The following is a 105,342-nucleotide window of genomic DNA, read 5'->3' as shown; positions in this document are numbered from 1 at the left end:
GTGTGCATGGGGTGTCGGGGCCTGCATCCGGTGGGCACCTGGCACGTGCTCGCCGCCGGCCGAGCGAACCACGCCGGCCTGGGTGACGGGTTCGGCCGGATCGGCCGCGACATGGGCAACACCCGCGCGATCGGCGTCGAGACCGACAACACCACCGGGGAGAAGACCCCGCTGGACATGCTGGCCAGCCTCGAGGTCGGGACCGCCGCGATCCTGCGGCGTCTCGGGTCGGATCCGGCCGACAGCTTGTGCGGGCACAAGGAGTACGCGCACGGCCGGAAGTTCGACCCCGACGACATCGACATGATCCTGGCCCGCAAGTCGGTCGCGGCCGCGATCAACCGGCAGAACCACCCGGGCCGGCCCGAGCTGTCAAGTTCCCCGGCCGCAAGCACTTCACCATCGGGCACCAGTGCACCCACGGCCACGTCAAGCTGCTCGATGTGGCTGCTCAGCTGGCCCGAAGTCCACCCACAAGTCGTCGGACACCTTCACCCGGTGGACCCAGCAGCAGGTCGCCAAGTTCCAGCGCAACGACCCGAAGTTGGCCGGCGACCCGGACGGGATCCCGGGCCCCAAGACCTGGCGGCTGATCCAGCTCCGCCGCGAGGGCCACCCGATGAGCGCGGCCTACAAGCACACGCGCAACGCTGCCGGTGACCCGGTGTGGGTCATCACCATCACGGGCTGGCACGACATCTTTCGGATGGCGTGGAACCTCGTTGATTGCCAGGTCGAGTTCTGCGAGGCCGGCGCAAAGGCGCTCCAGTGGATGAGGGGGGCCACCGGCGCTGAATCCTTCGACCGCTTCGACCAGTCGATGACCGGTGGCAAGGCCAAGCGATGGAGCATCCGACCCAGGGAGAGTGTGTGATGGCCCGGGCCGTGATGCTGGTCGCGGCGATCGTCTACGGCTATCTGGCCGGCTACCGGCGTGCCCGGGATGAGACGCTGCGCGAGGCTGGGTCGCGCGTTGCTCGAGGCCCGCCAGGGCGAGGTCGTCGCCGTACCCACAACTTCTTCGAGGGCCGATGACGTCCTGCTCCAGCACGCCCCCACGATCAACGCCGGGACGTGGAACATCGGCAAGGGCAGCTTCCAAGACCTGGCGCTGATGGCGACGAGGTGCGACCTGCTCGGATTGCAGGAGGCCTCCGACCAGGCCGGCCGCTCACCGGCTCGCCCACGACCCGCAGGCAGGCCCGCGGTTCGGGGTGTGGCGACCTCACCACGAGGGCGGGCAGGCCGCGACCCCGGTGATCTGGGACGGGAGCACGACTGGCTTGGCGCGGCCCTTCGCGCGGCTGCTCTACGACGGCGGGCCGATCGGGAAGGGCACCGGCCCCGACCACGGCAAGCCCAAGTGGCTGGTGGGCGGGATCTTCCTGCACCGCCGCACCCACACCCGGGTCGCGTTCGGCAACCTGCACTGCTACGCCGGCCAGAAGGACGACAACAAGCGCCAGGAGGTCTCGGCCGGCATGGTCGAGCGCGCCGGCGCCCACCTGGCCAAACGCAAGGTGGCTGTGCGGGTCCTGGTGGGCGACTTCAACGCGCTACCGAACACGCCCACCACCGGCTGGCTGCGAGCACACAACTGGTCGTGCGACCAGCCTGCACCACCGGATCGGCACCCACAGGGACTGGTCGCCCGACCACGTGTGGTGGAAGGGCTGGCGCCCGTTCTTCGACCACTACGTCCGACACACCGAGAGCGACCACCACGGCCTGGTCACCACCCTCGAGCTGCACCCCAAGGGGCGGTCGTGACCGTCGCGCCGCGCGGGAGCCGGCCCTGCCCGACTGGTTGTGGTCGGCCGGCCCGGCCGGGGAAAGTGATGTGTTGGCCGTGCTCGTCGGTAGTCCCGGTGGGCTCAAGGGCGAGGCGGTTACCTGGACCTGGCGGATGTGGCGCCGCGACCTGGCCGACGCGGATCGGTTCATCGCCTACGAGGAGGCGAGCGACGCCGCGGTCAGATCGGTCACTGGTGTGCGACACGTCGAGCAATAGGCGGGTGTGTGCGTGGGGTAACGGCCAGGGTCCGCAGTGGCGGGCTCTGGCCCTACCCATGACCGAAAGAGGGAGATGCACATGTCCACGCGCGGGATTCTCTACACCGCTGCGATCGCGTTGGCGGTCGTGGTGACTTACGACAAGTACGGCAAGCGGGGCGGGCTGATGGCGCGGCGTCCGGGCCGGGGGCTGGCGTTTCGGGCGGCGACCTACGGGATCAGCGGCGTGATCGCGTTGACGGTCCTCAACGTCGCGGCCGACCGGGCCGGCGGCGGGCTGTCGTCTTTCCGTGACTACCTGGTCCGCCGCAACGGCTGACCCTTCCCCTGAGAGAGAGCACACCCATCACAAATGAGGCTCCGGCCCGCTACATGCAGGGGATCGCGGCCCCGAGTCGAGCGTGAAGCCGGGGAGTTCTTCCTGCGCACGCGGGCGGCGTACCAAGCTCGAGTCGTCCAAGGCCTACGCCGGCCTAGGCCAGCCGACACGTTCGAGCCGAAGACAGACCGAATCTCGCCGGCCTCTTCATCCGGTTCGATGGCTCCCTGGTGACGGTGAAGGGGCACCGGTCAGGTCAACACCCAGGCGCGGTGGCCCTACGACCTGATCAAGCAACTCGAAGCTCACCGCCAACGGCCATTCCAACATCATCAACTGCTCGGGTCTGGGAGGCGAGGCCCGCGAGGCGATGGGCAAGGGTGATCTGACCGACCGCGGTTCTCGCAGAACTACACGGCGCCACGGTCACCCAGGGCACGCTGTCGCAGGCGTGTGAGTCGTGGGGTGTGGCTCGAGGGCGACCAACGTCCCGGACGGCACCTACGAACATCGACCTGTCGTGGTTCGTGCCGGTGGCCGAGGACCAGATCGACCTGTCCCGGCGCGATTGCGCGGCCAGCTTCCTCGACGGACCTGACGGTCAACATCGACTGGGCGCCGCCCACCGACGTGTTCACCCTGTCCGGCACCGCGACCGCGACCCTGACCGGCACCGTGCAGGTCGTGGCGCTGCGCTACTCGATCCCGCTCGGCCCGGACGGGCAGATCGTGGTCCCCGACCTGTCGGTGTTCCACTCCCTGATCCAGACCCGCTACACCAACCTCGCCAACGGCGAGAACGAGCTGCGGCTCATCGGCCAGGGCGCGGGCAAGACCGTGCTGCGCGCGTTCTCCCACTGTGGAATGGTGCGCCGGCGGTCTCGGTGGTCGTCAACGAAGACCACTTCGGGAAGATGGCCTGGCGGTTCGGCGGCAACGAGACCGCCGACGAGTACCCCGACGCGCAGGTGCTGCGCTACATCAACGAGCGGATGTACTGCTCGACATCGGCGCGGTGTCGGGGTTCCATTGCCACGAGTTCGCCTCGGAGAACGCCTTCCGCGACGCCGTCGATCTGGGCACCGCCTCGGAGTGGCGGCAGGTGATGAACGTGCTGCCGGCGGTGGTGTTGTCCAACGCCGCGGTCGAGACCACGGTGGAGTCGAATCTTCACCGCGGGCGCGGGGAGCCGAGCCGTGAACACCTGGCTCAAGCCCGTCGAGGAGAAGTACGGCGGCTCGCTCGCCGGCCCTGCTCGAGCCACGGCTGACGCGACCGCGACCACCACGGTGGCGCCGGTCGCGACGCCGCGGCTGAGCGGCTTCACCTCGACCTCCGAGCCGTTGCTCTGGTTCGGGGTCGTGGCCGCGCTCGGGGTGGGCCTGATGGCCTACTCCACCGCGGTACCCGCCTGAGTCGGTCGGGGGGTGAGAGGCGATGGCCGCGAATTCGACCAAACTCGCTGCGCTGACCACGAGGCGCGGCAAGGGGCTCAGTGATCAGCAGGTAGTCGAGAGCCTCCGCGGGCTCGGGCTCTCCAAGGCCCAGGCAGCCGAAGCGGCCGGCGTGGGGAAGACCGCCGCCACCCCCCGCCCGCAAGGCCCGGTCCGGCAGTGCTCCCCCGCTGCCGGACCGGCACCCGTGCCACCGGGTCGCCGGGCTCCGCAGCTGGGGGTCCCGGACCTGTCCGGGCTCGCCTCGACCCCGCCGAAGAAGCTGCGGGCCGGCGACCTCGGCGGGTTCGCGGCCGGCCTGGTGCTCTACGTCCTCGCGCTCAACTACCTGAGGTTCGGCGGGGTCGGGGTGTCGGGGTGGCTACGCGCGAAGTTCCTCAACCAGCCCGCCGACCTCGGCACCAAGAAGAAGACCAACCCCGGCGGCAGGGCCGGCGGGGCCGAGGAAGAAGAGCAACACCGACAACGGGCTGACCTCCACCAAGGCAGCCGTCGAACGCATAGGGAAGACCCGATGGGTGGTCTGTTCGTGATGGCGCTGGGGGTCTGGGTGCTGGTCCAGGTCCTCGGCGGCGGACCGCGCTCGGCCGGCTCGGGCTGGTCGCGTAGCTGGCGCGGCGTGTTCGCCGGGGTGCTGGTGCTGGTCGCGCTCGAGGCGGTGCTGCGCACCAACGCCTCAGCCAACCGGTTCGGCGCGATGCTCAACTCGGTCGCCGGCGGCATCGAGTGGCTGATGGACCCCAGCGTCCCGGCCATCCCCGACCTGGCCGGCCGCGGCACCCCCGACCTGCTCTCCGGGCTCGGCGGCACGGGCGGGCAGAAGGGCAAGGGCGGATCCGGGTGGCTCGGGTGGGTTCGCCGGCGGTGAGGGCGGCGGCGCCGGCGGCGGCGGGTCTCTGGTAATCGACAACAACCAAGCAAGAGGGAGGCCGGGATGAAGACGGCACTGAAGTACGGCGGCGGGCTGATCGCGCTCTACCTGGTGGTCGCGCACGGCACGCAGTTCGGCAAGGCCGCGCGCGGCGGCGCGGCCGGCGCGAGCAACATCATCAAGACCCTGCAGGGCCGCTGAGATGGGGTTCCGCAACCAGATCACCCGACCGGTGGCCGACTTCACCATTGACCCCAACCGGCCGGGCGTGGACGTGTTCCGTGACGTCATCACCCGAGTGCAGGGGTTCTTGGTGCCGGCGATGGTCGGCGGCGACACCGACCCGGGCCTGCAGTTCTTCGGCTATGCCGAGTCCCCCCAGGAGTTCCGCCCGGGTCGCTGCCCGGGTCACCACGCCCTCGGTGCTGCCTGACGGCACCGCCGACCTGGCCGACGCCGCGACCGCCGACCAATGGGTGACCCGGTCCGCAAGATCTTCGCTGACCGACTCCGCCGGCGGATCGCATGAGCGCCGGCCCGGACAAGGTCTTCCCCGCCGACCCCGCCAGCTCGAGCTCGAGCAGCTCGGGCGGCTCGGGCGCGCTCGCGGGCACCATCGGGGTCGGGAAAGCTTCCAGATCCGCAAGCGCACCGCCGCGATCGCCGGCGCAGCTGTGGCCGTGGTCGCCGGCCTGATCGCCGCCAACCGCAACCCCGCCGACGACACCGAGGAGGCCGACGGCGAGGGCTCGACCGCGATCCTCGACACCACCGACACCGACGTCTACAACGACCTCCAGGGTGCGATCGAGCAGCTCACCGACGAGCTGGGCGACCGGCCCCGCCCACCCAAGCCCGGCGGCGGCAACGGCGGGAAGAAGCACCGCGGCAACAAGCCCGGCCCCCGCGGCGGATCGGGCACCAAGGGCAACACCTACCGAGTCGGCAAGGGCGACAAGCTCAGCGTGATCGCGAAGAAGTTCAAGATCTCCCCGGTCCGGCTGTACCACCACAACCGGAAGGTGATCGAGGCCGCGGCCCGTGCGCACGGTCGCAAGTCTTCCCAGGCCGGCCGCTACCTCTACGCCGGCACCGTGCTGGAGATCCCGAAGAAGAAGTAGCCGATGGCCAAGCTGTCATACGCCCAGGTCTACGGCCTGGCGCGCGGCGCCGGGCTGGGCCGTGACGCCGCGATCACGGCCACCGCGGTCGCGTTCGCTGAGTCCGGCGGGAACAGTGCCGCGGTCGGTGATGTGAACCTGCAAGACGCCACCTGGGGGCCCTCGATCGGGCTGTGGCAGATCCGGTCGATGAAGGACGACCGCGGCACCGGGAACGTCCGCGACGCCACCCGGCTCAAGCGGCCGAGCTTCAACGCCAGGTCGATGGCGACGATCTCGAGCAACGGGCGCGACTTCGGGCCCTGGTCGGTCTACAAGTCCGGCGCCTACCGGGCCCACCTCGCCGCGGCCAGGAAGGCCGCTGGCGGCTCGTCCGGCCCCTGGCCCGACGTTCCTGCCGCCGGCGGCGCCACGGGCGCCGCAACAGGCTCTGGTGGCGGCTCTGGCGGCATCAGGGCACCGCACCCGACCCGGGGTGATACCCAGACCGCCGGCTGGGACTGGTCCCCGCTGCCCGGCGACGACGGGCTGCCCGGCTACTTCGATGACTTGCTGGGTGCAGCTGGTGACGAGATCCGCGGCGCGGTCCTCCAAGGCGTCGTGTTGGCCTCGCTGGTCGCGCTCGGCGGCACCCTGATCGTGCTCGGCGCCTGGCGGGCGGTCCAATGAGCTGGCAGCTGGGCGGGACCAAGCCGTGGGTGGCGGCCGCGGGCCGCGAGATCGGCCACAAGTTCGGGGTGGGCACCATCTACGGGCTCGGCTCGAGGCCCACCGCCGGCTCGGACCACCCCAAGGGCCTGGCGCTGGACTTCATGACCGGATCCGGGACGCCGATCGCGAACTACGCCAAGGCCAACGCCGGCCGGCTCGGGGTGACCTACGTGATCTGGCGCCAGCACATCTGGTCGGTCGCCCGCTCGAGCGAGGGGTGGCGGCTGATGGAGGACCGAGGTGACCCGACCTCGAACCACATGGACCACGTGCACGTCAGCTTTCAGGCCACGGCCCCAGCTGGCGGCGGTGGGGTGAAGTCCGGGGCCGGCGGCGGCGCCCCCGGTCCCGGCAGCAGCACCGGCACCAGCACCGGCAGCGGGGCTGGTGGCGCGAAGGGCGGCAAGAGTGGGTCGGGGTCGGGACCGAAAGGCGCTCAGAACGCCGCTGACACAACTGTCTCGATGTCGAGCTTCATTCTCGGTGGGGTGGTGTCCCCGATGAGCAACGCGATCGTGCTCGGGGGGGTCTTGTTCACCGGCGTCGCGCTGATCGCGGTCGGGCTGGCACGGATCACCAAGCCGCTGACCGACCAGGCCGCCGAGGCCGGCACCCAAGCCGCCATGGTCGCCGCCCCCGAACTCAGGGCCGCCGGCCTCGCTGCCGGCGCCACAACGAAAGGCACCAGCAGATGAGCGAACAGTCCGAACTCGACGCCCAGATCATGTTCACCGAGTGGCTCGAGACCCTCCGCACCCAGGTCATCGAGTCGGTCAACGGCGTCGCCCTGCGCGGCTCCCGGCCGGTCCCTGTCGGCGCCGGCGTCACCCGACTGGCCACCAGCCCGACCAGCCTGGTCGGGTTCGCGCTCCGCAACACCAACGCCGGCGTGAGCACCCTGCTGCTGCGCGACGGGTTCGACGCCACCGGCGAGGTGATCGTCCCTATCACGCTGGCGCCCGGGGAGTCCGTGCGCGACTGGTTCGGCCCCGCCGGCGTCAACCTCTCGATCGGGCTCTACGCCGAGCTGACCGGCTCCGTGGACGGCGCGGTGTTCCTGCGGGGTGCACAGTGAGCTCGAGCGGCGTCGTCGGCGGCGGTGGCGGCGGAAGCCCCTACGAGCTACGCGGCGCCGGAAGCCCTCAAGGTGTGGTCGCCGCCCCGGTCGGCTTCTACTACACCGACGAGGCTGGCACCAACGGCGCGGTCCGCTGGGCCAAGCTCGAGGGGATCGGGACCACCGGCTGGCGCTGCATCGCCGGCGACACCGGCCGGCGTCAGCTCGACGCGCTCCTGGTCAACGGCTGGACCGTTGACATGCACATCTACGTGCGCCGAATCAACGACCAGGTCGAGTGGCGATTCGAGGGCATCAACGGCGCCGCTCGCACGCACAACGTGGGCGGCGCCGCCGAAGACTTCCTGGCCCACATCAACGGGTTCCGGCCCGCGATCCAGCCCAGCGGCCAAGGCAACGGGTTCGGGATCCCGCTCAACACCGGCTCGTTGGTGCTGCTCAACCACCACCAGTCCGGCTACTGGCGAGCCGATGGCCCGGTCTACAACGCCTGGGACTCCGTGAGGCTGCTCACCGCCGATGACTGGCCTGCCGCGCTGCCCGGGGTGGCTGGGTGACCGCCATGGACGTCTTCTGGGTAGCGGTGACCGTGCTCGTGGGGCTGGCGGTGACCGCGCTGTGGCGTGCGCTCGCGCGGATCGCGCAGCTGCCCGAAGCCGTTGACAAGCTCCGCGAGACCGTCGAGCACGCCGTGGAGCGCTACCGGGACCACGAGGCCCGGCTCCGGGCCCTCGAGGTGCCCGCCCAACAACAGAAAGCAGGACGACGATGAAGTCTCAGCTCGACCTCCTGGTGCTCGCCGCCCTGACCGCGCTCGCGCTGATCGCGGTGGTGGTCCTCGCGCTCGCCGGCGTGGCGGTGCCCGATGTGTTCGGGTACGTGGTCGCGGCCTGCATCGGCGCGGTCACCGGGATCACCATGCCCAAGCGCCGAGGCGGCTCGCAGTGAGCAGGGCCCGCAAGCCGTTCATCCCCGACCGGCAGGTGGCGCTGTGGATCGGGTACGGCGGCATCATCATCGGGGCGGTCGCGCTGTGGGACGCCTACGAGGGCCGCGGCCGGCGGCGCCCGTTCGCGACCAAGCTGCTGCCCGGCGGATAACCCCCGTGCCCCGCACGCACCTGCCCACCCAGCTCGCGCCGGCCTCGGCGTGGCTGATCGAGGACTACCGCCGCGCCGCGGTCCGCTCCCAACCGGCCGCCGGCGGTCTCGCCCAGGTCGAGCTGCCCCAAGTCCCGCAAGACGAGCTGTGGCTGGTCGAGCGGATCGTGGTGCACTGCACCTCGAGCAACCAGACCGCCGCGAGGCTCTACCTCGACAGCATCGCTCCGGCCGGCGTGCTCGACGGCTCGAGGGCGGGGAACTTCGACGTGGCCGACCAGGGCTCACCCATCCAGGTCCCTGGCGGGTCGGTGCTGATCTGTCAATGGACCGGCGCCGACAACAACGCGGTCGGCACCATGCGGGTCCAATACGTCGTGCTCAAGCAGCGCCGCTAGGCCAGCGCCACCCAGAAGAACCCGACCGTCTGGCCGGCGTCGGCGACCGCGTTGGTGGTCACGTTGCGGGCCTCGAACCACAGGGTCGTCGCGGTGTTGCTGCCCCGCATGTTCAGCATCCGCCAGTTCGCCGTGGTGGTCACCGGGCCGGTGAGCACCGCCACCGGAGCACGGCCCAGGTCGTGTGCGACCGAGACCTGCCCCGAGGCGTCCGTGGTCGGGTTGACGAAGCCGAAATCGACGGCCCGCAGACCCCTCGAGCCGTTGAGCACCAGGCCGTCACCGGTGGTGTGGATCCCGACCTTGTCGGCGTAGGCGTCGAGCTGGTTCCACGACCCGTCAGCTGCGGCCGAGAGGATCAATGAGGCGTTGCCGGCCGGGTTCTCGCCAGGGCCAGCCAGGAGCAGCTGATAGGAGTCCGGCGCAAACACCCGCGCGGCCGACAGCTCGGCCGGGAAATCTGAGGCCGGGTTCGTGAAGTAGTTGATGATCCCGCGGCCGGCGACCTCAGCGATCTCGACCCGGTTGCCGGTCTCGGCGGTCTTGATGATCGCACCCACCAGCTTGTCAGCCACCAGCTCACTGATCGCGGTCAACGGGTTACGAAACCCCACCTCGGTCTCCTCCTGGTGCTCACTGCTCGGCGTGCTTGTAGCCGGCGCTGATTGGCAGGGGTGGGCACCGGTAGAGCTCGTGCGCGCGGGCGTCATAGAGCAGGTACCAGTGCGGGCCCCGGGCGCGGGTCTCGTCCAGCGCGCGGTTGAGGTCGCCGGGCGGGACGCCGATGCCGGCGGCGACGCGCTCGCGGTCGCGCGGGTGCGGGAGGTCGTAGATCACCACCCGGTCGGCCTGGGACAACAGCAGCGGGTCGATCGTGACCGGCCGCGGCGTGCACGCGATCAGGGAGGCGTACCAGTGCCGAGACTGCTGCAACAGGGTGCGAGCTGACGGACCGGTGCGGCCGGCGGGGAACACCTCGCCGGCCTCGTCCACCCACAACAACACCCTGCGGTGCTTGGGATACAGGGCCAGGCCCACAGCCCGGTCGAGATCCTCGCGGTAGGTCTTGCTCGAGGGGTCCGCGATCCAGCGGGTGGTCTTGAAGTCACCCTTGCGGATGCCCTCGGGCAGCTGGGCCGGCAGGGTGCGGATCGTGGTCGCTCCCGGGCCCGGATCGGCGTCGCCGGTCGGGTCGATCACGAACTTGTCGATGTAGGGCCAGCTCATGAAGACCTCGCGGGCGAACACCGACTTGCCCGACCCCTTGCGGCCGATCACCAACAAGATCTGGTTCAGGTCCGGGTTGAGCAGCGGGAACGAGACCGCATCGCTCACAGAGCAACCTCGTCGGGCTGCTCGGGCTCGGCCTCGTGGGGCATGTCGCCGGCGAAGGCCTGGTAGAGCTGGGTGCGCTTGACCCGCTGCTTGACCACGTAGCCGAGCAGACCGATCGCCAGACCGATCAAGTCGGTCACGTCAGGGTTCTCCGGGCCGTCGCCCATCCGCCTCGAGGCCAGCCCGGCCAGCGGGTCACCGATCGCCTTGGCGTCGTCGTCATCGGGCACCCACAGCTGCGCCTCCCGCTCGGGGGTGCCCGGGCGGGTCAGCAGCTCGGCCACGATCCCGCCGGCGGTGTGCACGCCGGCCCGGAACGGTTTGAGCAGCTGCTTGCGAGACCTAATCCAACGGACTCTGGAACCGGAACCGTCGCCGCCGACGAGGTTCGGGGGCACGTTGAGAGGGCCCGACAGTGGGTCCGGGCTCGGGATCTCCTCGCTCGGTGGCGGGGTCGCCTGGGAGAACAGGCTCGCCCCCAGTCCCGTCGTCTCCGCCGGCGGGAGCGGGTCGCTCAGGTCCGGGTTCGGCAGATCGCTGCTCACGCTTGGGGACGGGCACATCGTAAGAGACCTCTTTCACCGGGGCGGCCGGCGCAGCGGGAGGGGTCGAAGCTCCCGCCGCGCCGGCCTGTTTCATGGGGTTGGACTCAGTGGCACGCGAGGCCGGCACCCGCCTGGCCGTCACCGTCAGCTCACAACCCGGCTCAGCGCACACGCCGGTCCAGGTCACCCGCTTCGGCGCGGCGTGGGTCTCGGTGACATGCCCAGCCCGGCAGGTGCCCCGCACCAGCGGGCCACGTCGAGCAGGAGACGCGGATCCGGTGCTCACGCGCCTGATACTCAAGCCAACCCCGGTGTACCCCCGGGCAATTACTCGACGCGTGTTCGCAGCACCCCCCCGAAAGGAGTACTCCATGGCCACCGTTCTCGAGGATCTCGACGGTCTACCCGACCGGCTCCGCACCTCAGCGGCTCGAATCGCTGACCTCAACCAGCAGCTCTACGACGAGGTAGCCCGCCGCAACCAGCTCATCGTCCAAGCCGTTGACGAGGCCGGCCTTCCCCAACGTGTCGTCGCCAAAGCCGCCGGCATCAGCGCGCCCCACCTGACCAGAGTCCTCGCGGCGAACTAGGCCGCAGCTGCGACGACGATGGCGCGGAGCCGGTCACGGTTCGCCTGGGGCACGTAGCGGCGAGTGGTGACCGGCGATGCGTGGCCGAGGAGATCCTGCACGGCGAACACGTCGTGGTCCGAGGCCTCCCAGGCTCGGTCTGCGAAGCGATGGCGCAGCGAGTGGAGCGTCCACTCGCCGGGCAGCAAGCGGGTGGCCAGCTTCCCCACCCACCGGGGAGACAGGTGACCATCGACCTGGCCGGGGAACATCCATCCCGCCGGGAGAGCGCATAGGTCTGCCGCCAGGCTCTCCGGGAGCGGCAGCACGCGGTCCTTGCCACCCTTCCCGTGTGCAACGATCGACCAGCCGGTCAGGTCCTGCACTAGGTCGTCGGAGTGACCTACCGCGATCTCCGCGCGACGCATCCCCAGTTCGACCGCCATCCGCAAGATCCGACGCTCCCGCGGGCCACCTCGCGGGTCGTGCATTCCCGCCTCCAACACCCTGTCCGGTGTCGGTCTCGGCTTCGGTTGCGAGGGTTTCACCGAAGGCAGAGCGAGGGCTGGCGACACCTCGAGGCGACCGGCCTCGACCGCCCAGCGATAGAAGCTTCCGCAGCGTTGTTCGGTTCGACTTGCGGGTCTCTCGAGCCCATGTCTGGTGGCCCGTCCAGTCCACGAGTTCGGGGCCGGTGACCCCCCAAGGATCGCCTACCCCGAGGGACCTGCCGAGCCTGTTCAACTGCTGCCGCCGCGTCAGGATCGTTGTTTCTGGCGACCCGCCCGAGCGGAGATATGTGCTGTACGCGGTGATGGCTGCCTGCCAGGCTGCCGGAACCTCTCTGACCATGCTCCGGTCTACGCCCGCGCGTCGCCGCGCGGGGTCGAAACCGGGCCGCGGTCCAGACCGGTCACGTCCTTGACCCCATCGGCCACCAGCTTCGCCCAGGAGTCGGTATCTACGAGCGCGGCTAGTCCGCCCAGGAGGTAGTCCCCGAGTTGATCGCGCTGGAAAGGAGACAATTCATCCTCCGCCAACCGGAGCACGTCGAGGTTGGTCTGCCAGCTCACGCCGCTGCCCGCCTGCTAGCCTGACGAGTCTCGCGATCGCGCGGCGGCCGCGGGAGAGGCACCACCACGTCGGGCATATCCCAACCAGAAGGTTTGGGGTTCGAATCCCTACGGGCGCGCCAACGGATTGACCGACGTTCTCGTGCACGTTCTTCAGTCGACGTGTGTTCGGTGCGCCTTTCGCGTGAAAGCCGTCGGAGAGCGTAGGCCCGCGATTTGCGGTATCCGCGACCGAACCCGTGCGACGGGGATAGCCTCGGGCTGCTCGTCGTCGACGCTCCCGCGGCCCGCAACGTCGGCGGTGCCGTGATGGTGCTCGGTGTCCTCGGGCTGGTGGTCGCCTTTCTTGACCGTCGTGGCGGGACTGGTCGCGGGGAACTGACCCGCCAGGACTGGTCTACCTCGCTCGGTCGCCCGAGAAGCTACCAGCTCGACTTGGTGATTCCGGGGAGCTCGCCACGGTGGGCCGCGGCACGGAAGTTCACTCGGGACAAGCCGGCCTTGCCGACATATCCACGGGGTCGCCCGTCGGTCTGGTCCCGGTTGCGGACGCGGACCGGGCTGGCGTCTCGCGGAAGCTTGGCCAGCGCCCGGACCGCGGCCTGCCGCTCGCTGGCGCTCAGAGACATGTCCTTGGCGGCCGCGCCCAGAGCATCGCGTCGCTCCCGGTAGCGCTCCACGATCTGCTTGCGCTTCTCGTTGGCGACGATCTTCGACTTCTTGGCCATCAGAGCTTCTCCCCTCGCGCGAGAATCCCGGCCACGACCGCATCGATGCCACGTTGATCGATCGTCTTGATGCCGCGGGCGCTGACGCGCAAGGTGACGTAGCGGCCCAGCGAGGGCACCCAGTAGCGCTTGCTCTGGATGTTCACCTTCCACTGTCGCTTGGTGTGTCGCTGGGAGTGAGACACCGAGTTGCCGAACGAGGGCTTGGCGCCGGTGACCTGGCAGATGCGGGACATGGCTTCCTTGTGTATAGAATGAGAACCGTTATCACTACTCTACAGAGAGCTCCCCGTGAAGCAAGACATCCATCCGCCCTACGACCTCGTCGTCTTCCGTGACCGATCAGCCGACACGTTGATGCTGACCCGGTCCACGATCGTCGGTCGGCTGCCCGAGGACCATCCGCGTGTGGAGTGGGACGACGGACGCTCCTACCCCGTGGTCGATGTCGACGTGTCCAGTGCCAGCCACCCGTTCTGGACCGGTCGTGGCCGGGTCGTTGACAGCGAGGGGCGAGTCGAGAGGTTCAACCGGCGCTATGGGACCGACCGCGGTGCCGACGAGGAGGGCCACCGATGAGTCTCCCGATGAACGGGTCGATCCGTTCGCGTCTCACCCGGCGTCGAGTGCCCGTGGTCGTGGTCAGCGGAGTCCAAGAAGGCGCGATGCTCTCGGCCAGCATCTCGCTTCAGTTCGGGCTTCCCGACGCAGTCTCGGTGCGTCATGCCATCGACCCAGAACGACAGGTGCTCACCCGCGTCGTCAGCGACGTCACCGGCGTGATCGAACGGGAGGAGATCAATCTCGCTCACACGTGTGTCTCCTGCGCGATCCGTGAGGACATCGTGCCCACCTTGGAACGGCTCGCAGCGCAGGGTCGATGGAGCAGCATCATCGCGTGCCTGCCCATTGCGGCCGAAGCCGTCCAGGTCTGCCGAGTCGTGACGTGGGCGCCCCGCAACGCTCCCCATGTCGCGATCGCTGCTGTCGTCACCGCGCTCGACGGCGCCTGGGTGGCCCAGGATCTGCTGGGCGAAGACCTGCTCGACGAGCGTGGACTGGCTACCTCCGTGGATGATCGACGAGGTGTCGCCGAAGTAGCCAGTGCCATGGTCGAGTACGCCGATGCGGTCTGTCTCACTTCTGAGCCTGACCCGGACGAGTTGGCTCTGATCGCCGCGCTCGCACGCCCGCGCATTCCTGTGGTCACCGATCCGTCGCTGCTCGATGCAGTCGGCCTGGTCGCCGGCGTACATCGGCACCAGGCTGTCGAGGCGTGGGTGGCCGAGGTACGCCGCGGTGCCCTCCCGCCGCTTGCCAAGAGCGGTGTGTGGCGACTCGACCTGTGCTCGGACCGGCCCTTCCATCCGAGTCGATTCCAAGATGAGCTCGCCATCCTCGGCGGCGGACCGCGTCGCTCGCGAGGCTGCTTCTGGCTGCCCACGAGGCCCGACGCCGTCTGTGTCTGGGACGGCGCGGGTGGACAGGCGAGCGTTGGAACCACCCAGAAGTGGGGCCGGGAGACGCCGCTGACGCGCATCACCGTGCATGGTCTCGACGACGACCACGAGGGCCACGCGGCAATCGCGGAGGCCTTCGCTCGCTGCCTGCTCACCGACGAAGAGCTGGCCACCCGTGGTCGCTGTTGGGAGGAGTCCTGGGATGGCCTGGAGCCCTGGCTCGGACCGATCGAGCACGTCGCCTAGGTCCGATCTCCAACCGAAAGGAGCCTCTTGTGGCTGTTCCCAAGCGCCGCCTGTCGCGCAGCAACACCCGCCACCGCCGCTCGAGTTGGAAGGCGGCACCGGTCGACCTGGTCCCCATTCGGATCGACGGGCGCATCTACCGCGTCCCGCGCCGCCTCGTCCGCGCCGCCCACCGCGGCTACCTCGACCTCTCCCGCTTCGGTTGAAGCCAGGAACGGCCGGGCCTCGATAGCCCGGAGTCAGCAAGTCCTCACCGCCGTCCGATCCACAGGAGAACCATGAAGGTCCGAAACTCGATCCGCTCACTGAAGAACCAGCCCGGCTCGCAAGTCGTTCGACGCCGAGGCCGGATCTACGTCATCAACAAGTCGAACCCTCGACTCAAGGCCCGGCAGGGCTGAAGTGATCTCGGGCCAGTCGGCCCGGGCGCGACCACCAGAAGAACACTGCGACCACCAGAACACAGGAGACACCCGATGAACAAGCGCGCACTCGTCGAGACGATCGCCGCCAAGACAGGTCTCGACACTGCTTCGGCCGAGGCCGCCCTCGAGGCCGTGGTGGGAGCGATCAGCGACGCGCTCGCCAACGGCGACAAGGTCATCGTCCCGGGATTCGGGACCTTCGAGGTCCGCGACCGCTCTGCTCGTGCCGGGCGCAACCCTCAGACGGGCGAGGCCATCCAGATCGCCGCCAGCAAGGCCCCGGCCTTCAAGCCGGCCGCCGCCCTCAAGCAGGCTGTCGCCAGCTCCTAGCCCGGCGCTACGCCGGATTGGCGGGTCGGTAGACCTGGTAGGCGAACTGCATGCTCACCGTCGCTCCGGGTGATCGCAACGCATAACTTGCCATCCGAGCGTGCGCTCTTCATCGGGCGGCGTAGCCGAGCATCAGGTGGTCCCGGCGGCCGCCCCAGCTCAGCTCGAACGACCAGCACCCAGGTGACGGCAGGTCGATGATCGACGGGCCCGGCGCTCCGTCGACGGTGCGCGTCACGGTCCGGCCTGCGTCGGCCGAGGTGGCCCGGATCAGCAGCGGCCCCTCGTCTGCGCCGACTCGGGCGACCCAGAGGATCTTGTTGTTCTTGTCGGCGGCTGGCGGAGCCACCAGTGGATGATGGGTGTCCCACAGGATGGCCGCGATGTCACCGTGGTCGCCGAGAACGTAGGGCATGGGCTGGGTCGGCGGAGTGAAGCCAGCTCGCGCCCACGAAGGGAGGGTCTGTGGCGAGTAGTCGACTCGACACCCCCCAGCCGTCGACGGTGAGCTCGTCGATGGTGCCGGAACGGTGGGATCTGGATCCGAGCGCTGGGAACTGATCACGCCGGCGGCCGCGACGATGACAGCGACCACGCCGGTCACGACCGCGAGTGGCGCGAACCAGCGACGCCGCGGGGTGGGGGCGAGGGTGGCCGGCTGCGGGGGAACGGCCGACGCCGCTACTCGCTTCATCGTGATGGCAATGAACTCGTCGGTGTCCATGTCTACATTCCCCGATCCGTTGACTCGGAGGCCCGGGCGGCCTCCGCGGCCCGACGCAAGGAGTCGCGCCCACGGGCCAGATGTGTGTCTTCGCCGTTGCCACCCCGCAGCCCAGGATCTCGGCGACCTCGTCGATCGGCCGGTCCTCCAAGTAGGTCAACGTCACTGCGATCCGCTGGCGACGAGGCAGGGCCCGCATCGCCGCATCCAGCCAGGCGTCCAGGCCCTGCTGCCCAGGCTCCTCGGCCACGCCCGGCTCGGGTAGATGGGCGACCAGCACCTCGCGCCGACGACGATGCGAGCTCTTGTGCAGGTTCGCCAACGTCTTGCGGGCGTACGCCGCCATGTTGTCGTGGTGGGCGAGCCGATCCCAGCGTGCCGACACGCGCGTCAACGCCTCCTGGGTCAGATCCCACGCGTCGTGATCGTTGCCGCACAGCACCCGGGCCAGCCCGAACAGCCGTGGCGTCTCCGCAGCGGCGAACTCGGCGAACCCCAGTCCGTCGCATCCCAGTCCCATGGTGACCTGCCATCCCTCTCGTCATCCATACAACACATGGCGACCCACCCGGGGCACACAGCGGAGACCGAAAATGCGTCAGATACTTGAGTAAATCACTGACGTACCAATACTCTCGCCCCAGGTCGCCAGCCCGGCGTCGTCGCCGGGCCCCTACCCAGCGTTGGGAGCAAAGCCTGTGCGGATCACAGCTCACCGGTTGCTCGACGGGATCTCGGACACGGAGCGGACCGACGTGGTGGTGGACTTCGAGTCCACCGTGACCAGCGTCGAGGAGAGCCCACCCTCCGGCCGGCCGGCTGAGGCAACGGGGGAGTACACCGTCCTGCCTGGCCTGATCGACGCGCATGTGCACTTGTCGCTGTCGATGGAACGATTCGTGTGGTGGCGCAACCAGCTCTCGGACGCCTACTACGCCTACGAGGCGCTCCGCAACGCGGACGCGCACCTGAGCCACGGGGTGACCACGGTCCGTGACGTGGGTGGGATCCGAGACGTCGCCATCCAGTTCAAGCATGCGGTGCGACGCGACGCCGTGTGCGGCCCGACCGTGTTGTCGAGTGGTCAGTGGCTGGCCGTGACGGGCGGCCACGGCAGCATCTACGCCGAGGAGGCCGGGGGCGCCGAGGGGTTCCGCAGCGCGGCTCGCAACCAGCTGCACCTCGGTGCCGACCTGATCAAGGTGATGGCGACCGCGGGCGCGCTGGCCGAGGAGGGCAAGGACCCCTACTGGATGCAGATGACCGAGGCCGAGTTGCAGGCCGTCGGCGAGGTCACCCGGTCTGCCGGTGTCCCGTTGGCTGTCCACGCGCACTCCGACCAAGCCATCCGAGCCGCTGTCGAGGCTGGTGCGACCTCCATCGAGCACGGCACCTGGCTGTCCGACGAGACGATCGAGCTGATGGTCCAGCGTGGAGTCTGGCTGGTCCCGACGCTGGCGGTCATGAACCGCGTCGCCTCGGACGGCAACGCCGCCCAGGCCGAGATCATCGCCCGCCTGAACGAGAAGAAGATGCCGCAGCTGCGCAAGGCCATCGAGGCGGGAGTGCGGATCGCCACGGGGACCGACGCCGGCGCACCGGCGACTGCGCACGGCCTGGCTCCCTATGAGGTCCAGCTGCTACACGAGGCAGGCATGACCCCGATGCAGGCGATCAAGGCCGCCACCTCGGCCGCCGGCGAGCTGGTCACCGGCGGCACTCGGGGGAGCCTCGCCTCGGGAGCAGCAGCCGATTTGATCATCGTGCGAGGCAACCCGCTGACCGATCTCCACGCCTTGGACGAGGTGGTCTGCGTGGTGAAGGACGGCGTGGTCGTCAAGGGCGCGATCCCCGATGTGATGACCGTCGACCCGACGTGACCGAGCCCCGATCCCCTCGACAGCAAGGAGCAGTTCGTGTCGATTGCCTCTGACGCCCCCCTGGTCATCGTGGGCGGCGGCATCGCCGGCTCGTCCACGGCCCTGTCGCTGGCCCGAGAGGGTCGGCGCAGCGTCGTGTTGGAGCAGGCAGACGGCTTCCACGAGCTTGGTGCGGGCATCCAGATGCCACCCAACGCCTTCAAGGTCTTCGAACACCTCGGGGTGTTGGAGGCTGCCCTGCAAGCGGCGTCGTTCCCCGAGAACCTCATCCTCAAGGACATCCTCAGCGGCGAGGAGGTCATCCGCCTCCCGGTCGGTGACCCGAGCTTCAGCGAGCGCTTCGGCTTCCGCTACGCGTTGATGTACCGCGTGGACCTGCTCTCGATCCTGCTGGATGCCTGCCGTGCGACCGGGCTGGTGGAGTTGCGAACCGGCTGCCGGGTGGTCGACGTCCACAACGCTCCCGAGGGCGGAGCGGTCGCCGTGCTCGAGAGCGGCGAGAAGGTCCACGGCGCAGCTGCCGTCGGCTGCGACGGCCTCTGGTCCGTCACCCGCGCTCAGGTCGCCGGAGACGGCGCGCCCAGCACGGAGGGCGACACGATCTATCGCGGGATCGTGCCCTACGACGAGATCCCCCAGGAGCTCTACCAGGAGTCGGTGGTGATGTGGGGCGGCCCGCACCTGGACTTCGCGCACTACCCGGTCCGCCGCGGGGAGCTGTACAACATGGCGGGCATCGCTCGGCTGCCCGAACACGCTCGAGGCGAGCACGCCGCGTCAGTCTTCTTGGAGCAGTTCGAGCGCGCCTGCCCCGAGGTCCAAGAGTTGCTCTCCAAGCTGGACATGTCCCGCAACTGGCTGCTCTACGACCGCGAGCCGACTGCCGCCTGGGTCGACGGAGCTGTCGCGTTGCTCGGTGACGCGGCGCACCCGAGCTATCACTACATCGCCCAGGGTGCCTGCATGGCACTGGAGGACTCGGTGGTGTTCGGCAGGGCGGTCGCGCGGACCGACGACATCGTCACCGGACTGCTCGCCTATCGCGACGAGCGCTACCTGAGAACCGCGCGAGTGCAACTGACCGCTCGCCAGTTCGGAGACCTCTACCACGCGGCGGGCGTGTACCGAGACCTACGCCGCTCCGTCCTCGCGGAGACCTCCCCCGAATACGTCTACCAGAAGATGTCCTGGCTCTTCGAGGGCGTCGTATGAGCACCGTTCCGACTCGAGCAACCACTGACCTGAGGAGCTGACGCCATGCACGACCTGTCCATCAACGAGCTCTCGGAGCTGATCCGCAGCCGAGAGGTCTCGCCCGTCGAGGTGACCGACCACATGCTCGACCGGATCGAGACGACCGATCCGACCTATCGCAGCTACGTCACCGTGACGGCGGAGCGTGCGCGCCAGCAGGCGGCTCAGGCCGAAGCCGAGATCGCGGGCGGCAACTGGCGCGGGCCGCTGCACGGCGTACCCATCGCCGTCAAGGACATCCTCTTCACCGACTTCGCGCCCACGACCGCGGGCTCGGTGCTGCACCGGGACTTCCAGCCCGACCACAACGCGACCGTTGTCGACCGGTTGGAAGGAGCCGGTGCCATCACGCTCGGCAAGCTCAAGACCACCGAGCACGCGTTCACCGCTCACCACCCGGAGGTCGAACCACCCGTCAACCCGTGGAACGCCGACTACTGGTCGGGTGCCTCGTCGAGCGGGCCGGGTGTCGCCACGGCCGCCTGTTTGGCCTTCGGCACGGTCGGCTCCGACACTGCCGGCTCGATTCGATTCCCCGCCTCGCAGAACGGTGTCACCGGCATCAAGCCAGGGTGGGGCCGAGTCAGCAGGTACGGCGTCTTCCCGGTCGCCGACTCCCTCGACCACATCGGTCCCCTGTGCCGAACGGCGGTCGACGCCGCCATCATGCTGCGGGTCATGGCCGGACCGGACCCCGCCGACCCGACGGCAGTGAGCGCACCGGTTCCCGACTACGCCGCCGCCTGTGGCGGCGACCTGCGAGGGATCCGCATCGGTCTCCCGCGTGACTACGCCACCCAGGACGTCGCCGATCCGCTGGTCGCCGCGCTCGAGCAGGCTGCGCAGGCGCTGCGGGCAGCCGGCGCGGAGATCAAGGAGATCGTCTTCCCGGACTATCAGCCGGCTCTGGCTGGCCTGATGGTCATCCTCGGTGCCGAGGCGGTCTGGTCGCACCGAGAGACCTATCCGGCCAAGGCCGAGCTCTACGGCCCGGAGCTGGGTGGCTTCTTGGAGGTGATGAGTGGCGTGTCGGCCCAGGACCTGGCGGCCGCTCAGCTGGCGCGACAGGCCTTCAGCTACGAGGTCTCCGCGATGTTCCGAGACACCGATCTGATGCTGATCCCCACGAGCGCACGGACCGCCTTCACGCGCACCGAGTGGGATGAGTTGGCGGCCTCCGGCGATGTGGTGCAGGCGTTCCGCTTCTCCGCGCCGTACGACCTGACCGGGAGCCCGACGATGATGCTCCCCGCGGGCTTCGACGACAACCAGATGCCGATCACGATGCAGCTGGTGTCTGATCACCTCGGCGAGTCGACTCTCTGCCGTGCGGGTGCCGCCTTCCAGCGGCAGACCGACTGGCACACCCGACACCCACGCTGATCCCAGCCTCGAGGAAGTGCGACGATGGGCACCCGACGTGGACTCCCTGGGAGGGATTTCGATGCAAGGTGCCAGTCCCGGTGAGGGTGCGTGGGCGCGCGGCGGGCTGTCGACGACGCTGCCGGCTCTGCTCGACGGTGACTCGGACCGGAGGTTCAGAGCCTTCGCCCACGACCTGTTCGCGCTGAGTGCGTCGGTCGAGGAGATCCTCCGCAGGCACGCCAACTTCGTGAAGCTGAAGTACGACATCTCCCTGTCGGCCCCGGCGATCACGGTGTTGACCGCCGCATCTCGGATGGACCCGGATCGCCCGTTGGTGACCCAGGACCTTGCACGGTATCTCCGGGTCACCCGCTCGGCGGTCTCGATGGCGATGAACGAGTTGGTGCGCGCGGGGATGGTGCGCAAGCGCGCCAGTGAACACGACCAGCGGGTCAAGTACTTCGAGCTCACGGACCTGGCCTGGGAGACCTTGGAGAAGACGAACACCGAGAAGCGTGTCGTCAACGACACCTGGTTCCGCGGCCTCAGCCGCGACGACTTCGAGGACCTTACCCGGCTCGTGCGGCTCCTGGTCGACAACGCGGAGGGGGCGCTCACGACGTACACCCAGATGGAGTTGAGCCTTGAGCAGGAGATCCGACGCCGTCCCACCGACACCGCACACTCGGCTTGAGCCCGTGATGACGCCGAGGATCGACCGTCGCGCTCTCCTGGTCGCCGGCCTGGCCGGCACCGCGACCGCGTGCAGCGGCACTTCTACGCCGAAGGGCGACAGCTCCCCCAGCTCACCGACGTCGCCCGCCTCGAGCACAGCGCCGGTGTCACAGCCGCCGACGGCGGCAGAGTGGGACAAGCTGGCCCGCAGCATCAGCGGGTCATTGGCCAGGCCCGCCTCGTCGTCGTACGACGTCGTGCGGCTCGTGCAGAACCCCCGCTTCGACTCGGCCAGACCGCTGGCCGTGCTGTCGGCGAAATCGAGCCGCGACGTCGCCACCGGCCTCGCCTTCGTGCAGGACCACGGGCTGCCGCTCGCGGTGCGGTCGGGCGGACACAGCTATCCGGGCTGGTCCGCGGGCAACAAGGCCCTGGTCATCGACGTGCGGCCGATGAACCGGATCACCCTCGACGGCACCTCGGCCACCATCGGCGCTGGCACGCCACTGGTCGACGTCTACAGCACGCTCGGCCAGCAAGGCCGCGGGATCGCGGCCGGATCCTGTCCGACGGTCGGCATCGCCGGTCTGTCCCAGGGCGGCGGCGTCGGCGTGCTCACCCGCGAGCACGGCCTCACCTGCGACGCCGTGACGGCGATGGAGGTAGTGCTGGCCGACGGCCGGGTGGTGACCGCCGACAAGGACACCGAGCCCGACCTCTACTGGGCACTGCGAGGAGGCGGTGGCGGACACCTAGGGGTGGTCACGTCCTTCACCACCGACACCTTCCAGGCGCCGACGATCACGCGGGCCTATCTCGCCTGGCCGCTCGCTGCCGCGCGAGACGTCGTCCCGGCCTGGCTGGCAGCGATGCCGAAGGCGGACCGGAAGCTCTGGTCGACCCTCAAGCTGCTCGGAGGCGCGACCCACACCTCTGGTCCTGTCATGTTCGTGTCGGCGACCTGGACGGGGTCACCCTCGGCCATGGACGCTGCGCTGCAACCCCTGCTCGGCAATGTCCCGTCGCCTACGACTGACAGCCGGAACACCCAGTCCATGGTGGACACGATGCTCTCGTTCGCTGGTTGCTCGAGCATCCCGGTCGCCCAATGTCACACCGGTCCGGGCGGCTCGTTGCAGCGCGAGGCGTTCGCGGCAACATCGCACATCATCACCGGCCAGGACGCCGACGTCGACGCTATGTTGGACCGGGTGGAGGCCGCGCAGGGCTCCGGGCTCACCGAGGCTGGCCTGTCGCTCGACTCACTCGGCGGAGCCGTCGACGACCTCGGGGCGAGCGATACCGCCTTCGGTCATCGAGGTGCGGTCGCGTCAGTGCAGTACACCGCCACCTACGCCGGTGGTCCGGCCGCACCGGCCGTCTCCTACGTGCGTGGCTTCCGCCGCGCGATGACGCCGAGCTGGGGCACCGGCGCCTACGTGAACTACGCCGACGCGCGGATGAGCGACTACATGACCAACTACTTCGCCGACAACGCCGACCGGCTGGCGCAGGTCAAGGAGGCCTACGACCCGCACGGGTTGTTCACGCAACCTCAGGACTACGAGCAGGGCTGATCCGGTCAGCTGTGGTGGACGCAGCGGGTCGCCCACGGACGAGCTTCCAGCCGGTCCTCGGGGATCTGGTCGCCGCACACCTCGCAGATGCCGTAGCTGCCCTCGGCCACGCGCGCTCTGGCCCGGCGTACCTCCTCGAGCATGGTCAGCAGATGCTCTTGGGCAGAGACCGCGGCGAGCCGGTTCACGGCCATCGAGGTGCCCTCACCCACGCGTTTGCCGAAGGAGATCGTGCCGAGGTCTCCGACCGGTCGGGTGAGCTCGGCCAGCTCCGACTCGAGCTGTTCTGCCCGTGCGGCCAGCAGCCGGTCGGCGTCCTCATGCATCCCGCCATGGTGACACGTCAGCCGAATATCGGCGTCTGGTACGCCGGGCGCTCGCCGGCTGACGGTCCGCTGACCCCGTGCGGCCCTGGCCGGTATGGTCGCGCTGTCCCAGACAACCGATCGTCAGGGCCCTGAGGAGACGCCGATGACCGACGGGGCAGCGCCCGAGGCCGAGCACGAGCCGACACGTTCGGGCCGCTGGCGGCCGATCGCGGCGTCTGTGCTCGTGGCCATGGCGGTGATCATCGCGCCGCTGTCGGTGGTGTCCCGCTGGGCCCACGACCTGGTCTCCGACAGTGACCGCTACGTCGAGACCGTCGCGCCGTTGGCCTCAGATCCTGCGATGCAAGACGCCGTCATCGAGCGGCTCTCGGCCGAGATCACCACCAGGCTCCGGGTCGAGTCGATCGCTGACCGGGCGGTGGACGCGCTCACCGATCGCGGTATGTCGCAGCTTCGCGCCGACAGCCTCCGGATGCTGGCGGCCCCCCTGGCTGAATCGATCGAGAACCTCGTCGAGGATCAAGTGTCCGCGCTGGTGCGATCTGAGGAGTTCCAGGACGCGTGGCGAGAGGCCAATCACGAGGCACACGTGCAACTCGTTGCCATGCTCACCGGCAAGGACACCGACACCGTCGAGGTGACCGGCACCTCGGTCTCGGTCAATCTCGCCACGGTGGTCGACGCCGTCAAACAGCAACTGATCGACAGGGGTTTCCAGATCGCCGAGCGCCTTCCCGAGGTGCAGGCCGAGTTCACCATCGTCGAGTCGACCCAGATCACCAGGTTCCAGCGCGCCTTCCGGGTGCTCGACAGACTCAGTCTCTGGCTGCCGATCGCCGGAATTGTCTGCTTGCTCGGCGGCATCTGGGTCAGCCGGTCGCGCCGCCGGACACTGGTGATCGGGTCCTTGGGCGTCGCTGCCTCGATGCTGGTCCTCGGTGTTGCCCTCAACGTGTTGCGCGGGATGTACCTCGACGCCCTGCCCGCGGCCCAGCTGCACCCAGAGGCGGCGGCCGCGGCGTACGACATCGTCACCCGCTTCCTGCGGGTGAGTCTTCGCGCTCTGCTCACGCTGGGGCTGGCGGTCGCGTTCATCGCCTGGCTCGGCGGGCCGGGGGCTGCCCCCGCCGGGCTGCGACGCGGCACGGCGCGCGCGATCGGCGCGGCGCGGAGTGGAGGCGGGTCCGTCGGACTGGACACGGGCCGGTTCGGGGTCGTGCTGGACACCTACCGGACCCCGATCCGGGTGGTGGTCCTGGCGGCGGCGTTGCTCGCCTATGTGCTGCGGGACCACCCGACCGCGCGCTACACGCTCTGGCTGGCCCTGCTGGTCGCGATCATCTTGCTGCTGGTGGAGCTGCTGTCTCACCCTGCTCCCGCCGCCGACGCCTCGAGGTCAGGGCCGGCAGAGCCTCCCACTCCAGCGTGAAAAGCCGCCGCACGGCCGGGTCCTCGGTGAGCACCCGGCCGACCACCGAGCAGATCACCAGGATGCCGCGAAGCCGATCAGCAGGATCCAGCTGGCCGCCGAGAGGAACGTGATCGCCTCGCCTCGGGCTCGGATCCAGGCTCGCCGCTCTCGGCACCCGTGGACATCCACCGCCCCTCCCTCGGTGTGCCGACCCCTCGCTGAGCGCCTCGCGGGTCCACAGTAGAGCGCGACGGACCCGTTGGCGGGCAGTGACAGCGAAGGACGGAACCGATGTCGACGAACGACGTGTCCACCCCACCGCTTGTGCCGAGGCCAGTGCTGGTGATGGGTGGCTTGGCCGCCACGGTGATCGTGGTGGCCGGCATCAAGGCCGCCCACGGCATTGTCGGCCCCGCCCTGATGGCGCTGGTGCTGACGATCATGGCGCACCCTCTGCGACGCTGGTTGGACCGACGCCTGCCGACCTGGGCCGCGACGCTGGTGTGCATCGTGGTGGTCTACCTCGGCATGGCCGCACTGGTGATCGCGATGGTCGTGTCGACGGCCAGGTTCGCGACGCTCCTGCCTGCCTATCAAGATGCCCTCACCGAGCAGCTGCAGGACCTTGCCGACTGGGCCGAGCGCTTCGGCGTCGGACAGGAGGAGATCCAGCACGTGGTCTCGTCCTTCGACCCCGACCGCCTGATCGGACTCGTCGAGTCGATCCTCAGTGGCGCGGCCTCGGTGCTCTCCAACCTGGCCTTCATCCTCGCCCTGGTGCTGTTCATGACGATGGACGGCGGGACCTTCCCGCGCCTGCTCGGCTCGGCCGCCAAGGTGCGCCCCGCCATCGTGGGTGCGATCGACGACTTCGCCATCGGCACCCGTCGGTATTTCGCGGTCTCGACCGTGTTCGGTCTGATCGTGGCAATCCTCGACACTGTCGCCTTGGCGATCTTGGACGTCCCGGCTCCGGTGCTGTGGGGTCTGCTGGCCTTCATCACCAACTACATCCCCAACATCGGCTTCGTGATCGGGCTGATCCCGCCGGCGGTGCTGGCCCTCCTCGACGGCGGCCTCGGCATGATGATCACGGTGGTCGTGATCTACTGCCTCCTCAACGTGGTCATCCAGAGCGTGATCCAGCCGAAGTTCGTCGGCGACGCTCTCGGCCTGTCCACCACGCTGACCTTCGTGTCCTTGGTGTTCTGGAGCTGGGTGATCGGCCCACTCGGTGCGCTGTTGGCTATCCCGCTCACGCTGCTCGCCAAGGCGGTCTTCGTCGACGCCGACCCGGATGCCCGATGGTTGCGGCCACTGATCTCCAACAAGGAAGACGAGATCGAGCAAATCGGCCAGCCAGAAGGTGTCGCCTGACCTGGTCCGACTATGGTCAGCGCTTCGGCGCGCTGGTGAAGGTGACGAGACCCCACCCGACCAAGAAGATGACACCCGCTGCGAAGAGCCAGAACCACTCGAGCTCGAAGCCGACCGCGGTCGCCACGAGCAGGAACGCTCCGGTGAGCTTCTGTGTCCCAGTCACGTCTATGCCCCTTCGGTCGCAGTGGACCCAGGTTAGCCTGGCTGCCTCCGGGGTGAGGCCGTGGCCCGGCTGCGGCATGATCGGCGGGTGACCACGAGCGCAGATGACGACACGGATCAAGTGAACGCGCGACCTTCCTCGGCCCCCGGGGCTGCCTCTCTCGCAGGCCCTCTCACAGGCCTCCGCGTGGTCGAGCTGGCCGGCATCGGTCCTTCGCCGCTCGCCGCGCTGATCCTCGCCGAGCTTGGAGCCGATGTCGTCCGCGTCGACCGTGCTTCCGCACCCGGTGCGCTCGACTGGTTCCCGGACGGGCTGCGCCGCTCGCGACCGAGCATCGCGGTCGATCTCAAGTCGGCGGCCGGGCCTGACGTCGTACGCCGGTTGGCCGATCAGGCCGATGTGTTGATCGAGGGACTGCGACCCGGAGTGACCGAGCGGCTCGGTCTCGGCCCGGGCGACTGTCTGGCCAGCAACCCGCGGCTCGTCTATGCCCGGATGACCGGATGGGGTCAGACGGGGCCATGGGCAGACAGGGTGGGCCACGACATCACCTACGCCGCCATCACGGGGGTCCTGCACCTGTCCGGTGGGTCGGAGCGGCCTCGGCCTCCGGCGAACCTGCTGGCCGACTTCGGTGGGGGCACCCTGTATCTGCTGGTGGGGATCCTCGCCGCCCTTCATGCACGGGAGACCACCGGCCGGGGCCAGGTGGTCGACGCGGCCATGGTGGACGGCGCGGCATCGCTCGCGACGATGATCTACGGGCTGTTCAACGGCGGTGCGTGGCGCGATGTTCGGGGAGCCAACCTGCTCGACGGTGGAGCACCGTTCTACGACACCTATCCCTGCGCTGACGGCAGATTCGTGGCGGTGGGCGCTCTCGAGCCGCCGTTCTACGCCGCGTTGCTGGCCGGCCTCGGGCTGCAGTTCGCCGAAGCACAGGAAGACGTCGCGGCCTGGCCGCGCCACCGGGCCGCGATCGCGGAGACGTTCGCCAGCCGCAACCGAGACGAGTGGCTGGAGATCTTCGACGGCACCGACGCCTGCGTGGCGCCGGTGCTCGGTCTCGCCGAGGCACCGAGCCACCCTCATCTGGTGGCTCGTGGCACCTTCGCCGAGCTCGATGGGCGGCCCGTGCCTCGGGTGGCCCCGCGCTTCTCCGACACGCCCGGGCGCGACCCGGGCCCCGAGCCGGTGATCGGTGCCGACACGACGACCTACCTCCTCGACCACGGGTTCAGCCAGGCCGAGGTGGACGCTCTGCTCGCCAACGGCGCTGTCAGGCAGGCCGATGCCGAGACACAGAGTGAGTGAGCCCGTCGTTCGCCGGTGTCTGCTCGGCCGATAGCGTCGGAGCCGCCCGGATGCGAAAGGCGCGGGTCGCTGAACCGCCGTACTCGCTGCTTTCAAGGAGGTCGCCCGATGACGGACGCGATGACTGATCACCGCGACGAGTGCGTGCTGGTGGAGGTCGAGGGAGCGATCGGCCGGATCACGCTGAACGCGCCGGACCGCCTCAACGCGGTGGACGCGGCAATGCTCGGCGAGGTTGCGGCAGCAGCAAGACGGCTCGACGGCGACTCGCAGGTGCGGGTGATCGCGCTGACCGGAGCCGGCCGGGGTTTCTGCGCGGGCGCCGACCTGGGGGCCGGCGATCCGACCTCGGCAACACCGCCCGACGATGCCACGCTGGTCGCCATCGGTGACGTGATCCGCGCCCTCACCTCGGTCGGCACTCCGACGGTGGCACTGGTCGGTGGTGTCGCAGCCGGCGTCGGGGTCTCCCTCGCGCTCGCCTGCGACTACACCCTGGCCAGTGATCGCGCCGCGTTCGTGCTGGCCTTCGCCAAGATCGGTCTGATGCCCGACGGTGGCGCCACCGCCCTGGTCGCCGCCGCGATCGGGCGGGCGAAGGCGCTGCGGATGGCGCTCACCGGCGAGAAGGTCGACGCCGTCACCGCCGAGCGGTGGGGGCTGGTCGCCGAGTGCGTGCCCGCGGAGGAGTACGACGACCGCTGCCGTGCGCTGCTCGACCAACTGGCCGCCAGCGCGCCCGCTGCCGCCGCGATGACGACCGCGGCGATCAATGCCGCCACCGTCGACCTGGAGTCGGCGTTGGCCCGTGAGGAAACGGGCCAACGCCGACTGCTGGCCAGCGCCGACTTCGCCGAGGGCCTGGCCGCCTTCGTGGAGAAGCGGCCCGCTCGTTTCCGCGGCTGAGCACGCGGGACTTCATCCTCTGCGGTCGCCGGGGCAGATCGCCGGGGCGACCGGAGCCTGTGACGTTGTCTGGGAGGGCTACTCCGGGCGCAAGACGAGGTCGTCGTCCTTGGCGGGGTCGCCGCGGCCGTCGCGATTGCTGGTGGTGACCCATACGCCGCCGTCGGGCGTGGCGGCCACCGCGCGGAGGTGGCCGTGGGCGCCGGTCAGCAGCGTCACTGGTGGTCAAGGACAACCTCGCCGATGCGACGACGAAGGTGATGCCAGGAGACCACGGCCCCGAGAAGTAGTACGGTCCCGATGGGCTGGTTGGTGCGCCTTACCGCGACCAAAGACCAGCCAATCGGGACCGTACTACCGCTTGTGGGAGGGTCGCCATGCGCCGGATCTGGACGGCTGGGGTGGTCCGCGGAGCGCGCGGATTATGGATCGGCGGGCTGTTGATCGGGCTGATCGCGTTGCCCGGCGTACCCGCGCAGGCGGTGCCCAGTGGCTCTTCTGATCGTCCCCGAAACCATGGTGTCGAGCCGAGGCCGATCTCCGAGCGGGTCCCGAAGGCCAAGGACAAGCCCGTCGTCGGCCATATCCGCAGGGTCCTCGATCCGGATGACCCCGGCGCTGGTCGGATCAGGATCGGCTATGAGTTCTACCCGGCTGACTATGGCCACGCCCGCCGGACCATCCTGGCCATCGAGGGCGGTCCGGGCTACGCCACCACCGGCAGCCGGGACTACTACCTCCAGCTCTTCAGGCCGCTGTTGGCCAAGCGCAACCTGCTGCTGATCGACGCCCGGGGCACCGGGCGCTCGGGGGCGATCAACTGTCCCCAGCTGCAGTCCTATCGGGGTAACTACCTGCGCAACGCCCGCCGCTGCGCCAAGCAGCTCGGGGACGCGAGCGACGTCTACGGCAGTGCCTTCGCTGCGGACGACTTCGCAGCCGTGCTGGATCGCCTGAGCATCCCCAAGGTGGATGTCTACGGCGACTCCTACGGCACCTTCCTCGGTCAGACCTTCGCCGTGCGACACCCCGACCGAGTCCGCACGCTGACCCTGGACGCGGCGTACCCGGTCGCCGGGCTTGATCCCTGGTATCCCGATCTCAACCAGGCCCTGCGCGCGTCGTTCCGCCGGGTCTGTCGACGCGACGCCTCGTGCAGCGGCGATCCGATCCGGCGGTTCGTGAAGGCGGCCAAGCGGCTGCGCCACCATCCGATCAGCGGACACGCGTACGACGCCGACGGGACACGTCGTCGTGCTCGGGTCGATCCCGGCGAGTTGGCCTACCTGATGGGGACGGCGACCTACGGCACGACCGTCTACCAGGAGCTCGACGCCGCTCGACGTGCCTGGCGGGCCGGAGATAGCGCACCCCTGCTGAGGATCGCCGCCGAACAGGGCTACTACGGCGGGGGTGGCCCGGTGCGCGAGTACTCCGAGGGCGCCTACCTCGCCGTCGCCTGCAACGACTATCCGCAGCTCTGGGACCGGTCAGCGTCGCCCGCCACGCGCCGGCAGCAGTACGACGACGCGGTCGCCGACCTGCGACACACCAACCCGAGCATCTTCGCGCCGTTCACCATCACCGACTGGTTGACCTCGGACTGGGCGGACTACAACACCTGTCTGCCGTGGAGCAAGCCGAGCCACTGGGTGCCGGCAGTGCCGGAGCCGCCCACCTACCCCACCATGCCGACGCTGGTGCTGGTAGGCGATCTGGACTCCATCACCTCGCCGTGGGGCGCCCAGGTGGTCGCGGGAAACTTCCCCAACTCGCACTTCGTGGAGGTCGCCAACGTCGGCCACGTGACGGCGCTCGCCGACTACGCCGGCTGCGCCTCCCAGGTGGTCCGCCGGTTCGTCCGGAGACGCGACCCCGGCGACACCTCGTGCGCCGCTGACGCCAATCCGGCCGTGCGGATGGTGTCCTCCTTCCCGCGGAAGGCGCGCGGCTTCCCTGTGCCCGCTGGGTCTGGTCGAGCCGCCAGCCGTCGGGCCGCTGCCGCCGCCGTGCACACCGTCGGCGACCTCTTCCCGCGCTGGTTCGCGATGTATGGCACCCACGGCCGTGGTCTGCGCGGTGGCACCTTCACCACCGCCGGCCTGTCCCGTGTCTCCTTCCGGATGCATCGACTGCGCCTGGTCCGCGACGTGGCGGTCTCCGGCCACGTGACGTGGCTGCGCCGCGACGGCACGGTCCAGGCCCAGGCCGGACTGGCCGGCGCGCACTCCGGTCGGCTGCGGATCAAGTGGAGCGACGCCACCGCCCGCGCCGTGGCCAAGGGTCGCGTCGACGGGCGCGCCGTACGCATCACCATGACCGCGCCCTGAGTGCGACGGCCGGGGTGAGCTCTGCCGCGGTCTTGGTGCGTCTGCCGCGGTCTTGTGGTGGCAAAGTGCCACGTATACCTGGCCCCAAGCCACCACAGCACCGCGGGAGATGGGTCAAGGCAACCACAGCACCGCGGCAGATGGGGAGCCCCCGGGGACGCGGGACCCTAGGACTGCTGCTCGGGGCGCCCCTGGAAGTCGTCCATGGTGTGGTAGATCCCGAGCACCCGGTCGGCGAGGAAGTCGCGCACGCCACCGGGGACGATGCCCTTGACCGCCTCGCTGAGCAGCACGGTTTTGGGCATCACCACGAACGACTTGCCGCGCAGCATCGCCGACCAGGTCTCGGCGACGACGTCCTCCGGCTCGAGCAGGGGCAACAGCGGAGCCGAGTGCGCGCCGTCGAACATGCCGGTCTTGATGTAGTAGGGGCACACCGTGGTCACCCGCACGTGCTGGTGTCCCGCCTGCTCCAACTCGAGGCGGACCGACTCTGACCAACCGACGACGGCCCACTTGGAGGCGGCGTACGACGCCATCCGCGGGTTGGCGGTCAACCCGGCCGCGGAGGCGAGGTTGACCAGGCGGCACGGTGCGTCGCTCTCGATCATCGCGGGGAGGAACTGGCGCGCGACCAGCATTGGCCCCAGCGCGTTGACCGACATGGTGAACTCGGTGTCGTGCTCGGTGTCGGTCTCCCAGAAGTAGTGGTTGCCGCGCACGACTCCGGCGTTGTTGACGAGCACCTCGATGGTGCCGACATCGGTGAGTACGGCGGTCGCGGCGTCTTGGACCGCCGCGCGATCCGACACGTCGACCACGTCGATGCGCACTCGCCCGCCGTCGGTGTCGAGCTCGTCGCGGGTCTGCGCCAGGGCGTCCTTGTCGACGTCCCAGAGCACCACCGTGGTCGCGCCTTCAGCAAGAGCGCGCTCGGCGAAGAGCCGCCCCATGCCCATGGCCGCGCCGGTGACCAACACCTTCTTGCCAGCGACGTCTTGGAGTGTCGTGCCCACCTCTTCATCGTGGCACTGCCGGGGCGTCGGCGACACCGATGCGGGCCCGGAAGAGACGTTGCGTTGCTCACTCCCCGCGCAGTCGTCGGCGCAGCACCTCCAGCTGCTTGCGCTCGGACTTGGTGAGCGAGTCCATGCCGGTCGCGCCGATCTTGTCGAGCAGGTCGTCCAGCTTGGCCCGGTCGCTCGCCGCCTGGCTGCTAGAGCCGGTCCACGGCCCGGACACGACGGTGCCGGGGCCCTGGGAGCGGCGTGCCTGACGCGGCTGGCGGTGCCGGAAGAAGGCGAGATCGGGGATCTGGTGGTAGTCGCGCAGCAGGCCCAGCGACCGCGCCACTACGGCGGCCAGAGCGAGGCCGACCACGAAGTCCACGAGTCCCACGAAGTCGCGTTGGGACAGGTAGGACAACACCGGCAGCGCCACGAAGATCGCGCCGATCACCCAGCCGGGGATGTTGAAGAAGAACCGGATGTAGGGATTCTCCGCGATGAAGAGGAGCAGCACGATCAACCCGATCGTGCCCAATCCGTAGCGGATCAGGACGGCGTCCTGGAACAGCACCGAGAGCGCGACGGTCAGCACGCCGAGGCAGAGCGTCACCCACACCAGCAGGTTGGCCATCTTGGTCCGGCCGAGGGTCTGCTCGAGGAAGGTCCCGAAGTACCAGAAGAAGAAGATGGTGATGACCGACCAGAACGAGATGTCGTTGGCCATCGGCCAGGTCGCCACCCGCCACACCTGGCCGGACCGCCAGACCAGGAACGGGTCGAGCACCAGGGCCTCGAAGAGCGAGGGGACGAGCGCGAACACCACGAACATCACCGCGGCGGCGATGGAGGTGAACGTCGTCGTGTTGACGTCGAGCGTCCCGATTCGGAACCACGGATCCGACTCGCCGCCGCCGGGCACGGGGGAGAACCGGAATCGACTGGCCACCGGCGAAGCCTAACAACGTCGCCACGTACTTAGGACAACCCGACGATGTTGCCTTCCTCGTCGAGGTCGATCCGGTCCGAGGCCGGCACCTTGGGCAGGCCGGGCATCGTCATGACGTCCCCGGTGACGAGGACGACGAAGCCGGCGCCGGCGTTGAGCCGGACCTCCCGGACGTTGATGACGTGGCCGCTCGGAGCGCCGAGCAGGCTGGGGTCGGTGGAGAAGGAGTACTGCGTCTTCGCGATGCAGATCGGCAGGTGGCCGTAGCCGTCGGCCTCGATCCGGTCGAGGCGACGCTTGGCCTTGGCGTCCCAGGTGACGCCCGAGGCGCCGTACACCCTGGTCGCGACGGCCTCGGCCTTGCCGGCCAGCGACTGCTCGTCGTCGTAGACGAAGGAGAAGCCGTCGCTGTCGTCGGCCTCGATCGCGGCCAGCACACCCCGAGCGAGGTCCTCTGCGCCGGCGCCACCGTCGGAGAAGTGGGTCGCCGGGAAGGCGGCGACGCCCTCGGCAGCGGCAAGCTGCTTGACCAGCTCGATCTCGGCGTCGGTGTCGCTGGGGAACCGGTTGATCGCGACGACCGGGGGCAGACCGTAGACGTCGCGGATATTGCGCAGGTGGCGACGGAGGTTCTCGGCTCCCGCGGTGACGGCGTCGAGGTTCTCCTCGGTGAGCTCGGGGACCTTCACGCCGCCGTGGTACTTCAGCGCCCGCACCGTGGCGACCACGACGACCGCCGACGGGCGGAGCCCGGAGGCCCGGCACTTGATGTCGATGAACTTCTCCGCGCCCAGGTCGGCGCCGAAGCCCGCCTCGGTGACCACGTAGTCGGCCAGCTTGAGCGCCGTCCGCGTCGCCATCACCGAGTTGCAGCCGTGCGCGATGTTGGCGAACGGGCCGCCGTGGATCATCGCCGGTGTGTGCTCGAGGGTCTGCACCAGGTTGGGCGCCAGGGCGTCGCGCAGGACCACGGCCATCGCACCGTGGGCCTTGAGCTCGCGGGCGGTGACCGGCTGCTTCTCGCGGTTGTAGCCGATCACGATGTCACCCAGCCGCTCCTTGAGGTCGGCGAGAGACTCGGAGAGACAGAAGATCGCCATCACCTCCGAGGCGACCACGATGTCGAAGCCGTCCTCACGGGGGAAGCCGTTGGCGACCCCGCCGAGGCCGACCACGATGTCCCGCAGCGCCCGGTCGTTGAGGTCGACCACCCGCTTCCAGGCGACCGTGCGTGGGTCGATGCCCAGCGCGTTGCCGTGGTGGACGTGGTTGTCGATCAGCGCCGCGAGCAGGTTGTTGGCCGCGGCGATCGCGGCGAAGTCGCCGGTGAAGTGGAGGTTGATGTCGGTCATCGGCACGACCTGGGCGTAGCCGCCGCCGGCCGCGCCGCCCTTCATCCCGAACACCGGGCCCATCGACGGCTCGCGCAGCGCGACCATCGACTTCTTGCCGATCCGCTGCAGGGCGTCGGCGAGTCCGACCGAGGTGGTGGTCTTGCCCTCCCCCGCAGGTGTCGGCGAGATCGCCGTCATCAAGATCAGGGTGCCGTCGGGTCGGTCCTGGACGGACCTGATGTAGGGCAGCGACACCTTCGCCTTGGTGTGGCCGTACGGCGCCAGTGCCTCGGCGTCGATGCCCAGCTTCTCCTGGGCCAGCGGGATGATCGGTCGCAGGGTTGCTGCGCTGGCGATCTCGATGTCGGACAGCATGGGACTCCGTTGTCTCCTCTCGGCACTGCCGCACGGCTCGCCGCGGGATGGCCTCCCGTCGCGGTCGAGGCGGGCGCCGTCCGCACGATACGCCCGCTGTGGGCGGTTTGTCTCGTATCGCGCATCGGGTTGCGTATCACACAACTCGATCACGAGGCGCCTGGCTGGGTTGCGGGAGGCGCTTGGTACGGCGGGACCGTGGTGCTGTCGGAGCCACGCCCTAGGGTCGTGGCCATGACCCTGTGGCTGCATCGCGCTTCTCGGGCGGACGTGCTGGCCGACCAGCTGGGGGAGCTGCTGAGCACCCCGCTGGCGGACCCGTTCGCCACCGAGGTCGTCGTGGTGCCGGCGAAGGGCATGGAGCGGTGGTTGTCCCAGCGGCTGTCCCACCGACTCGGCCGAGGCGGCACCGTCGGGGAGCTTCGTGACGACGGCGTGTGCGCGGGCGTGGACTTTCGCACCCCGTGGTCACTGGTGGCCGAGATCACCGGCCAGCGTGACGAGGACCCTTGGGCACCGGATGCCTTGGCCTGGCCGGTGCTGGAAGCGATCGACGATGCGTTGGGCGAGGCTTGGGCGGAGCCGCTGGCGATCCATCTCGGACACGGTCTCCGCGGCGCGGACGCGGACGTGGGGGCGGCCGACCTGAGGTTGGGGCGGCGCTATGCGTTGGCTCGGCGGATCGCGGGCCTGTTCGCGTCGTACTCCCTGCAGCGGCTGACCGTCCTCGACGACTGGGCGACCGGTCGTGCCACCGACGGCTGCGGACTGCCGGTGCCCGACGACCTGGCCTGGCAGCCGGAGCTCTGGCGACGGGTGCTGGAGCGGGTGCCCGCACCCGCACCGCCGGAGCGACACCGGGCCGCTCTCGACCGACTCGCGGGTGAGCCGCGGTCCATCGACCTGCCCGATCGGCTCTCCCTCTTCGGGCACACCAGGCTCCCGAGCACCGAGCTGCAGCTGCTGAGTGCGCTCGGCGAGCATCGCGAGGTGCACCTGTGGCTGCCGCATCCCTCCCACGAGCTCTGGCGCGCCCTGGCGCCGATCGTCGCTGGCGGGCCGGTGCGCCGCGCCCACGACGAGAGCTACCAAGCCGCCCGGCATCCGCTGCTGGTCTCCCTCGGCCGCGACGTGCGCGAGCTGCAGCGCACCGTGGCCCAGGCGGACCCCGACAGGGCAGATCTCGACAGGGCAGATCTGGACAGGGCAGATCTCGACCAAGGTCACCCCGATCGGAGCGAAGAGCGAGGACTGCTCGGTTGGCTGCAGTCAGACCTGATGGCCAACGTGTCCGATCGGACGAGTGGGCGGACCTGGACGCCGACGGACCGCTCCGTCCAGGTGCATGCCTGCCATGGTCCGGCTCGTCAGGTCGAAGTGCTCCGCGAGGTGCTGCTCGGGTTGCTGGCCGACGATCCGACGCTGGAGCCGCGCGACGTGCTGGTGATGTGCCCGGACATCGAGACCTATGCGCCGTTGGTCTCCGCGGCGTTCGGACTCGGGGACGTCGTCGGTGAGGGCGGCCATCCCGCCCACCGGCTCCGGGTCCGGCTGGCCGACCGGGCGCTCCACCAGACCAACCCACTGCTGGCGGTGGCGGCGCGGCTGCTCGAGCTTGCCGGGGGCCGTGCGCTCGCCAGCGACGTGCTCGACCTTGCTCACGCGGAGCCGGTGCGTCGCCGGTTCGGCTTCTCCGAGGACGACCTCGATCAGCTCGCCACCTGGGTGGCGGAGGCGGGTGTGCGCTGGGGTTTCGACGCGGAGCATCGACGCGACTTCGGCCTCGCCGACTTCGTGCAGAACACCTGGCGGTTCGGTCTCGACCGACTCCTCGCCGGGGTGACCATGTCGGCCGACGCGGGGACGTGGATCGACAAGACCCTGCCGCTGGACGACGTCGGCAGCGGTCAGGTCGACCTGGCCGGCAGATTCACGGAGTACGTCGACCGCCTGGTCGCGGTGACCGATGCCCTAGTCGGCAGCCATCCGCTGCAGCACTGGCTGGACACCCTGGCCGACGGGGTCGAGTCGCTCACCGACGTCGCCCCCGCGGATGCCTGGCAGGCCGGTCAGGTCCAGCGCGAGCTGGGCCGGATCGGCGCCGAGCACTCGTCCCGCGGCTCTGCTCGACGAGAGGACGAGCACCACGGTGGCGACCTGCTCCGCCTTCCCGATGTGCGCGCACTGCTGAGCAGCCGACTGGCTGGCCGACCGACCCGAGCGAACTTCCGCACCGGCACGCTCACCGTCTGCACGATGGTCCCGATGCGTTCGGTGCCCCATCGAGTGGTCTGCCTGCTCGGTCTCGACGACGGTGTCTTCCCGCGGGTCGGCATCATCGACGGCGACGATCTGCTCGCCCGGGCACCGATGACCGGCGAGCGCGATCTGCGCAGCGAGGACCGCCAGCTGCTGCTCGACGCGATCATGGCGGCGACCGAGACGCTGGTGATCACCTACACCGGTGCCGATCCCTACTCCGGACAGCCCCGGCCTCCCGCCGTACCCCTCGGTGAGCTGCTGGATGCGCTCGACGAGACCGCGACGGCGCCTGAGGGCCCGCTCGCCCGGGCGGTCGTCACCCACCACCCGCTGCAGCCCTTCGACCGCCGCAACCTCACTCCGGGGGCGCTGACGCCGAAGACACCCTTCACCTTCGATCCGGTCGCGCTCGCCGGTGCTCGAGCGGCCGGGAGCGTGCGCACTGCTCCGCCGGCGTTCCTGCCCGGTGCGCTGCCCGAGCTGGCGCGCGGAGACGTCGCGCTCGACGAGCTGGCTGCCTTCCTCAAGCATCCGGTGCGCGCATTCCTGCGCGACCGGCTCGAGATCGCGCTGCCGGCCGAGGAGGAGCCGGTGGCCGACGGTCTGCCGGTCGAGATCGACGCGCTCGCCCAGTGGGGGGTCGGGGACCGGGTGCTGGCCGATCTGCTCGGTGGGGTCGACCCGGTCCGTGCCCGTGAGCAGGAGTGGCGCCGCGGTGTGATGCCGCCCGGTCGCCTCGGCTGGCGCATGCTCGGCGACATCGTCGAGCGCGCGGTGCCGTTGGCCCGAGCCGCACTGGAGCTGCGCACCCGTCCGCCGACCGCGGTAGACGTCGACGTCGACCTGGGTGACGGGCGCTGGCTGCGCGGCACCGTGCCTGGCGTGTACGGCGACCGGTTGGTGGCCGTCTCCTACTCCCGGCTCGGCGCGACCCACCGATTGCAGTCGTGGCTGCGTCTCCTCGCCCTGGCCGGCGCCGACCCCGACCACAACTGGACCGCCCACACCGTCGGGCGACCCACCAACTCGCGTTCTCCCGACGCCTACGCCACCTCACTGCTCGGACCGGTCGACGATCACACCGCGCGCAGGCTGGTGGCAGAGCTGGTCGATCTCCGGGATCGGGGTCTGGCGGGGCCGCTGCCGCTGCCGATCAAGGCGTCCTACTCCTATGCCAAGCTGCGCCGCACCGACGCCAGCGTCGCCCAGGCACGGGTCAAGGCGGGCTGGGACTGGGCTGACGGCAGGTTCCCCGGCGAGTGCTCCGACGCGGCGCACGTGCGCACCTGGGGACCGGGTGCTGCCATTCCCGGGCTCACCGAGCCACCGCAACCCGGCGAGGAAGTGGCGGGTGAGCGGGACCGGTTCGGCGCGCTGGCACTGCGCCTGTGGGGTCCTCTGCTGACTGCCGAGCAGGGGAGCTGGTGATGGACCGCTTCAACCTCGCCGATCCGCTGCCGAGCGGCACCACCCTGCTGGAGGCCAGCGCGGGGACCGGCAAGACGTTCACGGTCGCGGGCCTGGTCACCCGCTACGTCGCCGAGGGCCACGCCCGGCTCGAGGAGATGTTGGTGATGACCTTCGGGCGGGCGGCCAGCCAGGAGCTGCGCGAGCGGGTCCGTGAGCAGCTGGTCGAGGCCGAGCGCGCCCTGTCACGTCCGGTCGCCGAGCCCCCCAACGAGCTCGTCGCCCTCCTCGTCGACGCAGACGAGTCGGAGCTTGTCGAGCGTCGGCGCCGGCTGCGCGAGGCGCTGGCCTCCTTCGACGCCGCGACGATCGCCACCACCCATCAGTTCTGCCAACTGGTGCTGCGCTCCCTGGGCGTCGCCGGTGACACCGACCCGGGGGTGCGTCTGGTCGAGAACCTGGACGACCTCGTCGTCGAGGTGGTCGACGATCTCTATCTGCAACGCTATGGCCAGGCATCCGGCAAGCCGCCGTTCGACCGGGCGGCGGCGCTGCAACTCGCCTTCCGCGCCGTCGAGGACCCGCAGGCCCGGCTCGCCGACGTCCGTGCGGTGGAGGGGTCGTCGCCCTGGGAGCGGGTGGACTTCGCGGAAGCCGTGCGCGCTGAGATCGAGCGCCGCAAGCGGCGGCTGGGCATCTTGAGCTACGACGACCTGCTCGGCAGACTTGCCGCTGCGCTCGAGGCGCCCGACGCGCCCGCCCGTCAGCGGATGCGCGCGCGCTGGCGGATCGTGCTGGTCGACGAGTTCCAAGACACCGACCCGGTGCAGTGGCAAGTCATCGACCGTGCGTTCTCCGGTCACGCCACGGTGGTGCTGATCGGCGATCCCAAGCAGGCCATCTACGGCTTCCGTGGCGGTGACGTGGTCACCTACCTGACGGCTGCGCGCACCGCCACGACGTCAGCCACCTTGGCCACCAACTGGCGCACCGACCAGGCGGTGGTCGACCGACTCCAGGTGGTGCTCTGCGACGCCGCGCTAGGTGAGGAGTCCATCGTGGTGCGCGAGGTGACGGCCGCCCACGAGGGCAGTCGCCTGGCTGGGTTGCCGCATCCCTCGCCGTTCCGGATCCGCGCGCTGCGGCGCGACGGCTTCCGGCTGACCAAACCGGGTGAGGTCGGGGTGCGTGACGCACGCCGCCACATTGCCGCCGACTGCGCGGCCGACATCGCCGCGGCGCTGGCCTCCGGCGCGACGTACGCCGGCCGGCCGCTGCAGGCCCGAGACATCGCCGTCCTCGTCGGCGTCCGCGAGCACGGCGTGCTGGTGCAAGCCGAGCTGGCCGCCCGCGGCATCCCGTCCGTCGTGGCCGGTGGCGGTCACGTGCTGCGCACACCCGCTGCCGACGACTGGCTGGCTCTGCTCGAGGCGCTCGACCAGCCCCATCGCGCACCGCGCGTCCGGGCCGCGGCGCTCACTGCCTTCTTCGGCTCGACCACCGCGGAGCTGGTGGAGGAGGACGGTGCGCTCACCGATCGAGTCGCCGACACGCTGCGCGGCTGGGCGGTCCTGCTGCGCGGGCGCGGGGTGGCCGCGCTGGTCGAAGCGGCCGAGGAGCGCGGCCTGACTCCTCGGGTGCTGGCTCGCACGGACGGCGACCGTCTGCTCACCGACCTGCGCCACATCGCCCAACTGCTGCACGAGACCGCTACCCGCGAGCGGCTCGGCCTGACCGCGCTGCTGCAGTGGTTCCGCGGGGAGCGCGAGCGCAACGCCCCGACGACCGAGCGCACCCGTCGACTCGACAGCGACTCGGCGGCCGTCCAGATCGTCACCATCCACGCCAGCAAGGGCCTCCAGTATCCCCTGGTCTATCTCCCGTTCGCCTACGAGAAGTTTGTCCGTCCCGTCGAGACCGCCCTGTTCCACGAGGACGGCCAGCGCACTCTCGACGTCGCCGGCGCGGGCGACCAGTGGGCCGGGCACGTCGCGCTCCACCAGGCCGAGGAGGCGGGCGAGGATCTCCGCGAGCTGTACGTCGCCCTGACCCGGGCTCAGTCCCAGGTCACCTGCTGGTGGGCACCCACGACCAACACGCCGACAGGTCCGTTGCATCGGCTGCTGTTCGGCCGCCAGCCCGGACAGGCCATCGTGCCGGACCGGCAGGCTCTGCGCGATGACGACTACTCCTTCCGCGTGCTCGAGATGATCGAGGAGCTCGGCGGACCGTCGCTGGAGGAGTCCGTGGTGGCGGACGCCGTCCCGGCACTCCCGCCCGCGGACCTGGGCGAGCTGGCCCGACGCAGGTTCGAGCGGAGCATCGACACCGAGTGGCGGCGGACGTCGTACTCCGGTCTGATCCGAGCCGAGGAGACGTCCCCGGCCGTGGACAGCGAGCCGGAGGTGAGTCCGTTGGAGGACGAGCCGGAGGACGCCGATGACGAGCCGCAGCTGCCCGTCGAGGTGGCGGCGGAGGCGACCGTCGACCTGCCGTCTCCGATGGCCGACCTCCCCGCGGGCGCGGCCTTCGGCAGCCTGGTCCATGCCGTGCTGGAGAAGGCCGATCCTCAGGCCGCGGACCTGCGCGCTGAGTTGGCCAGCGTGATCGCCGAGGAGCGACGCTGGTGGCCGGTGGATACCGGCGTCGAGGAGTTGGCAGACGGCTTGCTGCCGCTGCACGAGACTCCGCTGGGGCCGCTGTTGCCCGGACTGACTCTGCGCGACCTGGGCCGTGCGGATCGCCTCTGCGAGCTGGACTTCGAGTTCCCGCTGGTGGGTGGCGACCAGCGCGGCGCGGTGCCGGATCGTCGTCTGCGCGACCTCGCGGAGGTCTGGCGGAGGCACCTGCCCGCCGGTGATCCGCTGCTGCCCTATGCCCACCGCCTCGAGCAGCCGGTGCTCGGCGACCAACAGCTGCACGGCTACTTGTCCGGCTCCATCGACGTGGTGCTGCGGGCCACCGGTCCGGACGGGCCGCGGTTCGTCGTCGTGGACTACAAGACCAACCTGCTCGGCGAGCCGGGTCGCCCGGCGACCGCCGCCGACTACGCGCGCCCACGGCTCGCGGAGGCGATGCTGCACTCGCACTATCCGCTGCAGGCCACGCTCTACTCCGTGGTGCTGCACCGCTATCTGCGCTGGCGACTCCCCGCCTACGACCCCGATCGTCACCTGGGCGGTGTGCTCTACCTCTACCTGCGGGGGATGTGCGGACCGGACACACCGTTGGTCGATGGTCATCCGGCAGGAGCCTTCAGCTGGGCGCCGCCGACCTCCTTCGTGCTGGCGGTCTCCGACCTGCTGGCCGGCGATCAGGTCCCCGGCGTGGGGGTGTCGGGATGACCGAGCTGTTCGAGGCGGTCGATCGACACGACCGACGGCTGGTTCGCTCGGCGACCGGACTGCTCGCGACGTTCAACCGGGCGGGTGTGCTGGAGGCGGCGGACGTGCATGTGGCGGCGCGGCTCGGCGAGCTCGTCGGCGAGTCCGACGACACCGTGCTGCTCGCCGTCGCCCTCGCAGTGCGCGCCGTGCGCCGCGGATCGGTCTGCGTCGACCTCGCCGAGGTGGTCGCCCAGGAGGCCGATCCGGGATCCGTCGCCGCGGAGCTGCCCTGGCCGTCGCCGGCCGGCTGGTTGGACCGGATCGGCGCCAGCCCCTTGCGCGCCTCCTCGGTCGTCGAGGTCGAAGGCGGCCTGCTCTACCTCGACCGCTACTGGCGCGAGGAGGGCCAAGTCCGCGACGATCTGGTGGCCCGGGCCGCCCAACCGCCGCCCGTCGTCGACGCCGAGGTGCTCGACGCTGGCGCACGCCGGATCTTCCCCGACGGCTACTCCGAGCAGCGCGCTGCCGCCGAGGCGGCCGCACACCGGTGGACCACCGTCCTCACCGGTGGGCCCGGGACCGGCAAGACGACCGCTGTCGCGGGCCTCTTGTCCCTGCTGGCCGAGCAGGCCCCGGCCGAGCGGCCACCCCGGGTCGCGCTCACCGCGCCGACGGGCAAGGCCGCGGCCCGTCTCCAAGAGGCCGTTGCCGAGGCCGCTGGTGCCATGCCTGCCCAGGATCGGGACCGGCTGGGCGAGCTCTCCGCGTCGACCTTGCATCGGCTGCTCGGTTGGCGACCGCAGCACCGCACCCGCTTCCGGCATCATCGAGACAACCGGTTGCCCCACGACATCGTGGTGGTCGACGAGACCTCGATGGTGTCGCTGACCATGATGGCCCGCCTGGTCGAGGCGATCCGGCCGGACGCTCGGCTGGTGCTGGTGGGCGACCCCGACCAGCTGGCCTCGGTCGAGGCCGGCGCGGTGCTCGCCGATCTGGTCGCCGGTCTCGGATCGCGTGACCCCGACTCGGTCGTCGCTCTGCGCACCTCGCACCGCTTCGGGGCCGGCATCGGCGAGCTCGCGACCGCCGTGCGCGATGGGGACGACGAAACCGCCTGGACCCTGCTCCGCGAGGGTGGCGACGAGGTGGAGCTCGTGGACGCCGAGGACCCGGCCGCAGCGGAGTTGGTGCGTGGTGTCGCGCTGGGCGCTGCGCTCGAGGTCCGCGCTGCCGCCGAGTCCGGCGATGCGGTGTCCGCGGCCACGGCCCTGGATCGGCACCGGCTGCTGTGTGCCCACCGCGACGGGCCGTTCGGCGCCGCCCACTGGAACCGGCAGGTCGAGCGCTGGTTGGGCGAGACGTTGGGGGTGCCGGTGGGTGCTGCGCGGGGCCGGGAGTGGTACGTCGGCCGCCCCCTCCTCGTGACCGCCAACGACTACGGTCTCGGCCTCTTCAACGGCGACACCGGGGTCGTCATCCACGACGACGACGCCCCGCACGGGCTCAGTGCCGCCATCTCGGCGGTGGGCGAGCCGCTCAGATTCGCCACGTCCCGGCTCGCTGACGTCGAGACGCTGCACGCGATGACGGTGCACAAGAGCCAGGGCAGCCAGGCCGTCGAGGTGACCGTGCTGCTTCCTGCGGAGGACTCTCGACTGCTCTCCCGGGAACTCTTCTACACCGCGATCACCCGAGCCCAGCACAAGGTGCGTGTGGTCGGGACCGAGGCCACCATCCGCGCCGCCGTCACCCGTCGGGCCCAGCGCGCCTCCGGTCTGCGCCAACGTCTGGCGGAGTAGTCCGACGCCGTTTCGCGTCCCGGCACGGAAACATCGCGGCAACATGTGTCGTCTAGCCTCGAACCGTGCCTTTCCTGTTGCGAGTCGAGTTGCCCGACGTCCCGGGCTCCCTGGGTCGGGTCGCGTCCGCGATCGGTGCCGGCGGTGGTGACATCGAGGCCATCGAGATCGTGGAGCATCGCCCCGACGGCACCGCAGTCGACGACGTGATGCTGGAGCTCGCGGCCGGCGTGATGCCGGACTCGGTGGTGTCGGCGTGCAACGCGGTCGAGGGTGTCCGGGTGGTGTGGATCAGCCGCTACGCCGCAGGCGGGAACCTGCTGCTCGACTTGGAAGTGGTCGAAGAGCTGACCGTCCATCGAGAGCAAGCGTTGGACCGGCTGGCCGGCATGCTGCCCGTCGCGTTCCGGGTCGACTGGGCCGCCCGGGTGCGCCACACTGCCGACGGCGCGGTGGCGGTCAGCGCGACCGAGGCCGCACCGACCGAACTGCCCTGGGCGGATCTGAAGCAGGCCGAGCGGCTCCCACCGGTCGACGACGTCACGCTGCTGTGTGGTGCACCGCTGCTCGACGACGAGATCGTCGTGCTGGGTCGCAGTGGCGGTCCGGAGTTCCTCGACAGCGAACTGGCCAGACTGGGTCATCTGGCCGGGCTGGCCGTGTCGATCGCCGGTCGCTGACCCGTGGGTCCCTTCCGGGCCGCCCGTGAAGCCGCCGAGGCGGTGCGTGCTCGCACCGGACGGTCGTCGTACGACGCCGTGCTGGTGCTCGGCTCCGGTTGGGCCCCGGCGATCGACTCCTGGGGTGAGCCGTTCGCGCGGATGCCGATGGCGGAGGTCCCGCACTTCTTGACCCCGGCCGCCGAGGGACATCGTGGTGAGCTGCTGGGGTTCGACCTCGACGGCGCAGCGGTGCTGGTGCTGTCCGGACGGACCCATCTCTACGAAGGGCACGGGCCGCGACCGGTCGTGCACGGCGTGCGGACCGCCGCCGCGCTCGGCTGTCGGGTGGCCGTGCTGACCAACGCGAACGGGTCCTTGCGTCCGGACTGGGAGATCGGGCGGCCCATCGTGATCAGCGATCACGTCAACGCCACCGGTGTCTCGCCGATAGAGGGGGCGCACTTCGTGGATCTCACCGATGCCTGGTCGCCGCGGCTGCGAGCGCGAGCGGGTGAGCTCGACCCTGAGCTGGCAGAGGGCGTCTACGCCCAGCTCCGCGGCCCGCACTACAACACCGCGGCGGAGGCCGAGTGGCTGCGTCGGGTCGGCGCGGACCTGGTCGGCATGTCGACCGTTCCGGAGGCCATCGCCGCTCGCGAGGCTGGGCTCGAGCTGTTCGGGGTCTCGGTGGTGACCGCGATCGAGGGCAGCGAGGACGCCATCGATCCCTCGAACGTCGTCGCCGCCGCCGAACGCACTGCTCGCCGCCTCGGCCCGCTCCTCGCGGACGTCATAGAGAACGGTTGCTCGAGCGACCACGAAGTATGACCTGCCGCCGTAGCCCTGCGTCCGCGCCCCACCCGGAGTACCAGGGGTGGGGCTCGCCCTCACTCGTTGCGAGGTGCACGATGGGCCTATGACCGACTCCACGACGTACGCCGAGACGCGCCGCCTCGGTGTCGAGACCACCGGCATCGAGATCATCGACGAGGCCGAGCGCACCGCTCGTCCGGCCAACCTGTTCTGGCCCTGGTTCGCCGCCAACGTGTCGGTGTTCGGGGTCAGCTATGCGGCGTTCATCCTCTACTTCGGGATCTCCTTCTGGCAGGGCGTCTTCGTCGCCGTCGTCGGGATCACCGTGTCCTTCATGCTGTGCGGGATCATCGCGATCGCCGGCAAGCGCGGCTCCGCGCCGACGATGATCCTGTCCCGCGCGCCATTCGGCGTCGTCGGGCAGAAGGTGCCCGGAGTGATCTCGTGGCTGGTCTCCATCGGCTGGGAGACCTTCTTGGCGATCATGGCCGTGCTCGCGACGGCGACGGTCTTCAGCGAGCTCGGCTGGAGCGACGGCAACGCCACCAAGATCGTGGCCGCCGTCGTCGTGGCCGCGCTGATCGTGTCGGCCTCGGTCGCCGGCTATCACATCATCATGAAGATGCAGTCCTGGCTGACCTGGATCACCGGGATCGTCACGATCGGCTACATCCTGCTCACCTTGAAGGACATCGACTGGTCGGCGGTGTCCGCGATTCCGGCGGGCTCTACCCAGTCGGTGATCGGCGCCCTCACCATGGTGATGACCGGCTTCGGTCTCGGCTGGATCAACATCGCAGCCGACTGGTCGCGCTATCAGCACCACGACTCCTCGTCGGTAGGCATCGTCGTCTGGAACACCTTCGGCGGCGCGATCGCGCCCGTGCTGCTGGTCCTCTATGGTCTGGCCCTGGCCGGGTCCTCGCCGAAGGTCCTCGACGGTGTCGCCGCCGATCCGATCGGGACACTGGCGACGCTGCTGCCGACGTGGTACCTCGTGCCCTTCCTGATCTGCGCCATCCTGGCCCTGGTCAGCGGTGCCGTGCTGGGGATCTACTCGTCCGGGTTGACCTTGCTTTCGCTAGGCGTCCGCATTCCTCGCCCGAGCGCGGCCTTCGTCGACGGTGTGATCCTCACCCTGGGCACGATCTACGTCGTGTTCTTCACCGACGACTTCCTCGGCCCGTTCCAGAGCTTCCTGATCACGCTAGGTGTGCCGCTCGCGTCCTGGGCGGGGATCATGATCGCCGACATCGCCCTGCGCAAGCGGGACTACGACGAGGTCGCCCTGTTCGATCCGAAGGGTCGCTACGGCTCGGTCGACTGGGTTGCGATCGGCACCATGGTGGGCGCCTCGATCATCGGCTGGGGACTGGTCATCAACCAGTTCGCCGACGCCTCCTGGAACAACTGGCAGGGTTACCTGCTCGGCCCGCTGGGCATGGGCGGCAAGGACGGTGACTGGGCCTACGCCAACATCGGCGTCCTCGCTGCGCTGGTGCTCAGCTTCGTGGTCGTCTACGTCGCCAAGGCTCCCGTCGTACGCCGCCAGGAGGCCGACGCGAGCTGATCGGTCACCGGACCGAGCGGATCCGGGTGACGAAGATCGAGCCGAGGACGCTGACCACGAAGGCGAAGCCGTAGACCACGCCGTACCCCAAAGACCACGACTCGCCGTGGGTGGCCACCGAGCCGCCGGAGTTGCGGACCAGGGTGAGCAGCAGGCCGGCGATGATCGGGGCGAACACCTGCGGGAGGGCGTTGGCGATGTTGATGACGCCGAGGTCCTGCGCGGCCCTCGGCGGCGGGCAAGACCTGGGTGATCAGCGCGAAGTCGACGGCGGTGTAGATGCCATAGCCGACCCCGAGGACCGCTGCCGCGACGACGGCGGCCGGGTAGGTCTGGGGGATGGCCAGGATCAAGGTGGCGGTGCCGGCGACGATGCCGGACCAGATCACGAACACCTTGCGGCGGCCGAGCCGGTCGCTCCAGGCACCACCGAATGCCGTGGTGAAGACCATGGTGAGCGCATAGATCACGGTCAGCCAGAAGACCTTGTCGGGGCCTTCGTCCTCGGAGAAGCCGAGGCCGTCGGTGACGAAGTAGAGCAGGTACATCGTGCCGACGTAGTTGCCGATGTTGACCAGGAACCGGGTGATCCAGGTCCAGGCGAAGTCGGGATGGCGGCGCGGCGAGACCCAGAACGAGGACAAGAACCGGCCGAGTTGGAACGGCGGCGGCCGATAGTCCCGGGGCAGCGCGAGGTCGCGGGAGCGCAACGCATAGGGGAGGGTGAGGACGAGCAGGACCGCGATCGTGACGAGGTAGCCGGCGGCGATGCTGCCTGTCACCGAAGCGATCCCGACACCTCCGACGACTCCGAGGGTCTGTGCGATGGCCAGGAGGCCGCCGACCAGTCCGCGGCGGGCTTCGGGCACCTGATCGGGTACGGCGGCCGTCACCGCGGCGTACATGGCGTTCAAGAACATCTGCACGCCGCACCAGCCGAGCATCATCATCGGCACGCTCTCGGCCACCGAGAGCACCACCAGGGAGAGTGCGCCACCCGCGGCGCCGACCAGGATCCAGGGCAGCCGCCGGCCCATCCGCAAGGTGGTGCGGTCGGAGAATGCGCCGAACAACGGGTTGCACACCGTGGAGACGAAGGCGCCCACGCCGAGCACCCAGCCGAGCACCTGCTCCTTGTGGTCCGGCGAGATCGCGCGGGCCTGCTCGGCGAGCAGCACTTGGATCGGGCCGAACCAGCCGGCCGTGATGCCGAGGTTGACCAGGCTCAGTGCGCTGACCCAGCTCCAGGGCGGATTGGTGGTGGGCTCGGCGAGCGCGGAGCGCCCGGAGGTCTCGGCGGCCGCGTCGAAGGACGTCACGGAAGGACATTCTGGGGCCACCATGCCCCTTCCGTCAGCACCCGACTGCTTGACCGACGCAAGGTCAGCGAGAGGGCGCGGGCTGGATCCGATCGCAGATCGTGTGAGCGATCTCCAGGGCCGCAGTCGCGGCGGGGGAAGGGGCGTTGCAGACGTGGAGCGCGTCGGCCTCCTCGACCAGCAAGAAGTCGTCGACCAGACTGCCGTCGGCTCGGAGCGCCTGTGCCCGGATGCCCGCGGGGGCGGGCACGAGGTCGTCCTCGGTGATCTCCGGGACGAGCCGTTGCACGCTGCGGGCGAAGGCACGCTTGGAGAACGAGCGATGTATCTCCTGCAGGCCGGCCCGCCAGTGTCGGCGCGCGAGCCGCCGGAGGCCGGGGTAGCCCACCGCGTCTCGGAGGTCGGCCAGGTTCAGATCACGCTTCGGATAGCCCTCCCGAGCCAGCGCGAGCACCGCGTTGGGTCCCGCGTGCACGTGGCCGCCGACCATCTTGGTCAGATGCACGCCCAGGAACGGGAAGTCTGGATCGGGAACCGGATAGATCAGCGTCTTGACCAGGTTGCTGCGATCGGGCGCGAGCTCGTAGTACTCACCTCGGAAAGGCACGATCCGTGCGCCCGGATCCGCTCCGGACAGGCGCGCCAGCCGGTCGCTCTGCAGACCACCGCAGGTGACCACGAAGCGTGCCTTCAGATCTCCGTGGGTGGTCTCGACGATCCGTCCGCCGGTGGTGCGCCGTATCCCCGTCACCTCTACCCCCGTGACGACCTCGGCCCCCGCCGACGTGGCCTCCTCGGCCAGCGCTCGACACACGCCGCGGTAGTCGACGATGCCGGTAGACGGCACCCGGACGGCCTCGACGCAGGCCAGATGGGGTTCGGTCTCACGCGCCTCGGCGGCGGTGATCTTGGTGACGGCCAGACCGTTCTCCAACCCCCGTTGGAAGAGACGGTCCAGGCCAGCGCGCTCGCCCTCCTCGGTGGCGACGACGAGCTTCCCGCACACCTCGTGGGCGATGCCGTGCTCCTGCGCGAAGGCGACCATCGACCGGCTACCCGCCGCGCACAGCCGCGCCTTGAGCGAGCCGGGCGGGTAGTAGATGCCCGAGTGGATCACGCCGGAGTTGCGCCCGGTCTGGTGACTGGCGAGGGCCGGCTCCTTCTCGACCAGAGTGATCCCCAGCCCCGGTCGGCGCCGGGTCAGCTCACGCGCCACCGCCAGCCCGATGATCCCGCCGCCGACCACGGCCACGTCTCGCCAGGAGTCGTCGAACGCCGCGGTGGCGGGCAGATGCAACGCCGGATCGGCCTGCTGCACCGTGCACCTCCTGAGGATGATCGCCGGCAGTCCACTATGCCCGGGTCGGCGAGCCGAGGTGCTCAGCGGGACTGGTCTCGCCGGGAACGAACATCGGGTCGAAGCGATGCGCCACACCCGGGCCGTCGTCGTGGTCATTCGCCACGCCGCCCGGATGGCCCTCCGATGCGCCGGCTTCGATGAGGTCGCGGATGGCCAGGGTCATCGCCTCGACCGGTTGCCGGATGGTGGTCAGGGTCGGCTGGGCCAGAGCAGCGGCGCCGACGCCGTCGAAGCCGACGACACGGAAGTCGCCAGGCACACTGTGCCCCCGATGCAGGATCTGGGCGAGCACGCCGACGGCGATCACGTCCGCGGCCGTCACGATGGTGGCTTGCTTCCAGCCCTCGTCGAGGAGCCGCTGGGCGGCGGTGTGCCCCCACTCGGTAGAGAAGGACCCGAGCAGGACCGGCGTGTCTTCGCCGAACACCCGCCGGAAGCCGTCGAGCCGCTCGTGGGCCGAGGAGGAGCTCGGCTCGGCGCCGATCAGCACGACCGGCTGCTGCTTTCGGTCCACCCAGGTGCCGACGTGCTCTCCGACGAGTTCCATGCCGCGGTGGTTGTTCACCCCCACGAAGTGAGCGTGGGTGCTCGGCACGCAACGGTCGAGCTGCACGGTGGGTACGACGGCCGCGGCGAGGTCGACGGCCGCGGCACTGCCCTGCTCGTGGACGGGGATCATCACCAAGGCATCCACCTGCCGGCCGAGGAAGGAGTGGACACCTCGGAGCTCGGTGGCCAGCGAGCTGTCGGCGCTGTAGACGAGCAGGTCGCTGTCGGTCTCGGTGAAGGCTCGCGCCAGATGCTGGGCAAGGGCGGAGAAGAACGGGTTGTCGAGGTCGGGGACGATCAGCCCGACGGTCGAGGACCGGGTCTGGCGCAGTGCCCGGCCGACCAGGTTGACCCGGTAGCCCAACTCCTCGGCTGCCCTGGTCACGCGGTCGGCGAGTTGTGGGTCGACGGTGCGGCTTCCGCTGAGGGCGCGCGAGACGGTGGCGACCGAGACGCCGGCACGCTCGGCCACATCTGCCATCCGGGGGCGCCGACTGCCTGGCTGCACGTGGGCATCCTGCCCTATCGGGGCGAATCTGTCTCACCATATGGAAATCGATTACCAAGCCTATGGACGTGGCCCGGATCACGTCACTACGATCCCACCCACGTCGGAAATCGATTGCCCAAGGAGGCCGGCATGACCAGGAACGTGAACAGGTGGGTAGCAGTCGCAACCTGCTCGGCAGTGCTGGCGCTGGCCGCCTGCAGCACCGGCAACGAAGAACCGAAGGCGTCGGACAACGGTGGCAGCAGCGACAAGTGCGTCATCGGGATGACCCAGATCAACCAGACCGCAGCCTTCTTCACCCAGATGAACGAGGGTGCGGAGGAGGCGGCCAAGAGCGCGGGCTGTGACCTGACGATCGCCAACGCCAACAACGACTCGTCGAAGCAGAACAGCGACATCGAGAACTTCGTCTCCCAGCAGGTGACCGGCCTGATCGTGGTCGCCATCGATGTCAACGGCGTGCTTCCGGCGGTCAAGGCCGCGAAGGATGCCGGCATCAAGGTGGTCGCCATCGACGCCCAGCTCGAGGACGGCTCGGTCGACACCTTCGTCGGTGTCGACAACGAGAAGGCAGGCGCCGAGGCCGGCCAGTGGGTGGTCGACCAGGGTCTCGCGGACGGTGCGTCGTACGGCGTCGTCGACGCCCGGAACTCCTTCATCCAGAACCAGCGTGAGGACAGCTTCCGCAAGGTCATCGACGACGCCGGGGCGAAGTTCACCCAGAGCGTCAACGGCGACAACGTGCAGGAGAAGGCGGCCAACGCCGCGCAGAACCTGGTGACCGCGCAGCCGGACCTGGACTTCGTCTACACGACCGGTGAGCCGGCCACGGTGGGTGCGGTGGCCGCGCTCGACCCGTCGGGCAAGACCAAGATCATCGGCTGGGATCTCACCGCCGAGGTGATCGAGGGGGTCGACAGCGGTCTGGTGACCGCAGTGGTCCAGCAGAACCCGAAGCAGGAGGGTGTCGAGGCCGTGAACGAGCTCAAGGCGGTGATCGGTGGCGCGACGGCCAAGGGCTTCATCGACGTCCCGATCACGATCGTGACCAAGGACAACGTCGACGACTTCCGTTCGATCTTCGAGTGAGAGCGGATCGATGACGAGCGAGGCAAGCACCCGGGCCGGTGCGCCGGCCCGGGTGGAGATGCAGGGCATCACGAAGAGCTTCGGAGCGCTCAAGGTGCTCCGTGGCGTCGACCTGAGCGTCGCCCGAGGTGAGGTCGTCGGACTGGTCGGCGACAACGGGGCCGGCAAGTCCACGCTGATGAAGATGTTGGCTGGCGCGGTCGTCCCGGATCAGGGTCGAATCCTGGTCGACGGCGACGAGCTGACCGGCACCGGCCCACGAGCAGCGCGGGCGCACGGCATCGAGATGGTCTACCAGGACCTGGCACTGTGCAACGACGTGGATGTCGCCGGCAACCTGTTCCTCGGTCGGGAGCCCTACCACCCGGTGACCCGCAAGCTCGACCACGCCCGCATGCACCGTGAGGCGGCCGAGGACCTCGCCAAGCTGCACATCCGGATCTCCGACACGCGTCAGATGGTCGGGAACATGTCCGGTGGCCAACGGCAGGCGATTGCCATCGCTCGTGCGGTCACCTTCGACCCGAAGGTGCTGGTCCTCGACGAGCCCACCGCCGCGCTGGCGGCGCGCGAGGTCGAGATGACCCTGCAGCTCATCCGAGACGTGTCTTCGCGCGGAGTGAGCGTCATCTTGATCACCCACCGACTGCAGGACCTCTTCGAGGTCGCCGACCGCTTCGTGGTGCTGCACGAGGGTGTCAACCACCGGGAACTGATCCCGACCGAGACCGACCTGACCGGTCTGGTGACCGCGATGATGGGGAAGTGAACAGATGAGTGCCAACGTCGCAAGCGCCAAAGACATGCGCATGGAGTTCGTGGCGAAGAACTTCGGGGTGATCTCGATCAGCGCGGTCTTCGTCGTGCTGTTCGCCTACTTCAGCGTCTCCTCCGACGCCTTCTTCACCAGTCAGAACCTGGTCAACGTGTTGCGTCAGGTGGCTCCGACGGTCATCGTCGCGGTGGGCATGACCTTCGTCATCACGACCGGGCAGATCGACTTGTCGGTCGGGTCGATCGTCGGGTTGTCCGCCGCCGCCCTCGGCATCTTCGCCGAGTCCGGCAACGGACTGGTCGCCTTGCTGGGCACGCTCGCGATCGCCCTGGCGATCGGGATGGCCAACGGTGTGATCACCGCGTTCGGCAAGGTCCAGTCCTTCATCGTCACCCTGGCGGCGCTCACCGCGGTCCGCGGCGTCGCGCTGCTGATCACCGACGGCTACAGCACCCCGATCACCTCGAAGCTCCTGCTGCCACTCGGCAACGGCAAGCTGGCCGGCATCTTCACGCCGACCTGGCTGGCCCTGCTGGCGGTCGTCGTCGGGTGGTACGTCTTCAACCACACCCGGTTCGGCCGCTACGTCACCGCGGTCGGTTCCAACGCCGAGTCCTTGCGACGCGCAGGTGTCGACATCCGGTGGATCCAGGTGGCCGTGCTCGCTCTGACCGGTGTGCTGGCCGGAGTGGCCGGCATCATCACCGCGGCTCGGCTGGCGAGCGGATCCTCCAACTCGGGCACCATGTTCGAGCTCGAGGTGATCACCGCGGTCGTGCTCGGTGGGACCAGCCTGATGGGTGGCCGCGGCTCTATTGTCGGGTCGGCCATCGGTGCGCTGACGCTGGGCATCATCAACAATGGGCTGGTGCTGGCTCGAGTGGACGTCTACTGGGTGCCGATCACCCAGGGCCTGATCCTGATCGCGGCCATCTTCCTCAACAGCAGGCTGTTCGGCCGGATCGTGGGCAATCGGACGTGACCGAACCGTCAGTCATGACCGTCCGCGGTCCGCTCGCCGCGGCCGACCTCGGCGTCGTGCTGACCCATGAGCACCTGCTCAACGACATGACATCGTGGCATCAGCCGACCACGTTCGAACTGATGGACGCCGAGGAGTTCGCCTCCGGACCGGTCGGCGAGAACCTGCTCTGGGAGTTGCGCCAGGACCCCTTCGGCAACCGTGACAACTGCATCCTGGACGACCTCGATGTCGCCTGTGAGGAACTGAGCCGGTTCGCCGCCCTCGGGGGCGGCACGATGCTCGACGCCACCTCTCTCGGGGTGGGGCGTGACCTGGTGAGCCTGCGCACCATCAGTGAGCGCACTGGTGTCCACGTCATCGCCGGCACCGGCTACTACCTCGACGGCGCCCAGCCGACCGAGGTCAAGGGTCTGCCGCCGCAGGCCCTGGCCGAGCGGATCCTGGCCGATCTGACCGACGGTGAGCACGGGATCCGGCCGGGCTTCATCGGCGAGATCGGGGTCAGCGCCGACTTCACACCCGCCGAACAGGCCAGTCTGGGGGGGGCCTTTCTCGCGCAGCGTGAGGTCGACCTGCCGGTCCAGGTTCACCTTCCCGGCTGGTTCAGGCGGGGCGGGGAGGTGCTCGACATCGCCGACGAGTACGGCGTCGACCCCGCTCGAGTGGTCCTGTGCCACATGAGTCCGTCGGGAGCTGACCTGGCCTACCAGTCGGCGCTCCTGCGCCGCGGTGCGTGGCTGCAGTACGACATGATCGGGATGGAGGTCTTCTACGCCGACCAGGGCGTGCAGTGCCCGTCGGACGAGGAGAACGCCGTTCACGTCGCCAGGCTCCTCGAGCACGGTTTCGGCGGCCAGGTGCTGCTCAGCCACGACATCTTCTTGAAGTCCCTGCTGCGTCGCCACGGTGGTCCTGGCTACGCGCACATCCTGCAGTTCTTCGTGCCGCGACTGAGACGGCACGGACTCCACGACACCGACATCGACACCTTGTTGGTGCAGAACCCCCGACGACTCTTCGTGAAGGAGAAGTGAACGATGACCCGAGTACTCCTCGCCGGCGAGAGCTGGATCTCGACCGCCACCCATGTGAAGGGCTTCGACGAGTTCTCCAGCACGACGTTCCACACCGGTGCCGACGCGTTCATCGCAGCCGCCGCCGAGCACGAGATCACCGTCGAGCAGATGTATGCCCACGACGTTCCCGAGAGCTTCCCGCGCGATCTGGAGGGCCTCGCGGCGTACGACGTCGTGATCCTCTCCGACATCGGCTACAACTCCTTCGTGCTGCCGCAGCAGACCTGGCTCGGCGGCCAGCGCAGCGGCAACCCACTGCGTGCTCTGGTCGACTGGACCCGCAACGGTGGCGGCCTGATGATGGCCGGTGGCTACCTCAGCTTCCAGGGCTTCCAGGCCCGCGCCAACTTCGCACGCAGCCCACTGGCTGACGTGCTGCCCGTGACCATGATCGAGTCCGACGACCGAGTCGAGGCACCGGAGGGCGCACCGGTCGCGCTCGTCGACGCCGCACACGAGATCGCCACGGGCTGGCCGACCGGGGCGCCGGACCTGCTGGGCTACAACTACGTCGAGGCCAAGCCGGAGGCGCAGGTGATCGCCACCGTCGGTGATGACGTGCTGATCGCTGCCGCCGAGGTGGGCGAGGGTCGGTCACTGGTGTGGACCTCCGACATTGGGCCGCACTGGTGCCCCGAGGAGTTCCTGGCCTGGGACGGCTTCTCCGTCGCGGTCGGCGGCATGCTGCGCTGGCTGGCCGGCGGAGCAGCTCGGTGACAGACCCCGCGTCGCACCGGCAGATCCCGGTGCTGCTGGACTGCGACCCCGGTCATGACGATGCCGTGGCGATCCTGCTTGCCCTGGGCTCGCCGCAGGTCCGCCTGCTCGGCATCAGCAGCTGCTTCGGCAACTGCTCGGTCGAGGACGCCACCCGCAACATCCAGCGCGTGCTAGCGCTTGCCGGACACGCCGAGATCCCGGTCGCGACGGGGGCGGCCGGGCCACTGCTCGGCGATGCCGCACTGGGCAACTACGTCCACGGCGCCAGCGGGCTCGACGGACCGCCACTGCCGGATCCCGCAGCAGACGTGGTTGCCGAGGACGCTGTGGGGTTCCTCCGGCGGATGCTGGTCGAGTCCGACAGTCCGGTCACCGTGGTCGTGACCGGTCCGATGACCAACGTCGGTCGGTTGCTGCGCGACCACCCGGAGGTGGCGCCCCGGATCGCCGAGGTCGTCTTCATGGGCGGCTCGACCGAGCGCGGGAACCACACGCCCACCGCGGAGTTCAACACCTACGCCGATCCCGACGCGTTGGACCTGGTGCTCCGTGCCGACGTCCCGGTGCGAATGGTGGGCCTCAACCTCACCCACCAGGCACTCGCGACACCGGACGTCGTCAAGCAGATGTTGGCCGTGCCCGGCGTGATCGGCCAGACCTGCGCGGCATGGATGGGCTTCTTCGGTGACTCCTACGAGCGGCTGTGGGAGTTCTCCTCGCCGCCTGTGCACGATCCGTGCACCATCGCGGCGCTGCTGGATCCCGACGTCATCGAGTGGCGGGAAGCGTTCGTCGCCGTCGAGCTCGACGGCCGCTGGACGAGGGGGACAACCGTCGTCGACCTCCATCGCCGCTATCCCGACCAGTCGCCGAATGTGCGGGTAGCGATGCGACTCGAGGTGGATCGCTACTGGGATCTCGTCCTCGCCGCGCTCGAACGCCTGAGCGATCGCTTGGCCGGAGCGGACCGATGAGCGCCGCCACCGTGTGTGTCGTCGGCTCACTCAACGAAGACACCAGTCTGCGGGTTTCGGCTCTGCCGCTCCCGGGGGAGACGGTGCTGGCCTCCGGGCGCACGCTGGCGCCCGGCGGCAAGGGCGCCAACCAGGCCGCGGCCGCCGCGGTCCTCGGCGGCCAGGTGGCGATGGTCGGCGCAGTCGGGGCCGACGAGCCGGGTGCGCGATCACTCGCCGCGCTGGCCGAGAGAGGCGTCGACATCAGCGCCGTGCAACGGTACGACGAGGCGGCCAGCGGTATCGCGATCGTCGTCGTCGACGAGTCGGGAGAGAACCACATCGTGGTCGACCCCGGCGCCAACGCGATGCTGGCGCCGACTGACGTCGGTGCGGCGGTGCGCGAGCTAGAGCCCGGCCTGGTGCTCGTCCAGTTGGAAGTGCCGATCCCTTCGGTGGCGAGTGCCTGCAAGGCTGGTCGTGCCGTGGGCGCCACCGTCGTGCTCAACCCGGCGCCGATGCCCGAGGACCCCTCCGGCGTGCTGGAGTTCCTCGGCGATGTCGACGTGCTGGTTCCGAACTGCGCCGAGTTGGGTCGGTTGGCGCGGCGCGACATCGAGCCGAAGACTCTGACGGAGGTCGCCGCCTGCGTGGAGGAGTTGGACTTCTCCGGAGTGGTCGTGGTGACGATGGGCTCGCACGGTGCCTACGTCACGGGTCCGGATGTCGAGTCGCGGCACGTGTCCGCCGAGGCCGTCGACACCGTCGATACCAGTGGCGCTGGTGACGTCTTCTCGGGCTGTCTGGCGGTCCGGCTTGCCGCAGGCGCCGCACTCTCCGACGCCGTTGCCGCGGCCAACCACGCCGCCGCGGTCAGCACGACGGTGCACGGTGCGCAGGTGCCGGTCGGCTTCACCGTGTGAGGCGATCCTGAGGGGTCGTCAGCCGGAGGTCAGCCCATCGGCGGCGAGGAGGTGCAGGCCCGCGCCGATCGCCAGCACCGAGTCGTCGAAGACCGCGTCGGCGGCGTGGTTGAAGGAGCGGTGGCCGGGAACCTGAGCACCCAGATAGACCATCGTCCCCGGCCAGCGCTGGAGGAAGTAGGCGTAGTCCTCGATCACCATCGAGGCGTGCTCCATGGCTTGGGTCTGCACCGGTGCGTCGGCAAGGGCGGCGGCGAGCCGGTCGACGTACGCCGGGTTGTTGACGACAGCGGGATAGCCCTCGACTATCTCCACGCCCACCTCGAGGTCGCCATCGGAGGCAGCTTGCTGAGCGAGGGTGGCGAGCTGGTCGATCAGGGCGGTCCGCTGGCCAGCGCTGAGGGTGCGCAGGGTGCCACGGAGGGTGCCCTCGGTGGGGATGACGTTGACCGTGTTGCCCATCAGGCTCTCCGTCACGGTGGCGACCAGATGCTCGGTCCCGGCCAGCTCTGCCACCGCGGCACGCAGGCCGGTCACGAAGTCGGCTCCGGCGACGATCGGGTTGCCGGCCAGGTGTGGCTGACTGGCATGTGCGCCGGGTCCGGAGAACCGCACCCGGAACCAGTCACCCGCGGCCATGAACGTGCCGGACCGATGGAAGACGGTGCCCGCGGGCCAGGTCGCGTGGACATGGAGGGCGAAGGTCTCGGCGTCGTCGACCTCAAGACTGCGATGCGACGCCAGGGTGGGGACGGCGCCTCGGTCGGTCTCCTCTCCGGGCTGGAACACCACGACTGTGTCGTGCGTCGGAGGCTCGTCGACCAGGCAGGCCGCGGCGCCCAGGAGGATCGCCATGTGCAGGTCGTGACCACAGGCGTGCATGGCTCCGTCCCGCTCGGAGGCATGCGCCAAGCCGGTGTCTTCGTGCACGGGCAGGGCGTCCATGTCCGCCCGCAGCACGGTCGCCCGCCCGGGGCTGCGACCGCTGATCACCGCGCTCACTCCCGCCGCAGGGTGCACCTCGGAGCGTAGTCCCAGGTCGCTGAGTGCGGAGGCGATGTAGTCGTGGGTCTCGGGCAGCTCGAGACCGACTTCGGGCTGCTGGTGGAGGTGGTGGGCGTGTGCCTGCATCCAATCCTGTACGGCGGCGGCCTGCGCCCATCTGTCGACCATGACCTGACGCTATCGGGCCAGGAATACCCGTCTTAAGAGGTCCCGCTCGTAGGGCGGGACCTTTAACATCGTCGAGATGATCGACGACGCTCCCGCCCGCTGAGCACGATGCGGATGTTCGTGGCCGTCCGGCCACCGCCTGCAGCGGTGGAGGACTTGGACGAGTTCTTGGATGTGCGCCGCTCCGCGACGGCCAAGGGCGGTGACGCGCTGCGCTGGAGTCTGCCCGAGCAGCTGCACGTGACGCTGGCGTTTCTGGCCGAGGTGCCCGACCGGCGACTCGACGATCTCGAGGCGGGGCTGGAGCGGGCCGCACGCAAGCGGACAGCGTTCAGCACCCGGATCGCCGGCGGGGGCGCGTTCCCGAACGCGGCACGCGCGCGGGTGCTCTGGGCCGGCCTCGACCTCACCGACGACAGCCATGAGGAGCTGCGACGGCTGGCCACCGGAGCCCGGGCGTCGGCCAACCGGGCCGGGATCGCCGTGGACGGACAGCGCTTCCGCCCGCATATCACCGTGGCCCGGACCGGACGGCCCACCGAGGTGACCAGCTGGATGCGCTTGCTCGACTCGTACGCCGGTCCCGAGTGGCCCGCGCACGACATCGAACTGGTCGCCTCGCACCTCGGCGAGGGTCCGCGAGGACGACCGCGCTACGAGACGGTCGCGGCCTTCGCGCTCGACGTCCCCTGAGTCGACCCAGTGGGCAGCGCCTTGATGATGTCCTCGACACGCTCCTTGGCGTCACCGAAGAGCATCTGGGTGTTGTCGCGGAAGAAGAGCGGGTTCTGTACGCCGGCGTACCCCGTGGCCATAGACCGCTTGAAGACGATCACGTCGTGTGCCTTCCAGACCTCGAGCACGGGCATGCCCGCAATGGGGGAGTTGGGTTCCTCCAGCGCGGCGGGGTTGACGGTGTCGTTGGCGCCGATGACGAGCACGACGTCGGTCTCGGGGAGGTCGTCGTTGATCTCGTCCATCTCAAGCACGATGTCGTAGGGCACTTTCGCCTCGGCGAGCAGCACGTTCATATGTCCGGGCAGGCGCCCGGCGACGGGGTGGATGCCGAAGCGAACGTCGATCCCGCGGGCGCGGAGCTTGGCGGTGAGGTCGGCGACGGCGTACTGCGCCTGGGCGGTGGCCATCCCGTAGCCCGGGGTGATCACCACCGAGTGCGCGTTCGCCAGCAGTTCGGCGGCGGCCTCTGCGTTGATCTCTCGGTGCTCGCCGTAGTCGCGGTCCTCGCCGACCACACCGCCGTCGGAGCCGAATCCGCCGGCGATGACGGTGACGAAGGACCGGTTCATCGCCTTGCACATGATGTAGGACAAGATCGCACCGGAGGAGCCGACCAACGATCCGGTGATGATGAGCAGGTCGTTGTTGAGCATGAACCCGGCGGCTGCTGCCGCCCAGCCGGAGTAGCTGTTCAGCATCGAGACCACCACCGGCATGTCGCCGCCGCCGATGGCCGCAACCAGGTGGAAGCCGAGCAGCAGCGCCAGCACGGTCATCACCACCAGCGGAATGATGCCGCGATCGAAGCGACCGAACTCGGGCACGTCGACGACGAACCAGATCAGCAGCGCCAGGGACACCAGCAGGATCAGCAGGTTCAGCAGGTGGCGACCGGGCAGCATCAGCGGCGCGGACTTCATCTTCGCGCTCAGCTTGAGGTACGCCACGATCGACCCGGTCAGGGTGACCGCACCGATGAAGACTCCGAGGAACACCTCGACGCGGTGGATGGTCTCCATCGATCCGGTGTTGCCGACGCCGGGATCGAGGAAGGAGTTGTAGCCGACCAGCACCGCCGCCAGGCCGACGAAGCTGTGCAGCATCGCGATCAGCTCCGGCATGCCGGTCATCTCCACCGTCCGGGCTCGCCACGCGCCGATCGCCAGGCCGACCAGCATCGCCGCGGCGATCAGGCCCAGGGTGTAGGGCAGCCCGCGGAATCCGCCGTACATCGTCTGCTGGGCCGCCTTCAGCAAGGTCGCCACCAGCGCGATGGTCATCCCGGTCATCCCGAACGCGTTGCCGCGGCGGGCGGTCTCGTGCTTGGACAGGCCGGCGAGGGCGGTGATGAACAGCACCCCGGCGATGATGTACATGCCCGGGATCAGGGTGCCCAGGTGTGGGTTGTTCAAGAAGGCGTCCACGGGTCAGTCCTTCCGGAACATCTCGAGCATCCGCTTGGTGACCAGGAAGCCACCGAAGATGTTGATGCTGGCGACGAGGACGGCGAGCACGGCCAGGGTGGAGATGAGCGGATCCTCGTTGCCGACCTGGAGGATGCCGCCGACCAGGATGATTCCCGAGATCGCGTTGGTCTCACTCATCAGCGGAGTGTGCAGAGCGTGGTGCACGTTGGAGATCACGTAGTAGCCCACGAAGACCGCCAGCATGAACACGGTGAAGTGACCCAGGAACTCCGCGGGGGAGAACCAGGAGACCAGGGCGAACAGCACCGCCGCGAGGGCGCCGGCGAAGACGATCCGGCGCGGGTCGGGTGGGGGCTTGGTCGGCTGCTCAGCAGGCGCGGCGGCTGCGGGAGGCCGGGCCGCGGAGACCTGCACCGGCGGCGGTGGCCACATCAGCTCGCCGTCCTTGACCACGGTGATGCCGCGCTGGACCACGTCGTCCATGTCCAAGACGAGCTGCCCATCCTTGTCGGGCGTGAGCAGCTTGAGCAGGTTGACGACGTTGGTGCCGTAGAGCTGGGAGGTCTGCGCGGCCAACCGCCCCGCTAGGTCGGTGTAGCCGAGGATGATCACGCCGTTGTCGGTGACGACCTTCTCCCCGGCCACGGTGCCGGCTACGTTGCCCCCGTTGGCGGCGGCCATGTCCACCACCACGGAGCCGGTCCGCATCCCGGCCACCGTGTCGGCGGTGATCAGTTCCGGTGCCGGACGCCCCGGGATCAGCGCGGTAGTGATGACGATGTCGGCGGCCCGCGCCTCCTCGTCGTACATCGCGGCGGTCGCCTGCTTCTGAGCGTCGGTCATCTCCTTGGCGTAGCCGTCGGAGCTGACCTCCTGCTCCATCTCGACGGTGACGAACTGGGCGCCCATCGACTCGACCTGCTCGGCGACCTCGGGTCGCACGTCGAAGGCGCGCACGATTGCCCCCATCGCGCCCGCGGCGCCGATGGCGGCGAGTCCGGCGACGCCGGCACCGACCACGAACACTCGAGCCGGTGGGACCTTGCCGGCGGCGGTGACCTGACCGGTGAACTGGCGGCCGAACTCGTGGGCCGCCTCGATCACTGCGCGGTAGCCCGCCACGTTGGCCATCGAGGACAGCACGTCCATCGACTGCGCCCGCGAGATCCGCGGCACCGCGTCCATCGCCAACCCCGTCACGCCCGCGGCCTCGAGGCGCTGCAGCAGCTCGGGGCTGCGAGCCGGTGCCATCAGCGAGATCACCGTCGCGCCGGGGCGGAGTCGACTGATCTCCTCGTCACTGGGGGCGTTGACCTTGACCACGATGTCGCTGGACCACACCTCGTCACTGCTGCCGACGGGGATATCGGCGTCGGTGAAGCTGCGGTCCGGCTGAGCGGCCAGGTCGCCGGCGCCGGCCTGGACCACGACGTCGTACCCCAGCTTGTGCAGCTGCCCGGCGGTCTGCGCCGTCGCGGCCACCAGGGTCTCGCCCACCATCGATTCGCGGGGAATGCCGATCCTCACGGGGTGCCTCCTGAACGCACACGGGCGTGGCCCAGACGTTCGTGCTCGACGTCGGCGCGCGAGGCTTGCTGACGTCTGGTCGGGCAGTCGGGCCACGCACTGCTCAACGTACCGTCGGCCGGACAGGCCCGATCCACGGGGTCCCCGTCGGCCGGGCTCAGCCCCGGATCCAGCTCGGACCTATCCGGCGCGGGACTCCTCGGTGGCCAACCGGATGCAGGCGGCGAGCACCTCCATCGACGTGCGCACTTCCGCGAGGGGCGGCCGAGTGGGCGCGATCCGGATGTTGCGGTTGTCCGGGTCGTCGCCGCTGGGGTACGTCGCTCCCGCGGGCGTGATGCTCACTCCCGCGGCCGCCGCCAGCTCCACGACTCGCGCCGCGACGGGTGCAGTGGTGAAGAGGCTGATGAAGTAGCCGCCGTCGGGAGAGGCCCAGGTGGCGAACTCCCCGGTGTCGCCCAGCTTGGCGGTCAGCACGTCGTCGACGGCCGCGAACTTGGGGGCGATGATCGCGGCGTGGTCGCGCATCAGGCCGTCGAGCCCACCCGGATAGGTCTCCAAGAACCGCACGTGTCGGGCCTGCTCGATCTTGTTCGGCCCGATGCTCTGCGCCGACAGGTGCTTGGTCAGCCAGCCGATGTTGTCCACGCTCGACCCGACGAAGCCGAGGCCGGCTCCGGAGAAGGTGATCTTGCTCGTGCTGCCGAAGACGAACGCCCGATCTGGTTTGCCTGCTGCGGCCGACATGCCGACCAGATCGACAGTCTTCGCGGGCTGGCCGAGATGGTGGGCGCGGTAGGCGTCGTCGGCGAACACGGTGAAGTCGTCGGCCGCCGCATCGAGGTTGGCCAGCCGTTGGGCCTTGTCGACGCTGATCGTCTCGCCGCCCGGGTTGGAGTAGGTCGGCACGAAGAGCACGCCCTTGACCGAGGGGTCGCTGCCGGCGATCCGCTCGATCGCCGCGACGTCGGGTCCGTCGTCCTCCATCGCGACGGTGACCAACTCGAAGCCGAGGGTCTGCAGCAGCAGGAAGTGCCGGTCATAGCCGGGCACGGTCACGATGATCTTCGGCTGCTGGTGCACCCAGGGCCGCTCGGATCCCCGGACACCGTGCAGCAGCGCGAAGGTGAGCACCGTTCCCTGCAGCTCCAGGGAGGAGTTGTTCCAGACGACCGTCTGCTCCGGCTCCAGACCGAGATAGCGCCCGAACATCGCGCGCGCGCTCGGCAGACCGCCCTTGAGCTCGGCGGTGTAGTTGCGCAGGTCGATCCCGTCCATCGTCAGGTCGTCCGGGCCGAGCATGCTGACCAGGTCGTTGGAGAGGTCGAAGTCCTCGTCTGACGGCTGGCCGCGCTGCATGTTGAGCTTCAGGCCCTTGGCGCGGAATTCGTCGTACGCCGCCTGCGCGGCGGCGAGTGCGTCGGAAGGGGCGGGACTGTCGCTCGGCATGGGCCAAGCCTAACGAGTGGTCAGCCCAGCCAGCTCCCGGCGCTGCCGTAGAGCCGATCCCCGGCGTCGCCGAGCCCGGGCACGATGTAGCCCTTGTCGTTGAGGCGCTCGTCGATCGCGGCGGTCACGACCGTGATGGGGACCGAGATGCCGTCGACGCCCTGCTCGAGACGGGCGAGGCCCTCGGGGGCGGCGAGCAGGCAGATCGCGGTGATGTGGTCGGCGCCGCGGTCGGTGAGGAAGCGCAGCGCGGCCGCGAGGGTGCCACCGGTGGCGAGCATCGGGTCGAGGACGTAGCACTGCCGACCGGAGAGGTCGTCGGGGAGCCGCTCGGCGTAGGTGGACGCCTCCAGCGTCTCCTCGTTGCGGACCATGCCCAAGAAGCCCACCTCGGCGGTGGGGAGCATCCGAAGCATTCCCTCGAGCATGCCGAGTCCGGCGCGCAGGATGGGGACCACGAGCGGCTGCGGCATCGAGAGCCGCACTCCGGTGGTCGGCCCGACCGGCGTCCGGATGTCGACCGGCCCGACCCGGACCTCCCGAGTGGCTTCGTAGGAGAGCAGGGTGACCAGCTGGTCGGCAAGCCGCCGGAAGGTCGGGGTGTCGGTCCGCTCGTCGCGCAGTGCAGTCAGCTTGTGGGCGACGAGGGGATGGTCGACGACGAGGGTGCGCATGACCGACAACGTAGTGCAGTCGCCCTGGTGAGGGTGATCCCTGGAGAGGCCCACATCAATGGGGTTGGCCCACCGTGGTCGGTCTGTCACGCTGGTGACTGATGGCATCGGTCATCTCGCAGCAAACGGGGACGGAGCACGACAGGCGGAGTGGATCGAGGAGGCGCCGTGACAGCGGACCAGCTGGAGGGCATCGACTTCGCCCTGGCCGCCTACCGCGAAGAGGGCGTCTGGCAGGTCGAGGAGCTCGCCCCCGGCCATCTGGAGGACGTCGACGCCCTCGCCGCCGCACTTCGCCGTTTCCCGGGTGACTTCGGCGCTCTCGGGCTGGTGGCGATCGACGAGGACTTCTTCCTGATCGTCCGGGTGGCAGGCCCACAGGTGCGACTGCTCCTCTCCGACATCACGGCTGCTGACGAGTGGGAGGTGGCCCGCTCCGCCGTCGTACATCTCGGTCTGCCGCTGCCCGAGGAGGAGGACGACCAGCTCCCGGCCGGTGACCTCGACATCCTCGGCGACCTGGGCATGAGCGCGATGGACATGGGGGTCCTGCTCGACGACCTCGAGCTCTATCCGGACGAGATGCTGTCCGACATAGCCCGCCGGATGGGCTTCGGCCCGCTCTTCGACGAGGCGGTCGGGCTGGCTTCGGCTTGACCCGCCACGATCACGCCATGTCGTCGTACGACGCCAGCGCAGCGCGCTGGGAGGAGCCCATGCGGCTCGCGCTGGCCGAGGCCCAGGCCGCCCTCGCTACCACGGATGTGCCCGTCGGCGCCGTGGTCGTCGACCCGACTGGCCGGATCGTCGGCCGCGGTCGCAACACCCGCGAGGCTGACCGGGATCCGACCGGCCATGCCGAGATCGTCGCGCTGCGTGCCGCCGCTGGGGAGGTCGGCGAGTGGCGGCTGGAAGGCTGCACGCTGGTGGTCACGTTGGAGCCCTGCACGATGTGTGCCGGAGCCTTGGTCCAGGCCAGGATCGCGCGCCTGGTCTTCGGTGCTTACGACGACAAGGCGGGCGCGGTCGGCTCACTGTGGGACGTGGTCCGCGACCGCCGCCTCAACCACCGCCCCGAGGTCGTCGCCGGGGTCCTGGCCGCCGAGTCGACTGTGCTGCTGGAGGAGTTCTTCGCCGGTCAGCGCGCCGGCTCGACGGGTGAGCGCCCGGCTACTGGTGTGTACGACGCATATGCCGACCGTACGCACCAGTAGCCGGCCGTCGTCGACGGCCTGAGCGCCGCTCGGAGGGATTTCGGCGGGGACCGACCGCTCCGGTACCCTCGTCCGCGGTGGCGTGTCCGAGCGGCCTAAGGAGAACGCCTCGAAAGCGTTTGTGGGCGCAAGTCCACCGAGGGTTCAAATCCCTCCGCCACCGCCAAGTGACAAAGGTTGGAACCCTCGGCGGGCTTGCGCTCGCCGGGGGTTCTTTCTCGTCACCGGTTCGCCACAGTGATCCGTGACCACGGACGCCGTCGCCCCTGCCGACGCGCCACCCTCACTTTGTGCGACTGCTTCCGACGATTCGTGAATAGGGTCAGAATGTGAGAGCCCGGACGTGGGTGATTGCGGCTGTGGTGGCTGCGGTGCTGGGGGCCTTCGCCGGCTCTCGTGCGGAGAAGTACTTCTTCGAGATCGGGTCTGTTCCTCCGAGCCCTCGCTGCCGGTCGCCTTCGACAGCGTCTCGGCCGAGGAGAGCAAAGGCGTCGTCTCGATGGACTTGGCCGTCGACTGGGACGGCATGGAGAACGGGTCGGCCGCAGCGGGCGGGATCGGCCTGCTGCCGAAGGGGTTCAACCTTGAGCACGGCTCTGGCCAGGTCACACGTTGCGGCACTGAGCCCAACACGGCCCTTGCCGTCGTACTGACGAGAGCCGACCCCCGCAAGACGAGCTACGTCAGGAATCTGAACCTCGTCTACCGCGCTGACGGCCGGCGCCACTCTGTCGCCATCTCAAGACTCTTCGGGATCTGTGGGAAGGAGGAGCACTCCCCGCTGACCGACTGCAACAAGTGAACGCACACGTCACGCGGGCGACCACTAAACTCCGGGCAGTGGAACACCAGTTCGTGCTGATCGCCGGGGCGGCGCTGGCGATCATGATCGCCGCGTCGGTCTTCGCTCGGCGTACGGGTGTGGCGGCACCGCTGCTGCTCGTGGGCCTCGGCATCGGTGCCAGCTATCTGCCGGGCGCACCGACGGTCCATGTCGAGCCGGAGTTGATCCTGGCCGGCGTCTTGCCGCCACTGCTCTACTCCTCGGCGGTGAACCTCCCGGTGATCGACATCCGCCGCAACTTCTCCCTGATCACCTGGCTCTCGGTGGTGCTGGTGATCGTCTCGGCGCTGGTGATCGGGGTCGTGGTCCACTGGGTCTTCCCAGGCATCTCCTTCGCGCTGGCGGTGGCGTTGGGCGCCGTCGTCGCGCCGACCGATGCGGTCGCGGCGACCGCGATCGGGCGCCGCGTCGGGCTGCCACCACGGCTGATGGCGGTCCTGGAGGGCGAGAGCCTGGTCAACGATGCCTCGGCCCTGGTCGTGTTGCGTACGGCGGTCGCGGGCATCGCGGCGGCCAGTCACTTCTCGCTGGGGCACACCGTCGCCGACTTCGCCTGGGCCGTTGTTGGCGCCGCGGGAGTGGGCTTCGTTGCCGGACTCCTCACCGTGCGCCTTCGAGAACGACTCGACGATCCGGTGCTCAACACCACGATCTCCTTCGCAGTGCCCTTCGTCGCCTACTTCCCCGCTGAGGAGCTGCACGCCTCGGGCGTCCTCGCCGTCGTCGTCGCAGGTCTGGTCACCGGTGCGATGGGCAGCCGCCGGTTCAGCGCTCGGGACCGGCAGACCCAGTCAGTCACCTGGACGACGGTCAACTTCGTGTTGGAGAGCGGCGTCTTCTTGGCGATGGGCTACCAGCTGCCGGAGCTGGTCGATGCGGCACGGGTGGAGACCAACACGGGCGAGATCACGGGCCTGGTCCTCATTGTCGTCGGGCTGCTGATCGGGCTGCGCTTCCTGGGTCTGGCTTGGCCGGCAGTCATCTACCTGGTGGGTCGGGGCAACCGTGGGGAGCAGGTGCGGGAGCGCCTCGATCAGTTCGAGGAGAAGCTGGAGGCCTTCACCCCCACCGATGAGCGCGAGGAGTCCAGACTGGCCGGCGCGCGACAGCGGCTGGCGCGTGGCAAGGCTGACGTCGACTTCGAGGAGCGCGAGCCGATCACGATGCGCGGCTATGCCGCGATCGCCTGGGCCGGGATGCGTGGCGTCGTCACCGTGGCCGCCGCGCAGACGATCCCGGGAGGCACACCGCATCGAGCGACCGTCGTACTCGCTGCGTTCCTGGTTGCTCTGATCACGTTGGTGCTCTTCGGCCTCACGCTCCCGACGGTGATCACCCGACTCCAGTTCCGCGCCGAGAGCAAAGAGGAGAAGCAGAGCGCGTTCGAGGAGCTTCTACGTCAGGTCGGCGAAGCGGCGATCGATGAGCTCGGGCCGCTTGAGGAGCAGACCGTCGATGGCGAGCCGGTCGACCCGGAGCTGGTCGCGGTGATGAAGCAACAGATCCTGCCGCGCCTGCTCGCGGGTGTCCGGCGCGCGCGAGAGGCCAAGCCCGACACCCTCGAGCAGTCCCTGATCCTGCAACGCCGCTATCTCGACGCGATGCGTGAGGCGCTCGCAGTCGAGCGGAGCATCGGTGCCTACAGCTCGGGGACCTATCGGAAGGTGGAGTCGCTGCTCGACAGCTTCGAGCAGCGGATCGACACCGCGTAGCGTGCCGCGGCCAGCTCCGCGATGCCGAGAGTGTGGACGCCCGCACGCAGAGCGTCTGGATCACTAGGGCGAGCCGAGACGGAGCACGACGCCCCGGATCCGATCGTTGGTGCCGAGCACGAGCGTCACTCCCCACCAGTCCATGCAAGACATCGTGGTGTCCGACGGGGAGGTGAGGGTGATCGTCCGCAGTCCGGCCAGCTCCGACGGCCGGCCGAGACCCCCGCCGCCACAGCCGGGAGAGGCACCGCGGCGGAGCTCGAAGTAGCCGCCGCTCGCGGCGACGACATCCAGGGCAGAGAAGGGGCCGACCCTCTCGGCGTACGCCTCGTCCAATCTCCACGCGGCCAGATCGGTGAGCGCCGACCGATCGATGGTCGTCGAGGCGAGCCCGCCCTCGAGAGCCACCCAGACCTCGTCGGCGAAGAGGGTCGCCGGTGCCGGCTCGGCCGCGAACCTGTAGAAGTCCCGGGCCAGAGCGGCGTCGGGCCCGCGCAGCGGCCCCAGATCCCCGTCTTCGGGCTCGCATGGACCCCTGAAGACTTCGAGATCAAGCGCCGTGGTGCGCACCCGGATCGTGGTCGTCTTGCTCAGCTCGGTCCCGGGCTCGGGATGCTGTCGGGCAATCACGCCCGGCCGGACGCCGCACCTGACCGGAACCGGCCGTCCCCAGGCGGAGTCGAGGTCGAGCTCGCCGACCATCTCACCCGCCTCCAAGGCGGGGAGGCCGACCAGGTCGGGCATCAGCATCGGCTCGGGTGTTGAGCCCGACATCGAGGAGTCACCGGCCGGCTCGGGCTGGGCTGGACCGGCGCTGCAAGCGGTGAGCGCCATCATCAGCACCAAACACGCCGGGGCCACCCTCGAGGCGGCGAGGGTCGGCGCGGAGTCTCTGAGCACATCATGGTGACGGCTGACGAGCCCGACCGGTTGACACTGACCCAGCCCGACCAACGGCCATCAGGTCAGGACGGCGCCGTGCTGCGTTGGCGCGCGTGGAGAAGCATCGAGGCAGTGTTCCCCCACCCGTGACAAGCGAAACTGGGAGTCAGCGCTCCCGTTGCGTGGGCGGGCGGTTGTCGGTCGGGTCGCCGAGACGGCGACCGCTGATGCTGTCCCAACGGAGACGGACGTAGAGCGGGCGGGTGCCAGCGGCCCACGGATGGGGGTTCCAGTGCTCGACGATCTCGTCCAGCTCGTGGCCGGCGTCGATGCGAGTGCCGGGCCCGAAGACGACGACGCTCCAGCCGGCCTCACTCTCCTCGTCGATCTGGTCGACCTCCAGCGCCAGCCGCGTCTGCCAGGCATGGCTGCCGAGGACGCTGTAGGGCGTGGTCCGGAAGATCACCGAGTCTTCGGTCACGGTGAAGTTCACCGGGATGATCTGGGGCCCGTCGGGCATACACAGCGCCACCCGGCCGTACCTGCTGCCCCGGAGGAGCTCGAGGCACTTCTGCTCCGACAACACCGTCAGCTCGCTCATAACCACATCGTGCACCGTTTGCCGCCGCGACGGAACAGCGGGTCGCGGTAGGAGACCCGGCCCTGCCTGTCGACAGCCGTCGGGGACATATCCTCGCCGGGTGGCCACCTGGTTCTCCTCGCCTGCCGACGCTGCTGATCGGCTCGCCGCCGCCGGCTATCTGGCCGACGGCCCAGCGGCCACGACGGCGTACCTCGCCGGTTCCCTCGAGAAGCCGCTTCTGGTGGAGGGTCCGGCCGGTGTCGGGAAGACCGAGCTGGCGAAGGCCGTCGCCGCGGCGGCCGGCGCGGACCTGGTGCGGCTGCAGTGCTACGAAGGGCTCGACGAGGCCCGCGCGCTCTACGAGTGGAACTACAAGAAGCAGCTCCTGCGCATCCAGGCCAGCAGCGGCGAGGCGTCGTGGGAGCAAACCCACGACGACATCTTCACCGACGAGTTCTTGCTGACCCGCCCGCTGTTGACCGCGATCCGTCGCGAGGAGCCGACCGTGTTGCTCATCGACGAGGTCGACAAGACCGACATCGAGGTCGAGGGCCTGCTGCTCGAGGTGCTCTCGGACTTCCAGGTCACCATCCCCGAGCTCGGCACCGTGGCCGCCGCCCGCCGTCCGTTCGTGGTGCTCACCTCCAACGCGACCCGGGAGCTGTCCGAGGCGCTCAAGCGACGCTGCCTCTACCTCCATCTCGACTACCCCGACGCCGACCGCGAGCGGGCGATCGTGCTCGCCCAGGTGCCGGACCTCGACGAGGCGTTGGCCCGGCAGCTGGTCAGCATGGTCGGCCGGCTGCGTGAGCTGGAGCTGAAGAAGGCACCGTCGATCGCCGAGTCCCTCGACTGGGCACGCACCTTGCTCGCGCTGCAGATCGGCACCCTGGACGAAGCCGCCGTGGTCCGCACCCTCGGCGTGGTGCTCAAGCACGTCTCGGACCAGGAGCGCGCGGTGCGGGAGTTGCGGCTGCCGGATCTGGCTTCGCTCGCTGCAGAGCCGCCGAGTGCCGGTCGACCGTGATGACGGGTACGACGTCAGCCGGCGGCCTGCTCGATCGGCACCTCGCCTTCCTGCAGGCGCTGCGGTCGGCGGGTCTCCCAGTCTCGCTCGCCGAAGGTCTCGACGCGGTCGCCGCACTGAGTGCTGTCACCTGGTCGGATCGTGAGGTCGTGCGAGACGCCTACGCCGCGACCCTGGTGAAGAGGCAGTCGCAGCGGCCGACCTTCGAGGCGGTCTTCGACCTGCACTTCCCACGACTGGTCGGTGGAGGGGCCACAGCCACCGACCAACCGCCGGGTGACCAGAGCAAGGTCGTGGTGCGTGACGGACCCGAGTCCCTCGCCGCCCTCCGGGCCGACCTCGAGCACGCCCTGGCGGCCAACGACCAGGCTCAACTCCGTCGGCTGGCGACGGACGCGGTCGGCCGGTTCGGCGCGATGCGGGGCCGTGGGCCCGGGTTGTCGCGGTGGTCGGCCTACACCACCCTCCAACGGGTCTCGCCAGACTCGCTCGTCGAGCAGCTGCTGGCCGCCCTGCTCGCAGAGGGTCGCACCGAGGAGGAGGCCAGCCGGGTGGTGCGCGCACGGCTTGCCGACTTCACCAGGATGGTCGAGGAGGACGCGCACCGCCGGATCGCCGAGGACAAAGGACCCGACCACGCGACAGCGGCAACAGTGCGGCCGACCATCGACCGGATCGACTTCACCACCGCCCGACGAACCGACCTGGATCGGATGCGTCGCGAGATCTACCCGCTCGCCCGACGCCTGGCCACCCGGCTCACCCAGGAGCGACATGCGCGGGGCCGCGGGGCGCTGGACTTCCGGCGCACCGTCCGGGCCTCGATCTCCAGCGGGGGCGTGCCCCTCGTCACCCACCACAAGCCACGGCGCCCTCATCGCACCGAACTGGTGGTGCTCTGCGACGTGAGTGGCTCGGTCGCCAATTTCGCGCAGTTCACGCTGCTGCTGGTCTATGCGCTGCGCGACCAGTTCACCAAGGTGCGAGCGTTCACCTTCGTCGACCAGGTGCACGAGGTCACGGACCGGTTCCGCCCCGGTGCCGACGCCGCGGCCGTCCTCACGGACCTCGCCGCCTCGGCCGCGCAGGCGTCGACGTGGGGGCGGACCAACTACGGTCGCGCGTTCAGCACCTTCGTCGATCACTATCCCGACGCCGTCGGTCCGCGCTCCTCGCTGCTCATCCTCGGTGACGCGCGCTCCAACTACAGCGACCTGGCGTTGCCGGCGCTGCGCCAGCTGGCGAGCTCAGCCCGCCACTCCTGGTGGCTCAACCCCGAGCACCGACGGCACTGGGACACCGGCGACTCCGCCGCCGGCGAGTATGCCGCCATCGTCCCCATGGTCGAGTGCCGCAACCTCGCCCAGCTCGGCGAGTTCGTGCACGACCTGGTCTAGAGGGTCGGGCTCCGGGGTCAGGGGGAGCGGGTGATCTGGAAGACCTGGGACCGAGTCTCAGCGGCACCACCGGCCAAGAAGCCAGCAGCGCGGAGGCTGTCGAGTTGGTCGGTGAGAGCCGGGTCGGTGGAGGCGTCGACCGCGGCGGCTCCGCGGACGTAGTGGTGCAGGTCGTGCGTCCCCGCGGCTCCAGCCGGATCGGGATCGGTGAACTCGACCGTCACCCGGGTCGGCGTGTCGGGGTTGGGCTCGCCGTCCAGCAGCGGGACGAGGTCGCCGTGGTTCTCCAAGGACAGCACCGGCGTCGGGCCGGGGTCCATCGTCGCAACCGGCGATCCGACGGTGACCACCTGCGTGATGGAGAAGTCGTGGGCATGGTGGGCGAGCCAGACGCCTTCCATCCCACCTTCGGAGTGGCCGACGACCAGGACGGGGTCGTCGCGGTCGATGCCGGCATCGTGCATCGCCTGCACGATGCCGTCGCCGTAGGTGGTCTGGCCGCCGCTGAGCAGCACCAGGTCGGCCGGCAGGTCACGCACGTCGCTGCCCCGATGGCCCGGGAGGGTCGCCAGGTCGTCGGTGCCCGGCAGGTAGACGACGTGGTGGGTGATGCCGCTCAGGTCGACCCAACTCTGGATCTCGATGGTGCCGTTGTTGCCGAGATGGTGGTCGTCGGACCAGGTGTTCACCTCGTCGAGATGGGAGATCACCTCGGCCAGACTGGACGGCGCAGGCGAGGGACGACCCAGGTCTGGGCGCACCGACACGTCGGGTGAGCCGTCGTCGGGGAAGAAGGTCGCCAGCAGACCGGCGGCGTCCTCGGTGGTCGGCGACATCGGCCAGCTGCCACTGGGGATGCCGGGGGTGAGTCCGTCGACGAAGCCGTCGACCAACCCACCCGCGCCGTTGGCGAGATGCTGCACCTCGTCGGGATGCTCGGCGATCCAGTGCGCGATGTCGTCGCGCAGGTCCTCGGTCAACTCACCGCCCTCGTCGCGCACCCGTTGCTGGAGGGAGGGCGGCAGCAGGAGGTAGACCCCGACCAGACCGGCCACGGTCAACAGTGCGGGCGGCAGCCACACCGGCACGGTCACGGCACCCTCGATCACGAGGGTGCCCAGCGTGAAGCCGGCCGCCCGGCCCAGCGCGTAGTCCAAGGACTCCAGTGACGACCGCACCAGTTGATCGGCCTCCTCGAGACCGCGCACGGCGGCGCGGATCAGCAGCGCATCGGCCTCCCAACCCACCGAGTCGGTGAGCACGCCATCCGGACCGGTCGTCGCCAGCGCGACGGCGACCTCCGCCCGCCCGAACGTCAGCGGAGCCAGCACGGCCGACTCCAGCAGGTCGGCGTCGGCCAGTGCCCGCGCGCCGAGGCCGGCGCGGTGACGCAGGCGGTCGCCCACGGAGTCGTACGACGTCGCGAGGGCGCGGACGCGTGCGTAGGTGGCGGCGAGGCCGGTCGGGCCCCCGTGGACGGCGATCGGCAGCGTCGGAGCAGAGGGTCCGGGCGATGGCGGGATCATCGCGTCACCTCCCGACACAGAGCGAGGACCCGTCGGCCGAGGGCAGCCGGCTCGACGCGGGTCAGCGCGATGCGACGACGGCGCAACGGCACCATCTCCCGCCATCCGTCGCCGTGGAGCAGCCAGCTGAGCAGTCCAGAGTGGCCCGCATCAGGAGCCTCGACCCGGGCGAGCAGGCGACCAGAGAGTGATTCGTGCAGAAGCTTCAGCTGACGCTGGATCTCTGCGGCCTCGAAGCTCGCGACCGCTGGCCGTGACAGGGCCGTCGGCGAGGCGGATCAGCTCCGGGACCAGATCGTCGCGCCCGGCGCCGAGCGCCGTGAGCGCGGTGGTCAGCAGCTCCATCGGCCACTCGAGGCTGGCTGTCGGCTCGACCTGCGCCTCCCGACCAGAGGCGCACTCGGTGCGGGCGCCAGCTGCCGCGAAGGTGGTCAGCTGGTGCGGCCACCAGGCGAGGTGGCACCAGGCCAGCTCGCAGCCGGTTGCCGAGGCGCTGATCGAGGTGACGTCGCTGCCGACCAGCCGATGCCACGAGGAGAGCTGCGCGGGCACCCCGTCGGCCCGACGCATCGACAACGTCATGGTGGTGGTCAAGCCCGGCTCCGCGAAGCGGCGCAGTGCGCGGGCGACCTCGGCAGGCACCTGCCCGTCGACCAGGAGCGCGGCACTGGTCAGCTCGGCGACCACGTCCGCCGTGGTGGCCGAGCTCCTCTGCTGCCGTCGACTGCTGAGCCGGTCGGCCAGCGATGGTCGAGATCCCACCGGATCCCAGGGCAGCGGCACGGACAACCGCTCGGCGAGCTGCTCCAGAGCCGCTCGCGAGAGGGAGAAGCGGTGGGGCAAGCCGGCTGGGGTGAAGGCGTCCTGCAGGACCGGCTTCAGGATGGTCGTGGCCTCGGAGACGGTCACCCGGTCACCTGCCGAGGCCGGGAAGGTCGACCGACAACCAAGCGCGGGAGCCGGGCGGTGGTGGGACGAACCTGTCGAGGAGCTCGTCGACCGGATCGGGGCTGAGACCGGTGACGCCCTCGAGGACACGGCGACCGAGGTCGGCGAGGCGTTCACGCGCACCCGCGATGAGCCGGTGGGCCCGGCGCTCGATGGCCGCGATCAGCGCCTGGAGACGCTCCACCTCGTCGGCGTGCCGGTCGAGCGCCGTGGCCGCCTCGTCGTGTGCCCGAGCGGTCTGCCGCAGGCCCGCGGCGCGCCGGTCCACGTGTGCTCTCATCGCGTCCGCCGCCCAACCCTGCCAGGCGACCTGCTCCGCCTCGGCGACGAGCCGGTCCGCGTCGGCACGGATGTCGTCACCCTGCTCGCGCAGTTGGGTGGCCAGCCTGCGGATGGCCCTGGGATCGCCATACATCGCCTCCCCCGATCCGCGTCCCGGAGGGGACGCACGTGGGGAGGATGCCCCGGCCGGGCCGGGGTGAAACCTCAGCTTGCCAGGACTGTGGACAGCCGGGTCAGGCACTCCCGCACGTCCGCGGTGGCACCCGCGAAGCTGATCCTGACGAACCGCTGTCCGTCGACGGTGTCGAAGTCCACGCCCGGGGTGATCGCCACCCCCGTCGTGTCGAGCAGCCAGCGGGTCCAGGCCAGTGAGTCGTCGGTGAGGTGGCCGATGTCGGCGTACACATAGAACGCGCCGTCGGCCGGCGCCAGCCGGTCCAGCCCGAGCCCGGGCAGTTCGTCGAGCAGCAGGGCGCGGTTGCCGGCATACCGCACGACGTGCCCGTCCAGCTCGGCATAGGACCCGTCGGTGAAGGCGGCCAGGCTCGCCCGCTGGGCCAGGGTCGGTGGGCAGATGGTGAAGTTGCCGGTCAGGATGTCGACGGCCCGGCGCAGCCGCTCCGGCACCAGCATCCAGCCGATCCGCCAGCCGGTCATCGAGAAGTACTTCGAGAACGACGAGAACACCACGGCCTCCCGCGAGGTCTCCCACGCCGACCGGGCCAGCGGCGGGTGCCCGTCCAGCGGGGCGTACTCGATGCCGTGGTAGATCTCGTCGGAGATCAGCTGCACCCCGTTGTCCTCGCACCAGCGGGCGAGCGCCGCCAGCTCGTCGGGCAGCAGCATGGTCCCGGTCGGGTTGGCCGGGGAAGCGACGACCAGGCCGCGCAGGTTCGCGATCGTGGACACCTGGTCGACCGTGGGTTGGAACCTGGTGTCCGGTCCGGTCGGGATCTCCACCACCTCGCAGCCCAAAGCGGTCAGCACGTTGCGATAGCAGGGATAGCCCGGACGTGCCATCGCGACCCGGTCGCCGGCCTCGAAGGCAGCCAGGAAGGCCAGCAGGAAGCCGCCGGAGGAGCCGGTGGTGACGACGACGTCCTCGGCGTCGACGTCGAGCCCGTGCATCCGGTGGTGGTGCGCGGCGATCGCCTCCCGCAGGTCCGGGATCCCGACGGCGACCGAGTAGCCGAGCGCTTCGCCGGTGCCCAGGAGTCGGATCGCCTCCTCGCGCACCGCCCTGGGTGCGCCGGTCATCGGTTGGCCGGCGGCGAGGTTCACCAGGTCGCCATGGGTGCGTTGCCGCTCTGCCGCGCGGGCCAGCACATCCATGACATGGAACGGCGGCACGTTGGCGCGAGTGGCGACGGCAAGGCGGTCCATGAGCACATTGTGACGGCCCCGGACCGCCGCCCGGGGCGCCGTACCGACCACCTGGACCGGAGTCAGCGTCCACCAGACACCAGGCCGAGGCACGCCGGTCCCGTCGCTCGATACGATGGCCGCCAACGTCCGCCGAGCCGGAGGGACCCTAGGGTGCGACTCGACGCGAGCCAGCTCGACGACTTTCTGCTGACGGGGTCCGCTGTGACTCTGCTGGCCGTGGTCGCCGTGCGATGGACCTCACGCGCCGGCCTCCCCAGCCTGCTCATCTACCTCCTCATCGGCGTCGTGCTCGGGGAATCGGTGCTCGGCTTCCCGTTCGACAACGCCGACCTGGCGCACAGCCTCGGCTTCGCCGCCCTCGCGCTGATCCTGGCCGAGGGTGGTCTGACGACCTCCTGGAAGCGGATGCGGCCCTCGCTGCTGTTCGGGCTGACCCTCGCCACGGTCGGGGTGGGCGTGTCGGTGCTGGTGATCGCCGCGGCCGGACATTTCCTGCTGGGCATGCCATGGCAGCTGGCCGTCCTGCTCGGCGCGGTGACCTCGCCGACCGATGCTGCCGCGGTGTTCTCGGTGCTGCGCAAGGTCCCGCTCCCGGCTCGGCTCTCCTCGACCCTCGAGGCGGAGTCCGGTCTCAACGACGCACCCACGGTCGTCCTGGTCACCTTGATCTCCAGCGGAGCGTTGGACCAGCACGGCTTCATCGGGATCGGTGGACTGATGGCCGTGGAGCTGATCGGTGGTGGCGCACTCGGGTTGCTGGTCGGCTTCGGCGGTGCCTGGCTGATGCGTCGCGCCGCCCTGCCGGCGTCCGGTCTCTATCCGATCGCGGTGCTCGCCCTCTCGATGCTGTCGTACGCCGGCACGGCCGCGCTGCATCTCTCCGGATTCGCCGCGATCTATCTGACCGCCCTGGTGCTGGGCAACACTCACCTTCCCCACGGACCGGCGATCCGGTCCTTCGCCGAGGGCATCGCCTGGATGGCACAGATCGGCCTGTTCGTCATGCTCGGCATGCTGTCCTCCCCAGGCCGGATCGACGCGCAGATCATCGGCCAGGCGCTGATCGTGTCGGTGGTGTTGACCCTGGTCGCCAGACCCCTGTCCGTCGTGGTCAGCAACGTGGTCGGAAGGCTGTCCTGGCCGGAGGCTGCCTTCGTGTCGTGGGCCGGCCTGCGTGGTGCCGTGCCGGTTGTGCTGGCCTCGATCCCGTTGGCGGCGCGGTTCCCGGGCTCCGAGCGGCTCTTCGACCTGGTGTTCGTGCTCGTGGTCGCCCTGACTCTGCTCACCGCGCCCGCCCTCGGCACCGTGGCCCGAGCGCTGCGGGTGACCCTGCCATCCGAGCCGCGCGGTCTCGAGGTGGAGGCCGCGCCGCTGGACCGAGTGGCGGCGGACCTGCTGCAGGTGAGCATCAGCAAGGCGTCGCGGCTGCATGGTGTCGAGGTGGGCGAGCTCCGGCTGCCCATCGGCGCATCGGTGTCGATGATCATCCGTGACGGCCACACCATCGTGCCCGAGTGGCGCACCGTGCTCCGGCATGGTGACGACCTGCTCGTGGTCACCCCGCGCTCCGAGCGAGGCAAGACCGAGGAGCGGCTCCGGATCGTCTCCACCGGCGGTCGCCTCGCCGGCTGGCGTGGCAACGTCCGCGGAGACGAGGAGGGCTAGAGCCCGTCTGCCGCGGTCTTCGTGCGTCTTCCGCGGTCTTGTGGTGGCAAAGTGCCTCGTATTCCGGGTCCTCAGCCACCATAGGACCGCGGGAGATGGGTCAGAGCCAGCAGAGGCGACCAGCACCCCAGGGACAGCGTCCCGGGACTACACCCCCGTGTCGCGCGGGCTGCAGATCGTGGCGTCGCCGCGGGCGGCTACGAAGTCCCGGCCCTTCTTCAGGTCCTGGAACTGTTTGCCCACCACGACCACGACCCGTGAGCCCAGCTCGGGGTGCGCCACGATCCGGACCGCTCCGAACTGGCTGCGCACGAGCTGTGCGGCCGGGTTGGACACGTCCGCGGTCCAGACCTCGGCCAGGCGGACCTTCGCATCGTTGGGCGCGTTGCCGGTGTCGCCCTTGCCGAAGCCCCGCTCGACGAGTTTGTCCAGTGTCACGCTGGCGAGGCCGACCCGATCGCTGGCATTGAGCACACTCACCCAGACCTGGCTGGGGCGAACCTTGTCTCCCTCGGACACCGCCACCTCGACGCAGGGCGAGGTCTGGTCACTGCCGGACAGCTTGGGAAAGGGCTTGGTGAGCGCCCCCCAACCCCAGAGTGCCCCGACAGCGACCAAGGCGATCAGGCCGGCCAAGGTCAGGCCGTGCTTGAGATGATCCGGCATCAGTCCTCCGCGCTATAGACCCGGGCATGCAGCACGTGTCGCTGCTGCAACGCGGCCCGTAGGGCCCGGTGCACCCCGGTCTCGAGGTAGTAGTCCCCCCGCCACTCCACCACGTGCGCGAACAGGTCGCCGTAGAACGTCGAGTCCTCGGCCAACAGGGTGCCCAGGTGCAGGGTCTCCTGCGTGGTCACCAGCTGGTCGAGGCGGATCTGACGCGGTGGGATCTTCGCCCATGCGCGCGAGGACAACCCGTGGTCCGGGTAGGGGCGCCCCACGCCGATGCGCTTGAAGATCACGGCCGGAGTCTATCGGCGGCCAATCTGGTTACGCTTCGGCCATGACGCAGACGCCCGACCCCACGACGCCCGCCGAGCCCGCTGTGACCGAAGAGGCCGCGCCGGAAGGGCCAGTGGACCCGACAGCCTCGACCGACGAGACCCCGACCGACGAGGTCCCAACGGACGAGGCACCAGCCGACGAGGCCCCAACCGACGGGTCCCCAACGGACGAGAGCTCGGCCGAGGGGGAGGCTGCGTCGGCCGAGACCGCCGTACCCCCTCGGGATCCGATCGCGGCAGCGGTGGCGCCCGGTTACGCCTTCGAGGGTGCGGCGCTCGAGCTCGGTGGCCTGATGGTGGGGCCGGACGCGCTGACCGACGTCCACATCAAGATCCCGCTCGGCATGGTCAACCGGCACGGACTGGTCGCCGGCGCCACCGGCACCGGCAAGACCAAGACGCTGCAGCTGCTCGCCGAACAGCTCTGTGCCAACGGCGTGCCGGTCTTCGCCGCAGACATCAAGGGCGACCTCTCCGGGCTCTCCACACCCGGTGAGGAGAGCGAGAAGATCACCCAGCGCGCCGCGTCGGTGGGTCAGCAGTGGCAGGCGACCGGGTTCCCGGTGGAGTACTACGCACTCGGCGGCCAGGGCGCCGGCATCCCCCTGCGGGTCACGATGAGCGCCTTCGGCCCGATGCTGCTGTCGAAGGTCCTCGACCTCAACGACACCCAGGAGTCCAGTCTCGGCCTGATCTTCCACTACGCCGACAAGGCGGGGTTGCCGTTGCTGGATCTGCAGGACCTGCGGGCCGTGGTGGCCTACCTGACCTCCGAGGAGGGCAAGGCCGACCTGAAGTCGCTCGGGGGGCTGTCCAGCGCCACCGCCGGGGTGATCTTGCGGCAGCTGATCGCATTCTCCGGCCAAGGCGCCGATGCGTTCTTCGGCGAGCCGGAGTTCGAGACCTCCGACTTCCTCCAGACCACGCCCGACGGCAAGGGCCTGATCAGCCTGGTCGAGCTGCCGAACCTGCAGGACCGACCGGCGCTCTTCTCGACCTTCTTGATGTGGCTGCTGGCCGACCTGTTCCACGAGCTGCCCGAGGTCGGTGACGTCGACCAACCGAAGCTGGTCTTCTTCTTCGACGAGGCACACCTGCTCTTCCGCGACGCCTCCAAGGCATTCCTCGACCAGATCGCGCAGACCGTCCGACTGATCCGGTCCAAGGGCGTCGGGGTCTTCTTCGTGACCCAGAGCCCGACCGACGTGCCCGACGACGTGCTGGCCCAGCTCGGGTCACGGGTGCAGCACGCGCTGCGCGCCCACACCCCCAACGACGCCAAGGCGCTGAAGGCGACCGTCAACACCTATCCCAACTCCGCCTACGACGACCTCGGCAAGGTGATCACCGGACTGGGCATCGGGGAGGCGGTCATCACCGTGATGGACGAGCGCGGGGCACCCACCCCGGTCGCGTGGACCCGGCTGCGCGCCCCCGAGTCGTTGATGGGTCCCGCGGATGCCGCGGCGATGGAGGCCACCGTGAAGGCGAGCCCGCGCTACGCGGCGTACGCCACTCCGGTCGACCGCGACTCCGCCCGCGAGAAGCTCGCGGCCCGGCTCGAGGAGGGTGCGCGCAAGGCCGAGGAGGACGCGAAGCTCAAGGAGCAGCTGCGTCAGGAGAAGCTCGAGAAGGCCGAGGAGCGGAAGACCCAGACCAAGAGCACGACCAGTTCGGGCAAGAAGGACGACGGCGGCATCGTCTCCGACGTGGTCAACTCCGGCGCCTTCAAGGACTTCATGCGCACCGCCGCCCGCGAGATCGCCCGGGGGATGTTCGGCTCCGGCCGTCGCTGACCCGCGACCTGCCCGACGGGTGTCGGGTACGGCGCCGCACCTCACCAGGCCACCTCACCAGGCCGGATCGGTCCAGGCGACCTGGATGACCTCGGTGCCCCGACCCCGGCTGACCAGGCGGCCGCGACCGGGTGGCCCCGGAGCCGGACGAACCCCGTCGAGGAGGGGCCCCTCGTCGGGTGAGCCGGCCAACAGCAGGCCGGGCGAGGCGAGGTCGCGGAGCGTCTGCAGCACGGGCTCGTACATCGCCCGCCCGGCGCCACCGGTGCGACGGGCGACGACCAGGTGCAGACCGACGTCGCGGGCCTGGGGGAGCAGCGGCAGCAGCGCCGCGACCGGCGAGGTTGGTTGGGCGATCAGGTCGTAGTCGTCGACGACGACGAAGACCTCGGGCCCCCGCCACCACGAGCGGTCCCGCAGCTGGTCGGGTGTGATGTCGGCGCCCGGTAGCCGGGTCGCGAGGTGGTTCGCCAACTCGGCCAGCACCGGCCCCGCCTGGTCGACGCTGCCCACCTGGTCGAGCAGATGGTCGGGGGACAGCTCACCGAGCAGGGATCGGCGCTGGTCGACAAGAAGGATCTGCGCCCGATCCGGTGGCCGGCTGCGAGTGACCTCCTGGAGGTAGCAGCGCAGCGCCGTGGTCTTGCCGGAACCCGGATCGCCGAGCACCAGCAGATGGGGCTCGGCATCGATGTCGACAGCAGCGGGAGTGAGTCGACTCTCCGTGACACCGACGACGAGGAGCCTCTCGTCGAAGCGGACGGTGGCCCGGGCTCGACACTCGGCCAGGTCGATCCGCTCGGGCAGCGTCCGCAGGCGGGGAGCAGCCGCATCTGGCCACCTCGCCGCGACCCGAGCGACCAGGTCGTCGATGCCGACGGCGAGGGTGTCCGGATCGGCCGCACCGTCGATGCGAGGGAGCGCGGCGAGGAAGTGGGCAGGGCCGGCCACCAGACCGCGGCCGGGACGGTACGGCGGCACCAGCCGCGCCGCCCGCCGGTCGATCTCGGAGTCACCCGGTTCACCCAGCCGCAACTCGAGCACGGACCCGAACGCGTCTCGGACCCCGATGCGGAAGTCCGACCAGCGATCGGCGGCAGTGACCACGTGGACGCCGTAGCCCAGTCCGCGCGCGACCAGCTGCTGCAGCGACTCCTCGAGATCCGTGTGCTCGGCCCGAACCGCTCCCCAGCCGTCCACAATCACGAAGATGTCACCGTAGCCATCCCCCGGGTCGCCAGCCGCACGTCGTGAGCGATAGCTGTGCATCGAGTCGATCCGCTGCTCGCGGAAGCGGGCTTCCCTGCGGTCGAGGAGCGTGGTCAGCTCGGCGATCGCCCGACGGACGAGGGCGGGGTCGCCCCGGTGGGCGACGGTGGCGACGTGCGGCAGGGCGTCGTACGCCGCCCAACCGCCGCCGCGGAGGTCGAGCACGAACAGCTGCACCTCGACGGGAGTGGCCGTCAATGCCAGCCCCGCGGCGAGGGTCTGCAGCAGAGTGCTCTTGCCGGAGCGCGGACCACCGACGACGGCCAGGTGACCGGCGGAGCCGTCGAGGTCGAGGATCAGCGGATCGCGGCGCTGCTCGCGCGGTCGGTCCACGAGGCCGACAGGGACGCGAAGCGTGGTCGGCTGTGGCTTCGAAAGGCCGGGCAGCAGCATGTCCAGGGCGGTGGGTTCGTCGAGAGGCGGCAGCCAGATCCGGTGCGCGGGCGGGCCGGTCGGGCGGAGTCGATCCACGACCCGGGTGAGCAGCGAGACCCCGGACGGCGTGGACTCGGCCGTCGACGCCGAGATCGGCGCACGAATCTCGCAGACGCTCAACGGGAGGATGCCCTGGACGGCGACGTGCGTCTCGGCCGGCGTCGAGACGCACGCGGCCCGGAATCGCACGGGTGGCCCGGCATCCGAGCGCAGGTAGCCCACTCCCGGGGTCGACGGGAGGTCGTGGGCGTCCGGAATGCCGAGGACCACACGTGACTCGGCGGCGGTGAAGGTGCGCAGGCCGATCCGAAACGACAGGTGCGACTCCAGCCCACGCAGCCGCCCCTCCTCGAGCCGCTGAGAGGCCAGCAGCAGGTGGAGGCCGAGCGAGCGCCCCAGCCGCCCGATGGCCACGAACAGGTCCGTGAACTCGGGTCGAGCCGACAACAGCTCGGAGAACTCGTCGATGACCACCAGCAGTGACGGCAATGGTGGCCGGTCACCCAGGCTCCGGTAGTCGCCCACCGACGCGACCCCGGCCGATCGCAGCAACTCCTGGCGTCGGACCAGCTCGCCTGACAGAGCGTCCTCCATCCGGTCGACCAGCGCGAGCTCGTCGGCCAGGTTGGTGATCAAGGCGGACACGTGCGGGAGGCCGGCGAGCTCGCTGAAGGTCGCGCCGCCCTTGAAGTCGACGAGCACCAGGTTGAGCAGCTCCGGTGGATGCCGAGCGGCCAGGCCGAGGGTGAGGGTGCGGAGCAGCTCGGACTTCCCCGACCCGGTGGCCCCGATCACCAGACCATGCGGCCCGACTCCGTGATGCGCGGCCTCCTTCAGGTCGAGGTGTACGACGGCGCCCGCGTCGTCCACGCCGATCGGCACCCGCAGGAAGTCGGCCGGCGGAGTCCCTTCACTCCACGCCGTCGCGGCATCCGTCGAAGTGGCGCCGTTCGCGAGCAGTCGGAGAGCAGCCGTCGCCTCGGCGGGAGAGCCACGCCCGTCCGGCGCGCGTGCATCTGTGCGATGGTCTGCGAGGCGGGTGAGTCGTCGGGCGAAGGCCTCGGCCGTGGCGAGGTCGCACTGGTCGGCCAGCAGGGCCGCCGCCGGACCTCGTCGCGTCGACATCCGGGCCGGAACCGCCTCGGTGGGGTCGTGCGTAGCGTCATCGTCGAGGTCGACCGTCCGCTCACGTGGACCTCCGTCGACGGTGTGCAGGTCGCTGGGATCGCCGTCGGCCAGGTCGACGATCGTCACCCCGGCCCGCTCGGTCCAACGTCTGCTCACCGGTTCCTGGCGATCGTGGACCAAGAGCAGCCGAGGCCGTTCGTCGTGCGTCGCGCTGGGCGCCAGCCCACCTGCCGGGAGCAGGGTGGCGAGGTCGTCGGCCGAGGTGACCACCATCCGCCGCGGGCCGACGGCGTCACGGGCCACCGCGCTCCAGGCGTGCGGGAGCCAGAGGAGCCATCGCCAGTGCCGGAGCCGCTCCGGATCACACCACACGGCCACCATCAGGTTTTCGGGCGAATGCGTTGCCGCGGCCGAGCAGAGCAGTGCCCGGGCCAACGAGCGCGCCGACCCGGTCGCGCCGCGAATCCGCAGGCGGTCGGTCGCCGCGAGATCGACAGTGGTGGGGAGTGTCGGCACGACGCCGTGGACGCCGACCAGTCGATCGAGGGCCACCGCGGCGACCGGGTCGGCCGCGCTGTTCTCCTCGGGAGCGATCAGCTCGATCGCGGGCGGTTGATCGCTCAGCCCGATCCGCGCAGCCAGGACGCCGTCGCCGTCGGCCTGGCGCCGCCACAGGCGTGAGCTACTCCGAGCCAGTGTGGGCAGATCGCTCGGGGCCGGCCATCGCCGATGCAGCACGAGGCGCTGCTGTTGCTCGGCCGCCCGAATCGACGCGCGAGCCCGGGCCAGATGGTCGAGGTAGTCCTCCCGCGCCCGTCGTGCCGCCTGGGACCGCTGGTGGCGCTGCCGGTCCAGCTGGACCAGCAGGAAGCCCAGGGTCGCCACGAGGAAGCACCCTCCCGCGAGCAGGCTGCGCGCGCCGCCGTACTGCCCCAGTGAGGCGATCAGGGCGATCGACCCGACACTGCCGAGCATCGGCAATGCCGCGACCAGGGCGCCGGTCTGCTGGGGCTCCGCGACGGTCGGCGGTGCGCGCAGCCGCAGTTCCCCACTGGGCATCTCGTCGTCGGCCAAGGGACTCACGCGAAGTCACGCTAGGTCGTGGCGCGCCTCCACGACACCCGTCCTGGGCGGGCCTGTGGAGGAGCGAGTTTCGGATGTTGCCCTCGGGGTAGGACACGGGTGCCGCTCGATCAGGGCGGTCCGATCCGGACGCCGATGTTGGAGGACACATGTCGAACGTTGCTCAAGAGATGGGCCAAGGTCACGCCACGCTGAGTCGATCAGCAGCCAAGGTCGCCGAGGCTCAGCAGGACCTGCAGGTGCTGGCCCAACGGCTCTCCGCCCAGTTGGCGGGCGTGACCGGCCAGTGGGTGGGTGCAGGCGGCAGCGCGTTCCTGCGCCTGCATCAGGAGTGGGCTCGCCAGCACCAGGTGATCACTGGAGCCCTGGCCGAGCTCGAGGCCGCGTTGCGCCGCACCGAGCAGGACAACATGGCCACTGATCAGGCCCAGGCGGAGCCGATGACGAACCTGTCGGCCCGGTTGGCCGGCTGAGGTCAGGGAGGAGAGATGAGCTTCGACCTGCGCGTGAACCACCCCCAACTCGAGGCCGCGGTCGATGCGATGCGCGGCGCCGTGTCTGCGATCGACGGCCGTCTGCAGTTGCTGGAGGGCGAGCTGATGCCGCTGCGACACGAGTGGATCGGCAGTGCTCAACAGGCCTACTACGTGGCGAAGGGTCGCTGGGACACCGCGATCGCCGACCTCACCGCGGTGCTCAACGATGCGGCCGCAGTGGTCGGAGCGGCCAACATGGAGTACGCCGCTGCCGATCGGCGCGGTGCCGCCAACTTCTCGGGCTAGGCCCGCTCGTGGCTGCCGCCGACGACAGCTCGGGACCGCTGTGGGTGAGTGTGGTCTCCAGCACCGGCCGCGCTGACCTCGCGATTCCGCCGATGCTGCCGGTGGCCGAGCTGCTTCCCGACCTAGCGGCCCACGTCGGGCTGCCTTCGAACACGGTCGGACTGAGGCTCATCGATCGGACCGGTGAGCCGCTGAAGCCGGATGACGATCTGCAGCGTCAGGGTGTCGAGTCCGGTGCGGTCCTGCAGCTCGCGACCGACACTGGACGAGAGGAGCCGGCTCCGCGCTTCGACGACCTGGTCGAGGCGGCCGAACAGGTCCTGCCACGCCGGCCTCCGTCCGCTGCCGCACGGCGCCGGTGGCTCCCGTCAAGCCTCACTCTGCTGCTGTTGGTGACCGCGATGCCGCCGTTGCTGATCGTGGGTGGCCTCGGCGCCGGCATCGCCGCGGCGGCGGCAGCGGTTGCGCTGCTCCCGGGCGGGCATCTGCTTGCGCGGTGGTCGATGCCTCCGCTGCTGGCGGTGGCGGTCGGCTGGCTGGGCTGCGGCTATGCCGCTCTCTGTGCCGCGATCTTGTCGACCGTGGTCCTGTCGGCGGAGCTGCCGGGTCGCGGCGCGAGTGCTTCGGCAGAGCCGTTCCTCTCGGTGACCGCGGCAGGGGCGGTGGTCGTCGTGGCCGGGCTGATCCAGCTGGTCGGGCTTCATGGCGGCCCTGCTGCCGCCACCCCGCCGGTGTTGATCGGGCTCTGCCTTGTCGCGACCGGCCTTGGTTGCCTGGTGGCGCCGCTCTCCGCGGGGTGCGTCGTCACCGTGGTCGGCGTGTTGGCGGTGCTGGCGGCAGAGGTCTTCCCGACGCTCGCGGTGACCGCTACCGCAGTGCATGCGCCGTGGACCCAGCCTGTGGCCGGCATGACGATGAAGCCGGCCGAGCCGACGGACCCAGCGGAGCCGGTCGATCTGGCCGGCCTGGCCGCCGATCTCCGGGGTGCGCTCAGTGTGGCCGCGGCGATGATCGCCACCGCAGGTGTGCTGACGGTCCTGAGTCTGCCGTGGATGGTCTCGCTCGGGACGGCTGGTGCCGCTCTCGCTGTGATGTGCTGCGTGCTCTCGCTGATGCGGGTGCGTCACCTCAGACCCGGTCCGCTGGTGGCCGCCGCGCTGATCCCTGCCGTGGTTGGGGTCGTGGTGTTGACGGTCTCGCTCGGCTGGCTGCGGCCGGGCTGGCGGATGGGCACGGCGGCGGTCCTGCTCATCGCAGGACTGCTCGGCTTGGCCCTCACCGCGGGGGCAGCGACGACCTCGTGGCGCGCGGCCAGGCTGCTCGATCGACTCGAGTCAGCGGTCCTGGTCTCTGTGCTGCCGCTCCTGGCGCTCGCCATCGATCTGGTCGGCGTCGTCCACGGTGACCGATGACGTCGCGGCACGCGTCAGCACAGGTCCAGGCGTTCTGGCGACGTCGCGTTGTCGACGCTGTGGTCGCACGCGACCCGGGCGAGGGTCTGCCACGGCACGGCCGCGCCCTGAGCTGGGGCTTGGTGTTCGCCACGCTGCTGGTGGCCGGCTTGCTGGTGGTCGACCTGTTCGCATAGACGACCTATTCCGAGAGGAAGTGCCGGGCTCGCGGCACACCGCATCCCGACCGGCGGCGTTCTCCTCGACTCGACGGGCCTCCGGCCCGCCTTCGCTCGTCGGCCTTGCCGGATCGGTCGCGGATGCACCGCTCACTGACCCGGCACCCCTTGGCACCCACAGCGAGCAGGGCGTCGTCCGTCTGCTCGAGCGGAAGCACTGGCAGCTCGCCAGCGGCGTCGCACGGACCCGCCCGCTCACCTGAGGGGCAACAACCCTCGGAGTTCGAGTAAGGCCGTTCTGGCGGAGGATGCGGGATTCGAACCCGCGAGGGCTGTTAACCCAACCCGCTTTCCAAGCGAGCGCCATAGGCCACTAGGCGAATCCTCCGCGAAGGAGGTTACCGGTCCCGTTGGCGGCGGCGGAAATCGAGTGAAGAGGTCGCCGGAGGAACTAACTGGTGTGCGCGGTCGGCATATGCGTCGTACACGCCAGTAGCCGCGAGCCGAGCGCATCCGTCAGCGCCGGTTCGACTCGCTCCGATGGGCTCACCTAGACTCAGCCCAACCCCCCGTGTGGCGGCATCTTGCCGAACTCCCCCAGGGCCGGAAGGCAGCAAGGGTAAGCGAGCTCTGTCGGGTACGCGGGGGGCCTTGCTTTCCACGAGGCTTTCCCCGCGGCCGCGCCCGGCAGACGACCTGGCACGATGGTGCGGTGCTGGTCATCGCGCATCTCAGCGACACCCATTTCGGTGGGAAGTGGCAGCCCGCGGAGCGGTGTCGGCGGGTCCTCGACCACCTCGCGGCCATGGATCCGCCAGTCGACGTCGTGCTGGTCACCGGCGACATCACCGACCACGGGACCGCGGAGGAGTACGCCGAGGCGGCCGAGGTGCTCGGCGGCTGGGCAGGACCGGCACCGCTGTGGATGTTGCCCGGCAACCACGACCGCAGGGAGGAGTACGCCGGCTTCCGCGGCGCCGACCCCGCTCGTCCGGTCAGCGAGGCGCATCGGCTCGGCAACACCGTGTTCGTGATGCTCGACTCGATGGTCCCAGCGCCGGTGGGGGAGCGGATCGACCACGGCCTGCTCGCCGACGAGACGCTGGCGTTCCTCGATGAGCAGCTCGCCGCACGCAGCCCGGGTGAGCGGGCGTTCGTCTGCCTGCACCACCCGCCGGTGACCGTCCACCTGGGCCTGATGGACCCGATCCGGCTGCGCAACGCCGACGCGCTTGCCGAGGTGCTCGACCGGCATGAGGACGTTCTTGCCGTCCTGGTCGGCCACGCCCACAGCGCCTGCGTGACGCCGTACGACGTCATGCGGCGCCCGCTGCCCGTCCTGATCCCGGGCGCAGTGGCCTCGACGGTGACCATGGACGCCGAGCCCTACCCGAAGATCACCCCGGAGGCTGCCGCCCACCTACGCGATCCACTTCGTCGAGGACTCCGGCCGGATCGTCACCCACTGGCGCTCGCTACCGGCTGTCGGCGGCGATGGTTAGGGTTCAGGGGTGGAGTCACCGCTCGCGCTCTATCGCCGCTATCGGCCGGAGACGTTCGCCGAGGTCATCGGCCAAGATCACGTCACCGAGCCGCTGCGAGCGGCGCTCGCGAACAACCGCGTCAACCACGCCTACCTGTTCTCCGGTCCGCGCGGCTGCGGCAAGACCACCTCGGCGCGCATCCTCGCCCGCTCGCTGAACTGCGCCCAAGCCCCGACCGCCGACCCGTGCGGCGAGTGCGACAGCTGCCGTGAGCTGGCCCGAGGCGGCCCCGGCTCCATCGACGTGATCGAGATCGACGCGGCCTCCCACAACGGTGTCGACGACGCGCGAGACTTGCGCGAGAAGGCCTTCTTCGCCCCGGTGCGAGACCGCTACAAGGTCTACATCATCGACGAGGCGCACATGGTGACCACGCAGGCGTTCAACGCCCTGCTCAAGTTGGTCGAGGAGCCGCCACCGCATCTCCGGTTCATCTTCGCCACCACCGAGCCGGAGAAGGTGCTGCCGACCATCCGGTCCCGCACCCACCACTACCCCTTCCGGCTGATCCCGCCGCGGCTGCTGTCGTCCTATCTCGGCGAGCTCTGCGAGAAGGAGGGCGTGGCGGTCGAGCCGGCGGCGTTGCCGCTCATCGTGCGAGCCGGGGGTGGCTCCGCGCGGGACACTCTCTCGGTGCTCGACCAGTTGCTCGGCGGCGCCGGACCGGACGGGGTCACCCACGCACTGGCCACCGGCCTGCTCGGCTTCACCCCCGACGCGCTTCTCGACGAGGTCGTCGACGCGTTCGCGGCCGGCGACGGCGCCACCGTCTTCGGTGTGGTCGACAAGGTCATCGAGACCGGTCAGGACCCACGCCGCTTCACCGAGGATCTGCTCCGTCGGCTGCGCGACCTGGTCATCGTCGCCGCCGTGCCCGACGCTCCCGCGACCGGTCTGATCGACGTGTCCGAGGACGCCGCGGAGCGCCTGGTCGCCCAGGCCGCCCGCTTCGGTCGCGCCGAGCTTGCTCGCGCCGCCGACCTGGTCGCGAGCGGGCTCACCGAGATGCGCGGCGCGACCGCTCCCCGACTGCTGCTGGAGCTCATCTGCGCCCGGGTCCTGCTCCCCGGCGCCGACCACAGCGCCGACGGTCTGATGGCGCGCCTGGACCGGGTCGAGAAGCGGATGACCATCACCGGCACGCCTTCCACGTCGGCCACCGCTCCCGCCCCGCCTCCGCCGGCCCCACCTCCCCCGCCACCCCCGACGGCCCCACCTCCCACCACCGCCCCGGGCCCATCCGACACGTCCGCTGCACCGACCCCTCCCGCGCCGAGCGCCGACCCGACTCCGCCCGAGTCGCCCGAGGACCAGGAGCCTTCGCCGGCCTCGGCCAGCGCTGCGCAGGCTGCGGACCCGGCGATGCCCCCGCCGTCCGAGGACGCCCCTCCGGATCAGGCCGAGCCAACGGGAGACGCAGCGGACGCACCCGGAGCTGCTCCGAACCCCGCCCTGACCCTCGTCGACGTGCGTCGCCTCTGGCCCGACATTGTCGAGGCCACCAAGCTCCGCCGCCGGCTGACCTGGATCCACCTGACCCAGAACGCCCAGGTCGTGGCCGTCGACGCGACCACGCTGACGCTGGGCTTCACCAACGCCGGTGCGCGCGACTCCTTTGCCAAGGGTGGCAGCGTCGAGATCGTCCGCCAGGCCGCCATCGACGTGGTGGGTGCCGACTGGCGCATCGAGGCGATCATCGATCCGGGAGCGACCCCGGAGCAGCCACCGCCCTCGGACGACCCCTGGGAGGCCGCCCCGCCGGCGGCCTCAGCCCGAGCCACGCCGGAGCCCGAGGCGCCGGAAGCGTCCAGCCGAGAGCGGACCGTGCCCGAGTCGCCCGCCGCGGAGCACGCACCACAAGGGTCGGCCGAGGCCGACCGACGAGAGCCACGCACCCCGCCCAGCGCGGCGGCTCGCGAACGGATCCAAGACACCCGAGCCGGTGGCGCGGAGCCCAGCACACCCGACTTCCTCGCCGAGGCCGACGCCGGAGTCGACCGGGACGACCCCGACGCGGAGTCGGCCGGCCTGTCCGGCGCCGAGTTGCTGCAGCAGACGCTGGGCGCCGAGGTGATCGAGGAGATCCCCCATTCTTGAGGAGATCATCTCTTGAGGAGACCGAGCGATCTCCAAGCCGGGGCGAAGCCCCGGACCACGACCAGCGCCACCCTGGAGGGACCATGACTGACAACCCGTTCGACGCACTCGGTGGAGCCGGCGGCTTCGACATGAACGCCCTGCTCGAGCAGGCTCAGCAGATGCAGGATCAACTGCAGAGTGCGCAGGCCCGGCTCGCGGAGCAGAAGGTCGAGGGCTCGGTGTCTGGCGGAGCGGTGACCGTCACCGTCAACGGGGTGGGTGACCTGGTGGGCGTCACCGTCCAACCGGGCACCGTCGACGGCGACAGCGTGGAGGACCTGGAGGATCTCGGCGACCTGATCGTGGCCGCCTACCGAGACGCCAAGGCTCGGGCCGACCAGGTCGCCGCGCAGGCGATGGGGCCGTTGGCTGGCGGCTTCGGCAGCGGCGCGGCCGAGCTGGACTGACGGCCAGGCGATCTGACAGACGCAGAAAGGCAGGAGAGAGCGGGTTGTACGAAGGCGTTGTGCAGGACCTCATCGACGAGCTCGGGCGGCTGCCCGGGGTCGGGCCGAAGGGCGCCCAGCGGATCGCCTTCCACCTGCTCCAGGCCGAGCCGACCGACGTACGCCGCCTGGCCGACGTCCTGCTCGAGGTGAAGGCCAAGGTGCGCTTCTGCGCGATCTGCTTCAACGTCTCCGAGGACGACCAGTGCCGGATCTGCCGCGATCCTCGGCGCGACCCGGCGGTGTTGTGTGTGGTCGAGGAGTACAAAGACGTGGTCGCCATCGAGAAGACCCGGGAGTTCCGCGGCCGCTACCACGTGCTGGGCGGTGCGATCTCGCCGATCGACGGGATCGGGCCCGACCAGCTCCGCATCCGTGAGTTGATGCAGCGCCTCGCCGACGGGGTGGTCACCGAGGTCATCTTGGCGACCGACCCCAACCTGGAGGGCGAGGCGACGGCGACCTATCTCACCCGCACCCTCAAGCCGTTGGGCTTGCGCGTCACCCGGTTGGCGAGTGGACTTCCGGTGGGTGGTGATCTCGAGTACGCCGACGAGGTCACCTTGGGACGCGCGTTCGTAGGAAGGAGATCCGCAGATGACTGACGCAACCCTGCCGAGTCCGAGGCGGGAACGGGCCGCCCAGGTCGACAGCGAGACCGAGGACTTCGCCCAGCAGATCGCCGACCAGGTGGAGAGCTTCCTGCTCGCGCTGCGCGAGATTGCCCGGGAGGCCGACCCGAGCCGGGCCATCTCGCTGCTGCTGCTCGAGGTGAGTCAGGTGCTGCTGGCCGGCGCCCGACTCGGTGCGCAGACCGACTTCACCCCCGAGTCGGAATACCAACCAGACGTCGGCCCCGACGAGGACCTCGACGAGCTGCGGATGCGGCTGGCCGGCATCTTCGGCGACCTCGACACCTACAGTTTCGTCTTCGACCCCTACGTCCCCGAGGTGGTGGACAGTCAGCTGTCCGACGACCTCAGCAGCATCGCCACCGACCTCGGCAACGGGCTGCGCCACTTCCGGGCGGGCAATGTCGAGGAGGCGCTGTGGTGGTGGCAGTTCTCCTACGTGTCCTCGTGGGGCAACCTGGCGGGGGCGATGCTCAACGCCTTGCTCAGTGTGGTGGCCCACGACCGGCTGGACATCGAGCTCGTCGTGGACGAGGAGCAGGTCGCCGCGGCGAATGAGATGCTGGAGAGCGACGACACCGTCCCCCGGTAGACTCCTTCTTCGGCCGCAGCGCAGCGTGGCGGGCCCAGCCGAGGGCACGCGGTCGTCGTTCCAACTCCACCTCGAGGACGCACATCGTGGGCATCGTCGTGCAGAAGTACGGCGGCTCGTCGGTGGCCGACGCCACCGGGATCAAGCGGGTCGCGCAGCGCATCGTCAACACCAAGAAGGCCGGTCACGACGTCGTGGTCGTCGTCTCCGCGATGGGTGACACGACCGACGAGCTGCGCGACCTGGCCGAGCAGGTGACGCCGCTGCCGCCCCCGCGCGAGCTGGACATGCTGCTCACTGCCGGCGAGCGGATCTCGATGGCGCTGCTGGCGATGGCGATCGCCCAGCTCGGCCACAAGGCGCGCTCCTTCACCGGCTCCCAGGCGGGCGTGATCACCGACGCGGCGCATGGCAACGCCAAGATCATCGACATCACGCCCGGCCGCATCGTCAACGCCCTCAAGGAGGACGCGATCGCGATCGTGGCCGGCTTCCAGGGCGTCTCGCAGACGACGAAGGACATCACCACCCTCGGTCGGGGTGCCTCCGATACCACCGCGGTGGCGCTGGCGGCGGCGATGGGGGCGGAGTGCTGCGAGATTTACAGTGACGTCGACGGCGTCTTCACCGCCGACCCACGGATCGTGCCGTCGGCCCGCAAGCTCGACCGGATCTCCACCGAGGAGATGCTCGAGATGGCGGCCTGCGGCGCCAAGATCCTGCACCTGCGGTGCGTGGAGTATGCCCGCCGCTACGAGATGCCCGTCCATGTCCGCTCCTCCTTCTCCCACAAGGAGGGCACCTGGATCGTCCCCACCAGCACAGAGGAAGATGAGATGGAACAGGCCATCATCGTCGGCGTTGCCCACGACCGGAGCGAAGCCAAGATCACCGTGGTCGGCGTGCCCGACAAGGTCGGTGAGGCGGCCCGCATCTTCGAGGCGCTCGCCGCCGTCGAGATCAACATCGACATGGTGGTGCAGAACGTCTCGGCGGCCGCCACCGGCCTCACCGATATCTCGTTCACGCTGCCCCGTGCGGACGGCCAGCGGGCGATGTCGGCGCTGGCCCGCATCCAAGACGAGGTCGGCTACGACAAGCTGCTCTACGACGACCAGATCGGCAAGGTCTCCCTGATCGGGGCGGGCATGCGCTCCCACCCCGGCATCACCGCCCGGTTCTTCTCCGCGCTGGCGTCGGCGGGGGTGAACATCGAGATGATCTCCACCTCGGAGATCCGCATCTCGGTGATCGTCGACGAGTCCGAGGTCGACACCGCCGTACAGGTCACCCACACCGCCTTCGACCTCGACTCCGAGGCCGGCGAGGCCGTGGTCTACGGAGGGACCGGACGATGAACGACGGACACGGGCGCGGTGTGCGCATCGGCGTGGTCGGCGCGACCGGCCAGGTCGGGGTCGCGATGCGCCAGATCCTGGCCGAGCGCTCCTTCCCGGTCGCCGAGATCCGGTTCTTCGCCTCCGAGCGGTCGGCCGGGCGGATGCTGACCTACGACGGCCGCGAGGTCGTCGTCGAGGACGCCACCACGGCGGACCCGAGCGGCCTCGACATCGCCGTCTTCTCGGCGGGCGCGACCACTTCGCGCGCCCAGGCGCCGCGGTTCGCCGCGGCCGGTGTGACGGTGGTCGACAATTCCTCGGCCTGGCGGATGGACCCCGATGTCCCGCTGGTGGTCTCCGAGGTCAACCCGGAGGCGATCGACGAGGCCCGCAAGGGCATCATCGCCAACCCCAACTGCACTACGATGGCCGCGATGCCGGTGCTCAAGCCGCTCCACGACGCCGCCGGCCTGGAGCGGCTGGTCGTGTCGACCTACCAGGCCGTCTCGGGGTCCGGGGTGGCCGGAGTGGAGGAGCTCGCCGGCCAGGTGCTGGCCGCCGGCGAGAAGGCCCGCGAGTTGGCCTACGACGGCGAGGCCGTCGCGTTCCCGGAGCCGGTCAAGTACGCCCGCACCATCGCCTACAACGTCGTCCCGCTCGCCGGGTCGATCGTGGCCGACGGTCTGGACGAGACCGACGAGGAGAAGAAGCTGCGCAACGAGTCGCGCAAGATCCTCTCCATCCCCGACCTGCGGGTCTCCGGGCTCTGCGTGCGCGTGCCGGTCTTCACCGGCCATTCGCTGTCCATCAACGCCGAGTTCGCCAGCCCGCTGCCGGTCGCGCGCGCCCGGGAGATCCTGGCCGACGCACCCGGTGTGGAGCTCTCGGACGTCCCGAACCCACTCCAGGCGGCCGGCAAGGATCCGTCCTACGTCGGCCGGCTCCGCCAGGATCCCGGCGTCGACGACGACCGTGGCCTCGCGCTGTTCGTCAGCAACGACAACCTCCGCAAGGGGGCTGCCCTCAACACCGTCCAGATCGCCGAGCTGGTCGCCGCCCGCCTCTGACCCCGACGTTCCGCCGTCAGATGCGTGGGACGACCACGACGGGCACGGGGGAGTGTCGGATGATCTTGGTCGCGCGGGAGCCCAGGAAGACACTGGCGAGCGGTCCGGCGCTGCTCGAGCCGACCACGAGGAGGTCGCCGTCGTGCTCCCACTCGATGTCCTCGAGGGCCTCGCCCCAGTCGTGACCTTGGCCCACGACCACGTCGATCTCCTGCGGGGGCGAGCCCGCCTCGGCTTGCTCGGCGAGGGCTCGCTCGGCGCGCGAGCGGATGTCTTTGGTCCACTCCTCGAGGATGTCGTCGGCCTCGACATCCATCCGTGCCGTGTCCGGGGGAGGTGCCTGCACGGCGAACGAGGCGAGTCGGACGCCGACCCCTTCGGTCGCGGCAACGTCTCGCACCGCGGCGACCAGGTCACCGGCTTCTCCGGAGCCGCCGTAGGACACGGTGAGTCGGGTGACCTTCGCGTCCGGCGCGCAGCGGAAGCCGCGGGTGGCGAGGGCGACCGGAATCGGTGAGCTGTGCAGTAGCCGGTCGGCGACACTGCTCACCGTCACATGGCCGAACAGGCCGGCCGTGGAGGAGCCCACCGCGATCATGCTGGCCTGCCGCTCCTCGGCGACCTCGAGCAGTCCCGCGGACGCCGACCGGGTCCGGTGGGTGATGAACTCGGCTTGGATGTCGGGCGCGAGGTCGGCGCGAGCCTGGCTCAAAGAGTCTTCGGCTGCCTCGGTGAGATAGGCGTGGTACTCCGCGTCCACCTTGAATCTAGCGGGCATCCAGGGTGCCGGAACCGCGCTGCAGATCACCAGGTCCTCACCGGTGGTCCTGGCCAACATCGCGGCTAGGTTCAGCACTGCCTGCCCACGCCTGTTGGGCGGATAGCCGACGACGATGGTCACTGCGCGTCCTCTCCGCCGGCCAAGCCGACGTGTTCGCGGCGACCGAGGTGGGAGTGGTGCCTGCTGTAGAGGAAGTACCAGACCATAGCGCCGGCGATCCAGATGACGAAGACGTAGAGCGTCACTGGGCGGAGGTCCTTGATGATCCACAGACAACCGACCACCGACAGGATCGGCGTGATCGGGTAGAGCGGCACCTTGAAGCCGCGGGGCAGGTTCGGAGCGCTGCGACGAAGGGCGATCACACCGATCGAGACGGTGATGAAGGCCACCAGGGTGCCGATGCTGGTCATCTCGGCCAGGAAGTTGATCGGGATGAGCCCGGCCAACAGGCTGATCACGATGGCAACCATGATCGTGTTCGGCACCGGAGTCATCGTGCGCGGGTTCACCTTGTGGAAGATCTCCGGGATCATGCCGTCGCGCGACATCGCGAACAGGATCCGGGTCTGGCCGTAGAGCGAGATCAGGGTGACGCTGAAGATCGAGATGATGGCGCCCGCAGCGAGAACGGTGCCGGGCCAGCTGGCGCCGACGACGTTCTCAAGGATGCGGGCAAGGCCCGCCTCTTGACCCTCGAACTCGTCGTACGGCTGGGCGGCGACGCCGACCAGAGAGGTCAGCACGTAGAGCGTGGTCACCACCAGCAGCGAGATCATGATGGCCAGCGGCAGGTTGCGCTTCGGATTCTTCGCCTCCTCGCCCGCGGTGGCCACGCCGTCGAGGCCGATGAAGGAGAAGAAGATCATTCCGGCGGCAGCCTCGACGCCGTGGAAGCCGAACGGCGCGAAGTTCGAGAGGTTGTCGGAGTTCCAGCCCTGGGAGCCGATCAGGATGAACATGATCAGCACGCTGATCTTGATCGCCACCATGATCGCGTTGACGGTCGCCGACTCGCTCGCGCCCCGGATCAGCAGGGTGGCGCACATGACGATCAACAAGACGGCGGGCAGGTTGAAGACACCACCCTGCTCCGGCGCGTTGGACAAAGCGTGCGGAAGCTGGAAGCCGAAGACGTTGTCCAAGAGGCGGTTCACATACTCCGACCAGCCCACCGCGGTCGCCGCTCCGGCGACGCCCCATTCCAGCAGCAGACAGGCGCCGACGGCCAGGGCGATCACCTCGCCGAGCGCCGCGTAGGCGTAGGAGTAGGAAGACCCCGAGACGGGCACCGCGCCGGCGAGTTCTGCGTAGCAGACCGCTGTCAGGCCGGCGACCACAGCGGCAAGGACGAAGGACCAGATCACCGCGGGTCCGGCGACCGGAACCGCCTGGTTGAGGATGAAGAAGATTCCGGTGCCGATCGTGCCGCCGATGCCGATCGCACATAGATGCCAGAGCCCGAGGCTGCGAGACAACTCGCTGGTGCCGGAGTCGGCGCCGGTCTCGGCCGCCATCTCGCCAACCGGCTTACGTCGTAGGAGCTGCTCTCGCAGGCTGGTGGTCATGGGCGCCTCCCGTTGTCGGATGCCGAGCGACACTAGCGGCAACGGTGCGGTTACTGCTCGGTAGACAAGAGGCGTTCGGCATTTGGGATGCCGCTGTATCACGTGTTGACCACCGCGGAGCGGATCCGGCGCGACGTGAGAAATGAGCGAAAGCGGCCCGGGTGGCGGCAAAAACGCGCGAAAACGGCCTGAATCACGACAAAATGGTCGGGCTGACAGGATTTGAACCTGCGGCCTCTTCGTCCCGAACGAAGCGCGCTACCAAACTGCGCCACAGCCCGCCTGCGGACGCTGGCCCGCAACCTGGGCGAGCATACCGGACCCGATCGGACCCGCCGAAATCGCTATCAGGTCAGCGTCAGCAGGGTCGCCTCGGGGCGGCAGGCCACCCGGATCCGGGCATAGGGAGAGGTGCCGATCCCGGCGGAGACGTGCAGCCACGACGAGGCGGGGTCACCCGGGCGCGAGTCCGCCGGATGGCGGTGCAGGCCCTTGGCGCGGGCGTTCTCGAGGTCGCAGTTGGTGGTCAGCGCGCCGACGAACGGCAGGCAGACCTGACCGCCGTGGGTGTGTCCGGCGATGATGGCGTCGTAGCCGTCCGCGGCGAACTGGTCGAGCACGCGGAGGTACGGCGCGTGCGTCACCGCGAGCCGGAGGTCGGCGTCGGGGTCGGCCGGGCCGGCCACCAGGTCGAGTCGGTCGTAGCCCAGGTGAGGGTCGTCGACGCCCGCGAAGGCGATCTGGAGCCCGTCGAGCTCCAGGGTCGTGCGTCGGTTGGTGAGGTCGAGCCAGCCGCGGCGGGACAGGCCCGCGGCCAGTTCGGGCCACGGCAGCGGCGCCGAGTGCACGTTGCGGCGTCCGTCGTCGGGCATCAGATAGCGCAGCGGGTTGCGTAGCGTCGGTGCGAAGTAGTCGTTGGAGCCGAACACGAACACCCCCGGCACGTCCGCCAGCCCACCGAGAGCATCGAGCACGACCGGCACTGCGCCCGGGTGGGCCAGGAAGTCGCCGGTCCCGATCACCAGGTCCGGTTGCAGGGTCGCGAGGTCGCGGACCCAGTCCTGCTTGCGTCGCTGCCCTGGCGTCATGTGCAGGTCGGAGATGTGCAGCACGGTCAACGGCCGACGACCGGCTGGGAGCAACGAGACGGTGACCTGGCGCAGGGTGTAGGCCCGCGCCTCCCAGGCGGCGTACGCCGTGAGCCCGGCGCCGGCCAAGGCTCCGGCTCGGAGCAGCCGGGAAATGCGCGCGAATCTCACCGGGCAACCCTGCCACAATGGGCCACATGAGTGCGCTGAAGGACCGGTTGCGAGCAGATCTCACCGAGGCGATGAAGGCGCGGGACGAGATCCGCTCCTCGACCTTGCGGATGGTGCTGACCGCCGTCACCAACGCCGAGGTCGCGGGCAAGGTGGCCCGCGAGCTCACCGACGAGGACGTCCTCGGAGTGCTTACCAGCGAGGCGAAGAAGCGGCGTGAGGCCGCGACCGCCTTCGCCGAGGGTGGCCGCACCGAGATGGCTGACAAGGAGCGGGCCGAGGCTGCCGTGATCGCGGACTACCTCCCCGAGCAGCTCGGCGAGGCTGAGATCGCTGCCCTGGTCACGGCCGCCATCGAGCAGACCGGCTCCGCCGGCGAAGGCATGCGGGCGATGGGCAAGGTGATGGGGGTGCTCACCCCGCAGACGAAGGGGCGTGCCGACGGCGCCGTCGTCGCCGCGGAGGTACGCCGCCAACTCGCCGGCTGACGCCGACTAATCCGTAGCGTCAACCCGTCTAGTGGCGGCCGCCGCCGTGCCCGCCGCCGTGCCCGCCGCCGTTGCCGCCGCCACCGTGCTTGGGTGGCGCCTTGGGGGCCTGCGAGGACGGAGTCAGCAGCACCGAGCCGCCGGCCAGCACCGAGGAGCCCGCGGTGGGGAAGGAGCTGACGACCGTCTCGCTCGTGGAGATCGGGATGGTGGAGTTGTTGACGACGGCCACCTTGAGGCCAGCCGAGTGCAGCACCGCCGTGGCCGAGGCCAGGCTCATCCCGGTCACCGAGGGCACCGTGGTCATCGGGTGCAGCTTGCGGCCGCTGAAGTTGGGCGGGGTGAAGTTCTTCGCGGCCAGCCACTGCTGGATGACGCCCATGGCGCCCTTCCACATCGGCCCGGCGGTCTTGGAGCCGAACGCCTCGTCGATGTAGGTGCCGCCGACGTACTGCCCGTTGAGCGTCCTCGGCTGGCCGGCCGGGTTGACGCCGGCGATGCCCGAGGCGGTGACCAGCTCCGGGGTGTAGCCGACGAACCAGACCGCCATGTTCCCTGTCGTGGTGCCGGTCTTGCCGGCGGAAGGCTTGTCCAGGTTCAGCCCGTAGGAGTAGCCGAATCCACCCGGTTCCTGCACGCCGCGCAGGACGCCGTTGATCGCGTCCGCGGTCGACTCGCTGATCAGCTGCTTGCACTTCGGTGAGTACTTCTTGACCTGGTTGCCGTCGGCGTCGTCGATCACGGTGACCGGGTAGGTCTCGCAGTGCATCCCGCGGGCGGCGAAGGTGGCGTAGGCGCCGGCCATCTCCAGAGGGCTGACGTCTGCTGCCCCCAGGGTGAACGACGGCGTCATCTCGCTCTTGGGGCTGTCCAGGTGGATCCCCATCTGGCGGGCCAACCGGTAGGGCTCGCACAGGCCGGTGGCCAGCTCGAGCTGGGCGTAGAAGGTGTTGACCGACTCCCGGGTGCCGGTGGTGAGGTCGAAGGTGCCCTCGCCCGTGGAGTTGTGGATCTGCCAAGGGGCGGGGTTGTCGTAGGGACCCTTGCAGGTCTGCCACTCGTTCTGGTTGATGTCGACCTGGTTGGGGGACTTGAGCGCGTAGGAGAGCGGGATGCCCTGCTCCAGCGCCGAGGCGAGCACGAAGGCCTTGAACGTCGACCCGGGCTGGAAGCCGCGCGCATCGCCGTAGCGGTAGGGCACGGTGTAGTTGAGGAACGTCTCGTGCCGTGCCTTCTCCCGGCCCATCGGCCGCGACTGTGCCAGCGCCCGGACCTGGCCGGTGCCGGGCTCGACCATGGCGAGGCCGCCGATCGCCTGGTCGCCGGGGTGGACATGGGCGGCGACGGAGTTGTCGGCGGCCTTCTGGTAGCGCAGGTCGATGGTGGTGTGGATCTTCAGCCCGCCGGAGAGCAGCAGCTGGCGACGGTCCTTGGCAGTCTTGCCGAGGCTCTTGTCCTGCTCGAGCCAGCGCACGACGTATTCACAGAACCAGGGAGCGGTCGAGTCGATGCACCCGTTGTCGGAGCGCTGGACATCCAGGCCGAGGCCTTGCTTCTCGACCTTGGCGGCGCGTTGCGGGCTGATCACGTTGAGCTGGGCCATCCGGTCCAAGACCACGTCTCGACGCTCGCGGGCGCGCTCGGGGTAGTCCGTCGGGTCGTAGCCGGTGGGGTTCTTCACCAACCCGGCCAGCAGTGCTGACTGACGCAGGTCGAGGTCCTTGGCGTTGACGTTGAAGTAGTGCTGGGCGGCCGCCTGGACGCCGTACGCCCCGTCACCGAAGTAGGCGATGTTGAGGTAGCGCTCCAAGATCCAGTCCTTGGAGTGCTGCTGTTCCACTGCGATGGCGTAGCGCAGCTCGCGGATCTTGCGGGCATAGGTGTCGTCGGTCGCCGCCGCCCGCTCCTTCTTGGTCTTCGCCTGGTTGACCAGGGTCATCTTCACCATCTGCTGGGTGATCGACGACCCACCCTGGACCACGCCGTTGTTGGCCTGGTTGGTGATCATCGCGCGCAGGGTGCCCTTCAGGTCGAGCGCACCGTGCTGGTAGAAGCGGTAGTCCTCGATCGCGACGATCGCCTTGACCATGGTGCGGGAGACCTGGTCGAGCGAGACGTTGATGCGGTTCTCGTCGTAGAGAGTCGCGATGACGTTGTCATGGGAGTCGTAGATGAAGGTCTTCTGCGGCAGCGCGGAGGCCTGCAGCTCGGCAGGGAGGTTGTCCACCGACTTCGCGACCTGCTGCGCGCCGACGCCGAGGGCACCGGCCAGGGGGATGGCGAGACCGGCTGCCACCAGCCCCATCAGGGCGGCGACCAGCGCCATCACACCCAGGTGGGAGAGCACCTTGGGCGCGCTGCGTCGCTCGGAGGGGGGTGGGACCATGCGCTTTAGGGTACGTGACCGGGCTAGTCATCTCCCAGTTGAGCGGTGGTCCCCATCTAGTCCTAATGGGCTATGGCGATTGACATGAAAGAGTCTGTTGCCACGGCAGGTCCCCCACATAACTTTCTCCACAGGGACAACACGACGTGGTCGCAACAGGGACGATCACCGTCGACATCAAATCAGATGTGGGGACATCATCATGTGGGTTGAGAACTGGGCACCGCTGGCCGCGTGCCGAGACCAGCAGCCGGACGCGCTCTTCGTGCGCGGCGCCGAGCAGAACAAGGCCAAGCTCGTGTGCAAGGGCTGCCCCGTGCGCACCGAGTGCCTCGCCGAGGCTCTCGACGACCAGATCGAATGGGGCGTCTGGGGCGGCATGACCGAGCGTGAGCGGCGTGCTCTGCTCCGCCGCCGGCCGACCGCCTCGTGGCGCACCGTGCTCGAGAAGGCGAAGGACGAGCACACCAAGCTTCCGACCGGCGTCTGATCCGGGTCGAGCTCACTGGCCGGCGTCAACCGCGGGCCAGTAGCATGCCCACCTCGCGCAGACCGGTCAGGTCGTGCACGTCGGTGGTCAATGACGGCACCACCGTGGTCGGTACGGCGGGGTGAGCAGCGGCGAACCGCTCCCGAAGCCGGGCCTCCCGCTCCACCATCCGGCCCCGATCGGCGTGCAGCCGCAGCAGCCCGCCGGTCACCGACTCGCTGCCGCCCTCGGTCCGAAGCAGTCGCTGCGCTGCGGCGAGCGCCTCATCCGCGGTGAGATCGCCCTCCGGCGGCTGGGTCGCCCGATTCACCACTAACCCCGCCAGAGGCATGTCGTCCTCGGTCAACCGCTCCACGAAGTAGGCCGCCTCGCGGAGCGCGTCGTCCTCCGGCGCCGCGACGACCAGGAACGCGGTGCCGTCTGCTTGAAGCAGCTCGAAGGTCTTCTGCGCTCGCTGCCGGAAGCCGCCGAAGAGAGTGTCGAACGCCGACACGAAGGTCTGCATGTCGCGCAGCACCTGGGCACCGAGCACCTTGGTCAGCGCATTCGTCGCCATCGTCAGCCCCGCCGTCATCAGCCGCGCCGGCCCTCGTGCGGGGGCGAGCAGCAGCCGGATGAACCTGCCGTCGAGGAAGCTGGACAGGCGCTCGGGGGCGTCCAGGAAGTCCAGTGCGGATCGGCTCGGCGGGGTGTCGACCACGATCAGGTCGTAGCGGCCGTCGCGCTGCGCGTCGCGATGGAGCTGGCCCAGCTTCTCCATCGCCATGTACTCCTGGGTGCCGGCAAACGAACTGGACAGCGCGATGTAGAAGGGGTTCTCCAGGATCTGTCGGGCCTTCTCCGGGCTCGCCTGGCTCTCCACGACCTCGTCGAAGGTCCGCTTCATGTCCAGCATCATCGCGTCGAGACTGCTGGGGGATTCGATGCCGGGGACCGGTCGAGGCGTGTTGTCGAGCTGCTCGATGCCGAGCGCCTGGGCCAGCCGCCGCGCCGGATCGATGGTCAGCACCACGACCCGGCGCCCACGCTCGGCTGCACGCAGTGCGAGGGCCGCTGAGGTGGTGGTCTTGCCGACCCCGCCCGACCCGCACACCACGACGATGCCGGTGCCCGGGTCGTCGAGCAGGGCGTCCACGTCGAGTGCCGGAGCGGGCCGCGGGTTGTTGGCCAACGGGCCGACGCGTGTTCTCGTCATGCCAGCCCCTGCTCCTTGAGCAGCTCGGCCAGCTCGTAGAGGCCGCCCAGGTCGACGCCGGCCGCGAGCCGCGGCAACCCGTAGGTCGGCAGCTGCAGCTGGTCGATCAGCGCCTGCTGCTCGTCCTCCAATGCGCGCCGTTCGGCGTGGTCGCGCGCCTCCGAGGTGAGCGCCTTCATCAGGGTGGGGGTTGGCGTCAGCCCGGCGGCACCCAGATCGGCCTTGATCGCCGTCTTGTTGAGCCGTCCACGACGGGCCTTGACCAGATCGGCGGGCGACAGGTCGCGCGGCCTGAGCTGGTTGACGATCACCGCGCCCACCGGCAGGCCGACCTCTCGGAGCTCGCCGATCCCGTCGGTGGTCTCCTGCACCGGCATCTCCTCCAGCACGGTGACCAGATGGCAGGCGGTCCGCGGCGAGCGCAGCAGCGTCATGACGGTGTCGGCCTGCCCCTTGATCGGACCCATCCTGGCCAGCCCGGCGAGCTCGCTGTTGACGTTGAGGAACTGCGCGATCCGTCCGGTCGGGGGAGCGTCGAGCACGACGGCGTCGTACTGCGTCGCCCCGCGATTGCGACTGTTGCGCTGGACGGCCTCGTAGACCTTCCCGGTCAGCAGCACGTCGCGCACTCCCGGCGCGATGGTGGTGGCGAACTCGACGACCCCGAATCGGTCGAGGGCTCGGCCGGCTCGGCCGAGCTTGTAGTACATCGCCAGGTATTCCAGCAGCGCCGACTCCGCGTCGATGTGCAGTGCATGCACCGCGCCGGCCCGACCATCCTCGCCAGCCAGGCCGGTGGCGATCCGCCGCTCCGCGTAGGGAAGCGGGTCGACGTCGAACATCCGGGCGATGCCCTGTCGCCCCTCGACCTCGCAGAGCAGCACGGTGCGACCGGAAGAGGCCAGCCCCAGCGCCAGCGTGGCGGCCACCGTCGACTTCCCCGTGCCGCCCTTGCCGGTCACGATGTGCAGCTGCACCTCCGACCAGTCCGCGACCTGCCTGTCGGCGGCAGCTGGGTCCGGTGCTGGCACATCGGTCAGCCTACGGGTCACCGGTCGGCCGACGGGCGGTACTACCATCCAGGGACCGGTATCCCAGGGTGGGAGAAGGAGGCGGGCGAGTGGACAAGGTCGTGCCGAGTGCCGACGAGGCGGTGGCCGACATCGCGAGCGGCTCCACGCTCGCGGTGGGTGGCTTCGGGTTGTGTGGTGTTCCTTCGGTGCTCATCGATGCGCTGCTGAGGCAGGGTGCCGACGAGTTGGAGGCGGTCTCCAACAACTGTGGCGTCGATGAGTGGGGGCTGGGCCGGCTGCTGATGGCGCGCAGGCTGCGGCGGATGGTGTCGTCGTACGTCGGGGAGAACAAGGAGTTCGCCCGGCAGTACCTCCACGGCGAGCTCGAGGTGGAGCTCACGCCGCAGGGCACGCTCGCCGAGCGGATGCGGGCCGGCGGCTCCGGCATCCCGGCGTTCTACACCGCGACCGGCGTCGGCACCCAGGTGGCCGAGGGTGGGCTGCCGTGGAAGTACGACGCCGAGGGCAACGTGGTGATCTCCTCACCGGCCAAGGAGGTCGGGGAGTTCGACGGACATGAGTACGTCTTGGAGCGGGCGATCGTGGCCGACTTCGGGCTGGTGCGCGCGTGGAAGGGTGACCGGCACGGGAACCTGGTGTTCCGAGACTCCGCGCGCAACTTCAACCCGCTGGCTGCGATGTGCGGCAAGGTCACCATCGCCGAGGTCGAGCATCTGGTCGAGCCCGGTGAGCTGGAGCCCAACCAGGTCCACACGCCGGGCGTCTTCGTCCAACGCGTGGTGGCGCTGACGCCGGAGCAGGCGGCCGACAAGCGGATCGAGCGGCGCACCGTCCGGCCGCGGACCGAATCCGCCGAGAGCAAGGAGGCCTGAGATGGCGTGGACCCGTGAGGAGATGGCGGCCCGGGCCGCCGCGGAGCTCGCCGACGGCTCCTATGTGAACCTCGGGATCGGCCTGCCGACGCTGGTTCCGAACTACGTCGCCGACGACGTGGAATTGGTGCTGCAGTCGGAGAACGGCATCCTCGGTGTCGGCGCCTATCCGATCGAGGGCGAAGAAGATCCCGACCTGATCAACGCCGGCAAGGAGACCGTCACCTTGCGTCGGGGCGCGTCGTTCTTCGACTCCGCCACCTCGTTCGGGATGATCCGAGGCGGCAAGATCGATGCTGCCATCCTCGGCGCGATGCAGGTCAGCAAGGACGGCGATATCGCCAACTGGATGATCCCCGGCAAGATGGTCAAGGGCATGGGCGGTGCGATGGACCTGGTCCACGGCGCCAAGCGGGTGATCGTGCTGATGGAGCACGTGGCCCGGGACGGCTCCTACAAGATCGTCAACGAGTGCTCGCTGCCCTACACCGGCCGTGGCATGGTGCAGCGGATCATCACCGACCTCGGTGTCGTCGACATCACCCCCGACGGCCTGGTGCTGCGCGAGCTGGCCCCCGGGGTGACCGAGGACGAGATCCGCGAGAAGACCGAGCCTCCCCTCGTCGCCTACTAGCAACGCTGGGCTGTCTAGCCCGTCTAGTGCACTTGGCAAAGGCGCACAGGTTCGCCGGACGCCGACGGCCGATCACCGATAGAAATATGCCATGCGTCGATCCGACGAGGACCACGTGAATCCCTGACCGGGCTCGACCCGGAAGCCGCCCCGGTACCCCACGCCGGGGCGGCTGTCATTTGCGTTGGCTACGCCTCGCGGGGGCTGTGCGTCGGGAGACCAGGACGGCGAGGGTGGCCCAGACGACTGCGACGGCGTAGACAGCCTCGAAACCCCGACTCCCGGCCATGCTGAAGGCGATCCCGCACAAGGACAGCGCGAGTGCGGCGCCGAGCGAGTCGGCGATCGACAGGGCGGAGGAGTTGAAGCCGCGGTCGGCGTCGGTGGAGGCGTCCAGGGTGGCGACACCGTTGCGGGGGTAGGCCGTACCCATGCCGGCGGCCGCGACGGCGTACGCGACGATCAAGAGGACGGCCGGGCCGTAGGACCACACCACCAGCAAGGCG

Annotated in this window: 109 protein-coding genes, 3 tRNA genes, 1 other RNA gene and 2 pseudogenes (1 of these 115 running past the window's edge); 73 read left to right on the top strand and 42 right to left on the bottom strand. The window is 69.7% G+C overall.

The window, feature by feature from the left end; all coding sequences use genetic code 11:
* Positions 1 to 6 precede the first annotated feature (6 nt).
* The 5 genes and pseudogenes from QM714_RS12595 to QM714_RS12575 all read left to right on the top strand — a co-directional run.
* Positions 7 to 234, top strand: a pseudogene (locus QM714_RS12595) (N-acetylmuramoyl-L-alanine amidase); the annotation flags it as partial.
* Between the two features lie 178 nt (positions 235 to 412).
* The gene (locus tag QM714_RS12590) at positions 413 to 874 is read left to right on the top strand and encodes a hypothetical protein (RefSeq protein ID WP_415101100.1); all 462 of its coding nucleotides are present in this window, start codon (positions 413 to 415) and stop codon (positions 872 to 874) included.
* Positions 874 to 1,035: a hypothetical protein gene (locus tag QM714_RS12585; RefSeq protein ID WP_415100917.1), complete on the top strand. Its 162-nt coding sequence runs from the start codon at positions 874 to 876 to the stop codon at positions 1,033 to 1,035. The genes QM714_RS12590 and QM714_RS12585 overlap by 1 nt, the downstream gene beginning before the upstream one ends.
* A gap of 808 nt (positions 1,036 to 1,843) precedes the next feature.
* The gene (locus tag QM714_RS12580) at positions 1,844 to 2,011 is read left to right on the top strand and encodes a hypothetical protein (RefSeq protein ID WP_415100915.1); all 168 of its coding nucleotides are present in this window, start codon (positions 1,844 to 1,846) and stop codon (positions 2,009 to 2,011) included.
* A gap of 81 nt (positions 2,012 to 2,092) precedes the next feature.
* A complete protein-coding gene (locus QM714_RS12575) occupies positions 2,093 to 2,332 on the top strand; it encodes a hypothetical protein (protein WP_415100913.1) in 240 nt (79 codons plus the stop codon).
* Between the two features lie 981 nt (positions 2,333 to 3,313).
* Here QM714_RS12575 and QM714_RS12570 read toward each other — a convergent pair.
* The gene (locus QM714_RS12570; RefSeq protein WP_415100911.1) at positions 3,314 to 3,487 is read right to left on the bottom strand and encodes a hypothetical protein; all 174 of its coding nucleotides are present in this window, start codon (positions 3,485 to 3,487) and stop codon (positions 3,314 to 3,316) included.
* Between the two features lie 41 nt (positions 3,488 to 3,528).
* Between QM714_RS12570 and QM714_RS12565 the strand changes: the two genes are divergently transcribed.
* From QM714_RS12565 to QM714_RS12505, 13 genes are all read left to right on the top strand, one after another.
* On the top strand, positions 3,529 to 3,747 hold the full coding sequence (locus QM714_RS12565) for a hypothetical protein (RefSeq protein ID WP_415100909.1): 219 nt from the start codon (positions 3,529 to 3,531) through the stop codon (positions 3,745 to 3,747).
* Between the two features lie 22 nt (positions 3,748 to 3,769).
* Positions 3,770 to 4,654 carry a hypothetical protein gene (locus tag QM714_RS12560; RefSeq protein ID WP_415100907.1) on the top strand — a complete coding sequence of 295 codons (885 nt, stop codon included), beginning with the start codon at positions 3,770 to 3,772 and terminating at the stop codon, positions 4,652 to 4,654.
* Between the two features lie 66 nt (positions 4,655 to 4,720).
* Positions 4,721 to 4,858, top strand: coding sequence for a hypothetical protein (locus QM714_RS12555; RefSeq protein WP_415096386.1), 138 nt, complete (start codon positions 4,721 to 4,723; stop codon positions 4,856 to 4,858).
* A gap of 1 nt (position 4,859) precedes the next feature.
* On the top strand, positions 4,860 to 5,090 hold the full coding sequence (locus QM714_RS12550) for a hypothetical protein (RefSeq protein ID WP_415100905.1): 231 nt from the start codon (positions 4,860 to 4,862) through the stop codon (positions 5,088 to 5,090).
* Entirely contained in the window at positions 5,080 to 5,778 is a 699-nt protein-coding gene (locus QM714_RS12545) for a hypothetical protein (RefSeq protein WP_415100903.1), read from the top strand. The genes QM714_RS12550 and QM714_RS12545 overlap by 11 nt, the downstream gene beginning before the upstream one ends.
* Positions 5,779 to 5,781: 3 nt before the next feature.
* Positions 5,782 to 6,447: a hypothetical protein gene (locus QM714_RS12540; RefSeq protein ID WP_415100901.1), complete on the top strand. Its 666-nt coding sequence runs from the start codon at positions 5,782 to 5,784 to the stop codon at positions 6,445 to 6,447.
* Positions 6,444 to 7,184 carry a hypothetical protein gene (locus QM714_RS12535; protein WP_415100899.1) on the top strand — a complete coding sequence of 247 codons (741 nt, stop codon included), beginning with the start codon at positions 6,444 to 6,446 and terminating at the stop codon, positions 7,182 to 7,184. Before QM714_RS12540 ends, QM714_RS12535 begins: the two co-directional genes overlap by 4 nt.
* The gene (locus tag QM714_RS12530) at positions 7,181 to 7,564 is read left to right on the top strand and encodes a hypothetical protein (RefSeq protein WP_415100897.1); all 384 of its coding nucleotides are present in this window, start codon (positions 7,181 to 7,183) and stop codon (positions 7,562 to 7,564) included. Before QM714_RS12535 ends, QM714_RS12530 begins: the two co-directional genes overlap by 4 nt.
* A complete protein-coding gene (locus QM714_RS12525; RefSeq protein WP_415096374.1) occupies positions 7,561 to 8,124 on the top strand; it encodes a hypothetical protein in 564 nt (187 codons plus the stop codon). Before QM714_RS12530 ends, QM714_RS12525 begins: the two co-directional genes overlap by 4 nt.
* On the top strand, positions 8,121 to 8,339 hold the full coding sequence (locus QM714_RS12520; protein WP_415096372.1) for a hypothetical protein: 219 nt from the start codon (positions 8,121 to 8,123) through the stop codon (positions 8,337 to 8,339). The genes QM714_RS12525 and QM714_RS12520 overlap by 4 nt, the downstream gene beginning before the upstream one ends.
* Positions 8,336 to 8,515 carry a hypothetical protein gene (locus QM714_RS12515; protein ID WP_415096370.1) on the top strand — a complete coding sequence of 60 codons (180 nt, stop codon included), beginning with the start codon at positions 8,336 to 8,338 and terminating at the stop codon, positions 8,513 to 8,515. Before QM714_RS12520 ends, QM714_RS12515 begins: the two co-directional genes overlap by 4 nt.
* The gene (locus QM714_RS12510) at positions 8,512 to 8,667 is read left to right on the top strand and encodes a hypothetical protein (RefSeq protein WP_415096368.1); all 156 of its coding nucleotides are present in this window, start codon (positions 8,512 to 8,514) and stop codon (positions 8,665 to 8,667) included. The genes QM714_RS12515 and QM714_RS12510 overlap by 4 nt, the downstream gene beginning before the upstream one ends.
* Positions 8,668 to 8,672: 5 nt before the next feature.
* Positions 8,673 to 9,065 carry a hypothetical protein gene (locus QM714_RS12505; RefSeq protein WP_415096366.1) on the top strand — a complete coding sequence of 131 codons (393 nt, stop codon included), beginning with the start codon at positions 8,673 to 8,675 and terminating at the stop codon, positions 9,063 to 9,065.
* Here QM714_RS12505 and QM714_RS12500 read toward each other — a convergent pair.
* The 3 genes from QM714_RS12500 to QM714_RS12490 are packed head-to-tail and all read right to left on the bottom strand — an operon-like array spanning position 9,062 to position 10,945.
* On the bottom strand, positions 9,062 to 9,679 hold the full coding sequence (locus tag QM714_RS12500; protein WP_415100895.1) for a hypothetical protein: 618 nt from the start codon (positions 9,677 to 9,679) through the stop codon (positions 9,062 to 9,064). The genes QM714_RS12505 and QM714_RS12500 overlap by 4 nt on opposite strands.
* A 19-nt stretch (positions 9,680 to 9,698) precedes the next feature.
* Positions 9,699 to 10,400, bottom strand: a complete 702-nt coding sequence (locus QM714_RS12495; protein WP_415100893.1) for a hypothetical protein — start codon at positions 10,398 to 10,400, stop codon at positions 9,699 to 9,701.
* Entirely contained in the window at positions 10,397 to 10,945 is a 549-nt protein-coding gene (locus QM714_RS12490; protein ID WP_415100891.1) for a hypothetical protein, read from the bottom strand. The genes QM714_RS12495 and QM714_RS12490 overlap by 4 nt, the downstream gene beginning before the upstream one ends.
* A 371-nt stretch (positions 10,946 to 11,316) precedes the next feature.
* Between QM714_RS12490 and QM714_RS12485 the strand changes: the two genes are divergently transcribed.
* The gene (locus tag QM714_RS12485; protein WP_415100889.1) at positions 11,317 to 11,535 is read left to right on the top strand and encodes a hypothetical protein; all 219 of its coding nucleotides are present in this window, start codon (positions 11,317 to 11,319) and stop codon (positions 11,533 to 11,535) included.
* On the opposite strand, the gene QM714_RS12480 is transcribed toward QM714_RS12485, so the two are convergent.
* The 4 genes from QM714_RS12480 to rpmB all read right to left on the bottom strand — a co-directional run bounded on the left by QM714_RS12480 (position 11,532) and on the right by rpmB (position 13,551).
* Positions 11,532 to 12,005: a tyrosine-type recombinase/integrase gene (locus QM714_RS12480; protein WP_415100887.1), complete on the bottom strand. Its 474-nt coding sequence runs from the start codon at positions 12,003 to 12,005 to the stop codon at positions 11,532 to 11,534. The genes QM714_RS12485 and QM714_RS12480 overlap by 4 nt on opposite strands.
* A 369-nt stretch (positions 12,006 to 12,374) precedes the next feature.
* A complete protein-coding gene (locus QM714_RS12475; RefSeq protein WP_415100885.1) occupies positions 12,375 to 12,587 on the bottom strand; it encodes a hypothetical protein in 213 nt (70 codons plus the stop codon).
* A 422-nt stretch (positions 12,588 to 13,009) separates the two neighbouring features.
* Entirely contained in the window at positions 13,010 to 13,315 is a 306-nt protein-coding gene (gene rpsN, locus QM714_RS12470; protein ID WP_415100883.1) for a 30S ribosomal protein S14, read from the bottom strand.
* Positions 13,315 to 13,551 (bottom strand): 50S ribosomal protein L28, encoded by a 237-nt coding sequence (gene rpmB, locus QM714_RS12465; protein WP_415100881.1) that lies wholly within the window; start codon positions 13,549 to 13,551, stop codon positions 13,315 to 13,317. Before rpmB ends, rpsN begins: the two co-directional genes overlap by 1 nt.
* A gap of 55 nt (positions 13,552 to 13,606) precedes the next feature.
* Here rpmB and QM714_RS12460 point away from each other — a divergent pair, with 55 nt between their 5' ends.
* From QM714_RS12460 to QM714_RS12440, 5 genes are all read left to right on the top strand, one after another.
* The gene (locus QM714_RS12460; protein ID WP_415100879.1) at positions 13,607 to 13,894 is read left to right on the top strand and encodes a type B 50S ribosomal protein L31; all 288 of its coding nucleotides are present in this window, start codon (positions 13,607 to 13,609) and stop codon (positions 13,892 to 13,894) included.
* Positions 13,891 to 15,021: a CobW family GTP-binding protein gene (locus tag QM714_RS12455; RefSeq protein ID WP_415100877.1), complete on the top strand. Its 1,131-nt coding sequence runs from the start codon at positions 13,891 to 13,893 to the stop codon at positions 15,019 to 15,021. Before QM714_RS12460 ends, QM714_RS12455 begins: the two co-directional genes overlap by 4 nt.
* A gap of 29 nt (positions 15,022 to 15,050) precedes the next feature.
* The gene (rpmF, locus tag QM714_RS12450; protein WP_415100875.1) at positions 15,051 to 15,227 is read left to right on the top strand and encodes a 50S ribosomal protein L32; all 177 of its coding nucleotides are present in this window, start codon (positions 15,051 to 15,053) and stop codon (positions 15,225 to 15,227) included.
* Between the two features lie 72 nt (positions 15,228 to 15,299).
* Positions 15,300 to 15,422 (top strand): type B 50S ribosomal protein L36, encoded by a 123-nt coding sequence (gene ykgO / locus QM714_RS12445; RefSeq protein ID WP_415100873.1) that lies wholly within the window; start codon positions 15,300 to 15,302, stop codon positions 15,420 to 15,422.
* A gap of 45 nt (positions 15,423 to 15,467) precedes the next feature.
* Positions 15,468 to 15,776, top strand: a complete 309-nt coding sequence (locus QM714_RS12440; protein ID WP_415101088.1) for an HU family DNA-binding protein — start codon at positions 15,468 to 15,470, stop codon at positions 15,774 to 15,776.
* A 109-nt stretch (positions 15,777 to 15,885) separates the two neighbouring features.
* On the opposite strand, the gene QM714_RS12435 is transcribed toward QM714_RS12440, so the two are convergent.
* Together QM714_RS12435 and QM714_RS12430 are read right to left on the bottom strand one after the other, a co-directional pair.
* Positions 15,886 to 16,191: a hypothetical protein gene (locus tag QM714_RS12435; RefSeq protein ID WP_415100871.1), complete on the bottom strand. Its 306-nt coding sequence runs from the start codon at positions 16,189 to 16,191 to the stop codon at positions 15,886 to 15,888.
* Complete coding sequence (locus tag QM714_RS12430; RefSeq protein ID WP_415100869.1) at positions 16,163 to 17,020, bottom strand: SigE family RNA polymerase sigma factor; 858 nt, start codon at positions 17,018 to 17,020, stop codon at positions 16,163 to 16,165. The genes QM714_RS12435 and QM714_RS12430 overlap by 29 nt, the downstream gene beginning before the upstream one ends.
* Before the next feature lie 178 nt (positions 17,021 to 17,198).
* On the opposite strand from QM714_RS12430, the gene QM714_RS12425 reads away from it, so the two are divergent.
* The 5 genes from QM714_RS12425 (at position 17,199) to QM714_RS12405 (ending at position 23,251) form a co-directional block, all read left to right on the top strand.
* Positions 17,199 to 18,380, top strand: a complete 1,182-nt coding sequence (locus QM714_RS12425) for a metal-dependent hydrolase family protein (RefSeq protein ID WP_415100867.1) — start codon at positions 17,199 to 17,201, stop codon at positions 18,378 to 18,380.
* 36 nt (positions 18,381 to 18,416) lie between these two features.
* Entirely contained in the window at positions 18,417 to 19,592 is a 1,176-nt protein-coding gene (locus QM714_RS12420) for an FAD-dependent oxidoreductase (protein WP_415100865.1), read from the top strand.
* Between the two features lie 45 nt (positions 19,593 to 19,637).
* Positions 19,638 to 21,017, top strand: a complete 1,380-nt coding sequence (locus tag QM714_RS12415) for an amidase (RefSeq protein WP_415100863.1) — start codon at positions 19,638 to 19,640, stop codon at positions 21,015 to 21,017.
* Positions 21,018 to 21,078: 61 nt separating this feature from the next.
* Complete coding sequence (locus tag QM714_RS12410) at positions 21,079 to 21,693, top strand: MarR family winged helix-turn-helix transcriptional regulator (RefSeq protein WP_415100861.1); 615 nt, start codon at positions 21,079 to 21,081, stop codon at positions 21,691 to 21,693.
* A 7-nt stretch (positions 21,694 to 21,700) separates the two neighbouring features.
* Positions 21,701 to 23,251, top strand: coding sequence for an FAD-binding oxidoreductase (locus QM714_RS12405; RefSeq protein WP_415100859.1), 1,551 nt, complete (start codon positions 21,701 to 21,703; stop codon positions 23,249 to 23,251).
* 5 nt (positions 23,252 to 23,256) lie between these two features.
* Here the strand turns inward: QM714_RS12405 and QM714_RS12400 are convergent, their stop codons facing one another.
* Complete coding sequence (locus QM714_RS12400) at positions 23,257 to 23,577, bottom strand: TraR/DksA C4-type zinc finger protein (protein ID WP_415100857.1); 321 nt, start codon at positions 23,575 to 23,577, stop codon at positions 23,257 to 23,259.
* A 145-nt stretch (positions 23,578 to 23,722) separates the two neighbouring features.
* Here QM714_RS12400 and QM714_RS12395 point away from each other — a divergent pair, with 145 nt between their 5' ends.
* Together QM714_RS12395 and QM714_RS12390 are read left to right on the top strand one after the other, a co-directional pair.
* Entirely contained in the window at positions 23,723 to 25,009 is a 1,287-nt protein-coding gene (locus QM714_RS12395) for a hypothetical protein (RefSeq protein ID WP_415100855.1), read from the top strand.
* Positions 25,010 to 25,282: 273 nt separating this feature from the next.
* Entirely contained in the window at positions 25,283 to 26,368 is a 1,086-nt protein-coding gene (locus QM714_RS12390; protein WP_415100853.1) for an AI-2E family transporter, read from the top strand.
* A gap of 16 nt (positions 26,369 to 26,384) precedes the next feature.
* On the opposite strand, the gene QM714_RS12385 is transcribed toward QM714_RS12390, so the two are convergent.
* Complete coding sequence (locus QM714_RS12385; protein ID WP_415100851.1) at positions 26,385 to 26,534, bottom strand: hypothetical protein; 150 nt, start codon at positions 26,532 to 26,534, stop codon at positions 26,385 to 26,387.
* An 87-nt stretch (positions 26,535 to 26,621) separates the two neighbouring features.
* Here QM714_RS12385 and QM714_RS12380 point away from each other — a divergent pair, with 87 nt between their 5' ends.
* Positions 26,622 to 27,848 (top strand): CaiB/BaiF CoA transferase family protein, encoded by a 1,227-nt coding sequence (locus QM714_RS12380; RefSeq protein WP_415100849.1) that lies wholly within the window; start codon positions 26,622 to 26,624, stop codon positions 27,846 to 27,848.
* Between the two features lie 108 nt (positions 27,849 to 27,956).
* Positions 27,957 to 28,754: an enoyl-CoA hydratase-related protein gene (locus tag QM714_RS12375; RefSeq protein WP_415100847.1), complete on the top strand. Its 798-nt coding sequence runs from the start codon at positions 27,957 to 27,959 to the stop codon at positions 28,752 to 28,754.
* Positions 28,755 to 28,832: 78 nt separating this feature from the next.
* Here QM714_RS12375 and QM714_RS12370 read toward each other — a convergent pair whose 3' ends face one another.
* A complete protein-coding gene (locus QM714_RS12370) occupies positions 28,833 to 28,973 on the bottom strand; it encodes a hypothetical protein (protein ID WP_415100845.1) in 141 nt (46 codons plus the stop codon).
* A gap of 158 nt (positions 28,974 to 29,131) precedes the next feature.
* Between QM714_RS12370 and QM714_RS12365 the strand changes: the two genes are divergently transcribed.
* Entirely contained in the window at positions 29,132 to 31,084 is a 1,953-nt protein-coding gene (locus QM714_RS12365) for an alpha/beta fold hydrolase (RefSeq protein WP_415100843.1), read from the top strand.
* Between the two features lie 167 nt (positions 31,085 to 31,251).
* Here the strand turns inward: QM714_RS12365 and QM714_RS12360 are convergent, their stop codons facing one another.
* The 3 genes from QM714_RS12360 to QM714_RS12350 form a co-directional block, all read right to left on the bottom strand.
* Positions 31,252 to 32,100, bottom strand: a complete 849-nt coding sequence (locus QM714_RS12360; RefSeq protein WP_415100841.1) for an SDR family NAD(P)-dependent oxidoreductase — start codon at positions 32,098 to 32,100, stop codon at positions 31,252 to 31,254.
* A gap of 67 nt (positions 32,101 to 32,167) precedes the next feature.
* Positions 32,168 to 33,037, bottom strand: coding sequence for a DUF6576 domain-containing protein (locus QM714_RS12355; RefSeq protein ID WP_415100839.1), 870 nt, complete (start codon positions 33,035 to 33,037; stop codon positions 32,168 to 32,170).
* A gap of 29 nt (positions 33,038 to 33,066) precedes the next feature.
* Positions 33,067 to 34,746: a formate--tetrahydrofolate ligase gene (locus QM714_RS12350; RefSeq protein WP_415100837.1), complete on the bottom strand. Its 1,680-nt coding sequence runs from the start codon at positions 34,744 to 34,746 to the stop codon at positions 33,067 to 33,069.
* 234 nt (positions 34,747 to 34,980) lie between these two features.
* On the opposite strand from QM714_RS12350, the gene recC reads away from it, so the two are divergent.
* The 6 genes from recC to QM714_RS12320 all read left to right on the top strand — a co-directional run bounded on the left by recC (position 34,981) and on the right by QM714_RS12320 (position 46,588).
* Positions 34,981 to 38,436, top strand: coding sequence for an exodeoxyribonuclease V subunit gamma (recC, locus tag QM714_RS12345; protein WP_415100835.1), 3,456 nt, complete (start codon positions 34,981 to 34,983; stop codon positions 38,434 to 38,436).
* Positions 38,436 to 41,759 carry a UvrD-helicase domain-containing protein gene (locus QM714_RS12340; protein WP_415100833.1) on the top strand — a complete coding sequence of 1,108 codons (3,324 nt, stop codon included), beginning with the start codon at positions 38,436 to 38,438 and terminating at the stop codon, positions 41,757 to 41,759. Before recC ends, QM714_RS12340 begins: the two co-directional genes overlap by 1 nt.
* Complete coding sequence (recD, locus tag QM714_RS12335; RefSeq protein WP_415100831.1) at positions 41,756 to 43,543, top strand: exodeoxyribonuclease V subunit alpha; 1,788 nt, start codon at positions 41,756 to 41,758, stop codon at positions 43,541 to 43,543. Before QM714_RS12340 ends, recD begins: the two co-directional genes overlap by 4 nt.
* A 65-nt stretch (positions 43,544 to 43,608) precedes the next feature.
* Complete coding sequence (locus tag QM714_RS12330; RefSeq protein WP_415100829.1) at positions 43,609 to 44,223, top strand: amino acid-binding protein; 615 nt, start codon at positions 43,609 to 43,611, stop codon at positions 44,221 to 44,223.
* A gap of 3 nt (positions 44,224 to 44,226) precedes the next feature.
* Positions 44,227 to 45,033, top strand: a complete 807-nt coding sequence (locus QM714_RS12325; RefSeq protein ID WP_415100827.1) for a purine-nucleoside phosphorylase — start codon at positions 44,227 to 44,229, stop codon at positions 45,031 to 45,033.
* An 88-nt stretch (positions 45,034 to 45,121) separates the two neighbouring features.
* Positions 45,122 to 46,588, top strand: a complete 1,467-nt coding sequence (locus tag QM714_RS12320; protein ID WP_415100825.1) for a purine-cytosine permease family protein — start codon at positions 45,122 to 45,124, stop codon at positions 46,586 to 46,588.
* Here the strand turns inward: QM714_RS12320 and QM714_RS12315 are convergent.
* The 3 genes from QM714_RS12315 to QM714_RS12305 form a co-directional block, all read right to left on the bottom strand.
* On the bottom strand, positions 46,537 to 47,907 hold the full coding sequence (locus QM714_RS12315) for an MFS transporter (protein ID WP_415100823.1): 1,371 nt from the start codon (positions 47,905 to 47,907) through the stop codon (positions 46,537 to 46,539). The two genes, QM714_RS12320 and QM714_RS12315, sit on opposite strands and share 52 nt — an antisense overlap.
* Positions 47,908 to 47,971: 64 nt before the next feature.
* Positions 47,972 to 49,225 (bottom strand): L-2-hydroxyglutarate oxidase, encoded by a 1,254-nt coding sequence (gene lhgO / locus QM714_RS12310; protein ID WP_415100821.1) that lies wholly within the window; start codon positions 49,223 to 49,225, stop codon positions 47,972 to 47,974.
* 34 nt (positions 49,226 to 49,259) lie between these two features.
* Positions 49,260 to 50,297 carry a LacI family DNA-binding transcriptional regulator gene (locus QM714_RS12305; protein WP_415100819.1) on the bottom strand — a complete coding sequence of 346 codons (1,038 nt, stop codon included), beginning with the start codon at positions 50,295 to 50,297 and terminating at the stop codon, positions 49,260 to 49,262.
* 159 nt (positions 50,298 to 50,456) lie between these two features.
* Here QM714_RS12305 and QM714_RS12300 point away from each other — a divergent pair, with 159 nt between their 5' ends.
* From QM714_RS12300 to QM714_RS12270, 7 genes are read left to right on the top strand one after another with little or no spacing between them, the layout of a single operon-like run.
* The gene (locus QM714_RS12300) at positions 50,457 to 51,416 is read left to right on the top strand and encodes a substrate-binding domain-containing protein (protein WP_415100817.1); all 960 of its coding nucleotides are present in this window, start codon (positions 50,457 to 50,459) and stop codon (positions 51,414 to 51,416) included.
* A 10-nt stretch (positions 51,417 to 51,426) separates the two neighbouring features.
* Positions 51,427 to 52,185, top strand: coding sequence for an ATP-binding cassette domain-containing protein (locus QM714_RS12295; protein WP_415100815.1), 759 nt, complete (start codon positions 51,427 to 51,429; stop codon positions 52,183 to 52,185).
* 4 nt (positions 52,186 to 52,189) lie between these two features.
* Positions 52,190 to 53,173, top strand: a complete 984-nt coding sequence (locus QM714_RS12290; RefSeq protein ID WP_415100813.1) for an ABC transporter permease — start codon at positions 52,190 to 52,192, stop codon at positions 53,171 to 53,173.
* Positions 53,170 to 54,210 (top strand): phosphotriesterase, encoded by a 1,041-nt coding sequence (locus QM714_RS12285; RefSeq protein ID WP_415100811.1) that lies wholly within the window; start codon positions 53,170 to 53,172, stop codon positions 54,208 to 54,210. The genes QM714_RS12290 and QM714_RS12285 overlap by 4 nt, the downstream gene beginning before the upstream one ends.
* A gap of 3 nt (positions 54,211 to 54,213) precedes the next feature.
* Positions 54,214 to 54,969: a glutamine amidotransferase gene (locus tag QM714_RS12280; RefSeq protein ID WP_415100809.1), complete on the top strand. Its 756-nt coding sequence runs from the start codon at positions 54,214 to 54,216 to the stop codon at positions 54,967 to 54,969.
* Positions 54,966 to 55,946, top strand: a complete 981-nt coding sequence (locus QM714_RS12275; protein WP_415100807.1) for a nucleoside hydrolase — start codon at positions 54,966 to 54,968, stop codon at positions 55,944 to 55,946. Before QM714_RS12280 ends, QM714_RS12275 begins: the two co-directional genes overlap by 4 nt.
* The gene (locus QM714_RS12270) at positions 55,943 to 56,848 is read left to right on the top strand and encodes a ribokinase (protein WP_415100805.1); all 906 of its coding nucleotides are present in this window, start codon (positions 55,943 to 55,945) and stop codon (positions 56,846 to 56,848) included. Before QM714_RS12275 ends, QM714_RS12270 begins: the two co-directional genes overlap by 4 nt.
* 18 nt (positions 56,849 to 56,866) lie before the next feature.
* Here the strand turns inward: QM714_RS12270 and QM714_RS12265 are convergent, their stop codons facing one another.
* The gene (locus tag QM714_RS12265; RefSeq protein WP_415100803.1) at positions 56,867 to 58,021 is read right to left on the bottom strand and encodes a M20 metallopeptidase family protein; all 1,155 of its coding nucleotides are present in this window, start codon (positions 58,019 to 58,021) and stop codon (positions 56,867 to 56,869) included.
* Positions 58,022 to 58,168: 147 nt separating this feature from the next.
* Between QM714_RS12265 and thpR the strand changes: the two genes are divergently transcribed.
* Positions 58,169 to 58,714: an RNA 2',3'-cyclic phosphodiesterase gene (gene thpR, locus QM714_RS12260; protein WP_415100801.1), complete on the top strand. Its 546-nt coding sequence runs from the start codon at positions 58,169 to 58,171 to the stop codon at positions 58,712 to 58,714.
* Here thpR and pntB read toward each other — a convergent pair.
* From pntB to upp, 4 genes are all read right to left on the bottom strand, one after another.
* Positions 58,675 to 60,135: a Re/Si-specific NAD(P)(+) transhydrogenase subunit beta gene (pntB, locus tag QM714_RS12255; RefSeq protein WP_415101086.1), complete on the bottom strand. Its 1,461-nt coding sequence runs from the start codon at positions 60,133 to 60,135 to the stop codon at positions 58,675 to 58,677. The genes thpR and pntB overlap by 40 nt on opposite strands.
* 51 nt (positions 60,136 to 60,186) lie before the next feature.
* The gene (locus QM714_RS12250) at positions 60,187 to 61,713 is read right to left on the bottom strand and encodes a Re/Si-specific NAD(P)(+) transhydrogenase subunit alpha (RefSeq protein ID WP_415100799.1); all 1,527 of its coding nucleotides are present in this window, start codon (positions 61,711 to 61,713) and stop codon (positions 60,187 to 60,189) included.
* A gap of 180 nt (positions 61,714 to 61,893) precedes the next feature.
* On the bottom strand, positions 61,894 to 63,162 hold the full coding sequence (locus tag QM714_RS12245) for an aminotransferase (protein ID WP_415100797.1): 1,269 nt from the start codon (positions 63,160 to 63,162) through the stop codon (positions 61,894 to 61,896).
* A 20-nt stretch (positions 63,163 to 63,182) separates the two neighbouring features.
* Positions 63,183 to 63,836: a uracil phosphoribosyltransferase gene (gene upp / locus QM714_RS12240; RefSeq protein ID WP_415100795.1), complete on the bottom strand. Its 654-nt coding sequence runs from the start codon at positions 63,834 to 63,836 to the stop codon at positions 63,183 to 63,185.
* Positions 63,837 to 64,004: 168 nt separating this feature from the next.
* On the opposite strand from upp, the gene QM714_RS12235 reads away from it, so the two are divergent.
* The 5 genes from QM714_RS12235 to QM714_RS12215 all read left to right on the top strand — a co-directional run bounded on the left by QM714_RS12235 (position 64,005) and on the right by QM714_RS12215 (position 67,606).
* Entirely contained in the window at positions 64,005 to 64,493 is a 489-nt protein-coding gene (locus tag QM714_RS12235) for a tRNA adenosine deaminase-associated protein (RefSeq protein ID WP_415100793.1), read from the top strand.
* Positions 64,494 to 64,552: 59 nt separating this feature from the next.
* Positions 64,553 to 65,050: a tRNA adenosine(34) deaminase TadA gene (gene tadA / locus QM714_RS12230; protein ID WP_415101084.1), complete on the top strand. Its 498-nt coding sequence runs from the start codon at positions 64,553 to 64,555 to the stop codon at positions 65,048 to 65,050.
* 76 nt (positions 65,051 to 65,126) lie between these two features.
* A tRNA-Ser gene (locus QM714_RS12225) sits at positions 65,127 to 65,216 on the top strand.
* Positions 65,217 to 65,549: 333 nt separating this feature from the next.
* Positions 65,550 to 65,852 carry a hypothetical protein gene (locus tag QM714_RS12220; RefSeq protein WP_415100791.1) on the top strand — a complete coding sequence of 101 codons (303 nt, stop codon included), beginning with the start codon at positions 65,550 to 65,552 and terminating at the stop codon, positions 65,850 to 65,852.
* Between the two features lie 38 nt (positions 65,853 to 65,890).
* On the top strand, positions 65,891 to 67,606 hold the full coding sequence (locus tag QM714_RS12215; RefSeq protein WP_415100789.1) for a cation:proton antiporter: 1,716 nt from the start codon (positions 65,891 to 65,893) through the stop codon (positions 67,604 to 67,606).
* Positions 67,607 to 67,669: 63 nt separating this feature from the next.
* Here the strand turns inward: QM714_RS12215 and QM714_RS12210 are convergent, their stop codons facing one another.
* The gene (locus QM714_RS12210; protein ID WP_415100787.1) at positions 67,670 to 68,440 is read right to left on the bottom strand and encodes a PASTA domain-containing protein; all 771 of its coding nucleotides are present in this window, start codon (positions 68,438 to 68,440) and stop codon (positions 67,670 to 67,672) included.
* A gap of 214 nt (positions 68,441 to 68,654) precedes the next feature.
* Positions 68,655 to 69,089: a pyridoxamine 5'-phosphate oxidase family protein gene (locus QM714_RS12205; RefSeq protein WP_415100785.1), complete on the bottom strand. Its 435-nt coding sequence runs from the start codon at positions 69,087 to 69,089 to the stop codon at positions 68,655 to 68,657.
* Between the two features lie 100 nt (positions 69,090 to 69,189).
* Here QM714_RS12205 and QM714_RS12200 point away from each other — a divergent pair, with 100 nt between their 5' ends.
* The gene (locus QM714_RS12200) at positions 69,190 to 70,098 is read left to right on the top strand and encodes an AAA family ATPase (RefSeq protein WP_415100783.1); all 909 of its coding nucleotides are present in this window, start codon (positions 69,190 to 69,192) and stop codon (positions 70,096 to 70,098) included.
* A complete protein-coding gene (locus QM714_RS12195) occupies positions 70,098 to 71,495 on the top strand; it encodes a vWA domain-containing protein (protein WP_415100781.1) in 1,398 nt (465 codons plus the stop codon). The genes QM714_RS12200 and QM714_RS12195 overlap by 1 nt, the downstream gene beginning before the upstream one ends.
* 17 nt (positions 71,496 to 71,512) lie before the next feature.
* Here the strand turns inward: QM714_RS12195 and QM714_RS12190 are convergent, their stop codons facing one another.
* The 4 genes from QM714_RS12190 to QM714_RS12175 form a co-directional block, all read right to left on the bottom strand.
* Positions 71,513 to 73,021 (bottom strand): hypothetical protein, encoded by a 1,509-nt coding sequence (locus tag QM714_RS12190; protein ID WP_415100779.1) that lies wholly within the window; start codon positions 73,019 to 73,021, stop codon positions 71,513 to 71,515.
* A 150-nt stretch (positions 73,022 to 73,171) separates the two neighbouring features.
* Positions 73,172 to 73,930: a hypothetical protein gene (locus QM714_RS12185; protein WP_415100777.1), complete on the bottom strand. Its 759-nt coding sequence runs from the start codon at positions 73,928 to 73,930 to the stop codon at positions 73,172 to 73,174.
* A 4-nt stretch (positions 73,931 to 73,934) separates the two neighbouring features.
* Positions 73,935 to 74,384: a WXG100 family type VII secretion target gene (locus QM714_RS12180; protein WP_415100775.1), complete on the bottom strand. Its 450-nt coding sequence runs from the start codon at positions 74,382 to 74,384 to the stop codon at positions 73,935 to 73,937.
* 71 nt (positions 74,385 to 74,455) lie between these two features.
* Complete coding sequence (locus tag QM714_RS12175) at positions 74,456 to 75,634, bottom strand: pyridoxal phosphate-dependent aminotransferase (protein ID WP_415100773.1); 1,179 nt, start codon at positions 75,632 to 75,634, stop codon at positions 74,456 to 74,458.
* A 153-nt stretch (positions 75,635 to 75,787) separates the two neighbouring features.
* Here QM714_RS12175 and QM714_RS12170 point away from each other — a divergent pair, with 153 nt between their 5' ends.
* Positions 75,788 to 77,302 (top strand): potassium/proton antiporter, encoded by a 1,515-nt coding sequence (locus QM714_RS12170; protein ID WP_415100771.1) that lies wholly within the window; start codon positions 75,788 to 75,790, stop codon positions 77,300 to 77,302.
* 147 nt (positions 77,303 to 77,449) lie between these two features.
* Here QM714_RS12170 and QM714_RS12165 read toward each other — a convergent pair whose 3' ends face one another.
* Both QM714_RS12165 and QM714_RS12160 read right to left on the bottom strand, forming a co-directional pair.
* Positions 77,450 to 77,968 carry a LytR C-terminal domain-containing protein gene (locus QM714_RS12165; RefSeq protein ID WP_415100769.1) on the bottom strand — a complete coding sequence of 173 codons (519 nt, stop codon included), beginning with the start codon at positions 77,966 to 77,968 and terminating at the stop codon, positions 77,450 to 77,452.
* Positions 77,968 to 78,264, bottom strand: a complete 297-nt coding sequence (locus QM714_RS12160; RefSeq protein ID WP_415100767.1) for a type II toxin-antitoxin system VapB family antitoxin — start codon at positions 78,262 to 78,264, stop codon at positions 77,968 to 77,970. Before QM714_RS12160 ends, QM714_RS12165 begins: the two co-directional genes overlap by 1 nt.
* A 41-nt stretch (positions 78,265 to 78,305) precedes the next feature.
* Between QM714_RS12160 and QM714_RS12155 the strand changes: the two genes are divergently transcribed.
* A complete protein-coding gene (locus QM714_RS12155; protein ID WP_415100765.1) occupies positions 78,306 to 80,102 on the top strand; it encodes a helicase HerA-like domain-containing protein in 1,797 nt (598 codons plus the stop codon).
* A gap of 54 nt (positions 80,103 to 80,156) precedes the next feature.
* Here the strand turns inward: QM714_RS12155 and eccCb are convergent, their stop codons facing one another.
* Entirely contained in the window at positions 80,157 to 84,017 is a 3,861-nt protein-coding gene (gene eccCb, locus QM714_RS12150) for a type VII secretion protein EccCb (protein WP_415100763.1), read from the bottom strand.
* Between the two features lie 149 nt (positions 84,018 to 84,166).
* Here eccCb and QM714_RS12145 point away from each other — a divergent pair, with 149 nt between their 5' ends.
* The 4 genes from QM714_RS12145 to QM714_RS12130 are packed head-to-tail and all read left to right on the top strand — an operon-like array spanning position 84,167 to position 86,387.
* On the top strand, positions 84,167 to 84,490 hold the full coding sequence (locus QM714_RS12145; RefSeq protein WP_415100761.1) for a WXG100 family type VII secretion target: 324 nt from the start codon (positions 84,167 to 84,169) through the stop codon (positions 84,488 to 84,490).
* A 15-nt stretch (positions 84,491 to 84,505) separates the two neighbouring features.
* Complete coding sequence (locus QM714_RS12140; protein WP_415100759.1) at positions 84,506 to 84,799, top strand: WXG100 family type VII secretion target; 294 nt, start codon at positions 84,506 to 84,508, stop codon at positions 84,797 to 84,799.
* Between the two features lie 8 nt (positions 84,800 to 84,807).
* Positions 84,808 to 86,211 carry an EsaB/YukD family protein gene (locus QM714_RS12135; RefSeq protein ID WP_415100757.1) on the top strand — a complete coding sequence of 468 codons (1,404 nt, stop codon included), beginning with the start codon at positions 84,808 to 84,810 and terminating at the stop codon, positions 86,209 to 86,211.
* Positions 86,208 to 86,387: a hypothetical protein gene (locus QM714_RS12130; RefSeq protein ID WP_415100755.1), complete on the top strand. Its 180-nt coding sequence runs from the start codon at positions 86,208 to 86,210 to the stop codon at positions 86,385 to 86,387. The genes QM714_RS12135 and QM714_RS12130 overlap by 4 nt, the downstream gene beginning before the upstream one ends.
* A gap of 281 nt (positions 86,388 to 86,668) precedes the next feature.
* Here the strand turns inward: QM714_RS12130 and QM714_RS12125 are convergent.
* Positions 86,669 to 86,757 (bottom strand) — tRNA-Ser (locus tag QM714_RS12125).
* Positions 86,758 to 86,932: 175 nt separating this feature from the next.
* Between QM714_RS12125 and ffs the strand changes: the two genes are divergently transcribed.
* From ffs to QM714_RS12085, 8 genes and pseudogenes are all read left to right on the top strand, one after another.
* Positions 86,933 to 87,023, top strand: an RNA gene (ffs, locus tag QM714_RS12120) — signal recognition particle sRNA small type.
* Positions 87,024 to 87,081: 58 nt separating this feature from the next.
* Positions 87,082 to 87,723 (top strand): annotated as a pseudogene (locus QM714_RS12115) (metallophosphoesterase); the annotation flags it as partial.
* Between the two features lie 157 nt (positions 87,724 to 87,880).
* On the top strand, positions 87,881 to 90,010 hold the full coding sequence (locus tag QM714_RS12110) for a DNA polymerase III subunit gamma and tau (RefSeq protein ID WP_415100753.1): 2,130 nt from the start codon (positions 87,881 to 87,883) through the stop codon (positions 90,008 to 90,010).
* Positions 90,011 to 90,093: 83 nt separating this feature from the next.
* Positions 90,094 to 90,459, top strand: a complete 366-nt coding sequence (locus QM714_RS12105; RefSeq protein WP_415100751.1) for a YbaB/EbfC family nucleoid-associated protein — start codon at positions 90,094 to 90,096, stop codon at positions 90,457 to 90,459.
* A 44-nt stretch (positions 90,460 to 90,503) separates the two neighbouring features.
* Positions 90,504 to 91,103 carry a recombination mediator RecR gene (recR, locus tag QM714_RS12100; RefSeq protein WP_415100749.1) on the top strand — a complete coding sequence of 200 codons (600 nt, stop codon included), beginning with the start codon at positions 90,504 to 90,506 and terminating at the stop codon, positions 91,101 to 91,103.
* Positions 91,096 to 91,722, top strand: coding sequence for a DUF5063 domain-containing protein (locus tag QM714_RS12095; RefSeq protein WP_415100747.1), 627 nt, complete (start codon positions 91,096 to 91,098; stop codon positions 91,720 to 91,722). Before recR ends, QM714_RS12095 begins: the two co-directional genes overlap by 8 nt.
* An 86-nt stretch (positions 91,723 to 91,808) precedes the next feature.
* Entirely contained in the window at positions 91,809 to 93,080 is a 1,272-nt protein-coding gene (locus QM714_RS12090) for an aspartate kinase (protein WP_415100745.1), read from the top strand.
* Complete coding sequence (locus tag QM714_RS12085) at positions 93,077 to 94,129, top strand: aspartate-semialdehyde dehydrogenase (RefSeq protein ID WP_415100743.1); 1,053 nt, start codon at positions 93,077 to 93,079, stop codon at positions 94,127 to 94,129. Before QM714_RS12090 ends, QM714_RS12085 begins: the two co-directional genes overlap by 4 nt.
* Positions 94,130 to 94,145: 16 nt before the next feature.
* Here the strand turns inward: QM714_RS12085 and QM714_RS12080 are convergent, their stop codons facing one another.
* The 4 genes from QM714_RS12080 to QM714_RS12065 form a co-directional block, all read right to left on the bottom strand.
* Positions 94,146 to 95,030, bottom strand: a complete 885-nt coding sequence (locus QM714_RS12080) for a universal stress protein (protein WP_415100741.1) — start codon at positions 95,028 to 95,030, stop codon at positions 94,146 to 94,148.
* Positions 95,027 to 96,478, bottom strand: a complete 1,452-nt coding sequence (locus tag QM714_RS12075) for an amino acid permease (RefSeq protein ID WP_415100739.1) — start codon at positions 96,476 to 96,478, stop codon at positions 95,027 to 95,029. Before QM714_RS12075 ends, QM714_RS12080 begins: the two co-directional genes overlap by 4 nt.
* Before the next feature lie 204 nt (positions 96,479 to 96,682).
* Positions 96,683 to 96,759 (bottom strand) — tRNA-Pro (locus QM714_RS12070).
* Between the two features lie 66 nt (positions 96,760 to 96,825).
* Entirely contained in the window at positions 96,826 to 97,737 is a 912-nt protein-coding gene (locus QM714_RS12065; RefSeq protein WP_415100737.1) for a metallophosphoesterase, read from the bottom strand.
* Between the two features lie 26 nt (positions 97,738 to 97,763).
* Between QM714_RS12065 and QM714_RS12060 the strand changes: the two genes are divergently transcribed.
* A complete protein-coding gene (locus QM714_RS12060) occupies positions 97,764 to 98,225 on the top strand; it encodes a GatB/YqeY domain-containing protein (RefSeq protein WP_415100735.1) in 462 nt (153 codons plus the stop codon).
* A gap of 28 nt (positions 98,226 to 98,253) precedes the next feature.
* Here QM714_RS12060 and QM714_RS12055 read toward each other — a convergent pair whose 3' ends face one another.
* Entirely contained in the window at positions 98,254 to 100,611 is a 2,358-nt protein-coding gene (locus QM714_RS12055) for a transglycosylase domain-containing protein (protein ID WP_415100733.1), read from the bottom strand.
* 199 nt (positions 100,612 to 100,810) lie between these two features.
* On the opposite strand from QM714_RS12055, the gene QM714_RS12050 reads away from it, so the two are divergent.
* Positions 100,811 to 101,101: a WhiB family transcriptional regulator gene (locus tag QM714_RS12050; protein WP_415101082.1), complete on the top strand. Its 291-nt coding sequence runs from the start codon at positions 100,811 to 100,813 to the stop codon at positions 101,099 to 101,101.
* A gap of 25 nt (positions 101,102 to 101,126) precedes the next feature.
* On the opposite strand, the gene QM714_RS12045 is transcribed toward QM714_RS12050, so the two are convergent.
* Both QM714_RS12045 and QM714_RS12040 read right to left on the bottom strand, forming a co-directional pair.
* Positions 101,127 to 102,296, bottom strand: coding sequence for an ArsA family ATPase (locus QM714_RS12045; RefSeq protein ID WP_415100731.1), 1,170 nt, complete (start codon positions 102,294 to 102,296; stop codon positions 101,127 to 101,129).
* The gene (locus QM714_RS12040; RefSeq protein WP_415100729.1) at positions 102,293 to 103,327 is read right to left on the bottom strand and encodes an ArsA family ATPase; all 1,035 of its coding nucleotides are present in this window, start codon (positions 103,325 to 103,327) and stop codon (positions 102,293 to 102,295) included. The genes QM714_RS12045 and QM714_RS12040 overlap by 4 nt, the downstream gene beginning before the upstream one ends.
* Before the next feature lie 89 nt (positions 103,328 to 103,416).
* Here QM714_RS12040 and QM714_RS12035 point away from each other — a divergent pair, with 89 nt between their 5' ends.
* Complete coding sequence (locus QM714_RS12035) at positions 103,417 to 104,202, top strand: CoA transferase subunit A (protein WP_415100727.1); 786 nt, start codon at positions 103,417 to 103,419, stop codon at positions 104,200 to 104,202.
* A gap of 1 nt (position 104,203) precedes the next feature.
* Positions 104,204 to 104,836 carry a 3-oxoacid CoA-transferase subunit B gene (locus QM714_RS12030; protein WP_415100725.1) on the top strand — a complete coding sequence of 211 codons (633 nt, stop codon included), beginning with the start codon at positions 104,204 to 104,206 and terminating at the stop codon, positions 104,834 to 104,836.
* A 175-nt stretch (positions 104,837 to 105,011) separates the two neighbouring features.
* Here QM714_RS12030 and QM714_RS12025 read toward each other — a convergent pair whose 3' ends face one another.
* Positions 105,012 to 105,342, bottom strand: the end of a protein-coding gene (locus tag QM714_RS12025) for an MFS transporter (RefSeq protein WP_415100723.1). It continues 1,043 nt past the right edge of the window; only the last 331 of its 1,374 coding nucleotides appear in the window; the start codon falls outside the window, past its right edge; the stop codon is at positions 105,012 to 105,014.

It is taken from the genome of Nocardioides sp. (genome assembly GCF_047602075.1).
GTDB lineage: Bacteria > Actinomycetota > Actinomycetes > Propionibacteriales > Nocardioidaceae > Nocardioides.
The sequence above is the reverse complement of the archived record's forward strand: the minus strand, read 5'-3'. Positions and strand labels throughout refer to the sequence as shown.

Coding starts and splice junctions, on each gene's coding strand:
- QM714_RS12515 (WP_415096370.1), top strand. CDS start 8,336: ATGAAGTCTCAGCTCGACCTCCTGGTGCTCGCCGCCCTGACCGCGCTC.
- QM714_RS12205 (WP_415100785.1), bottom strand. CDS start 69,089: ATGAGCGAGCTGACGGTGTTGTCGGAGCAGAAGTGCCTCGAGCTCCTC.
- QM714_RS12390 (WP_415100853.1), top strand. CDS start 25,283: ATGTCGACGAACGACGTGTCCACCCCACCGCTTGTGCCGAGGCCAGTG.
- QM714_RS12405 (WP_415100859.1), top strand. CDS start 21,701: ATGACGCCGAGGATCGACCGTCGCGCTCTCCTGGTCGCCGGCCTGGCC.
- QM714_RS12375 (WP_415100847.1), top strand. CDS start 27,957: ATGACGGACGCGATGACTGATCACCGCGACGAGTGCGTGCTGGTGGAG.
- QM714_RS12320 (WP_415100825.1), top strand. CDS start 45,122: ATGACCGACTCCACGACGTACGCCGAGACGCGCCGCCTCGGTGTCGAG.
- QM714_RS12550 (WP_415100905.1), top strand. CDS start 4,860: ATGGGGTTCCGCAACCAGATCACCCGACCGGTGGCCGACTTCACCATT.
- QM714_RS12480 (WP_415100887.1), bottom strand. CDS start 12,005: ATGCACGACCCGCGAGGTGGCCCGCGGGAGCGTCGGATCTTGCGGATG.
- QM714_RS12300 (WP_415100817.1), top strand. CDS start 50,457: ATGACCAGGAACGTGAACAGGTGGGTAGCAGTCGCAACCTGCTCGGCA.
- QM714_RS12295 (WP_415100815.1), top strand. CDS start 51,427: ATGACGAGCGAGGCAAGCACCCGGGCCGGTGCGCCGGCCCGGGTGGAG.
- QM714_RS12485 (WP_415100889.1), top strand. CDS start 11,317: ATGGCCACCGTTCTCGAGGATCTCGACGGTCTACCCGACCGGCTCCGC.
- QM714_RS12105 (WP_415100751.1), top strand. CDS start 90,094: ATGACTGACAACCCGTTCGACGCACTCGGTGGAGCCGGCGGCTTCGAC.
- QM714_RS12455 (WP_415100877.1), top strand. CDS start 13,891: ATGAGTCTCCCGATGAACGGGTCGATCCGTTCGCGTCTCACCCGGCGT.
- recD (WP_415100831.1), top strand. CDS start 41,756: ATGACCGAGCTGTTCGAGGCGGTCGATCGACACGACCGACGGCTGGTT.
- QM714_RS12220 (WP_415100791.1), top strand. CDS start 65,550: ATGGACTTGGCCGTCGACTGGGACGGCATGGAGAACGGGTCGGCCGCA.
- QM714_RS12180 (WP_415100775.1), bottom strand. CDS start 74,384: ATGTATGGCGATCCCAGGGCCATCCGCAGGCTGGCCACCCAACTGCGC.
- QM714_RS12210 (WP_415100787.1), bottom strand. CDS start 68,440: ATGGCGCTCACCGCTTGCAGCGCCGGTCCAGCCCAGCCCGAGCCGGCC.
- QM714_RS12270 (WP_415100805.1), top strand. CDS start 55,943: ATGAGCGCCGCCACCGTGTGTGTCGTCGGCTCACTCAACGAAGACACC.
- QM714_RS12095 (WP_415100747.1), top strand. CDS start 91,096: ATGACTGACGCAACCCTGCCGAGTCCGAGGCGGGAACGGGCCGCCCAG.
- QM714_RS12155 (WP_415100765.1), top strand. CDS start 78,306: ATGACGCAGACGCCCGACCCCACGACGCCCGCCGAGCCCGCTGTGACC.
- QM714_RS12400 (WP_415100857.1), bottom strand. CDS start 23,577: ATGCATGAGGACGCCGACCGGCTGCTGGCCGCACGGGCAGAACAGCTC.
- recC (WP_415100835.1), top strand. CDS start 34,981: ATGACCCTGTGGCTGCATCGCGCTTCTCGGGCGGACGTGCTGGCCGAC.
- QM714_RS12055 (WP_415100733.1), bottom strand. CDS start 100,611: ATGGTCCCACCCCCCTCCGAGCGACGCAGCGCGCCCAAGGTGCTCTCC.
- QM714_RS12535 (WP_415100899.1), top strand. CDS start 6,444: ATGAGCTGGCAGCTGGGCGGGACCAAGCCGTGGGTGGCGGCCGCGGGC.
- QM714_RS12350 (WP_415100837.1), bottom strand. CDS start 34,746: ATGCTGTCCGACATCGAGATCGCCAGCGCAGCAACCCTGCGACCGATC.
- tadA (WP_415101084.1), top strand. CDS start 64,553: ATGCGGCTCGCGCTGGCCGAGGCCCAGGCCGCCCTCGCTACCACGGAT.
- ykgO (WP_415100873.1), top strand. CDS start 15,300: ATGAAGGTCCGAAACTCGATCCGCTCACTGAAGAACCAGCCCGGCTCG.
- QM714_RS12430 (WP_415100869.1), bottom strand. CDS start 17,020: ATGGGACTGGGATGCGACGGACTGGGGTTCGCCGAGTTCGCCGCTGCG.
- QM714_RS12290 (WP_415100813.1), top strand. CDS start 52,190: ATGAGTGCCAACGTCGCAAGCGCCAAAGACATGCGCATGGAGTTCGTG.
- rpsN (WP_415100883.1), bottom strand. CDS start 13,315: ATGGCCAAGAAGTCGAAGATCGTCGCCAACGAGAAGCGCAAGCAGATC.
- QM714_RS12410 (WP_415100861.1), top strand. CDS start 21,079: ATGCAAGGTGCCAGTCCCGGTGAGGGTGCGTGGGCGCGCGGCGGGCTG.
- QM714_RS12030 (WP_415100725.1), top strand. CDS start 104,204: ATGGCGTGGACCCGTGAGGAGATGGCGGCCCGGGCCGCCGCGGAGCTC.
- QM714_RS12530 (WP_415100897.1), top strand. CDS start 7,181: ATGAGCGAACAGTCCGAACTCGACGCCCAGATCATGTTCACCGAGTGG.
- QM714_RS12060 (WP_415100735.1), top strand. CDS start 97,764: ATGAGTGCGCTGAAGGACCGGTTGCGAGCAGATCTCACCGAGGCGATG.
- QM714_RS12280 (WP_415100809.1), top strand. CDS start 54,214: ATGACCCGAGTACTCCTCGCCGGCGAGAGCTGGATCTCGACCGCCACC.
- QM714_RS12140 (WP_415100759.1), top strand. CDS start 84,506: ATGAGCTTCGACCTGCGCGTGAACCACCCCCAACTCGAGGCCGCGGTC.
- QM714_RS12265 (WP_415100803.1), bottom strand. CDS start 58,021: ATGGTCGACAGATGGGCGCAGGCCGCCGCCGTACAGGATTGGATGCAG.
- QM714_RS12190 (WP_415100779.1), bottom strand. CDS start 73,021: ATGATCCCGCCATCGCCCGGACCCTCTGCTCCGACGCTGCCGATCGCC.
- QM714_RS12575 (WP_415100913.1), top strand. CDS start 2,093: ATGTCCACGCGCGGGATTCTCTACACCGCTGCGATCGCGTTGGCGGTC.
- QM714_RS12085 (WP_415100743.1), top strand. CDS start 93,077: ATGAACGACGGACACGGGCGCGGTGTGCGCATCGGCGTGGTCGGCGCG.
- pntB (WP_415101086.1), bottom strand. CDS start 60,135: ATGTACATCATCGCCGGGGTGCTGTTCATCACCGCCCTCGCCGGCCTG.
- QM714_RS12045 (WP_415100731.1), bottom strand. CDS start 102,296: ATGACGAGAACACGCGTCGGCCCGTTGGCCAACAACCCGCGGCCCGCT.
- QM714_RS12130 (WP_415100755.1), top strand. CDS start 86,208: ATGACGTCGCGGCACGCGTCAGCACAGGTCCAGGCGTTCTGGCGACGT.
- rpmB (WP_415100881.1), bottom strand. CDS start 13,551: ATGTCCCGCATCTGCCAGGTCACCGGCGCCAAGCCCTCGTTCGGCAAC.
- QM714_RS12075 (WP_415100739.1), bottom strand. CDS start 96,478: ATGACCACCAGCCTGCGAGAGCAGCTCCTACGACGTAAGCCGGTTGGC.
- QM714_RS12540 (WP_415100901.1), top strand. CDS start 5,782: ATGGCCAAGCTGTCATACGCCCAGGTCTACGGCCTGGCGCGCGGCGCC.
- QM714_RS12585 (WP_415100917.1), top strand. CDS start 874: ATGGCCCGGGCCGTGATGCTGGTCGCGGCGATCGTCTACGGCTATCTG.
- upp (WP_415100795.1), bottom strand. CDS start 63,836: ATGCGCACCCTCGTCGTCGACCATCCCCTCGTCGCCCACAAGCTGACT.
- QM714_RS12145 (WP_415100761.1), top strand. CDS start 84,167: ATGTCGAACGTTGCTCAAGAGATGGGCCAAGGTCACGCCACGCTGAGT.
- QM714_RS12365 (WP_415100843.1), top strand. CDS start 29,132: ATGCGCCGGATCTGGACGGCTGGGGTGGTCCGCGGAGCGCGCGGATTA.
- QM714_RS12395 (WP_415100855.1), top strand. CDS start 23,723: ATGACCGACGGGGCAGCGCCCGAGGCCGAGCACGAGCCGACACGTTCG.
- QM714_RS12165 (WP_415100769.1), bottom strand. CDS start 77,968: ATGCCGGATCATCTCAAGCACGGCCTGACCTTGGCCGGCCTGATCGCC.
- QM714_RS12555 (WP_415096386.1), top strand. CDS start 4,721: ATGAAGACGGCACTGAAGTACGGCGGCGGGCTGATCGCGCTCTACCTG.
- QM714_RS12195 (WP_415100781.1), top strand. CDS start 70,098: ATGACGGGTACGACGTCAGCCGGCGGCCTGCTCGATCGGCACCTCGCC.
- QM714_RS12340 (WP_415100833.1), top strand. CDS start 38,436: ATGGACCGCTTCAACCTCGCCGATCCGCTGCCGAGCGGCACCACCCTG.
- QM714_RS12415 (WP_415100863.1), top strand. CDS start 19,638: ATGCACGACCTGTCCATCAACGAGCTCTCGGAGCTGATCCGCAGCCGA.
- QM714_RS12245 (WP_415100797.1), bottom strand. CDS start 63,162: ATGCCGAGCGACAGTCCCGCCCCTTCCGACGCACTCGCCGCCGCGCAG.
- QM714_RS12435 (WP_415100871.1), bottom strand. CDS start 16,191: ATGCCCTACGTTCTCGGCGACCACGGTGACATCGCGGCCATCCTGTGG.
- QM714_RS12560 (WP_415100907.1), top strand. CDS start 3,770: ATGGCCGCGAATTCGACCAAACTCGCTGCGCTGACCACGAGGCGCGGC.
- QM714_RS12175 (WP_415100773.1), bottom strand. CDS start 75,634: ATGGACCGCCTTGCCGTCGCCACTCGCGCCAACGTGCCGCCGTTCCAT.
- QM714_RS12305 (WP_415100819.1), bottom strand. CDS start 50,297: ATGGCAGATGTGGCCGAGCGTGCCGGCGTCTCGGTCGCCACCGTCTCG.